We start from the raw sequence: 115,343 nt of genomic DNA on the forward strand, positions 1-115,343 counted from the left end.
CAAGCTATTCATGGGGTTAACGGGATTGGTGAAGTAGCGTTGGAAAAGTCGCAACGCCAGCCAGAAAACGAATCGGCCGTTGATTTTATGATTCGCTCGGCAAAAACCTACGGGACCGATTTAACAATTATTCCGACTGGACCAATGACAAATTTAGCGGCGGCAATTGCCAAGGCACCTGAATTAACCGCGCTAGTTGGCAGTGTTACGTTTATGGGCGGTGCCTTAACCGTTCCGGGGAATGTTACCGAAGTAGGTGAGGCAAATATTAATCAAGATCCGGCCGCCGCAGACGCTGTTTTACGCAGTTCAGCTAGTTTAACAATGGTTGGCTTGGATGTCACCTTGAGGACACTATTAACACGCAAAGAGACTAAATTATGGCGTTCATTAGGAACTAAATCTGGGCAAGCCTTTGCCGACATTGTTGACTATTACATTGCTGCCTACGCACGATTGAGTGCTAATTTAAATGGCTGCGCACTACATGATCCATTAGCAGTTGGTGTAGCGTTGGATCCAGATTTGGTTCAAACAATTGATTTAAACATGAAGGTTGAAACCGAAGCACCATTTGCGGCCCGGACGGTGGGGGATGTAGATCGATTGAATGAGCCCACCAACGTAAAAGTCGCAGTAAATGTTGCTGCAGAACGTTTCTTACAACGTTTCATGCAGCGTTTGACCTGGTTATTTGCACAACATTAATTATTAAATTTAGGAGCGATAAAATTGACACAAGATGAACTAAAAAAAATGGTTGGCGAAAAGGCCGCAACGTACGTTGAAGATGGTATGGTTGTTGGACTTGGGACTGGAAGTACCGTTAAATTTATGGTGGATGCTTTAGGCAAGAGAGTTGCAGAAGAAGGACTGAAAATTATTGGCGTTCCAACCTCGGATCGAACAGCGGCCCAAGGACGACAACTCAATATTCCAATTAAAAATGTTGATGAAGTTGATCACATTGATTTGACAATTGACGGTGCCGATCAAATTGACAAAAATTTTCAGGGTATTAAGGGTGGTGGTGCGGCCCATTTATTTGAAAAAATTGTAGCTATTAATTCCAAACGTAATATTTGGATTGTTGATGAATCTAAAATGGCTGCTAAATTGGGTAGTTTTCCACTACCGCTAGAAGTTATTCCTTATGGTAGTCAGCAGCTTTATAAACGACTAGCCGCTAAGCAGTTAAACCCGAATTTTCGAAAGCAGGCTAATGGTGATTTAGTCCAAACTGATTCTAAAAATTATATAATTGATTTAAAATTAGGTACAATTGATGATCCTTTTGGGTTAGCTGATTATTTAAACCGGCAAGTTGGGGTTGTTGAACACGGTTTGTTTTTAAATGTTGTTAACACAGTTATTGTCGGCTATGGCGATGGGCCAAAGGTACTTGAAGCGCCAGAAAGAGTTACTTACCAACAAACAAAGGAGCATTAGGCATGCCAACCAAGATTATTCTAGATTGTGATCCTGGCCATGATGATGCCATTGCGTTAATGTTGGCCGTTGCTTCACCCAAGATTGACCTATTGGCAGTTACATCATCCGCTGGTAATCAGACACCGGCCAAAACTTTGAATAACGTTTTACGTTTATTGACGTTAATGAAACAACAGCAGGTTCCCGTGGCCGCCGGTAATCAAACGCCGCTACTGCAAGATCTCCAAATTGCGGATGATGTTCACGGAAAGACCGGCCTCGATGGCGCAACTTTACCAGAGCCAGATTTTGCACCGCAGCCACTGCCAGCTGTGGAATTAATTGCGCAAACGTTACGCCAAAGTGATGGCCCAGTGACATTAGTCGTAACTGGGCCGATGACCAACGCTGCGTTATTCTTGGCCGTTCACCCGGAATTAAAATCAAAAATTAAACGGATTGTTTTTATGGGTGGGGCCATGGGCATGGGTAATTGGACTCCCACAGTAGAATTCAACATGTTTGTTGATCCTGAGGCTGCAAAGCTAGTAATAAATTCGGGCGTACCATTAACAATGGCCGGCCTAAATGTTACTCATCAGGCACAAATTTTACAGAAAGACATTGAGACGATGCGGCAAATTAATAATCCAGTTGCACAGGCCATCACTGGGTTATTGGATTTCTACCGTATTTATTATAGCCAGCCAAAGTGGGGCTTTGAAGGAACACCCGTTCATGATCCGTGTACAATTGTGTGGTTAATCGATCCGACAATGTTTGAAAGTGTGTACCGCAACGTTGATGTTGAGACTAAGGGCGATTTAACCCGTGGTGAAACGTTAGTTGATTATTATCATTTGACCAATAAACCAGAAAACACCGATGTTTTATTGAAGATTAACCGGGAAAAATTTAGTGCCTTGATTATTGCGGCACTTAAAACGTTTAGCTGAATTTAAATTTTAAATATGAAAAGAAGCGCTTAGTATGAGAATTTCATTGAATCAACTCGCTGATTTAAGGGAAATCATTCAAAAGGATGATCAGACACAGGCGGCAACCTTGTTATTTTTTATTAGTAATAAAAAATTAAATCAGCCGACTACGCTGGGATTTGGTGCGACGGCGGATACCAGTAAAGTAAGTGAGCAACAGTATATGATTGAATACCGGAGTAAATATTTAAGGGCAACGCTTCAGGGCCAAACTAGTCTAAAAAATTTTACGAGTTCAAGAAAGTCACTACTTGCTTTACGTGATTTTGAATTCAGTCAAACGTTTACCTTGCAACAGGCACTTAATTCAAATGAAGGCGACCTTGTTTTATTAGATGATGCTACTAAACAAGAATTATGAGATTTTAGTAATTTTTAAATGGCATTAATATTATAAAATAGCTAGAATTATCTAATTATTTGTGTTATATTATAGTAACCATTTATTTATCTTCCTCTAACATAACCTGTTTGAGTATGATACTGATGTAAAGGATAACTTCCTCAGCCTTTACATCAAACTTCTAAAAAAGGGCCCGCAGTTTTTGCGTAGCTCTTTTTTAGTTTTCTAAAATTAATTGACAGCGTTTACAATATATGCTAATGTTTATTCGTAAGGTATTTCATCATTACCTTTAAATCAATTCTCTTTCTCTCTTATGCCAACCACTGTTCCGCAGACAGTGGTTCTTTTTTTGCCTAATAAAGTAGAAACCCGTATAATAGAACGACAGGAGATGATTTTAATGGGTCAGGTAATCAACTTAGATTTGATACAAGAGATTATGCAAAATGATGGTAGTACGTACCTTGATATCTCCAATATGACTATGAACGGACGTGCCGAATTGGCGGCTATTCGGGGTTATATCAAAGAAGTACGAATTATTCAGCTAAACATTCCACACTCAACGGCATTAGCAACTTACGAGCAGTACGTAAATGAAAATTTCACAATACCACCCGAAAAATTTACTAAATGGATACCGTGGTTACCTAATGATGAGACTAGCAAGGCGGCTTACCAAACAGTTATCAGTGAGAACCATGTTGGCTAGTGAACGTTTTAATGGGTGATTGAATTCAGAGCCTTAGTTGTGGCAGTATTTGAAAAGGCATCCAGATTTTATTTTGCAATTGCGGATTATTACAGATTCTACTGGTATTTGGACTAAAGTAATTGGCGTCAGAATTAACAAGGTCAATTTGCTGGTTTAAAATGTGGTAAGAATAAAACACTGCTTTTAAGATACAATGCTACTGGTTCGGTGATGAAAAAAGTTCTGAGTGATAGGTTAATTAGAGGATTCTGAGCTTGCGTGAATATCTGGAGTGTAGCCAAATTATAATTTTGGCAGAACGTTTTTAATAATAAAATGAAAGAAAAATGGTTTTTTATTAAAAAATGGTTTACAAGAATATGGCTAATATGGTATAAATAATATGTTGAGTTTTTAGAGAAGCTCATAATTGTCCAGTAGTTCAGCGGTAGAATACCGGTCTGTTAAACCGTAGGTCGTTGGTTCGAACCCAACCTGGACAGTTAAATAACTTTATTGATAAGGTTATTTATTCAACAGAGTAGTATAATCATAGTATTACGTAAAACTTTTGAAAAAAGCTTTACAATTCACTTATGGTTATGGTATAAATAATATACAAGTTATATTTATTGTCCAGTAGTTCAGCGGTAGAATACCGGTCTGTTAAACCGTAGGTCGTTGGTTCGAACCCAACCTGGACAGTCTTTAGAGCATACGCTAGCGCGTGTGCTCTTTTTTGTGCTATTCGTTAAGGTGACTTGCCAGCATTTTGCGACCAGATGACTTGAATGCTTAAGTGATTTTTGCGCCACTTACTAATTCAAATAAATACTGGCGTCAACTAAATTAGTGTTAGAAATTATGCTAAAATAGGACTTGTTGATTTAAATGAGAATTGGCTAAGCCGAGGCCTGATTTATTCGCCTTAATTCTAATTTTATTTAGCTGATTTTAACTTGTCTGGAGGGACGATGTTGAAAAAGTATCATTTGCTGCGCTTAAACTTAGGTTGGCGAATTTTAATTGGCCTTATTTTAGGTCTAATTGTTGGTGCAATTTTTTACCAGAACAAAATTGCAGTGGCCATTTTGCAACCAATTGGGACTATCTTTATTAACTTGATTAAAATGATTGTTTTACCAATTGTTATCTCTTGTTTAGTCGTTGGTATTGCAAAAATGGGTGACATCAAGAAGCTTGGTCGTGTTGGCGGGAAGACTATCATCTATTTTGAGTTAATGACAACTATTGCGATTGCGTTAGGTTTAGTGGTTGGTAACTTAACCAAACCAGGAGATTCAATCAATATTAATACCCTGAGTAAGGTCTCCATCAGCCAATATACTACAGCGGCCAGGTCAGCTGGACATCAAGGTTTAGGTACGATCTTTATGAATATTGTACCTACCAATTTTTTTCAGGCACTAGGAAAAGGTGACATGATACCAGTAATCTTCTTCACTGTAATGTTCGGCCTAGGAATTGCTGCAATTGGCAAAAAGGGAACACTATTGATTGACTTTTTTGATGCTGTTTCTGAAGTGATGTTCAAAATGACTAATTGGATTATGCAGTTAGCGCCAATTGGTGTCTTTGCTTTGATCGGCGTCACAATTGCCCAGTTTGGGCTCAGCGCTTTGAAGCCATTGGCGTTATTTTTATTAATTGCCTACGCCACAATGATTATTTTCGTTGTGGTGGTGATGGGGCTTGTCGGAAGACTATGGCACATTAATATTTTTGATTTATTACGGGTAATCAAGGATGAGGTTATACTGGCATTTTCTACAGCCAGCTCAGAGGCGGCCTTGCCAAAGATTATTGAGAAAATGCAAAAATACGGTGTCAGTCAAGGAATTGTCGGCTTTGTTGTACCAACTGGGTATACATTTAACCTTGATGGTTCCGCGATTTACCAATCCTTAGCCGCTTTATTTTTGGCGCAGGCTTACCATATTCACTTGAGTATAGGTCAACAGATCACACTTTTAGTGGTACTTATGATCACATCTAAGGGTATGGCCGGTGTTCCTGGTGCGTCTTTTGTTGTCTTATTAGCGACAATCTCAACGATTGGTGTGCCTGCGGAAGGTCTTGCCTTTATTGCCGGGATTGATCGCTTGGTCGATATGGGAAGAACGGCTGTTAATGTTGTTGGTAATTCCTTGGCTGCGATGATAGTTGCTAAATCAGAGCATGAATTTGATGAGGCTAAGAGCCAAGAGTACCTGAGTCATTTTAAACCGTCCCCTAAAATGACTAAAGTAAGCTAAACGTCTGTATTTGAATTAATTTCGGTGTAAACTAGAGCGTGTTTTAAAGCTTGCTTGTGTTTAAAAATTACTTTTGTAGCATTTTTTTGACCATTCCAGTGTAAACGGGTTTGCAAAAATCGGCTATTGAACTAGTGTTAAAATAATTAAATTGAACTTTTTTTAATGATTGAGGAAGTGGTAAAGGTGCAATATTTTACGGCGGATACACATTTCTTTCATGAACAACTGTTGGGAAATAATGATTTTGCACCGCGGCCATTTAAAAATGTTGCTGCGATGAATCAGGCAATTATTGACGCTTGGAATGCGCGAGTCAGTGATAAGGATGTTGTTTATCATTTAGGCGATATTGCCATGCACCCCAGCAATTATCCGGGAAACGATGAAGTGTTTGAAATTCTAAAACAATTGAACGGTCAAATTATTTTTATCAAGGGAAATCATGATAATCGGGACTTATTTAAGTTTTTGGCCAAGCATAATTGGGACGTTTTTCCGGATAAGCCTAAATTCAGATTTCATGATGTAGGTGTCTTAATTAAGATGAACCACTTTCAGTTCTTTATGACTCATTACCCGATGATGATGGGAATTGTAAAGCAGACGATGAATTTACATGGTCATATTCACCATTCAAGTGTTCCGATTGCTGAAGACATTAACGTTGGTATTGATACACCAGAGACTGTCTTTTTGAAAGATCCACCACCGTTTGGGACTCCTTTTTCGGAAGCAGAATTATTTGCGATGTATGCTGGGAAAAAAGCTTACTTGATTAAAAATAAACCTTTCAACAAATATGATTAGATATTGATTAAATTACACATTGATTTTTAATGTTTCCTTCGGTACAATTAAAGCCTAATTAAGGGGCAATTAAAGGAGTATCAATTATGGAGGAACATAATAAATCATTAGCAGATTTTCGTAATTTTATATTAGCGGCATCACTACCGACTGAACGAGAGACAGTCAATAACTTATTACTTTTGGCGTTGCACAAATACCGGAAACAACAGATGTCAACGGCTTATCTGGAGTACAGTTTATTTCCGCAGCTATTACCATTGCTGCAGGCTGATCAAGTGAATCCAGTGCGCGGTGTTTTAGAGCGTTATGGTCAGTCGGTTAATTAGGGTTTGATGGCAGTTACTTAGGCCGACTTGACGTTCACTGATTTTATCTTTAAGGTAAAATATAGTAAAGGAAAGAAGGTTCCTTATGGCTGAGATCATTGATTTTTTTCACACGAATGACATGCATTCGCATTTTGAGACCTGGCCACGTATTCGGCGTTATTTAAAGCAGCAACAGGACGGTTTTCGTGCAAAAGGTGATACTGTTTATACAGTAGATATTGGCGATGCAATGGACCGAATGCACCCGTTGACTGAGGCAACCAACGGCCAAATTAATACACAATTACTAAATCAGATTGGTTATGACGCAGTTACAATTGGTAACAACGAGGGAATAGGCAATTCTAAGCGCCAGTTAGAACAACTTTACCAAAAGGCTAATTTTCCCGTAGTTTTGGCAAACTTAAAAGATAAAAAGACGCAACAACAACCAAAGTGGGCTCAGCCATATTTAATTAAGGTTACAAACGAAGGGACCCGCGTTGCGTTTGTCGGAATGACGGCGCCTTACATTTCAACTTATCGACCTAATGGTTGGGATCCAGAATTAATTCAGAATGCAATGCCTAAAATACTTGCCGCTTTAGCAGGTAAATATGATGTCTTAGTTTTGCTATCTCACCTTGGTATAACGATGGACAAGCGAATTGCGGCCAAGTATCCTGAATTTGACGTTATTATGGGTGGGCACACGCACCATTTATTGCCAACAGGACTGTTAATTGGAAAGACAATGGTGGCTGCCGCTGGACGTTTTGGCGATCACGTTGGTCACGTACAACTAACCCTTAATAAGGAGCACCAAGTTCAACAAAGCGTTGCTAGTGTGGTGACGACAACGGAATTACCTAGCGAGGTGGACGATGAGGTCGAAATTTCGGGTTATTTAACTGCTGGGCATGAACAGTTGGCCAGCCATGTTATTACCCAATTACCCCATGCCTTGACGAGTAAGCCAATCGGGCATTCGACTTTAATGGACGTAAGTTTAGCGGCAGTTGCTAGAGCGGCCAAGACGGAGGTTGCATTACTTAACACAGGGGTGTTTCTAGGTGATTTTGCTGCGGGTCCGGTAACTGCGGATGATCTACACACTGTATTACCGCACGCGATGCATTTACTGCGGGTTACTTTACGTGGAACTGACGTCTGGCGCCTGATTATGGAAATCGAAAAGAATCGTCAATTTTTACAACATTATCAGTTACACGGCCTAGGGTTTCGCGGTAAAGTTTTCGGCGATATGGTGTATAAGGGAATCACGGTAAATTCGTTAAGTCGAACGGTCTATTGGCTAGGAAAACCACTTGATCCAGAGGCCACGTATACCTTAGCTGGAATGGACACCTATCTTTACTTTCAATTCTTTCCAACGATAAGTATTGTTGGTGACAGCGAAGTCCTGTTCCCAGGTGTATTACGTAACGCCGTTGCAAGTTATCTCAAAAATGGAAAGGAGGAAGAAAAATGAGTACGACGAAGAGTGCTACACCAGATAAGGCAACCGAAGAAAAAAGTACCGGGATTGATTTGGCTACCGAAATTTCGCAAATTGCCAGTAGCGATCCGGATGAGGTTAAACTGGACCGTGTTTTAATGGAAACAGATACTATGATGACAATTGACGGGCACCCCTATGAGTTAGTGACCAATTACCATGATGGTTTCGATAAAGAAAAATTAGGTGAACGTTTTAGTGATATTTTAACCAAATACGATTATGTCGTTGGCGACTGGGGTTATGAACAACTGCGGCTTAAGGGCTTTTACAGTCCGACTAATCGCCGTGCGCGGCGCGATCAATTAATTACAACTTTAGAGGATTACTTATTTGAGTACTGTAATTTTGGTTGTGCTTATTTTGTCCTCCATCAAGTTAATCCGCCAAAGCAACCGACAGCACCCCGGCGAAAGCGATCACGACGGCCACGAAAAGCGCAAATTAATGAGCGCAAGGTTAGCGTTAAGCCAATTAAAAAAGGTGCCAAGGCTGAAAAGTCGCCACGTAAACGGCACTTTACGATTCGTGAAAAAAGTAAGCGAAAGACAGGAGAAAATTAGCAGATGCAAAAGAAGTACAAGGCCTATTTTATTGATCTCGATGGGACACTTTATCGCGGCAAGGAGAAAATCCCTGCCGCTTCCCGGTTTATTGCTCGTTTACAGGCACAAAATATTCCTTTTTTAGTGTTAACGAATAATACAACGCAAACGCCTGAAGTTGTTGCTGCTAATTTAACGAAGAATTACGATATGCAGATTAAGCCCGAAAATGTCTTTACTGCTGGTTTGGCAACTGCTGCTTATATTCGCTCGTTAAACCTTGGCAACCGGGTCTACGCAATTGGTGAACTCGGATTAAAACAAGCTATTTTAAATCAGGGTTTTCAGTTTGATGATCTTAATCCAGATTACGTTGTTGTTGGTTTGGATTGGGATGTTACGTACCGAAAATTTGAAAAGGCAACTTTGGCAATCCAAAAGGGAGCCAAATTTATTGGCACCAACGCGGATACAAATCTGCCCAATGAACGCGGGCTAGTTCCCGGTGCGGGGTCTGTGATTGCCTTGGTTGAGCGGTCCACCCAGCAAACGGCAACCTACGTTGGAAAACCACAGCCAATTATGTTAGAGGCAGCATTAAAACAGTTTGGTTTGCGGAAGGAGGAGGCCGTGATGGTAGGGGATAACTATAATACAGATATTTTAGCAGGAATTAATACTGGTGTGGATACACTGTTGGTCTATACTGGCTATTCGAAACCTGCCGATATTGAAAAGGTTATTGTGAAACCAACGCACGAAATTCAAAGTTTAGACGAATGGGACGTTTAATGCTTTGGCGCGCCGGACGTCTTCTAAATTGGCTAGGTCTATTTTTGTGGTTATTAAGTTTGACCATTATTCTGACTTTTGCTTCAACTTGGCTTTACCGATTTGATATCCATTATTTTGAAATCTTAAAGGGTGTCCCCATGACCACGGCAACACTGATGAAGAATTACCATCAGATGCTGAGTTACGTCACGTTACCGTGGGTTCATAATCTGCACATGACGGATTTCGAAAGTTCTTTTGCTGGAACGTTACACTTCACGGATGTCCGTCATTTGGTATTTATTGACTATGCGGTTTTTCTGGTGACTAGCGTTACTAGTTGGTTGTTTTTACGCTTTTTACACCGTAAACGCCAATTATGGCAATTGATTCGACCATTTCAATTTATGATGGGCATTCCGTTTGTCGTTCTATTTTTACTGGCAATGAACTTTCAGACTTTTTTTACTGATTTTCATAAATTACTTTTTCGGAATAGTGATTGGTTATTTGATCCCAATACGGACCCAATTATTTTGGTTTTACCAGAAGGCTTTTTTATGCACTGCTTTATATTAGCTATTATTTTGCTAGAAGTATTTTTGCTGATTGGTGTTTTGGTTGGAAAAAGGGCGTTAAAAAAGAGTCCAGGTAAAATAGGCTTTTAAAGTTAGATTGAAAATTAAATAATTGATTGATTGGGGAGCGGGACAAAAGTCAGCTTTGGGTTCACTGCGTAACGTAAGCTAATCCAATAACGTACTATGGTTGTTTAACTTTGATTTAACTAACTGATTGAGATCAAGGTAGTTAAACTGATGTTTTGCGTTAGTATACCTTAAAATTGATCCATAAATTTAAACAAGCGAGGTTCCCATATGGAAATTAATGAACTCACCACCCGTGCCCGTAAAATTCGTACAGCTTATCATGAATTAGAAATCAAGCAAGATGGGCGGCCGTGGACGACTGAACAAGATGCCTTGGCGTTTCTTACTGACGCCGGGCTTGTTGGACGTCTGGTTATGGCACAGCAAGGTAGTTGGCCCGCAGCACAATCAGAGTTTTCGCTGGATTATAAAATTGCGGAATCAATTTGGTGGTTGAGTGTTCTGGCTGATGCTAACGACATTGATATGACAGCGGCACTGGAAAACTTTTTGCAGTCGCGGGAACAGCATTTAAGGTAATCAAAGAAAAATGGTAAAAACAATTATGGTGGTCTGGTACGGAGCAGACTAAAAAGTGTTCTTTACCACATAAAACATTTGAAACTAAAAAAGGGACTATGACAAAAAAATGTCGTAGTTCCTTTTTTAGTTTTAAATAGTTTGCAAATAGGTGTTTTAGAACTGTTTTAACAGTGAACCTGATGAGTGGCAGTTACCAATTTTTAACGAAAGATCGCTGAAATGTTCATGGTTATTTAGTCAGTGTCGAGGTCAGTTGCGTGGCGCCGGCGTAAAAGTGTGATTAAAACTGGAATTAATGAAATTGCTACAATGCCAACGACTACAATTGAAAAGTGTTCCTGAACAAAAGGCATATTGCCAAAGAAATGGCCGGCCATTAAACAAACCGTCACCCATAAAAAACCACCAAGCACATTGTAATGGCTAAATTTTCGGTAATTCATATGGCTACCGCCAGAAATGAAAGGAATAAAGGTTCGGACAATTGGCATAAAACGTGCAATGGCAATGGCCTTACCACCATGCCGGTTGAAGAATTGTTCGGCCTGGGCCATTTTTTGTTTATCAATGAAACGATTAAACCAGCGATAATTGGCCGCCTTAGTCCCTAATAAGCGACCAATCTCATAATTAAGTGTATCCCCGAGGACGGTAGCGGTAAAGAAAGTTGCAAATAGTAACCAGATGTTTAAATGATAGGCAGAATTTGCCGCTAAAGCACTGGCCGCAAAAAGCAGTGAATCACCCGGTAAGAAAGGTAGAACAACGACACCTGTTTCAATAAAGATAAGTAAAAAGAGTATCAAGTAGGACCAATTACCAAAACTGTTGACCAAAGTGACCAGGTGGGTATCAATATTTAGTACAAAATCAATTAATTGGGGCATAGACGTCTCCTTTAGTTGGTTTTCTTATTTGTTTGAGTATACTGAAATTTGGTTGATTTAGCTAGTTTTAATTATTAGTTTAAGCTAATTCTAATAATTGGCCAAAGAAAATTCAAAAAAAGTGGCCGGGACAAAAGTCCTAGCCGTTTTTTGTTTTCGAATATTACTCTAGAACGAGCGCCAAAAGTCTGGGTTCGCGTGCCTAACTGTAGTTACGCGTTAAACTCAAAATCAATTTTTAGCCCTCGCCCTTTGTGTTTTTCAGCCCGATTACAATTAAAAATAAGCGTAAATTTTCAATCTTGTCATCTGTGGACAGTTACGTTTTTTAACGGATTAATTTTTAATAGATATCGTCCTCTTCTTCAGGATGTGCGTGGGCAAGTCGACTGGCGGCCGCGGCCGCAATGGCACCTACGATATCATCTAAAAAAGTATGGATTTTACCGGGTTCATGTGCGTTCAGGATGGCGAGAATTCCAGGTTTCACTTTATCAATATACCCATAATTGGTAAAACCGATTGAACCATACACGTTAACAATTCCTAACGCCATAATCTCGTCAATACCATACAAGCCTTCATCTTCGGTTAAAATACTTTGAAGTGGTTCATCAAGCTGGTGTTTTTCAGTTAAAACATCAAGTTGAATCCCCGTGATAATAACATTTTGAACTTCACGCTTACGTAAAACAACCTCAACGCTGTTTTCGCACTCGGCCTCTTGTAAGTCTTTAATGTAGTCCTTTTGTAAAAACAGTACTAATTTTGCAATGTCACTAACTTCGACGCCCCGTTTGTGCAAATCAGCAACGGCAATGTCGTGTAATTTTTCTTGATTTGGTGTCATTGATTTGATAACTTCCTTTTAGTGATACTTAAGCAATTGAAGTGCTATGAAGTGGCTGCCGACGTTCTGGATAAAGTGCTACCGAAATGTGGTTAACGGCTGTAGGTGCCTCACCAAAACCAGAGGCGATTAACTTAACTTTGCCAGGATACGTGACGCTATCACCAACACCGTAAATCCCAGGAACCTCAGTTTCGAGGTTTGTATCAACTTTAAGTGCACGGTGTTCTAATGGCAATCCCCAGTCGCGTAAGACGTGATTATCGGCCGTAAAACCGTAGTTAACTAGTAGGTCATCGACTTCTAGATTAAGATGATCGTCTGCTTTTGCTTTTTTTAAATCAAGGCTTAAACCGCTGTTTGTTTCATTAATGGCATCAATCAGGTAAGGTGTCACAATTTTAACGGACGAGTTCTCCAAACGTTTAACACTTGATTCCAAGCCGCGGAATCGATCACGGCGGTGAATTAAATAAACCTGTTTGGCCGTCTTTTCTAAAGTTAAGGCCCAATCAATTGCTGAATCACCACCACCAGCAATTGCCACTGTTTTACCAGCGAAGTCGGCTACATTATGAACAAAATAGAAGATTTTTTGATCCTCCAGTGTTTGGTCATAGTCAATTGCAAGTTTACGCGGTGCAAATGAACCGCCACCAATAGCAACGATGACACTGCGCGATTTTGTTTGGCCCTTGGCAGTTGTAATTGTAAAGCCACCTTCATATTTATCGATCGCGGTTACTTCTTCGCCGCAGCGAATTGTTGGCTTAAAGTCGTCAAATTGAACAAGTTGCTTGTTTAGTTCGGTTACTAAATTTTTACCTTGGATTTGGGGGAAGCCAGCAACGTCACGAATAATTTTTTCAGGATAAAGTGTTGTTACCTGACCACCAAGTTCAGGCAGGCTCTCAATTAGTTGAGTATCGAGTTCCCGCATACCCGCGTAAAAGGCCGTAAACATGCCAACTGGGCCACCACCGATAACTGTTAGATCATAAATGTGTTCCGTTTCGCTCATGTATTTTTCCTCCATTTAAACTAATATCATTAATAATGATAACTCTAGCATAAATTGATTAACCTGGGTAGATTGTTTCAGGGATTAAAAATGCAGGCTGTGTAAAAAAGTGTTTAGATTCTATTTAGCATTTAAAAATTATTACGGGGACTTTTAGTGTGTTTGGACGGTTAGTGTGTCAAGCTGGACTAAGAAAAAAGCGCTTTTTCAAGCACGTTTAGCCAAATTGGTCAGAAGGCATCAATGAGAGTAATTTCTAAACGCAACCTGGTTTCAGGACAAAGGCTAGTATTTTCATTAGATTCTGGTATGATAATGTGAGTTAATTAATCGTTTTAAAGATAAAACAGGGGGAAAATAATGACTTATCCACAATTAGATTTAGAAAATGCGCAAGGACCTAAAGCAGTAATTACAACAACTTTAGGGGTAATTACGGTTCAATTATTTCCAGAACAAGCACCTAAGACCGTTGAAAATTTTGTAACTTTGGCTAATCAAGGCTATTACGATGGCATTATTTTTCACCGAGTGATTCCAGATTTTATGATTCAAGGTGGGGATCCAACTGGAACAGGTACTGGTGGTGAAAGCTCATTTGGTGGACCCTTTGCGGATGAATTTACGCAAGAGCTTTTCAACCTTAATGGTGCGTTGTCCATGGCCAATGCCGGTCCCAACACAAATGGCAGTCAGTTCTTTATTGTGTCCAACGAAAATGTACCAGCACAAATGATCCAACAAATGCAAGCCGCTAATTATCCAGAAGAAGTGATTGCGGTGTATAAGCAAGGCGGTACACCATGGCTTGATTTTCACCACACGGTTTTTGGTCAAGTGATTTCTGGCATGCCAATTGTTAAAAAGATCAGTCAGGTTGCCAGTGATGCCCAAGATAAGCCCAATGAGGATGTTGTTATGACAAGTGTCAAAATTGAGGAAGTCTAGGGAATATTTAGAAAAGTGAAAAAATGCTGTTGCAAATGGAAGACCACGCTTGTTTCTACTGCCGCTGACAATTGGTAGGATACGGCAGGATCCGAATTGCGGTCGGGGACAGTAATCTTCTCAATGTTTGGCACATTAGCTATTCAATTATTACGCTGTAACTATGATTGATTGTTTGCAATAATCACAATGGTCGTTGTTACTTGGGACGTTATCTATTTAGAATGAGCAACGAAACAATATTTGTTAATAGTGCTGGTGAGTTAAGTGACCGTTCTTTTTGAGTAAGTTAGCCTAAATTAGAAATACTGGTCAAAATAATTTTCCCGTATTTTTCGAGTAGTAGCTGAGTATTTTTCCGTTATTGTATTGGTAATTTAATTAAATTAGTACATTGCAGTACAAATAGGTCAACTTTTTCTGATTGGTGTGTGCGTATATTAGAAAGTAAGCGCTATCTGTTTTTAGAAAAGGACCGAACGTACTTTTTCCGGATTTAAATACTGGTTGTAAAAAATAAGAACGGTAGAGGCTGGGACAAGGGTCCGAGCCTTTTATTGTTTCTCTAGAACGAGCGCCAAAGATCTGGGTTCACGTGCCTAACTGCGTCTAATCCAGAAACCCAAAACCGATTTTTGGTCCATTCTTTACCGTCTTTTTTATTTGGCCATTCAAATTATGTGCATAGAATTATTTCACAACTCTCCCTTATTGGATTAAGTGTTCCAATAATTGTATCTTCAATTGTTAGTTAATGATCGGTCGAATGTAGAAATTTCTTTCAACGAGCTGGGCAGTAAAAAGATTTTTTGCGGATTAATTTAGGCTGATGGGATTTTGATTCTAAATTAACAATTCGTTCATTCGTGTCAGTAGATGATTATGTGGTGCAGAAATTCAGGTTCTCAATGTAGCTAGTTAATACACTTAAACAATTACTAGTGTGAAAAATCTATATTCGCAATCTCCAGTAGTAATAATTGTTGGATTTTCTGAGTTTTCCGGCCAGTAATTTAGAATTAATTGAAGTTAGTAACTGGGCCTCATTATTTTGCAGTGTTTGAATAGCGAATCTTATTTACGGAAAGGTTATAAGGACTTTAAATTCCATGAGTGACTAGCAGGTATTAATTTTTAGTTTGAAAATTTAATAAAAATTGATCTATCTGCTAGTAATACTTTTAAGGCCAGTAGTTGCACCGATAAATTGGCTTCGTTATAATATAACCTTGAATGAGACGAAAAGGGGTGATTAGAATGACTTATAAAATTGGGGATGTCGTTACTGGTTGTGTGACCGGAATTCAACCCTATGGTGCTTTTATTGCTTTGGATGACAAGGTTCAGGGACTAATTCACATTTCCGAATGCCAGCATGGCTACGTTAAGGATATTAAATCGCTTCTAAAGGTTGGTGACAAAGTTCAGGTTCAAGTCTTAGATATTGACGAATTCACTCAAAAAATAAGTTTATCAATGCGAACACTAGAAAAGCACGCAGAAGTTTCCTCTAAATTTCGACGTAAGCATTATTGGACAAGTCGCGATGATAAAATTGGATTTACGCCAATTGCGGCAAATTTATCAGGTTGGATTACAGATGCACTAAAAAATCTAGTAATAAAGTAAGAGGGAATAAAGATGCAAAAAATTGCGGGCACAATAATGGTGTTTGATGGATTAGGGGCGCCGGAATTTTTAGTAACTAAAGATCACGAGGACCAATTTAAATTATTATTAACTGATTTTGATGAACAAAAAACGCCACTTGCCAATATTTTGGAGGTATTGAAAACAAAATTAAAGGTTGATGTCAGTGATTTACGTCTAAGCGAGTTAAGCAACGTCGAAGTTGATCAAAAAAAATTATCTTTATTTATTTTTGAATGGGGAAAAATTTCAACCAAGACTATGGATCACTATGCGAAAGTCTTTCAGACACAAGGTTATCAATTTAAGGCACCGCGAGAACTGCACGGTTTATTGAAGCGAATTGATATTCGGGGCGTTCCATATTTTAATAAAAAAGGTTAGAAAAGTAGTATTTCTGTAACTTAATAAATGTAAGTTTATCCGGCAACCTATTTTTTTAAAAATAAAATTACGATTTATCTTGACGCACTTTATGAATGTTGGTATAGTATTTGTTGTTGCCAATGCAGTTTCTTCTGGTTAAGTATTTAAGAAAACTATTGACAACGAATTAGATTCTTGCTAAACTGTAAAAGTTGTCGCGTTAAGCAAACTTGAATATTGATTGAATAAAAATTCAAATTGCTACTTGACAAGCAACCGCTTAATCTGCTATACTGATTGAGTTGTCGCTGACAATGATTCAATGAAGTAGACCTTTGAAAACTGAACAAAGTTTCGACAAATCAAATGTGTAGGGTCTTTTTTTAACCGTTCTTCGGACCGGTTGGAAGAAGCAAACATTTGCGAAGTCAATTCAATTTGAATTATAACTCGCTAGCAACAAAATCAATTGAGCAATCAATTTTCATTTTATATGAGAGTTTGATCCTGGCTCAGGACGAACGCTGGCGGCGTGCCTAATACATGCAAGTCGAACGCACAGATATCAACAGAAGCTGCTTGCAGTGGAAGTTAATTGATGTGAGTGGCGGACGGGTGAGTAACACGTGGGTAACCTACCCAAAAGTGGGGGATAACATTTGGAAACAGATGCTAATACCGCATAATTTAAGTGACCACATGGTCACTTAATGAAAGATGGTTTCGGCTATCACTTTTGGATGGACCCGCGGCGTATTAGCTAGTTGGTGGGATAACGGCCTACCAAGGCGATGATACGTAGCCGACCTGAGAGGGTAATCGGCCACATTGGGACTGAGACACGGCCCAAACTCCTACGGGAGGCAGCAGTAGGGAATCTTCCACAATGGACGAAAGTCTGATGGAGCAACGCCGCGTGAGTGAAGAAGGTTTTCGGATCGTAAAACTCTGTTGTTGGAGAAGAACAGGGACTAGAGTAACTGTTAGTCCTATGACGGTATCCAACCAGAAAGCCACGGCTAACTACGTGCCAGCAGCCGCGGTAATACGTAGGTGGCAAGCGTTGTCCGGATTTATTGGGCGTAAAGCGAGCGCAGGCGGTTTTTTAAGTCTGATGTGAAAGCCTTCGGCTTAACCGAAGAAGTGCATTAGAAACTGGGAAACTTGAGTGCAGAAGAGGAGAGTGGAACTCCATGTGTAGCGGTGAAATGCGTAGATATATGGAAGAACACCAGTGGCGAAGGCGGCTCTCTGGTCTGTAACTGACGCTGAGGCTCGAAAGTATGGGGAGCGAACAGGATTAGATACCCTGGTAGTCCATACCGTAAACGATGAATGCTAAGTGTTGGAGGGTTTCCGCCCTTCAGTGCTGCAGCTAACGCATTAAGCATTCCGCCTGGGGAGTACGACCGCAAGGTTGAAACTCAAAGGAATTGACGGGGGCCCGCACAAGCGGTGGAGCATGTGGTTTAATTCGAAGCTACGCGAAGAACCTTACCAGGTCTTGACATCCTTTGACCACTGTAGAGATACAGCTTTCCCTTCGGGGACAAAGTGACAGGTGGTGCATGGTTGTCGTCAGCTCGTGTCGTGAGATGTTGGGTTAAGTCCCGCAACGAGCGCAACCCTTATGACTAGTTGCCAGCATTAAGTTGGGCACTCTAGTGAGACTGCCGGTGACAAACCGGAGGAAGGTGGGGATGACGTCAAATCAGCATGCCCCTTATGACCTGGGCTACACACGTGCTACAATGGTTGGTACAACGAGTTGCGAACCCGCGAGGGTAAGCTAATCTCTTAAAGCCAATCTCAGTTCGGATTGTAGGCTGCAACTCGCCTACATGAAGTCGGAATCGCTAGTAATCGCGGATCAGCACGCCGCGGTGAATACGTTCCCGGGCCTTGTACACACCGCCCGTCACACCATGAGAGTTTGTAACACCCGAAGCCGGTGGGGTAACCTCTATGAGGAGCTAACCGTCTAAGGTGGGACAGATGATTGGGGTGAAGTCGTAACAAGGTAGCCGTAGGAGAACCTGCGGCTGGATCACCTCCTTTCTAAGGAAAATATTACGGAAACCTACACGATTTGTTGAAACTTTGTTTAGTTTTGAGAGGTTTACTTCTCACAACATAGATTAATTAGACGCTGTTTGGGCCTATAGCTCAGCTGGTTAGAGCGCACGCCTGATAAGCGTGAGGTCGATGGTTCAAGTCCATTTAGGCCCATTTCTAATTAATATGGGGGATTAGCTCAGATGGGAGAGCGCCTGCTTTGCACGCAGGAGGTCATCGGTTCGATCCCGTTATCCTCCATTTAACAGCTTTGCTGTTAAAACTTTGTACTTTGAAAACTGGATATTCTATTTTCTTTGTTTAAAAACCGAGAACACTGCGTTTTAAATGAGTTTTTTAAGAAAGTTTTTTTAATCGCTAAAACTCAAAACCACAATACCGTAGGTATTGAATAGGTTAAGTTAACAAGGGCGCACGGTGGATGCCTTGGCACTAGGAGCCGATGAAGGACGGTACTAACACCGATATGCTTCGGGGAGCTGTACGTAAGCTTTGATCCGGAGATTTCCGAATGGGGGAACCCAGCCAGCTTAGTCGCTGGTTACTAAGTTGTGAATACATAGCAGCTTAGAGGTAAACGTGGGGAACTGAAACATCTCAGTACCCGCAGGAACGGAAAGAAAAATCGATTCCCTAAGTAGCGGCGAGCGAACGGGGAACAGCCCAAACCATTGAGCTTGCTCAGTGGGGTTGTAGGACTGAACATTAGAGTTACCAAAGTTAGTGGTAGTCGAAGCAGTTGGAACGCTGCGTCAAAGAGGGTGAAAATCCCGTAGACTAAACTGCTAACCCTCTGTTCAGGATCCTGAGTACGGCGGAACACGTGAAATTCCGTCGGAATCTGGGAGGACCATCTCCCAAGGCTAAATACTACCTAGTGACCGATAGTGGACCAGTACCGTGAGGGAAAGGTGAAAAGAACCCCGGAAGGGGAGTGAAACAGTTCCTGAAACCGTGTGCCTACAAGTAGTCAGAGTCCGTTAATGGATGATGGCGTGCCTTTTGTAGAATGAACCGGCGAGTTACGTTTGCTTGCGAGGTTAAAGTGAAAAACTGGAGCCGTAGCGAAAGCGAGTCTGAAACGGGCGCTTTAGTAAGTAGACGTAGACCCGAAACCAGGTGACCTACCCATGTCCAGGTTGAAGGTGTGGTAAAACACACTGGAGGACCGAACTCGTGTATGTTGAAAAATGCTGAGATGAGGTGTGGGTAGCGGTGAAATTCCAAACGAACTTGGAGATAGCTGGTTCTCTCCGAAATAGCTTTAGGGCTAGCCTCGGAGTTAAGCATCATGGAGGTAGAGCCACTGTTTGGACTAGGGGCCCGTCTTGGGTTACTGAATTCAGATAAACTCCGAATGCCATTGATGTTCTATCCGGGAGTCAGACTATGAGTGATAAGATCCGTAGTCGAAAGGGAAACAGCCCAGACCACCAGTTAAGGTCCCTAAATTTATGTTAAGTGGAAAAGGATGTGGGGTTGCATAGACAACTAGGATGTTGGCTCAGAAGCAGCCACCATTTAAAGAGTGCGTAATAGCTCACTAGTCGAGTGACCCTGCGCCGAAAATGTACCGGGGCTAAACATAATACCGAAACTGTGGATGATCACGTTAGTGATCGTGGTAGGAGAGCGTTCTAAGGGCGTTGAAGGTCGATCGTAAGGACGACTGGAGCGCTTAGAAGTGAGAATGCCGGTATGAGTAGCGAAAGATCAGTGAGAATCTGATCCACCGAATGACTAAGGTTTCCTGGGGAAGGCTCGTCCTCCCAGGGTTAGTCGGGACCTAAGCTGAGGCCGCGAGGCGTAAGCGATGGATAACAGGTTGAGATTCCTGTACTAGTTTATTTTGTTTGAACGATGGAGGGACGCAGGAGGCTAAGGAATACGCACGATTGGAAATGTGCGTCCAAGCAATAAGTCTTAGTTTGAGTTAAAGGCTTGAACTTTTACGGACAAGTTGTGATGGGGAGTGAAATTTAAGTAACGAAGTTCCTGATGTCACACTGCCAAGAAAAGCTTCTAGTGAGAAATAAACTACCCGTACCGCAAACCGACACAGGTAGTCGAGGAGAGAATCCTCAGGTGAGCGAGAGAACTCTCGTTAAGGAACTCGGCAAAATAACCCCGTAACTTCGGAAGAAGGGGTGCTGATCTAACGATCAGCCGCAGTGAATAGGCCCAGGCGACTGTTTATCAAAAACACAGGTCTCTGCTAAATCGTAAGATGACGTATAGGGGCTGACGCCTGCCCGGTGCTGGAAGGTTAAGTGGATGAGTTAGCGCTTCGGCGCGAAGCCCAGAAATGAAGCCCCAGTAAACGGCGGCCGTAACTATAACGGTCCTAAGGTAGCGAAATTCCTTGTCGGGTAAGTTCCGACCCGCACGAAAGGCGTAACGATCTGGGCACTGTCTCGACGAGAGACTCGGTGAAATTATATTACCCGTGAAGATGCGGGTTACCCGCGACAGGACGGAAAGACCCCATGGAGCTTTACTGTAGCTTGATATTGAGTGTTTGTACAGCTTGTACAGGATAGGTAGGAGCCGTTGAAGCCGGAACGCTAGTTTCGGTGGAGGCATTGGTGGGATACTACCCTTGCTGTATGACCACTCTAACCCGCGCCACTTAGCGTGGCGGGAGACAGTGTCAGGTGGGCAGTTTGACTGGGGCGGTCGCCTCCTAAAGAGTAACGGAGGCGCCCAAAGGTTCCCTCAGAATGGTTGGAAATCATTCATAGCGTGTAAAGGCATAAGGGAGCTTGACTGCGAGACTAACAAGTCGAGCAGGGACGAAAGTCGGGCTTAGTGATCCGGTGGTTCCGTATGGAAGGGCCATCGCTCAACGGATAAAAGCTACCCTGGGGATAACAGGCTTATCTCCCCCAAGAGTCCACATCGACGGGGAGGTTTGGCACCTCGATGTCGGCTCATCGCATCCTGGGGCTGTAGTTGGTCCCAAGGGTTGGGCTGTTCGCCCATTAAAGCGGTACGCGAGCTGGGTTCAGAACGTCGTGAGACAGTTCGGTCCCTATCCGTCGCGGGCGTAGGAAATTTGAGCGGAGCTGTTCCTAGTACGAGAGGACCGGAATGGACATACCGCTGGTGTACCAGTTGTGCCGCCAGGTGCAGCGCTGGGTAGCTATGTATGGCCGGGATAAACGCTGAAAGCATCTAAGTGTGAAGCCCCCCGCAAGATTAGATTTCCCATTCCTTTATGGAAGTAAGACCCCTGAGAGATGATCAGGTAGATAGGTTGGAAGTGGAAGTGCCGTGAGGCATGGAGCGGACCAATACTAATCGGTCGAGGACTTAACCAAGTCGGAAACAACTGTTTCCGCGTAGTGTTCAAAGGTCAAAGAAAATAGAAGGTCCAGTTTTGAGAGCACAAAGTTCTCAGATAGTGGTGTGGTGACAATGGCAGGAAGGATACACCTGTTCCCATGTCGAACACAGAAGTTAAGCTTCTTAGCGCCGAGAGTAGTTGGGGGAGCACCCCCTGCGAGGGTAGGACGTTGCCATGCTATTTCATTTGGAGGTTTAGCTCAGCTGGGAGAGCACCTGCCTTACAAGCAGGGGGTCACAGGTTCGAACCCTGTAATCTCCATTTGAGCCGTTAGCTCAGTCGGTAGAGCATCTGACTTTTAATCAGAGGGTCAACAGTTCGAACCTGTTACGGCTCATTGCCAGTTTTTGCGGGTGTGGCGGAATTGGCAGACGCACTAGATTTAGGATCTAGCGCCGCGAGGCGTGGGGGTTCGAGTCCCTTCACCCGCAGTTGTATGAAGTAAGTAGTATGCCGACTTAGCTCAGTTGGTAGAGCATCTGATTTGTAATCAGAGGGTCGGGCGTTCGAATCGTCTAGTCGGCATTTTTATTGTTATGCGGAAGTAGTTCAGTGGTAGAACATCACCTTGCCATGGTGGGGGTCGCGGGTTCGAATCCCGTCTTCCGCTTAGTTCCGAGTTTTTCAACCTTGCCGGGGTGGCGGAACTGGCAGACGCACAGGACTTAAAATCCTGCGGTGAGTAATCACCGTACCGGTTCGATTCCGGTCCTCGGCATTAAATAAATATTTGCACCCATAGCGCAATTGGATAGAGTGTCTGACTACGAATCAGAAGGTTGTAGGTTCGACTCCTACTGGGTGCATTTTTCGGGAAATAGCTCAGCTTGGTAGAGCACTTGGTTTGGGACCAAGGGGTCGCAGGTTCGAATCCTGTTTTCCCGATTGATAGTTTATCGCGGTGTAGCTCAGCAGGTTAGAGCGTCCGGTTCATACCCGGGAGGTCGGGGGTTCGATTCCCTTTGCCGCGATAGGTTTTAGTGCTTGGACCTTTAGCTCAGTTGGTTAGAGCAGACGGCTCATAACCGTCCGGTCGTAGGTTCGAGTCCTACAAGGTCCATCTATGGTGGATGTTGTAAAACCATTTTATATTATCGCGGGATGGAGCAGTCTGGTAGCTCGTCGGGCTCATAACCCGAAGGTCGCAGGTTCAAACCCTGCTCCCGCAATTGGTTCCATGGTCTAGTTGGTTATGACGCCTGCCTGTCACGCAGGAGATCACGGGTTCGAGTCCCGTTGGGACCGTAATGGCTCGGTAGCTCAGTCGGTAGAGCAATGGATTGAAGCTCCATGTGTCGGCAGTTCGATTCTGTCCCGCGCCATCTTATAGTTAATAATTATGCGGGTGTAGTTTAGTGGTAAAACCACAGCCTTCCAAGCTGTTGTCGCGAGTCCGATTCTCGTCACCCGCTTTGTCTGATAATTAACTATTCATTATATGGGCCTATAGCTCAGCTGGTTAGAGCGCACGCCTGATAAGCGTGAGGTCGATGGTTCAAGTCCATTTAGGCCCATTTTGGGGAAGTACTCAAGTGGCTGAAGAGGCGCCCCTGCTAAGGGTGTAGGCGGGTTATACCGCGCGAGAGTTCGAATCTCTCCTTCTCCGTTTTTTGATGGCCCGTTGGTCAAGTGGTTAAGACACCGCCCTTTCACGGCGGTAACATGGGTTCAAATCCCGTACGGGTCATGGTACATCATATAGTTAATTTTTAGTCTTGGAGGATTACCCAAGTGGCTGAAGGGAACGGTCTTGAAAACCGTCAGGTGTGTAATAGCACGCGAGAGTTCGAATCTCTCATCCTCCTTTATATTATCGCGGGATGGAGCAGTCTGGTAGCTCGTCGGGCTCATAACCCGAAGGTCGCAGGTTCAAACCCTGCTCCCGCAATTGGTTCCATGGTCTAGTTGGTTATGACGCCTGCCTGTCACGCAGGAGATCACGGGTCCGAGTCCCGTTGGGACCGTAATGTAAGACAACATTTTAATGTTGTCTTTTTTTTATTATCATTTAGTGGGAATTCAACTTTTAAATGGCCAATTATTATGATAGACTAGTTCTTGGTTTATAAGCAGATTCCCGAGAGGATTCACGATTTATGTGGATATGCCTTGTAACCGAGTTAACTATCCAATTAATTGGATTAAATGTATAGGGGGAATATAAAGTGCGTGAAAGACACTTATTTACTTCAGAATCAGTATCTGAAGGGCATCCAGATAAAATAGCTGATCAGATTAGTGATGCTATTTTGGATGCCATGTTAGCACAGGATCCAAAAGCACGGGTTGCCTGCGAGACTACCGTTACGACAGGGTTAGTCCTTGTGGTCGGTGAAATTTCAACAAGTGCGTACGTTGATATCCAAAAAACGGTGCGTGAAACAATTAAAGGTATTGGTTATACACATGGTAAGTATGGTTTTGATGGTGATAACTGCGCTGTTTTAGTGGCTTTGGATGAACAATCACCTGATATTGCCCAGGGGGTCGATGATTCCTTGGAAGCACGTAATTCAGACGAGGACCCATTAGATAAAATTGGTGCCGGTGATCAGGGCATGATGTTTGGTTTTGCAATTGATGAAACCCCGGAATTAATGCCATTACCAATTTCTTTGGCACACCGATTGATGCGCCAAGTTGCAAAATTACGCAAAGATGGCACAATTAAATATTTGCGTCCTGACGCCAAGGCTCAAGTTACCGTTGAATACGATGATAATGGACAACCAGCACGAGTTGATACAGTAGTGATCAGTACCCAACATGATCCCGATGTATCATTAGCACAAATTCGTAAGGACATGATTGACCAAGTAATTAAAACAGTAATTCCAGCTAGTTTGCTTGATGAAAAAACCAAATATTTTGTTAATCCAACTGGTCGTTTTGTCATTGGTGGACCACAAGGAGATGCTGGCTTAACTGGACGTAAGATTATTGTTGATACTTATGGTGGTTATGCTAAACATGGTGGCGGTGCTTTTTCCGGTAAGGATGCCACTAAGGTTGATCGCTCGGCCAGTTACGCGGCACGTTATATTGCAAAGAACATTGTTGCTGCTGGCTATGCCAAACGTTGTGAAGTTCAACTTGCTTATGCAATTGGTGTTGCTCAGCCAGTATCCGTTGCAATTGATACTCAAGGGACCAATACAGTTCCTGAAAGTGAGTTAGTTAAGGTTGTTCGAACGATTTTTGATCTTCGGCCAGCTGGTATTATTAAGATGTTAGATTTACAACGACCGATTTATAAGCAGACGGCTGCTTACGGTCATTTTGGGCGTACAGATGTTGATCTACCTTGGGAACACTTAGACAAGGTTGATGCATTACATAATGCATTAGATTAACGATTACAAGAGGCGACCCTTACCAGGGATTTTTCAATTTCCTGATAGGGGTCTTTTTATATGATTTAGTGAATGAAGGAGGGCAAAATGAAGAAAGAAACAAACGTCACTTTAGTAACAGTTGCTATTTTTATTGCAACTTTTATGTCAGCCATTGAAGGTACAATAGTTTCAACGGCAATGCCAACAATTGTTGGTGACTTACACGGAATGAATTTAATGAATTGGATTTTTTCAATTTATTTATTAACTAACGCAATGCTAACACCGATTTATGGAAAACTGGCCGATCGAGTTGGTCGAAAGTCAGTATTTATTGTTGGACTTCTTTTATTTATTATTGGTTCGGCTCTATGTGGTTTTGCGCAAAATATGATGACTTTAATTATTTTTCGGGCACTACAGGGAATGGGCGCCGGAGCAATCTTGCCATTATCATTTACAATAATTGCTGATATCTACCCAATAGAGAAGCGAGCCAAGATTTTGGGCTTTAATAGTTCGGCTTGGGGCATTGCCTCAGTCGTTGCCCCTTTACTTGGAGGTTTCATTGTTGAACAATTAAGCTGGCACTGGATTTTCTTTATTAACGTACCGATTGGCCTAATTACGATTTGGATGATCTCACATTACCTGAATGAACCTAAGCGAGAAGTAATTAAGGCACCGATTGACTACCGGGGAAGTTTATTTCTAATGTTAACCTTACTCTGTGTTATGTACGGTTTCCAAGTTTTAGAACACGGGTTTTCATTAGTTTTAGTCTTAATGTTTGTTATTGCTATTATCTGTTTTTTACTTTTTATCAAAACCGAAAAAACTGCTACGGATCCGATTATTTCATTGGCGTTATTTAAAAATCAAACCTTTAACGTTCAAAATATAGTGGCCGCATTGGTTAGTGGCTTTTTAATGGGGTTTGAAGTCTATATGCCAATGTGGATGCAGGGAATTTTAGGGTTGCCGGCCTCCATGGGTGGTTTTGTTGTGACTCCAAGTTCACTGATGTGGGTTGTTGCATCATTTATCACTGGGGGGTTGCTTGCTAAATACACCCCGCGTTTTATTCTTTTTTGGAGTCTGGCCTTATTGGCCTGTGGTAGCTTTGTTTTGGCCGTTTTACCAGAAACAACATCGTTTTCGACTTTCTTAATCGTTGCGGCCTTTTTGGGACTTGGTTTTGGTGTCACTATCACAACAACGACTGTCGTTTCACAAAACTCGGTTTCTAAAGATCAAATTGGTGTGGCAACATCATTTAATACCCTATGTCGGACGCTAGGCCAAACCTTGATGGTTTCGGTTTACGGAATTATTTTGAACCTCCATCTGGCCTCTGGAGTTGCAAAATACAAACACAGTGGGATTACTAGTGATATGATGAATCGTTTAGTTAATCCACAAACAGCTACTAGTTTACCGGCAAAATTGTTGCCAACTTTACGGGAAATACTATATAGTGGTCTACACGTCATCTACATGACTTCCGTTATTTTAATGATTCTGGCGATTATCGTGAATTTATTTGGAAAACGCAAAAAAGTGGTGGAACGATAGTTTATTTAACGTGGTCCAAATAGCTAAATAATAGCCAGGTTAAACAAAGGTTTGCGAGGCCAAAAGACCAGCCGGCAATAACATCACTCGTATTATGAACACCGACGTAAATTCGGCTGAGACCGATTAGTAATGGTAATGCTACCCAAAGATAGGTTAAGTGCCTGCGTTGGGTAGCATTTTTGATTAAACAATAGCTGAGTATAAAAAAAGTGCCGTATAACAATACACTTGTAGTTGCGTGGCCACTTGGAAAACTGAAACCACCAGCACTAACTAAATGACTGACGGCAGTTGGCCGCGGTCTTTGAACAAGCTCCTTAATAATATGGTTAATTAGTCCAGCGATAAAACCAACATTTATGAAAACTAGGAAGGCCAGTTTATTTTGTTGTGTTGCTGCTAATAGAAGAATTAAAATAAGTGCAATAAGTGTGGTGCTTGCTGGATTACCAAATTCAGTAATGATGATAACCAAGTGATTGAGACTTGGTTGTCGAAATTGGGTGATAAAGGCGTTAGTAGTTTGGTCAAATTGTTGTAACCAGTTAGCGTTTATTTCTAGGCTAAGCAATATTAGGAAAAAAATGAAGTAGCTAATCCCTGCAGTGACTGCAAGCTGTTTTCGTTGTTGGTTTGTTAATTGCAAATTAAATCAATCCTTTTCAGTTATTAGGCTAAATTAACTTATTTTAGTTTAGCATGTTTAGGAAAGTCCGGCTTGAAAACAAAAATTCTTTTTGGTATGATGAAATAAATAATAAGAAACTGTGAAAAGGATTAGTAGTAAAGTTACTTTTAACAGAAAACGAATGGTTGATGTGAATTCGTAAAGTGATTTTTTGAACTCACCTTAGAGTGTTTAGTCGAATTTAAGTAGATTAAAACGTGCGGTCGCGTTAAGACGTCAAGTGTCGTATTTAATACGAAATGTAGGTGGCATCGCGGTCATATCGTCCTACAGGATATATTTCCTGTGGGGCGTTTTTCTTTAGCACAGCAATTTTTTATTGACGTTAGAAAGGAAGTTAATTTATGAGTTACAATCATAAGGTTGTTGAACGTAAATGGAATCATTATTGGCTACATAATAATACATTTAAAACGACAGAGGATCCTAAAAAAGAGAACTTCTATGCATTAGATATGTTTCCTTATCCTTCTGGTAAGGGACTACACGTTGGCCATCCAGAGGGCTATACAGCAACGGATATTATTGCGCGGATGAAACGGATGCAAGGATACAACGTTTTACACCCAATGGGTTGGGATGCTTTTGGTTTACCGGCTGAACAGTACGCTTTGAATACCGGGCATAGTCCAGCTAGTTTTACTAAAAAAAACATTGAAACTTTCCGTAAACAAATTAATTCGTTGGGCTTTTCCTATGATTGGGGTCGGGAAGTAAATACCACCGATCCAAACTACTATAAATGGACCCAGTGGATTTTTGAACAAATGTACAAAAAAGGACTGGCCTATGAATCTGAAGTGTTAGTAAACTGGGCGCCTGATTTATTGGGTGGCACCGTTGTTTCTAACGAAGAAGTTGTTGATGGCAAGACTGAACGTGGGGGCTTCCCCGTTTATCGGGTACCAATGCGGCAGTGGATGTTAAGAATCACGGCCTATGCAGACCGTTTATTAAAGGACCTGGATTTACTTGATTGGCCAGAAAGCATTAAAGAAATGCAACGGAATTGGATTGGCCGTTCCGAAGGGGCCAGTGTTAATTTTAAAGTTGCTGGTCAGGAAGATAAATCGATCGAGGTCTTCACAACCCGTCCAGATACACTGTTTGGTGCAACTTATATGGTACTAGCACCAGAACATGAACTAGTTGCCGCCTTAACAACTGCTGAACAAAAGGCAGCAGTGGAGGCGTATAAGAAACAGATCTCAACTAAGAGTGATCTCGAACGAACTGATTTGGCTAAAGAGAAAACTGGCGCGTTCACAGGTAGTTACGCGATTAACCCAATAAATGGTGAACAAGTACCAATCTGGATTGCAGATTATGTCTTGGCATCTTATGGGACCGGCGCAATTATGGCCGTTCCGGCGCATGATGATCGTGATTTTGAGTTTGCCAAAAAGTTTGCTTTACCAATTAAGCCTGTTATTGCGGGTGGTGATGTTACAAAGGCCGCTTACACGGATGATGGAGAACACATTAATTCTGGATTCTTAAATGGCCTAAATAAAAAAGAGGCAATCAGTCGTGCGTTAGATTGGCTAGAAGAAAAAGGTGTCGGTAAGCGAAAAGTTAACTATCGGTTACGTGACTGGATCTTCTCTCGGCAACGCTACTGGGGTGAACCAATTCCTATTATTCATTGGGAAGATGGGGAAACAACCTTAGTTCCCGAAGATCAATTACCATTGATTTTGCCAAAAACCGATGACGTTAAACCATCTGGTAGTACTGAAAGCCCATTGGCCAATGTATCTGAGTGGGTGAACGTTGTTGATGAGAATGGTCGGAAAGGTAAGCGCGAAACAAATACGATGCCACAATGGGCCGGTAGTTCATGGTATTTCTTACGTTACATTGATCCGCATAACAAGGAAAAAATAGCCGATTATGATAAATTAAAGAAATGGCTACCAGTTGATTTGTACGTTGGTGGTGCCGAGCACGCCGTCTTACATTTACTTTACGCCCGTTTCTGGCATAAATTCTTGTATGATATTGGCGTTGTACCAACACCAGAACCATTCCAAAAATTATATAATCAAGGAATGATTTTGGGCGATAATCACGAAAAAATGTCTAAGTCTAAAGGTAACGTGATTAATCCAGATGATATTGTTGCTGAATATGGTGCTGATACATTACGGTTATACGAAATGTTTATGGGACCGTTGGACGCCTCAATTGCGTGGAGTGATGATGGGCTTAATGGTGCTAAAAAATTCTTAGATCGTGTTTGGCGGTTATTGATTGACGATGAAGATGAATTACGTGATCGGGTTACCACTGTCCATGATGATGGATTGACAAAAATTTATAATCAGACGGTTAAAAAGGTAACGGAAGATTATGAACACCTTCATTTCAACACCGCAATTTCGCAATTAATGGTTTTCATCAATGAGGCCTACAAGGTTGATATTTTACCCGTAGAATACATTGAAGGCTTTATCAAAATGCTTTACCCAGTTGCGCCACATATGATGGAAGAACTTTGGCAGAAATTGGGCCATGATGAATCCATTACCTATGCGGCCTGGCCAACTTACGACAAGGATCAATTGGTTGAAGACACAATTGAAATTGTTGTTCAGGTTAACGGTAAGTTGAAGGCAAAAGTAATGATTAGCAAGGACACCAGCAAGGACGATCTGCAGAAGCTTGCTTTGGCTGAAGATAAGGTTCAAAAAGCCATTGAAGGTAAGACTGTTCGCAAGGTAATCGTAGTTCCTCAAAAATTAGTCAACATTGTTGCTAATTAAACAATTTACTATAAAACGGAGCAATTGGTGGTTGTTAATTAAACTACCAGTGCTCCGTTTTATTTTAACTAAAAATTAAATTTCTTAATTCTAATTGAAAGGTTGTGCCATTTCAATTAGAATGTAAAAGAATGTTTTCAGGAAGGAACGAATGCCATGTCTAAGTCACGGTTGCAAAATGAACCGTCCGTGAATAAAAAGATTGAACCAGAACAAAACATTAAAAGTGAGCCAACCGCACAAGAAAAAATGTTACGGGGATCAGCTTGGATGACTGCTGGCAGTATTACCTCACGAATTCTGGGCGCACTTTACATTATTCCTTGGGTGGCCATGTTTGGTGCTGAAAGTGGCCAGGCCAACGCACTTTTTGCGATTGGCTATAATATCTACAGTTTATTTTTAGTTATTTCAACAGCTGGTATTCCAGGGGCGGTAGCAAAGCAAGTGGCACACTATAATGCCATGAACGAATATTCAACCGGGCGAAAGCTGTTTCGTAGTGGGATCTACTTAATGGTTATCATGGGGATTGTTTCGGCGGCACTGTTGTATTTTGTGGCACCTTGGCTTTCTACGGGAAATCCAGATGCGATTCCCGTTATTCGTTCATTGGCGTGGCCGTTGCTTATCATTCCGGTTATGAGTCTCGTTAGAGGTTTCTTTCAAGGGTATCAGGATATGGCGCCGTCGGCAATTTCTCAGTTTATCGAGCAAGTGGCCCGAATTATTTATATGTTGGCGATGACCTTTTGGATTATGCGGGTGCTTCACGGAAATTATGTTTCGGCGGTTACCCAATCAACTTTTGCGGCCTTTATTGGCGCAATTGCAAGTCTGCTAGTTTTAGGGTGGTACTTTTTACGTAAACGTAGTGGTTGGAATGAATTAAGCCGCAATAGTGCGGCCGTTTTAGATATTTCAACGCGCGATATGTTGACGGAAATGGTTCGGCAGGCAATTCCATTCATTATTTTGGACGCCGGGATAACTATTTTTCAATTGGTTGATCAGTACACGTTCATTCAGTGGATTGGTCGGTTCATGAGTGGGACAAAGGCTGATTTCTATAATTATTACCAATTATTTGCGTTTAGTTCGAATAAATTAATTATGATTACTGTTTCGTTGGCTTCATCAATGGCAGTCACCTCGATTCCACTCTTATCAGAGGCATTTACGAAGGGTGATCGCAAATCGCTGCGGGAACAAATTGATAGCATGCTTGAACTTTTCTTCTTCATAATGATTCCTGCAGCAATTGGGATGGCGGCAGTTGCCAAACCACTATACACCATTTTCTATAGTTATAATTTTACGGGCACTTTAATTTTAGAATTCTCATCTTACGTAGCAATTATTTTAGGACTATTCACTGTCTTAGCTGCGATGATGCAAGGGCTATACCAAAATAAGAAGGCAATTCTTTATTTCGTTATTGGACTAATTGTAAAGCTGATTGTCCAGTACCCAATGATTGCGCTATTAAAGGTTTTTGGGCCATTAATGGCAACTGCTATTGGTCTTGGTGTAACTAGCTTTTTAATGATGCGCTCGTTGCATCAAAGGTTTGATTTAAATTTCAATGAGATCGTTCGACGTTTGGCAGGTATTTTATTTTCTGCCATACTGATGTACGGAGTTTGTGTGATAATCGAGAAAGGGCTCTTTACCTTCTTAAATCCCGCAAGTCGATTGCAAAGTATGCTTGTGCTCATAATTGTCGCCGGGCTTGGCGCAGTAGTTTACGGCTATTGTATGTTACGTTCACGTTTGGCCGACGAAATTCTTGGCGAAAGAGTTGCCGGTTTGCGCCGACGATTGAGGATTAAGTAATGCGAATTGATCGTTTTATAACAGTTACTGCGATGGGCAGCCGTAAAGAGGCTCATCAGTGGCTTAAGCAAGGAAGGTTAACCGTTAATGGTCAAAGCGTCAAACTGGCTAAACAGCAGGTTGAACCAGGTCAGGACAGTATTGCTTTGGATGGTGAAGTCATTAATTATGCACCGCTCAGCTATTATTTATTGAATAAGCCGGCCGGTGTTTTATCAGCGACTAAAGATTCACGAACCAAAACAGTTATGGCACTATTAAGTACGGCTGATTTTCGCGCTGATTTATTTCCAGTTGGTCGACTTGATAAAGATACAACAGGGCTACTATTGCTAACCAACGATGGCCAATTAGCACACCAATTGTTAAGTCCCAAAAAACAAGTAACTAAACTTTATCAGGCGCAAATTGACGGCCTGGTGACTGCTGCTGATGTTGCCCGATTTGCTGAAGGCGTGATAACCCAACATGGGACGAAATTTAAACCTGCTAAGTTGCAAATAATGGGACTTGATTTAACCAAAAAGCAGTCGGTCATTCAAGTACAGGTGCTGGAAGGTCAATTTCATGAAGTTAAACGGCTATTTCAAAGTATTGAAAAGCCTGTGTTAAAATTGCGGCGATTAGCTATGGGGCCGCTGACCTTACCGGAAGGCTTGCCAGTGGGTCAGTACCGACCATTGACAACAATGGAACTTACGGCATTAAAAAATAGCAGTAAAGGCGTTTAGATTTAACGCTTTGCCGCTATTTTTTTAATTAATCATTTTCAGATTGAGCCATCTTGGCCATGTATTCAGGTAAGTGAGTAATAATTTGTGAAGGTAAAACAACGTATTGCTTTTTTGCTAAATAATCAGCAATTTTGCTGTGGGTGTAAACCGCCGCTAAAACGGCCTGATTAGAATCGGCAAACTGGGCAACGAAGCCCGCAATAATACCGGTTAAGGTGTCCCCCATGCCACCTGTGGCCATTGCGGCAGTACCGGCTGTGTTACGCCAATTATTTTTACTAGTGGCTAGATAAACCTCGGTTCGATGTGACTTAACGATGACGGTTCCGGCTAATTTCTCTTGGACCTGACGATTATTTCTCGGTGTTTGTTCTTTAATCGGAAGACCAGATAGGCGCTGCCATTCCATTTGGTGGGGAGTGAAAATTAAATGTGTATCCGGTAATTTAAGGTGGTGGCTGGCGATTAATGAAATGGCTGATCCATCAATAATTAGGGTTTGTTGTTTTTGAATGGTGGAAAAAGTTAATTCGAGTAATTTTAAGGCCTGATAGTTTTCACCTAGTCCTGGTCCAATAACGACCACATCCATTGTTGGTAATAATTGTTTGATGCTAGTGGCATCCTGATTACTAATTACCATTGCCTCTGGTAAACGGGCGTGGAGGCTGGCAAAATTTATCGGATCGGTGACGCAGGTGACGAGGCCACTTCCAGCATAAACTGCGGCACTAGTACTTAAAATAATTGCGCCACCAAATTGGCGGTTACCACCGATCGTCATAACCCGGCCATAAGTTCCTTTATGACTCTGTGCTTTTCGCCTGCTAATTGTCTGTTTTACGATTGTCTCTGTAATTTTTTGCATTTTTTAACCACCTTTAGTTAGTGTCTACTTATAGTTATTATACCAAGTGGCGGCAAAAAGCGCTTGACCTAACCCTTTTAATAATGCTAAACTATTTTAGTAGTTAATTTGCCGCTGTGGCGGAACTGGCAGACGCGCAGCATTCAGGGTGCTGTTCACTTCGGTGAGTACAGGTTCGATCCCTGCCAGCGGCATAATTATAAAGCTTTAAAAAATAAATAAAGTAGTTATAAACGTCGTTAAAAAGCGTTTATAGCTGCTTTATTTTTTACCCTTATTTTTTGAAAATCGAATCAATGTAAAACTTTTTTGCATATCTGTATTAATGACAATCTTTTCCAATTTTATTAATTGCAGCGTCCGCTAATTTAATTTTTCTAAGTGTTACAATCTGGAATCAAAAGTGCGGTTACGTTTTAAAAGTGTATAAGTATATTCTCGGTTTGATTCTTGCTAATCTAAAAGTAAGAAAGGGGAAATGCTTAATGCGTTTAAAACAAATTAATTGGCCTTATTTAGTGCTGGCCATCGTTATTATGGAAATTATTGGTGGTTTATCTAGTTTATTAGCGGGTAATATAGCAGGTATTTATGCTCAGTTAAGTAAACCACCATTAGCACCTCCTGGAATCGTATTTGGGATTGTTTGGCCACTTCTATATCTACTTTTAGGTGTGTACAGTTATTATGCATTTTATGAGCTAGATCATGACCACGGGAGTCACCTGCGGCTTCTTTTTATTACACAAATAATACTGAATTTCCTTTGGTGTTTTATCTTTTTCCACTTTTCTGCACATTGGCTTGGTTTTATTGTTATTTTAATTATGCTGGTAGTGCTGTTAGAACTTCTTTTTGAAACCAAAAAGGTTAAAAACAGTTTAACCTATTTGATTTGGCCTTACTTAATTTGGCTTTTGTTTGCGACCTATTTAACGGTGGGAGTGGCAATCTTAAATTAAAGTTTAGCTAGTTCTGTATGAAATAACTAGTCGGGCAAATAAATTGCCTTATTGGTTATTTTTTATGGCCAAAAATACGATTTGAAGTTTTCAGAAAAAAGTGAAATAATAAGGAAATTAATTAATGCCATTAACAAAGGACTGAAAATTTTGCGTTTAAGAAAAAAGCTAGTTTACTGGTTGATCGGTGTATTAGTTGTCATTTTATTAGTAATTACTGGCGCTAGTTTGTACCTTTATCATTTTGCTTTTGAACCTACTCCGAAAGTTTTGTCTCACCCAACGGCCAAAAGTAAACTGATAACTGCCCGTAATAAGAGCTGGCTTGCTAAAGTTCCTAAGCAACGTTGGCACGAGCAGTCAGCGACGGACGATTTACGTTTAGTTGCCGATTACGTGCCGGCTGCTAAGACAACAGAAAAGACGATTGTTGTGGCTCATGGTTATATGGATAACAAAGAAGATATGGCGGCCTACATCCATTTATTCCACCGGCTTGGCTACAATGTTTTGGCGCCCGATGATCGTGGTGCTGGTGCCAGCCAGGGAAATTACATTGGTTTTGGTTGGCCGGATCGATTGGATTATTTGAAGTGGACGAAGCAGGTAATTCACCATAATGGTCAAACTAGTGAAATTGGATTGTTTGGTGTTAGCATGGGCGGTGCAACGGTGATGATGTTAAGTGGCCAGCACTTACCACATCAAGTTAAGGCAATTGTTGAAGACTGTGGCTACGAAAGTGTTAGTGCCGAATTAAGTTATGAACTGAAGAGCTTGTACCATTTGCCTAAATTTCCGTTACTGTATTCTGCCAGTGTCGTCACGATGATTCGCGCGCACTATAATTTTTTGCAGGCCAGTTCATTAACGGCCTTACACCATAATCACTTACCAACGTTCTTTATTCATGGCAGTGCCGATACTTTTGTCCCAACGCGGATGGTTTATAAAAATTATGCAGCCACTAAAGGAAAGAAAAAATTATGGATCACAAACGGTGCTCACCACGCTGAATCGCTGAGTGATTATCCAAAACAATACCGGCAAAAAGTTGGCCAGTTCTTTGCCCAAAATTTAAATTGATTGGATTAAGAAATTTAAGTCATTTCGACGAGTGTATTTGCCATTCAATTAAAAGCTTGCTATAATAATAGAGTTGTTATTTATAGTTAGTATTGTAGTGGCAATGCGGGTGTAGTTTAGTGGTAAAATTCAAGCTTCCCAAGCTTGCGTCGCGAGTTCGATTCTCGTCACCCGCTTGAATAAGTAAACGATTAGGTTGCTTTGATCGTTTTTTATTAATTTGTTGAGAAAGAATAATTACGCAAAATTATGAACAGCGAGTCTAGATTTGGTGGGAGCTAGATGATGGTTAACGTAAGGTCGTGCTTTTGAAAATTAAACTGAATATGAAAGTGGATAGCCTATCAAAAAGAGTGGTACCGCGGGTTTTAACTCGTCTCTTACAATTTTTGAGGGCTTTTTTTAGGCAAAATTTTAAGGAGGAACTACTTTATGAATGATCAAGCAGCAGTTGTAAAAGCATTACTGCCGGTGCTAGGCGATACATTAGATGAAGCTACGATTCAAAAATTAATTGAAGTCCCGAAGACATCTAATTTGGGAGATTACGCTTTTCCAGTTTTCACATTGGCCAAAACTTACCGTAAGGCACCACAATTAATCGCTAAAGAACTAGTTGAGAAGATTGATGCTAGTCAGTTTGAGAAAATTCAGGCGGCCGGTCCCTACATTAATTTCTTTTTGGATAAACCACAATTCAGTCATGATTTGTTACACGAGATTTTAACAACCGCCGATCACTATGGGGATGCCGATTTAGGCAAAAAGGGCAACGTTCCGATTGATATGTCTAGTCCTAACATTGCTAAACCAATTTCCATGGGCCATTTACGTTCAACGGTAATTGGGAACGCCATTGCTAATATTTTACGCAAGGTCGGTTATAATCCAATTAAAATTAATCATTTGGGTGATTGGGGCACACAATTTGGTAAATTAATCGTTGGTTATAAAAAATGGGGTAGTGAAGAGGCAGTTAAGGCCGACCCAATTACCAATTTATTGAAATATTACGTTCGTTTTCACCAAGAAGACCAGGAAAATCCTGAATTAGATGATGAGGCCAGAGAGTGGTTCCGCAAACTAGAAGCCGGGGACGACGAGGCGACAAAACTGTGGTCGTGGTTCCGTGAAGTTTCTCTGAAATCATTCATGAAAATTTATGACATGCTAGGAATTACTTTTGATTCTTATAATGGCGAGGCTTTTTACAACGATAAAATGGCGGAAGTCGTTCAATTGCTAGAGGACAAAAATTTGTTGAAAGAAAGCCAAGGGGCTGAAATTGTTGATTTATCAGCCTATGATTTAAATCCAGCCTTGATTAAAAAGAGTGATGGTGCGACATTGTACATCACGCGTGATTTGGCGGCCGCCATTTACCGTAAACGAACTTATGACTTTGTTCAGTCGGTCTACGTTGTTGGTAATGAACAACGGGATCATTTTAAGCAGTTAAAAGCTGTTTTGAAAGAAATGGGCTTTGCTTGGTCAGACCAAATTCACCACGTACCGTTTGGTCTAATTACGCAAGATGGTAAAAAATTATCGACACGTCAGGGACGAGTTATTTTATTAGAAAAAGTGCTCAATGACGCTGTTGATTTAGCACGGCAAGAAATTGATAAAAAGAATCCAGATTTACCAAATAAAGAGGCCGTTGCCAAAGATGTTGGAATTGGAGCAGTTATTTTCCACGATTTGAAAAATGATCGTTTGAATAATTTTGATTTCAACCTTGAAGAAGTCGTTCGTTTTGAAGGTGAAACTGGGCCTTACGTCCAATATACCAACGCACGAGCACAAAGTATTTTACGTAAGGCTGGGGCAACTGAACTTGATGCGGCGGCCGATTATACAATTACAGATGCATCGGCCTGGGAAGTTTTAAAGGCATTAGGCAACTTTCCGCAGATGGTTGTTAGGGCCAGTAAAGAATACGAACCATCCGTCATTGCCAAATACGCGTTGCATTTAGCAAAGACATTTAATAAATATTATGCCAATACGAAAGTGTTAGTTGATGATGCCGAAAAGCCAGCTCGTTTAGCTCTGGTTGCGAGTGTCAGTCAAGTACTTGTTCAAAGCCTATCGTTACTTGGGGTCAATGCACCCAAAGAAATGTAAGTTAAAAGCACCTAAAACAACTAGCAAAAAATTGTTAGTATTTTAGGTGTTTTTTTGACCATACCTTTAATTTTTATAAATTACAGATGGTAAAAATCAATCCAACTTTATTATAAAATGGGCAAAATATACATTAAATGAAAGTGTATGTCGGAATACGCGCCAGTTTGTGTTTGGAAAAACGGTCTCCTGTGCTTGCTATGTTTCAACTGAGCGATTGTGTCTTAGTTGAATGGACAACGTATGGAGCGTTAGGATTATTAGCGTACTTAGTTAACCAACCTCAATTGTGGAATAGTAGTTACGATCGTCAAACATTTCCTAGATTTAGGCGGATTTTTATAAGTAAAACCTCATATTTATAAGAAAAAATGGTTTTAATTTGTTATACTAAATAGTAACATCTAGGTAATGAGGTGATAATGATGAAAAAATCAGTTCGACAAGCACGGATTGAACAGATCATTAAACAACACAGTGTTGCTACCCAAGAATCATTGTTGGCACTTTTAAAAGAAGAGGGAATTCCGGCAACGCAGGCGACTATTTCGCGTGACATTCGCGAAATGCAAATTGTTAAGGAACGAGACGCCAACGGCACTATCCGCTATACGATTTACCACAATGGTGAGAAGAGTGAAGAAGAACGGCTGGCTGATACTTTGGCTCAGGTGGCACTTTCGATTACTCGAATTGAATTTGTTAATGTCATCAGAACTGCGCCAAGTAACGGTAATTTACTGGCAGCAATTATTGATGATATGAAGCTAGACGACGTTGCCGGAACGATTGCCGGACATGATACAATCCTTGTTATTAGTCCCTCAGAAACCGCGGCGCAAGAAATTAACGATTATTTTCGTGATAAAATGCAACAAATAAATTAAAAACTACCTAAAGTGGACTAATTTAGTCATTTAGGTAGTTTTTTTAAAAGAACTTTTTGGTTAAAAACGGCCGGTAAAGGGGCTTTGATGAGAATTGGTTCGTAAGAAAAGGGTGTCAATAAGTGCAAACGATCAGCGTGAAGAAATAAACGCACGTATTGATTACCTTGCGGATCATAGAGCGGATCGCCCACCAAAGGATGACCAATAGAAGCAAAATGAACCCGAATTTGGTGTGTGCGACCAGTTTCTAACTCAATACCAACTAACGTTCGATCAGAGGCCTGTTTAAGGACCTTATAGTGCGTAATTGCGGTAACCGCGTTTGTTCCGGCAACTTTGCGTTTTCGCTTATCAAATGGGTCACGGCCAATTGGTGCGTCAATGGTGCCTTGTTGTAGGTTAAGTTGACCGTGAATCCAAGCAATGTAATGGCGCTTGATTCGTTTAGTCTTAATTAGTCGATTTAGGATTGGGAGGACAACAGGATTCTTGGCAACAAGCAAAACGCCACTAGTTTCCATATCTAGACGATGAACAATGTAGGGCAGGCAATGTTGTGGTTCAAGGTAACTAGCAACATCGTTAAACAGACTATTATTTTCCCAAGGCTGGTTAGGGTGCGTCTTTTGTCCGATTGGCTTATTAACGGCCAAAATATCACTAGTTTCGTACAAGACGGCAGTTTGTGCGGCTTGACCTGCATGGTAGTTTGGTAAGGGTGTTCTGAAATCATTAGTTTCAAAAGTAAGCTCGATGAGATCACCTGGATGAATTAATGTATTGACACTTTGGTAAACGCCATTAACGGTAACGTGTTGTTTCACCCGAAGTTGGTGGTAAACCGATTTTGGAATGAGCCATTCCCGGCGTAATAAATCGCGCAGTGGTAATTCGGTGGCAGTTAGTCGCCGCTTAAGATGATAGTGCCAAGCTTGCAAATGATCACTCCCTTATAAGTATTATTGTACTGAATTGTCGTCAGAATGGAAATTTAATTTGTTAATCCTTTTTTAACTTTTTTTCTGCCGATAAAAGTAAACAATTAAGTATGCTACAATAATGGAGCAATTAAAACATGGATCAATAATGGAGTTATGCTATGACTAATTTTTGGAATACAATTAAGCGTGCTTTTCGAGCTGTTAAGCAAGCAATCGGGCCAATTATTCACCAACTAGGAAGGATATTGGGTCCTTACTGGCACGCGTTTTGGCACTGGTTAAAACATTTCTGGCACCGATTTCAGATTTGGCGTTGGTTATTGCTGATGTTCTTAATCTTATTTTTTGTCGTCAGTGCCTACCTGACCTATTTAGCAAAAACGGCTGATGTTGGTAATCTGAAGGCCAATTTACAGGCGACAACAACAATTTATGATCAAAATAATCAAAAGGCGGGTTCATTATACTCCCAAAAAGGAACTTACGTCAGTTACGATAAAATTTCGCCACAAATTCAAAATGCTGTTATTTCAACGGAGGATCGTTCTTTTTGGACGAATCCTGGTTTTAGTATTAAAGGGATGGCTCGTGCGGCGATTAGTTATGTGATTCACCACGGTGCAATTATGGGTGGCGGGAGCACTTTAACCCAACAGCTTGCTAAAAACGCCTTGTTAACGCAGAAACAAACCTTTAGTCGAAAGGCAGAGGAACTTTTTTTAGCAATTGAAATTAACAAGGTTTATACAAAAAAAGATATCCTAACGATGTACTTGAACAATGCCTATTTTGGAAATGGTGTTTGGGGTGTCCACGATGCTTCCGAAAAGTATTTTGGCCAAACGGCGCAAAATATTGATTCGGCGCAAGCTGCCAGTATCGCGGCAATGTTGCGCAGCCCAAGCTTTTATAATCCAATTGATCATCCGCAAAATAATATCGACCGGCGTAACCTGATTTTGGGCCTAATGGAGACAAATAAAAAGTTAACGGCCGGTCAAGTTAAAACTGCTAAACAGGAGCCGTTGAACTTACAGGATCGGTATGAGCAAGCAGATGGCTATAAGTATCCCTACTATTTCGATGCAGTAGTGGACGAAGCAATTAACAAGTACGGTATTTCTGAAGAAGATATTATGAATAAGGGTTACAAGATTTATACGGCGTTGAACCAAACCTATCAAAGTAAGATGGAACAATCCTTTAAGGATGATTCGATATTCCCGGCCAACGCTAGTGATGGAACTAAGGTTCAAGGCGGTTCCGTGGCGATTGATCCCCGGACTGGTGGGGTTAACGCGGTAGTTGGTGGTCGGGGCGAACACGTTTTCCGTGGCTATAATCGAGCAACGCAAATTAAACGGCAGCCAGGGTCCACGATGAAGCCGTTAGCCGTTTATACGCCGGCCTTAGAAAATGGTTACCATTATGATTCTTCTTTAACTGACAAAAAGCTGTCTTATGGCTCTAATCACTACACGCCAACCGATTACGGTAATAATTATTCTGGCAAAATTCCAATGTATACGGCGCTTGCACAAAGTTTAAATGCGCCTGCAGTTTGGTTACTTGACCAAATTGGTGTGCAAAAAGGTGTTGATTCCGTTGAGAACTTTGGTATTAATTTACCAAAGAGTGATCAGAATTTGGCCTTAGCGCTAGGTGGCCTAAAAGTAGGTGTCTCGCCGTACCAAATGGCGAGTGCGTATACTGCCTTTGCAAACAACGGTAAGCGGGCTAGTTCTCATTTTATTACAAAAATTGTTGATGCCAGTGGCAACGTTGTGGTGGACAATACAGACGTTAAAACTAAGCAGGTCATGTCGACTAAAGTGGCTAACCAAATGACAAGCATGTTGATGGGTGTCTTTGATCACGGTACGGGCCAAAGTGCTAAACCGGCGGGCTATCAAGTGGCCGGTAAGACGGGGAGTACTGAGGTGCCTAATTCATATGGTTTTGGAACGAAGGATCAGTGGGTGGTCGGTTATACCCCTAACATTGTTGTTGCCACGTGGATTGGTTTTGATAATACCGACAGTAGTCACTTCTTGCAGGGAATCAGCGAGGAAGGTGTTGCGCCAGTTTGGAAGTCAGAAATGACGAATATTTTACCGAACACACCACAAACGGCCTTTAAGGTTCAGGATGCCCAGCAAATGGCTTCGGACGAGAAGTCGAGCAATTCTAATTCAACTTGGTGGAACAAGGTTCAGGATGGTGTCAATCAGGCCAAAAACAATCTTGATTCGGCTAAGGATAAGGCCAATAGTTGGGTTGATACAGTTAAGGGATTGTTCAATTAAGAGTCCTTATAGAAACTGCTTTCAGTTCATGATATAATTAAAAATACAGATTAATTAAGGAGATGCATTATGGCAGTTAAAGTTTATGATATTGCAAACCAACTTGAGGGCGAACTACGTAAAACTGATGAATTTTTGGCTTTGGAGTCAGCTTACACTGAATTAAAAAAGAATCAGAAGGCTTATGATCTTTTTAAGAATTTTCAACAAATAAATATGAAGTTACAGCAAAAACAAATGCAAGGTGAAAATTTAGAGGATTCAGAAATTGATGAGGCTAAAAAGCTTGCGGATAAAGTTGGTAAATTTAAAGAAATTCAGACCTTAATGGAAAAAGAAAAAGGTTTGAGCCAAATCATGGAAGACTTAAATGGCATTATTACTAAGCCAGTTCAGGAACTTTACGCAAACTAGTTCATGCTGGGGAGATATTTTTACTAGTATTTTCCTGATTAATTAGTGAAACTGACATTTGGCGCACGTTCTAGAGTAACGTTCAGAAATAGCAAGCGGAGGCCGGGACAAAAGTCCTGGCCTCTTATTGTTTCCGATCATTATGCTAGAACGTGCGCCAAAACCAACTTTTGGCCCATTTCCGCTTTTGTTTAATTATAAAATCAGGAATTGCGAATGTACGTTCCCTATGCTAGAGTAGGATTTAGCTTAACTTTAGTCTGATTATTTAGAAAAGAGGTTAATCTATTAAAGCAGTGCTTTGATAGTTATAATATGAAATTTATTCACGCAGCGGATTTACATCTAGATAGTCCTTTTCAAGGCCTAAAAACGGCTTCTGATCAACTTTGGCAAGTTATTCATGATTCACCATTTGTTGCTTTTAAAAGGCTAGTTGATGATGCCATTAGGTTTCAGGTGGATTTTATTTGTTTAGTTGGTGACTTATACGACCAGACGACGCAAAGTATTCAAGTTCAGGCCTTTTTGGTTAATCAATTTAAACGGCTGCAGGTCGAAAAGATTCCCGTTTATTTGAGTTACGGTAATCACGATTTTTTAGCCTCAGATAGTGTTAAGTTGGATTTTCCAGCTAATGTGCATGTTTTTCCTGGTGAAGGAGCTACGTTTACTTTAATAACGGCTGCTGGCGAAAAAGTGGCCCTGAGTGGCTTTAGTTACACAAATCGCTGGGTTACTAAAGATATGACCTCGTTATTCCCAGTTAAAGGTCAGGTTGATTATCAAATTGGCCTACTACATGGTTCTGAAAGCAGTGTTGCTTCAGAACATGCCGTTTATGCACCATTTAATCTTAGTGAGTTATTGAGTAAAAATTATGATTATTGGGCCTTGGGTCACATCCACAAGCGGCAAGTTTTAAAGCAGGATCCGCCGATTGTCTATTCTGGTAACATTCAGGGGCGGCATAAAAAGGAATCAGGTGAGAAGGGCTATTATCTGGTTACAACTTCCGCTGATCGGCAATTAAATCTTGAATTTCATCCGGTAGAAGTTATTGAATGGCGCCAAATAGTGGTTTCTGTTAAACAAGTGGTGCGTCTAAACACAATTATTAATCTAATTGAAGAACAAGTGGCCAAGTTACCGCAAGCGCATCATTTGTTATTAAGCATTCAATTAAGCGACAGTAATCAATTAAGTCCGGCGTTACTAAAACGGATTCAGGCGGGTGAACTTCTTGAATATTTGCAACAGCAGTCCCCGGCGCAACCTTATCTTCGTTATATTTATGAACTAAAACTGGTTAACAATGTGATCCCAAATTTTCAATCTTTAGACACGCAGTATTGGCAAAAGGCGGCCGATCTGATCTTTAATGAAGAAAGTCTGCAAGAACTTGCTGGATCGTTGCTGCAGTATCCATTTCTAGATACATTGATCAAGCAAGCTGATTTTCAGGCGGAGCTTAAAAATGACGTGCTAACTTTGCTAGATGAAATTAATCAGAACGGAGTTGCTAGCGATGAAGATTGAACAGGCAACAATTTTTGGCTTCGGTAAATGGCATGATCGTACTTTTGATTTTCAGGCGAACATTCAATTGATTTATGGATTAAATGAGGCAGGAAAGTCGACGCTAAGTTCATTTATCACTGGTGTGTTATTTGGGTTTGCAACCAAGAAGCAACCTTACCAGCAATATTTACCCAAGGCTGGTCATAGTTATGGTGGGACAGTAACCATTGCAACAAGTAAGCAGCATTTTGTGATTAAGCGGGTGGGCGGTAAAGCCGGCGGTGTCGTAACGGTGACTGATGAAGATGGAAAAGTTTATGGTGAACAATTTCTGGCTCAATTACTGGCACCAATTACACCACAATTATTTCAGGCGGTTTTTCATTTTGACGAACGATCCTTGAATCAAATCTTTCATTTATCTAAGGCCGACTTAAATCAACATTTGTTAGCGGTGGGGGCAGTTGGCAGCGATAAATGGTTACAGCAGGCTGCCACTTACCAGCGTGAGGCGGCCAAACTTTATCGCCAAAAAGGGCGAATTTGGCCATTAAATGTTGCATTAAAGCAATTGACAGAACTACAAAGGAAGGTAAATCAAGCCCGGGGAGCCTTTCCTAAGTACATGCAACTAGTACAGGAAAAACAAGAAAAAGAGCAACAATTGGCCAAATTAACAACAGATGAAGCCCAGTTAAGTCAAGAAAAAGGTCGCCTTGAACGTCTGGTGAAGAGCTGGCCGGATTACCAAACCTACTTGCAATTGAAGCAAGTAAGTGTGAATCAATCAACTTGGTTAACTGATCAAGATTTGGCGCAATATTCGGAATATAAGCATCAATTGGCGTTAACAACGACAGATCTTCAACAGGTCAGTCAAAAAATTGCCGAGCGCACCAAGAGTCAAGCTTTAACCCCAGCATTTCAATTTTATATTGCAAATAATGAGCGCTTTGGCCAATTACTGACGCAAAAGGATCAGATTGAGCAGTTATTAGTCGGCCAAGAGTTACTAACTAATAATCAACAGGCTACACAATTGGAACAACAAGAATTAGAATCGGAATTAGGAATTCAGATAGCTGTTGAACCTTTAAGTAAAGCTGATCTGGCAGTGGCTCAAAATAACTTTGCCGAACAAACAACCTTAAGACAACAATTAATTGAGCAGGAACAATTACGACAGCAAATGGTTGAACATAATGATCAGTTAGAACAAGAAGTTTCCAAATTAGAGCAAAAAACACCAGAAACTAACCGCTGGCCGGCTACATTAGGAATAAGTTTAGTGGTAACTATCATTGGTCTTTTATTACCTGGTGGTTTCAAATTAATAAGCTTATTTGGTTTGGCGGCCAGTGGCTGGTTCATTTACCAACAGCAAACCCAGCGGAACACCGCAAGTAAGGCTAACACTGAGTGGCAGCAAACTTTGGCCCGACTTGATGCGCAAAAAGAGCAATTACAAGTTATAACGACCAAATTAACTCAATTACGGCAGCGACAGGCCGGATTACAACAAATTTGGGATAATTTAAAAGCACGTTACCACTATCAGACTTTGACGACCAATTTAATTTTAAATCGCCAGCATGATTTAAGCCGGCTACAACAACTAGAGGTAACAACGCATAAAATAACGGAGCAATTGACCCAGCAACAACAGCAAATTAGCGCTTGGTTGGATGAATTCTCTTTTGCGCAGGAATGGCTACCAATTAATAAAAAGGAACCTAAAAAAGCCGTCAGGCAAATTATTGATTTTTATCAAGAAATGCAACGTAAGGCCAGCGAGCTGGGTAACCGGGACCAGCAATATACTTATTATCAGGAACAAGCAACACGCTTACAACGGCAAATCAAGGACTGGCAAGAAAAGCAATCTGATTTTCTAACGCAACATCATTTAGTAAGCGATCACGAATTACAAAAGTCAGTTGAACGACAACAGTTGCAGAGTGAGCAACAGCAACAATTTAATTATTTAGCTAATCAATTAGGTGACCTTGTAGCTGATTTTAAGGATTATTCAACCCAAAACCAGCTAGAAACGGCATTGGTAAGTGTTAGTGACCAAGAAAAGCGGCTGCAGCAACAGCTAATGGTACTGCAACAACAATTGGTTAAGCTGCAAGCAACGATGCAGCAATTAGTGAGTGACGGTACTTATCAAGATCTTTTACAACAAGTGGCTCAACAGGAAGCACAAATTAGCGAACTAACACAACAGTGGTTAGCTAAACGGCTAGCAAGTGAATGGATTACGGCAACTTTAACGGCGGCCTCGACGCAAAGATTTCCACAATTATTGCGGCTAGCGACCCGGTACTTTGCTATTTTAACGAATGATCGTTATGATAAAATAAGTGTGGCGCCGGATCTAATAACAGTTAGGGAAAGTAAGCAGGCGACAATTTTTGCGGTTGGAGAATTATCACAAGGCACAGCAGAGCAATTATACGTTGCTTTTAAGTTGGCCTTTGCGCAAGAAATCAGTGATGTTGCTAAAATGCCATTTATTATTGATGATGGCTTTATTAATTTTGATCCACCACGGCGTCAAGCAATTTTAAAATTATTAAAGCAAATTAGTCAGCACAATCAAATTATTTATTTTACGGCCAATGAAGCTGACCTTAATTCGTTTGCACCAGAAGAAATAATTCAGTTAAAAAGGAAAGGATGATTTTAGTGGCTGAAAAAAAGCTTTTTGATTACCAAAATAACGAAAATGTTGCTCTATTCGTTGTGGTTAAGGGTGCAGAAGTTCGTTTGGCTAAAAACGGGAAGAAATTCATTGCCTTTACGTTTGAAGATAGTTCTGGACAAATAACGGCCAAATTTTGGGATGCCAGTGAAACCGATATTACTAGTTTTCAGGCGGGTAAGGTAGTCTATTTAACTGGTAAGCGCGAGTTGTATCAAGGAAAACCACAAATTAAACTGTTTAAATTACGATTGGCACAAGAGGCGGATCATCAAACTGCAACTGATTTTTTACCGAAAGCACCTTTGAGTAAGTCAGATTTAGAACAAGAAATTAACCAGGCAGTTTTTGCAATTACGAATCCGAATTGGAATCGGATTGTTCGCTGGATTTTACAACGGCACCAAACGGAATTCTTTGATTATCCGGCCGCTAAGACCAACCACCATGCTTTTGAAGGCGGTTTAGCGTTTCATACGGTCACCATGTTACATTTGGCACAGGCAATTTGTGCTGAGTATTCATTTATTAAACAACCGTTACTGTACGCGGGAATTATTTTACATGATATGGGTAAAACGATTGAACTATCTGGTGCAATGGCAACAACTTATACATTGGCCGGCAATTTACTTGGACACATTGTTCTGATTGATGAAGAAATTGTTCGGGCTTGTACGGCACTTAAAATCGATCCTAGTAGTGAAGAATTGCTGCTTTTACGACACGTCATTTTGGCGCATCATGGCCGTAAAGAATATGGTTCACCAGTTGAACCAGAAATATTAGAGGCCGAAGTGCTGCACCACATTGATGATCTAGATGCCTCGATAATGATGCTTCAGGGAACACTTGAGCACACAGAACCTGGTAATTTTTCAGAACGAATTTTTGGAATGGATGGCCGGCACTTTTACCGACCAGAGATGAAAGTGATTGATCCCAAAACGGATTAATGTACCTGAATGAAAGTGTGCCTAGTCGAGCCATGGTTGCTTGAAAATTATTTTCGCAAGTATTTTCTGACTAGTCCGGCCAAAATATGTCTGAAAGGCAGCCTTTTAGCGCACGTTTTATCTAGAAGGTGCAGTTCAGAAAAATAACAATAGGCGGCTGGGACAAAAGTCCTAGCCGCTTATTGTTTCCGATCATTATTCTAGAATGTGCAGCAAAAGTCTGGGTGCACTCCTCTATTTAATTAGAGGCTGGGACAAAAAGTCCTAGCCTCTTACTGTTTACGAACATTGCTCTAGAACGTGCGCCAAAAGTCTGAATTTACGTGCCTAACTACAGTTAATTCAATAACCATAGTACGGTTATTGGATCAGCTTACGTTACGCAGTGAACCCCAAACCGACTTTTGTCACACTCCCCTAGACTTACTAGGCTAGCGCAAAAAAACGGATTAAGGCCATTGCGATAATACCAACGACGACAATTGCCAGCAAACTTTTAGTAATAATTGCCGTTAAAATTGCTGGCAGTGAGGCCAAAAGATTTTCTAAATCAATACCTGGTAGTCGTCCTTGATGGGGTATCAATAAATTTTCAACAAAGAGTGCCGTCATAATGGCAATTGGAACAAAGGATAAAAAATGGATTAACCATTTAGGCAGTGAAAAATTTTTAACTAGAAGGAAAGGAAAAGTTCGTGATAGGACTGTCACGATACCGCAACCGATAATTGTCCAAAAGATATAGCGAGTCACCGTTCAATCACCACCCCAAATATGCAGCCCAACAGTGTTGCAACGAGTAAAGCGGCGTTGGCTGACATGAAAATAAGTAAAATATAGAGGGCAACGACAACAAATATAACAACGGTCAATTGCGTTAATAATTTTTTTGAACGATCACTAATTAGTTGTAAATAGAGTAGCCCAATAAACATTGCTACTAAAGCAAAATCCAAGCCTAGTTTTTTAGGATCAGTAACTAAATTACCAATTAAGGCGCCAGTAATAGAGGCCGCTGCCCAAACAAGGTAAGCAACAATGTTAGTTGTATTAAACCAGCGAAGGTTTAACTGGTGGTCGGTGTAATTTAATTTGTTCATTCCTAAGGCAAAAGTTTCATCAGTTAAAAGACTTCCGACACCAATGTTTGCCAGACTGGAATAACGTCGGAAGTATTGCGCAATGGTTGTGCTCATTAAAATCATGCGGGCATTAACTAAAAAGGTGGAAAAAATAATTGCACTAATTGGACTACCAGCCAGCAGCATGCTTGTAATAACAAATTGAGCCGAGCCAGCGTAGACAACTAATGACATTAATAAAATTGCTAGTAAACTTAGGTGGCTTGTTCGACTGACAATCCCGAAAGCAAGTCCAACACCAATATAACCAAATGTTGTTGGGATAACGTCGTGCAAGCCACTTTTAACCGATAATTCAGAATTCATAAAAAATACACCTTCTTAAATTAATAATTAATGATAATAGCGTTAATTATTAGTTTAAAACAAATGATAATTTAGTTAAAGAACTTTTTAATAAAGCCCAGCATGTTTAGGTAAATTAGTTAAAGCACCTTAAAAATTCTGGCGTTAAAAAAATAGGGCAACAGGATCTGAATTCAGATCACTGTTGTCCTATTTTAGAACTAATAAGTTAGTTCTGGTTAGTTGCTTGTTGAAGAGGTTGTGGTGCTACTCTTACCAACATAGCCAGATAAGACGTCTTTCAAATCATTATCCTTGATTTGAACATTGCCCTTCTTTAAGACCTTAGAAATAACGTTCTTAAGAACGGTGTTGTTAGACATATCTTTGCTGTAAATCTGAGCCTTTAAGGTTGCTTCATGTTCTTTCATCGTGCCCTTGGCCGGGTGATTGATCATCCGAATGACATGGTAACCATATTGTGATTTAACTGGTGTCTTAGTGTATTCGTTCGTTTTAAGTTTGAAGGCTGCCGTCTTAAAGCTAGAATCAAGACTAGTATCAGTTGAATCAAAAGCAGGTAACTTACCGGCATCATTCTTAGTATCGGTATCAGTTGAATACTTCTTAGCTAAAGCCTTGAAGTTCTTTTCAGAATTATCTTTATTTAATTCATTAATAACATCTGTTGCCGTAGATTTCTTAGCTACAAGAATGTGTTGAACTGTAACTTTTGGTTGGTAAGTCTTCCACTGTTTCTTCAAATCAGCGTTGGTAATTTTAACGTTATCTTTAACTGCTTCTTCTAAGAGTAGGTTAGAACGTAAATTCTTCTTGAAGCTGGCCTTAGTCATGTCATTTTGTGAAAGGACAGAACTAAAGGAAGAACCATATTGTTTCTTGTACGAATTATATTGTTTGTCTACCTTATCTTTAGAAACTTTAGAACCATATTGTTTCTCCATAACTTTATCTAAAATCATTTGTTGCAGCGTTTGTTTACCACTTGATGATTTCTTCATTTCATTATAGTAGTCCTGTTGCGAAATATTACCACCAGAGGTTGTGGCAACGGTTTTGCTACCGCAACCAGCTAACGTGAAGGCTAAAAAGATACCCATAATGGATAATAGCCATTTTTTACGCATGTAAAGCACATCCTTTTCATATTTTTCTGAAACTCACGATTCTAAATATAACATACGTTAAGGCCGAAATGAAATCTAGTTAGCATTCTTCATAAAAACTTCAAGAAGATAATGGTGAAAAAAATAAGATCCAGAAGAATTTTTATTGCCACCAAAAATAAAAATTAACTATTTCTTTCCGTAGTGATAGATAGCACAAAACTTTTTAGTGGTGATAATGTGAAAAATCATGTTTACATGTCATCTGCGTCATCGGTCGTTGCTGAATTAAAGCTACCATCTGAATTTAAATCACGTTGAATTTTTTCGCTGGCATCCTTAACTTTTTTAATTCGTGGTTCCGTTTGAAAATTAAAATCACTAAATAATTGTTGTAGTTCTTGCATTGTTTGACTAGTATTTTGTGAACCTTCCTTTGTTAGGATAGCTGCTGCCTTCCGTAAGCGAGCGAGACTGTCATTTAATTCTAAAACGTCTTCGGAAATACCATCCAAATAATCCTTAACCAATTGTTGTGTTTGGCGGCCACTACGTTTTGCTGTGAACAGGCCGGTGATACCACCCACGATGGCGCCAGCTAATAAACCACTAGTAATCTTTTTCATAGTTTAGCCCTCCAAATTTGCTTTAATACTTGCTGCGACTTGTTGTAGCCTGGCCGGTGAATAAGCCTTGGAATTATCGCCAAAATGCATTGAAAAATCATCATTTTCTGAGTAACGCGGAATTAAGTGAAAATGCGAATGAAAAACCGATTGATAAGCAACCTTTCCGTTATTATTAACAATGTTCATCCCTTTAATGTTGGGATTAGAATCACGAATTGCGCGAGCAAGCTTCGGAATACGACTAAAGATTGCCTTTGCCGTTGCTTCATCATAGTCAAAAATATCGGCAACGTGTTTTTTAGGAACAAGTAAGGTATGTCCCGGTGTTGCCTGGGTAATATCAAGGAAAGCCTTGACCACATCGTCTTCATACACGACTGTACTTGGGATTTCATTATGTACAATTTTACAGAAAATACAATCTTTATCATAGTCCATCAATAATGACCTTCTTTCACTTTTAAGTTCATGCTATCATAAAGTAGCGTAAAATGAAATTAAGGCCTATAGTACAATAAAACCACGATTTCACGGGAAGGAATGACGATTTTGGGATTAGAAATAACAAACCTAACTGGTGGCTATTCACGAGTTCCAGTTATTAAGGATTTGAACTTCACAGTACCTGAAGCAACCATTGTTGGTCTAATTGGTCTAAATGGTGCTGGAAAATCAACGACAATTAAACATATTATTGGTCTATTAACACCGCAGAAGGGTGAGATTCGTTTAAATGGCCTTAGTCTAGCGGAAAAACCCGAGGCGTACCGGCAGGCGTTGGCGTACGTTCCCGAAACACCAATTCTGTATCAAGAACTAACCTTGCGGGAACATATTGATTTAACAATTATGGCCTATGATCTCAATCATGATGAAGCGTGGCAACGAGCCAACCAATTATTGGATAAATTTCGTTTAAGTAAGCGGCTTGACTGGTTTCCGGCCAATTTTTCAAAAGGAATGCAGCAGAAGGTCATGATTGTTTGTGCATTTATAACGCAAGCTAGCTTGTATATTATTGATGAGCCTTTTACTGGTCTAGATCCACTTGCCGTTCGAGATTTATTACAAGTAATTGCGGCCGAGAAGGTTCGGGGGGCGGCGGTTTTAATGTCAACCCACGTTCTGGCAACGGCACAACAAGCCGCTGATCAGTTTATTTTACTTAATCAAGGTAAAATTACTGGACAAGGAAGCCTGGTTGAACTACAAACACAATATAATTTACCAACTGGCAATCTTGACGATATCTACTTTAAAATGACGGATGTGGCAAACTCATGATGGCAAAATTATGGCAACAACGTTTACAGAATCATCAAAAAGAAATGTTAAAGTATCTACGCCTAGTTTTTAACGAATTTTTTATGATTGCAGTTTTCATCCTATTAGGTGGTCTGGCTTATGCCTATTCAAATAGTTTAAAAACGATTACGGCGCCACTCTGGTGGGCTAAAGGAGCAATCTTAGTTATTCTTTTAGTGACCCTTAGCTTGGGGCATCTGGCCACCTTGGTTGAAAATGCAGATACCGTGTTCCTTTTACCAAAGGAAACAAGTTTTAGTGAGTATTTAATTCGTGCCCGGCGCTATAGTTTGATTTTACCTGTTTTACTTAGTTTGGTAATCGTTGGTTTTTTGTTACCATTTTTACAGGTTGGGGCAAATTTGCCGGTAATCAGTGGCCTTTGGCTGTATTTAAGTTTAATTGGATTAAAAGATAGTCAACTTTGGCTACAGCTAATTGAACTTTATGAGCGTGATGGGCGCACAAGTAGAAAACGTGCCATTATTTTCTATGGTTTAGCGGCTATTATCTTTGCGGTTTCCTTATGGATCAGCCCAATTTTGGGAGTCATTTTGGCCCTTGTCTTAGTGTTTTTAGTTCGGTTTTCGGCCAAGCGTTTTTTAGTTGGTCATATTTTACAGTGGTCGGTTTGTCTAACGACAGAATCATCCCGAATGCTTCAAATGTACCGGATATTTAATTTATTTACTGATGTTCCGCAACTACGGGGTAAGGTGCGGCGCCGGCGTTACCTGGATGTCTTATTACACTTTATTCGAACTCAACACGAGAATACTTACCAGTACCTTTACTGGCGGGGATTTTTACGAGGAACAGAGTATAGCGGTCTATTTATTCGTTTAACCGTGTTAGGTGCGATTGTTTTATTCTTTATAAAAACGTGGTGGTTAGCATTATTGATTGCGGCCTTATTCATTTATTTAACGGGGGCCCAAATTGTGCCGTTTTATACAACTTACGAAGAAATTGTTTTTACACATCTTTATCCAATCGCAAATAAAATTCGGTTAAGGGCATTTAAACAATTGATCGCGATTCTCTTGGTTATTGAATCGGTAATTTTTAGTTTAGTTTTATTAATCAGTTTACCAACAATTACTACTTGGCTAGTAGCAACGTTAGTGATAGTTGCCATTGATTTTTGGTTTGTACAACACTATTTGAAACAAAAAATTGCTGCTTAGGCCAGATTATCTTGACGGACCTGATTTTGGCCGGTAAAATAAACTTAGCTAACGAAAGAGGGTGTGGCGATGGACTTTGATTTGGATGCCGGCTGGCAGGTACGACCTGTAGGCGGTAATACAGGAGCGGCTTTTGTGGGAACACGTGCGCAAGAGAAGATTTTTTTGAAGCGTAATACATCACCATTTTTAGCGGCCTTATCAATGGAAGGTATCACGCCACGCCTAATTTGGACAAAACGAATTTCTAGTGGCGATGTTTTGACGGCACAAGAATGGCTGAATGGCCGGACGTTAACTAATCGTGAAATGCAATCACCAATGGTTGCCAAGTTACTTAATAAAGTGCACCATTCAGGTTTGTTAAAAAAAATGTTACGTCAGGTTGGCGGTCAAACGGTATCATCTGATCACTTCTTACAACAATATTATTTAAATTTATCCTCGGATCTACGACAACATCCGTTATTGAAACAGGTGCTACGGTATTTGATCCAGAACAAGCCAATTGTTAAACAAAATCAATTGGAAGTCTGCCATGGGGATTTAAATCATAAGAATTGGTTGTTATCTGATGAAAAGCGGTTATACATTGTTGATTGGGATGACGCCATGTTTGCTGATGCAGCATTTGATTTAAGTACAATTTTGTGCCAGTACGTTCCACGGGCTAATTGGGATGATTGGCTCTTAGCGTACGGCTTGAAGCCAACGGAAGCAATTGTTCAACGAATTGAATGGTATGGCTATTTAAACTTACTGTTAATTGTTAAGCAATTTTATCAGCAGCAACGGTATCATGAAATGAATCAGGCAATTATACAATTACAAACACTATTTATAAATAAAAAATAAAGATAGAACTATTGCTCAAAAAAAGTGAGACTAGAACAAAAGTTTTAGTGCTTTTTTAAAAGGCACTAAATGAAGAATCCTAACTGGTAACTAATACCTGTAAACAGGCTAATTATAGTTATTGTTAGAATTTGACTAACTTTTGTTTTAATCTCACTTTTTCAGGTGATATTTAAAAGAAAGAGGTAACAGCGATGCGCTTAAGAAATAAACCGCGGGCCGTGGGTGAAATTGCGGATAATCCGCAGTCTATCACGACCATTCCGGCAGATTTTAAAGGAAAATGGCAAACTAAATTTGCTGAAACACAGCCACTAAATGTTGAGATTGGTTCTGGTAAGGGCCGTTTTATTATTGAAATGGCAAAGGCTTACCCTAAACAGAATTTTATCGGAATAGAATTACAGCCTTCCGTTGCGATAATGATTTTGGAAAAACAATTACTTGAAAAACTACCCAATTTATACCTAATTCAAGCTAATGGCGAAAATTTAACGGATTATTTTGCCACCGATGAGGTAGCAAACCTTTACCTTAATTTTTCGGATCCGTGGCCAAAAAAACGTCACGCCAAACGACGGTTGACACATAAAATTTTTTTAGCAATGTATGAACAGGTCTTGCAACCTGAGGGAAAAGTGACTTTTAAAACCGATAATCGGGGACTGTTTGAATTTTCACTAATGAGTTTTAATGCCTATGGCGCTCAATTTGAACAGCTATCACTCGACTTGCATAACAGCCCCGAAATAACGGATAACATTGAAACCGAATACGAACAACGTTTTAGTCAGATGGGGCACCCAATTTATTTGGCCAAAATTCAATTTGCCGGTGCCAAATAGTACGTGCTAGCCAATAGTTAAAGGCGAAATAAGTCGAGGACACTACCTGTTTTTGCATCGGCAATAAACTCGTACTGAATTAACTGTTGGTGTTCATAGCGGGTAATCCCACCGTAATAAACGGTTGTTGTCAGTGGGTACTTTTTTGAAGTTAATTTTTTCGTTTCAATCCACGAACCTTCGATGTTACCCGTTGTTAGAAAAGCAGCCTTAACCCGATTAAGGATTTGGTTAGGTTGTCTTTGATAGATTTGGTGAGCCATTTTGTGCAGAAAAATACCACTAGCAATACCAAATAAAGTGCCGCTTATAATGGAACGTTTAGTTTTATGCATTCGCTAACCTTCTTTGCATTTAAAATAACTACTTGGGGAGTGGTGTGTTTGGAAAATCGTCCAGACTTTTAGCGCATGTTCTAGGGTGATGTTCGGAAACAATAAGAGTAGGGATTTTTGTCCCGACCGTAGGAAGCTGCTTTTCCAAACACGGTCTAGCTTCAGTATAAGCAGTTAATCGAGTAATTAAAAGTTACTTGGTTGCAAATCGGTTTTGAGGCAGTAGAATGAAGTTAGCGTAGTCAATTAATGAAAATGATCGTAAGCCGAAGGATCTGATGATTTGGTAGAAAAAGTACAAGAGTACCAAACAATTTTAGTTGGAATTGATGGTAGTGAACAGGCAAAAAAGGCCTTTGAAAAGGCCGTTGAAACGGCCGAACGCAATAAGGCAAAGCTCATAATTGCGTATGTTGTTGAAAATCAGGCCTACACGACGGCCGATTTTGCTAGCACAGGTGTTGAAATAGCCGTAACTGACGTTGCTGACCAAAAGCGGATGCTTCAAGGTTACCTCGAAAAGGCTAAAAAAGTTGGTATAAAGGAAGTACAAACTGTACTTGCCTTTGGCTCACCACGACAATTAATGTCACGGCAACTGCCTAAGCAATACCACATTGATTTGATCATAGTAGGTCAATCAGGATTAAATGCCGTTGAACGCTTTATGATGGGTTCAGTTTCTGCAGCAATCACGCGGGATGCGCCTTGTGATGTTCTGATTGTTCGTTCAAAGTAAGCACAAACCGGAGGAAAAGATATTGTTAATTACTAGTTTAAATTCTGTTTCATTTAAGAATGTCCTAATTGCTATTTTGCACGCAGATACAGAACATCAAGATAGCCAGAAAAAGGATAATATTGTTAGAATTAAAGATCGGACAAGTGATGTGACCCTTGGTTATAATTTTTTAAAAATTAGTCAAACTCTACCTGAATTGAAGGCAAATGGTCAGGTATTATTATCAGCAGATCAGGTTGCTCGGTTAAATGATGCATTACAGGCCGCCGGGTTTGAGCCTGAACTGGTCAGTGATCTAACTCCGAAATTTGTCATTGGGCACGTTAAAACATTGGTAGAACATCCTGATTCGGATCATTTGCATATTGCAATGGTTGAGGTCGATTCTGGAACGACTCTACAAATTGTTTGTGGTGCACCCAATGTTGCTCAGGGGCAGAAAGTTGTGGTTGCCAAGGTTGGTGCGATGATGCCTAATGGTCAGATTATTTGGCCAGGTGAATTACGGGGAGTTAAAAGTGATGGCATGATCAGCGCCGCTCGTGAATTAGGGTTACCCAACGCGCCTAAAAAGCGGGGAATTTTAGTTCTACCAACTGATGCACCTACTGGAGCGCCCTTTGATTTTAATAAAGGAGCTGCAATTGTGGCGGAACAAAATGATTAATTCTTAGTAAACAAGTGTCCGTTTAATGAGCGACTTTAGGTCCTGATTAAAGGGGCCTTTTTAGTTGACAAAATCTTTGTTAAATTTTGGGAATAATATGAAAGTTTAACCAATTTACGTTATAGTTAGTTGTTAGAAGCTGTAAATGGAGGAAGTCAAAAATGAATCATTACGATGGCCCAGTTTTTCTTCGCTGGCAAGCTAGAAAACAAAAGCAGCGTGTGCCACAGAAGATGGCCACACAAAAAATTGCGCAGCCTCGGGTAACGGTACCTAATAAGCCTAAAGTTACGGCGCACCGATTTAGGCCAACCTACGTACCCCAAGCACCTCATCAGGTTCGTCAGGCCGAGGATCAGCGTTTGGACAAGTTGGCTACTGAATTGGAAACAGCTTTGGGTGTCAGTTTATTTTTTGCAGAAACAGGAACCGATTCAGTGGCTGCTTCAACGGCTGCGGTAGCAACTTCATTTACGTTGGCAACTGATGAGCAAAGTGAGTCTAGGACTGATGTGGAACCGACTAAGGCAGCTATTCCGCCAACGACCAGTCAAGCGGCCCAACCGCCAATAACAAATGAAATAAAATCTGCAAGTGTTGAAGACAATAAAAAGGTGGCGGTTGTTACAAATGCTTCAACAGCGGCCTCACAATCACAACAACCGGCTAAGAAGGTAACAAAAATTGATGAGCCGGTTGCATCCTGGCGAAAAGTTCTGGCCGCGATTAAGGCCTATCGATTGCAGCGCCAAGAAAGTCCAGCACAGACTGAAAAGGTGCAAACAAAAGTGTTGCCAGAGGTAATAAAAACATCAACGAAAACGGTGGCCACGGCCGCTGTTGAACCAATAGCGGTGGCGTCCACTGCGGCTGCAACACCCAATATAACGGTAAAGTCTATTGTGCACGAGTCTTCAGCACCAGTGGCAGAAGAGGCGACCGTTACTTCACGTGATGAAAAAATGCCGCAAAGTACCGCCGGTTTAAAAATAAAAAAACAAGTTTCCTTGGACGATCAACATTATCAGTTACCGCCATTAGATTTATTGCCTAAACCAGTTAAAACAAATACAAGCGAAATGAGTGCTTGGGTAGAAAATCAGCGCGTTGTTTTAAATGAAACCTTAAATGCTTTTAACGTTAAGGCAACGGTGGCACGTTGGAGTATTGGTCCGGCCGTTACTCAGTTTGAGATCTCACTGGCGCGGGGAGTAAAAGTTAGTAAAATCACTAATTTAAGTGACGATTTAAAATTGGCCTTGGCGGCAAAGGATATTCGAATTGAAGCACCAATTCCTGGTAAATCCACAGTTGGAATTGAAATCCCCAACTTGAAGTCGCGGCCGGTGATGTTATCAGAAGTTGTGGCAACTGAAAAATTTAAGGCTAGTCGCTCGCCGCTAACAATTGCCTTAGGCGTGGATTTATTTGGTCAACCAATGGTCACTAATATCGCTAAAATGCCCCATGGATTAATTGCTGGCGCGACTGGTTCAGGTAAGAGCGTCTTTATTAACAGCCTATTACTTTCGATTTTGTTTAAGGCTAAGCCAAGTGAAGTTAAATTATTACTAATTGATCCGAAGGCCGTTGAGCTTGCACCATATAATGGTTTACCACATCTATTATCGCCGGTGATTTCTGATCCGAAGGCCGCTTCTGCCTCATTGAAGTGGGCAGTGGAAGAGATGGAAAATCGTTATCAAAAGCTGGCGGCAGCTGGGGTTCGTAATTTAGAGCAATTTAATCAAAAGGCCGAAGCTCATGGCGATTATGGACTTAAGTTACCTTATATTGTTATCATTATTGATGAATTGGCTGATTTAATGATGGTGGCCTCAACTGAGGTTCAAGACTATATTGTTAGGATTACGCAAAAGGCCCGGGCGGCAGGAATCCACTTAATTGTGGCGACACAGCGGCCCAGTGTGGATATTATTACTGGAACAATTAAGAATAACATTCCAACTCGAATTGCCTTTATGGTTTCCAGTCAGATTGATTCACGAACCATTATTGATCAAGGTGGGGCCGAACGGTTACTTGGTCGTGGTGACATGCTTTACCTTGGAAATGGTCAGAGTCAGCCAATCCGCATTCAAGGAACTTACGCTGAGCCTGAAATTGACCCAATTGTCGCATTTGTAAAGAAACAACTGGCACCACATTATTTATTTGAGCCAGACGGATTACTGGAAAAGGCGGAAGAAAAAGAAAACCAGGATGAACTTTATCCCCAAGTTTTAACCTATATTGCGAATGAACAGCACGTTTCAACTTCGAAACTGCAACGTGAATTTAAAATTGGGTATAATCGCGCGGCCAGTTTAATTGACGATCTTGAGTCCAGTAAATTTATTTCACCGGCCAGTGGCTCTAAGCCAAGGGATGTTTATTTGACGCCTGAGGATCTGGCTCAACAAGATAATAGCGATTCAAATTAGGGTGTATTTGAACAAGATTAATTAAAAATAGTTTTAGTTAACACTCCTAAAAGGGAGCCAGGTTATGCTAAAATTAACTTACTGAGAGAAGAAAAGAGGACACTTAACAGTGGATAACAACACAGTTTATTATTTTGTGGGGATTAAAGGTTCCGGCATGAGTTCACTTGCGATGGTTTTACACGATGAAGGCTACCAGGTGGAGGGCTCCGATATTACGCAGTATACGTTTACACAACGTGATTTAGAGAAGGCGGACATTAAGATCTACCCCTTTGATGCTAAAAATATTCACGCTGGCTTAACCATCGTTGCTGGCAATGCCTTTGAAGATACCCATCCCGAAATTCAGGCAGCAAAAAAATTAGGGTTGCCAATTATTCATTATCCAGAATTACTTGGCCGAATCATTCAAGGACACACGAGTATTGGTGTGGCAGGTGCCCACGGTAAGACCAGTACAACTGGTTTATTAGCCCACGTTTTAAGCGGCATCGCGCCAACTAGCTATTTAATTGGTGATGGCTCCGGTAAGGGAATTAAGAACTCGCAATTTTTTGCGTTTGAAGCTGACGAATACCGTCGTCATTTTTTGGCTCAGGCACCTGATTATATGATTATGACTAATATTGATTTTGATCACCCAGATTACTACACTGGTATTGATGACGTTTTTAATGCCTTTCAAACTGAGGCTAACCAGGTTAAAAAGGGAATTTTTGCTTGGGGGGACGACCCTAAACTACGAGAATTAAAAACGAAGGTTCCCATCTATTACTACGGGACCAGTGAGCGGGATGATTTTCAGGCCAAAAATATTTTACGAACCGTTAAAGGTTCTGAATTCGATGTTTTGCATGCGGGGCAGAATCTAGGCCATTACAAGATTTCATTATTTGGCGAGCATAATATTTTAAATAGTTTGGCCGTCATTGCCGTTGCTTATATGGAAAAAATATCCGGGGATGAAGTTGCGCGGGAACTACTTAGTTTTAAGGGCGTTAAACGGCGTTTTTCCGAACGTAAAATGGCCGATATGACAATTATTGACGATTATGCTCATCATCCTTCTGAAATTAAGGCAACCCTTGATGCGGCGCGGCAAAAATATCCCGACAAGGAAATTATTGCTGTTTTTCAGCCACATACTTTTTCACGTACAATTGCTTATTTAGATGATTTTGCTAAGAGTTTAAATCTAGCAGATGTTGTTTATTTAACCGATATTTTTGGATCGGCCCGTGAAAAAGCAGGTAAAATTTCTAGTGCTGATTTAGGTGCTAAGATTTCTAAGGGTGGTACTGTCTTGAAGCAAGACAATATGTCACCGTTACTTGATTATCATGATGCCGTGGTTGTCTTTATGGGTGCCGGCGACGTTCAAAAATATGAAAAAGTTTACGAAGAACTCCTTAGTAACAGTAGCTTAAAAAATAATTAGCGTAGTGATTATTGTGTTTTACTTTTTAGCGGTTACAATTCAGTTGTGTTCTTTGCTAAATTTGGTAGAATGGGTTAACGGTGTTACCAAAAAACCAACTATTAGTTGATCAAATATAGGAATTGTAATGATGCGGCTTTAAAAATGAGTGCTTAAAGTTTCTATCTGTGCTGCTGGGAACACTACCTAATATAAGGAATTCCAAGAAGAAATGGAGTGTTGAATTAATGCAAGAAGAACCAAGAAGAATTTTAGTTAACGATACTGGTCTGGGTCGATTCTTAACTAAGGTCTACGGCTATATGACACTAGGTGTTATTGTTTCTGCTTTAGTTTCATTTTTGACTTTAACTACTTACCGGACCCAATTTTTTGGTTTTGTGAGTGCACACCCTGCTATTTGGTGGATTTTAATGATTGCTGAAGTTGGTTTAGTTATGGGGACAAGTTTTAGAGTGAGTCGTGGTGGCTTAATGTCATTTATGCTATTCATGCTATACGCTGTGATTAATGGGTTAACCTTGGCTTTAATTTTGTCAATGTACACTACTGGTAACATTACGACTGCTTTTGTTGCTGCTGCGGGAACCTTTGCCGGTATGAGCTTGTATGGTTCATTAACTAAACGTAATTTAAATGGCATTGGTCAAATGAGTTTTGCTGCATTAATTGGTTTGATTGTTGCAATGGTCGTTAATATGTTCCTACGCAATCCAATGATCGACTACGTTTTTTCCTTCATTGGCGTTATTATCTTTATTGGTTTAACGGCGTGGGATAGCCAACGTTTAAAGCTTATCTACCAGCAGCACGGCACCGAGATTAATACTAATGGCTTAGCGGTCATGGGTGCTTTACAGCTTTACATGGACTTTATTAATCTATTCTTGTTCTTCCTTCGAATTTTTGGTTTTGGCGGATCAAGCAATCGTTAAAATAAAGTTTAAAAAGATTAATGCGGGATAAAAGATCGGTTCAGGAGGTTAGCAAACGACTAATTAATTTAGAAAGTAATTAGTTGTTTGAACTAAATTCTGAAACGAACAACCTTTATTCCGCTTTTTTATGTTCAAAGCGTTTTTTAACTGAACATTTGGTAAAATTAGGTGTGTTATTTAAAAAAGGAGAATGATAATGGCGACTGACAAGCATTTATTATTGATAGACGGAAATAGTGTCGCTTTTCGGGCCTTTTTCGCGCTCCATTCTCAGGTTAATACGTTTATTAATCATGACGGCTTACATACCAACGCAATCTACGCTTTTAATACGATGCTAGACGTCGTTTTAAAAGAATTTAAACCCACTCACGTTTTAGTGGCCTTTGATGCAGGTAAAACAACTTTTAGAACTAAGGAGTTTGCTGAATATAAGAGCCAGCGTGCCAAGACACCCTCAGAATTATCTGAACAACTACCGTATTTACGCCAGCTATTAACCGCATATGGTATTAAATCATATGAGTTAGCGAATTATGAAGCCGACGATATTATTGGTACGTTAGCTAAAGAGGCAAGTCAAGCTGGATTTCAGGTTGATATAGTCACTGGCGATCGGGATTTGACACAATTAGCAACCGCAGAGGTGACGGTTAACGTTACAGTTAAAGGCGTTAATCAGACGGAGGCCTACACGCCGGAACATGTTATGGAAAAATATGGTTTACAGCCTAAGCAAATTATCGATATGAAGGGTCTTGCCGGTGATACTTCAGATAACTATCCTGGTGTCCGCAAGGTCGGTGAAAAAACGGCGATTAAATTATTAAAGGAATACGACAGTGTCGAGGGTGTTTATGAGCACCTTGATGATCTGAAGGCCAGTAAAATGAAGGAGCATTTACAAGAAGATCGTTCTAATGCCTTTTTAAGTAAAAAACTGGCAACAATTAATACTGCCGCGCCAATTAAGGTTTCAGTCACCGAACTCAAGCGACAAGAACGTGACCTTGATAAATTGATTGAATTTTACAAAGAAATGGACTTTAATTCGTTTTTAAGTAAGCTTGATTCGGCCGTGGCACCAACTGAAGTAGCCGCTAAAACGACGATAAAATTTGAACAATTAACGAATGAAAATATCAAGCAGGTTTTGGCTAAATTTTCCGGGCCGGTTGTGTTCTATTTAGAAATGTTAGCCAGTAATTACCACACTTCTGATTTTGCGGGATTTGTAATTGGCCAAGAGGATCATTGGTATTTTGGACGAGATATCAAATTATTACAGCAACCTGATTTCGTTGCTTTTTTTGCCGATAATCAACAAGCAAAATTAGTTTTTGATTTGAAACGGACATTTGTTGGCCTAAATCGGCTTGGAATTCGGCTAAACGGGACAACTTTTGATTTACTATTGGCTTCATATTTGTTAAATACGAATGATAACAGTAATGACCTAGGTAAAATTGCCCAGTTACATCAATACAGTGATGTTGCTACGGATGAAGAAGTTTATGGCAAGGGATCTAAGAAGGCTTTACCAGAAAATGAAACTGAATTTGCGGAACATCTGGCGCGTAAGGCGCGGGCAATTGAACAATTACAGCCTAAATTAAGCCATGAATTAGAAGCTAATGATCAGATCGGTTTATTTAATGAATTAGAAATACCATTAGCGCTAGTATTGGCACAAATGGAAATTGCTGGAATTAAAATCGATAAGGATCGTTTAAACGATATGCGGGGGTCCTTTAAGGAACGCATTCAACAAATTCAGGAAAAGATTTATGCGGAAGCAGAAGAAGAGTTTAACATTAATTCTTCCAAACAATTAGGGGCCATCTTGTTTGAAAAAATGAATTTACCAGTAATAAAAAAGACTAAAACTGGTTACTCAACTGCAGTTGGCGTCCTTGAAAAATTAAAGGGTATTGCACCAATTGCCAGTGATGTTTTAGATTATCGTGGTTTGACTAAAATTCAGTCAACCTACATTACCGGCTTACTGAAGGTCATTCATCCCGAGGATGGTAAAATTCACACGACTTATTTACAAACGTTAACGCAAACAGGGCGTTTGTCGTCGATTGACCCTAATTTACAGAATATTCCAGTGCGTGATGAAGATGGCCGGCAAATTCGCCAGGCTTTTGTCCCACGTGAAAAAGGGTGGCAAATTTTTGCGGCTGACTATTCGCAAATTGAGTTACGTGTTTTGGCCCATATTTCCCACGATAAAAATCTGCAGGCGGCCTTTAAAGAAGGAATGGATATTCATGCTAGTACGGCCATGCGAATTTTTAATTTGGATTCACCTGCCGATGTGACGCCAAATATGCGGCGTGAAGCGAAGGCCGTTAATTTTGGTATTGTCTATGGTATTAGTGATTACGGATTATCGCAAAACATTGGGATTACACGTCTCCAGGCAAAGAACTACATTGATAATTATTTCCGTGAATACCCTAATGTTCAGAAATATATGACTGACATTGTTCAGTCGGCTAAAGACCATGGTTACGTTGAAACCCTCTTTCATCGGCGCCGTTATTTACCCGACATTAACGCCAAAAACTTTAATTTGCGTTCTTTTGCCGAACGGACCGCGATGAATACGCCAATCCAAGGTAGTGCGGCCGATATTATCAAAGTTGCCATGTTGAATATGCATAAGGCACTTGAGGAGCACAAATTAAAGGCAACGATGTTATTGCAAGTACACGATGAATTAATTTTTGAAGCACCGGATGATGAAATTCCAGTTCTAAGAAAATTAGTTCCACAAGTGATGGACTCTGCAGTCGATTTAGAGGTTCCCATGAAGGTTGGTTTTGGTAGCGGGCCAACTTGGTATAACGTAAAGGATTAAGGTGACAAAATGCCAGAATTACCAGAAGTTGAGACAGTTCGGCAAGGGTTGCGCGAACTAATTTTGAATAAGACAATTGATCAGGTTCAGGTTTTATGGCCGAAGATTGTTAACGGCGATACTGAACAGTTTAGACAAACCCTACAGGGATTAACTTTTATCGAAATTGATCGTCGGGGCAAGTATTTATTATTTCGCTTGAGTGAGCAGATGACGATGGTTTCTCATTTGCGGATGGAAGGTAAGTACCGGTTAAATAAGCAGGATGATCCGGTCACGAAACATACGCACGTTATTTTTAATTTTACTGATGGGACTGCGCTCCGCTATTTAGACGTCCGCAAGTTTGGGCGAATGACCCTCATTAAAACGGGGCAGGAAATGACTTTACCAGGTTTGAATAAGCTAGGAGCCGAGCCAACTGCACAGACGTTTAAAATTGCGGACTTTACTAAAGGGCTTAAACGACATAAAAAAGCGATTAAACCAACGCTACTAGATCAACAAGTAGTTGCTGGCCTAGGTAATATTTACGCCGATGAGGTACTTTGGTTAAGCGGTATTAATCCGCTACAGCCGGCCAATACGTTGACAGATCAACAGGTGAAGTTATTACACGATAATATTATTGCTGAAATGAAACAGGCAATTAAGGCTAAGGGAACAACAATTCGTAGTTATACGGATGCCTACGGAGCCACTGGTGGTTTTCAGTTATCATTACACGTTTACGGACGCGAAGGTGAGGCCTGCGAACGTTGTGGTGGCACGATTGAAAAGACGCGATTGGCCCAACGCGGAACGCATTTCTGTCCTCACTGTCAAGTGTTAAACGTACCAACAAAATGACCGTGATTTTGGGCCTTACTGGCGGAATTGCCAGTGGCAAATCGACTGTGAGTCGTTATTTAAATGAATTTGGTTTTCCAGTAGTTGATGCCGATATCATTGCGCGGGAAGTTGTTGAACCAGGTACGATTGGGCTGCAACAAATTATTGCCACTTTTTCTGAAGCTGTGTTAAAGGCGGACGGTCATTTAAACCGGCAATATCTTGGGCGGATAGTTTTTGGCCAATCGAAGGAATTAGCAAAACTAACGAAGATTACGGCGCCCTTGATTCGGGAAACCATCACTAAACGTTTACAATTATTAAAAGAAAAGAAAGCGTCATTAATTGTTTTAGATGTTCCGTTAATGTTTGAAACTGGTTATGATAAGTTGACCGATGTGACTTTATTAGTTGAGATTCCGAAAGAATTGCAATTGCAACGGCTAATGAGGCGTGATCAGTTAACCTATACTGCCGCATTGGCGCGAATTAATACGCAGTGGCCATTGGCAAAAAAGCGTGCCTTAGCGGACGTCGTGATTGACAATAGTGGTACGGTTGCACAAACAAAACAGCAAATGTTAGATTTTTTAAAACAGAATCATTTTGTTTAATGTGTTACCAAATTAGCGAGGTTTCGCTTAAGCGACAATATCTTTTAATAAAGTTACTTGGCTGAAAGTATGATGAAAATGGTCGGCTATTGCGTGATTTAAAACCTTTTCTAGTATTTAGCTAGCTAATTTGGCCTAAAAATATTGGCACAAGTACTGTCGCTCGGGTTATATCCTTGCCTAATCAATCTGGCCAATAATGCTTTTCAATTATGGTGTAGAATCTAACTGGCTTTTCAATCAATAAGGTGAGGAATTTTTCCTGACCTTATTTGATTGTTGGACTTGCACCAATGGATTAATGGTATACTATTTCAGGTAAAGAACACTAAAGATGAGAGGTGTTAATTATGCAATGTCCTCGTTGCCATCACAATGGTTCGCGAGTTGTTGATTCACGGCCAACAGATGAAGGCCGGGTTATTCGCCGCCGCCGGGAATGTGAAAATTGTGGTTTCCGTTTTACAACGTTTGAACGCGTAGAACAAACACCGTTATTGGTTATTAAAAAGAATGGTACGCGGGAAGAGTTTAATCGTGAGAAGATTTTGCGTGGGTTAATTCGTTCTGCTGAAAAACGGCCTGTGACCATGGAACAAATGACGCAGATTGTTGATGAAGTTGAAAATAAGGTGCGTTCATTGGGTGAAAATGAAGTCGCCTCACAGGCAATTGGTGAATACGTCATGGGCTTACTAGCAGATGTTGACGAAATTGCTTATATTCGTTTTGCTAGTGTCTACCGGCAATTTAAGGATATGAATGTTTTTCTAAAAGAATTAAACGATATGGTAGAAAAAGATAAAAAACAAACTAATGATAAGAAATCAACGGATCAACCCAAAAAGTGAGGTGTGATGGTTGCAAAATGCCTTTTCTAATTTAAGTCCTAGAGACGGCTTTCTAGTGACTAAGGCAAATTATTTATCGGACTTTGATCGGCAAATTCTGACTTATTTATACCAGCCATTAATGGGAGTTACTGCGTTTAGTTTATTTTTAACGCTTTGGACGGAAATTGTACCGAACCCGCTGTTATCTGATCAAAAACCACATACAACTTTATTGGCACTGTTAAATATTGATTTACCGGATTTTTATGATAGCCGCCTACGTTTGGAGGCATTGGGTCTACTAAAAACTTATACGCGAACAGTCCCAGAAGGGCGTTATTTCGTTTATGAACTTTACGCCCCTCAGGCACCAAATGCTTTTTTTAAAGACGATTTATTGAGCTTATTGCTTTATGAAGCAGTTGGTGAAGAACGATTTAACGTTCTAAAAGATAAGTTTCGGTTACGTGTGGTCAGCAAAAAGGATTTAACGGAAATAACAAAAAATTTCCTCGAAGTTTTTCACGTGAACTCCGCCTTATTGGATAGTCCACCGGCCACAATTGCAGAAACCAAATCTGAATTTCAAGTAAAGGTGGCTAACCGTCCCAGCGTTACTTCAGAAGCTGAGCAAAGTTTTGATTGGTCATTTTTTAAGCAACAGCTAAAATCAAGTTTTGTTGACGATAAACAAGTAGACGAAAATCACCAATTAATTTTAACGATGCACCAGCTCTACGGAATTAGTGAATTAGAAATGGCACAATATATTGGTGAAAGTGTCAATGTGGCAACCAATCAATTGGATGTTAAGGCGTTCCGGCAATTGATTGCCCGCCAGTTTCGGGGACAATCAAATTTGACAACCGAAAAAACGGCCGTGACACGGAAAAATTTATCCAGCCAAGAATTAAAGAAGGCCGGTTTTAGTGCCTCTGATCAAAAATTAATTGCGGTTAGTCGTCAGTATTCGCCAGTCGAATTTCTACAACAACTAAAACAGCAACAGGGTGGTTATGTTGCCAGTAGTGAGGAACGGGTGCTGGAGCGTTTAGTTAAGCGGCAAGTGTTTCCTAACTCGGTCATTAATATTTTGATTCATTATATGATCAATGTCCGTAAAATGCCGACGTTAAATCAAAGTTATTTGGATAGCGTTGCCAATGGCTGGCTGCAGCACCATGTAACAACGCCTGAGGCCGCAATGAGTGAGGTTAAAGAATTCTACAAGCCTAAGAAAGTAACTAAGAAAAGAACGCGGGGGACAACTCGCCAAGAGACACTACCTGAGTGGGCCCAGGAAGGCTTTAAGGCGCCTAAGGAAGCTGTCTCTAATGAACAAGAACTGGCCCTGCAAAAGAGTCTAAAGGCACTGAAAACGTTACGAAAGGGTGGTGAGTAGTAATGGAAGATATGGGAAAAAATTTGCGCATTTTAATGAATCGTCGAAACCTTAATCAGCATTATGATGAACTAATGGCACGAGTTATGAAGGATACTGACGTTCAGCAATTCATTACGGCTAATCAGAAGGCCATCGATCAGGCAACAATTGATCGTTCGGCGGCCAAGCTCTATGAGTTTGTAACTGAGAAGCATAAATTTTTGTCTGATAAAGCTTCTTTGGCCCCTGGCTACGAGCCAAAACTTTTCTTAAATCACCACTTCATTGACGTTACTTATGTTCCAACGGCAGAATTGGTTGCAGAACAAAAGGATAACGCCTTACGTTCACGGGTACACTCAATTAATATGCCTAAGAATATTCAGGCGGCACGTTTGGATCAGTTCTATCCAGAAAATCGTACTGGGGCACTTCAGGCTGGCGTTACCTTTGTTACTGATTACATCAAAGAACCAAAAAAATTTCACCAAGGACTTTACCTGTATGGTAGTTTTGGTGTAGGTAAAACGTATTTACTGGGAGCAATTGCCCATGAATTGGCGGTCAATGGTTTTCAGACAACGCTACTACATTTCCCAACGTTTGCAGTAGAAATGAAGAACGCAATTGGGCAGAATAATTTAATGGAAAAAATTGATGTCATTAAAAAAGCACCAATTTTGATGTTAGATGATATCGGCGCCGATTCAATGTCTAGTTGGATTCGGGATGACGTTTTAGGTGTTATTCTTCAATTTCGAATGCAAGAAGAGTTAACGACTTTTTTCTCCTCTAATTTTTCAATGCAGGCGTTAGAAAAAGAACATCTAACAGTTAGTCAACGGGGTGAAAATGAGCCCCTGAAGGCAAAACGAATTATGGAACGTGTTCGTTTCTTGAGTCAGGAAGTTGAATTGTTAGGCCAGAATCGTCGCTTGAAGCCGAAAAATAATTAGATTAATTTTCAAGGTAGACTTGAATTAACAAATCGAGTGTGGTTCAATAAAAGTATCAACGAAGAAAGACAACTTTAACGAGAATTTACTTAAAGAGAGTGCACTGGTGCTGAGAAGTGCATAAGTAAAAGCGTTATTGACCGCTTTTTGAGATGCTCAATGCAAAGTTGAGCCGGTACGCAACCGTTAATAGCGCTAATAAGGAAACTTCATTTTGAAGTTTTAAATTTTGGGTGGAACCACGTTTATACGTCCCTGAAGCAACTATTGCTTCAGGGACTTTTTTTATTTATTTTAAGGAGGAATTTAGATATGGCAGAAATTACGTTAACGTTCCCTGATGGTGCTAAAAAGGCATTTGAAGAGACGGCTAGTGTGGCCGATGTGGCTAAGTCGATCAGCGTTAGTCTTGGTAAAAAGGCAATTGCGGGTAAATTGGATGGTGCACTAGTTGATTTGACTGCACCTTTAAAGCATGATGGGGCAATTGAGATTATTACCAAAAATGATCCCGCTGCACTACAAGTTCTTTGGAATACTGCTAGTTTAACGTTAGGTGCTGCTTTAAAGCATTTGTATCCAGAAATGCGATTCGGTGAACACGCCGTAACGGAGCACGGCTTCTATTATGATACAGATAATAATAAAAAACCGGTATCAGAGGATGATCTTGAGGCAATCAATCAAGAAATGCGCAAATTGGTTGAACAGGATGGTAAAATTACGCGTAAAACAGTTACTAAGGCTGCTGCTTTAGCACAGTTCAAGGATGATCAGTATAAAACGACTTTACTTAACAACTTGGATAGTGACGAAGTTGTTTTGTATCATTTAGATGATTTCGTTGATTTTGGTGAACAAGGTGTTTTACCAGATACGAAGGTTTTGAAGGTATCGAAGCTTTTGTCTGTCGCCGGTGCTTATTGGCAAGGTAAGTCCAGTAACAATATGTTACAGCGTGTCTACGGAACGGCCTTCTTCAGTGAGAAAGAAATGGAAGCTGATGATCAACGTCGCCAAGAGGCCCATGATCGTGATCACCGTGTTATTGGTAATAAGTTAGATTTGTTCTTTGTTGACCCGAAAGTTGGTGCAGGCTTGCCATACTGGATGCCTAAAGGTGCTACTATTCGTCGGACCATTGAGCGTTACATTATTGACAAAGAAATCTCCCACGGTTACCAGCACGTTTACACACCCGTTTTAATGAATTTAGATGCCTACAAGACATCAGGTCACTGGGATCATTATCGTGAAGATATGTTCCCACCAATGGACATGGGTGATGGTGAACAGCTTGAGTTACGCCCGATGAACTGTCCAAGTCATATCCAAATTTATAAGCATCATATTCGATCTTACCGGGAATTGCCAATTCGGATTGCTGAACTTGGCATGATGCATCGTTACGAAAAATCCGGCGCTTTATCCGGCTTACAGCGAGTTCGTGAAATGACTTTAAATGATGGTCATACATTTGTTGCGTTAGATCAAATTCAGGATGAATTTAAAAAGATTTTGAATTTAATGATTGAAGTGTACGATGATTTCGATATCCATGACTACTCATTCCGTCTAAGTTACCGTGATCCTAAGAACACTGCAAAGTATTTTGATGACGATGCCATGTGGAATCGTGCTCAAAAGATGTTGAAAGGTGCTATGGACGAACTTGGTTTGAACTACGTTGAAGCTGAAGGTGAAGCGGCATTTTATGGTCCTAAGCTAGATGTTCAAACTAAGACTGCTCTTGGTAATGAGGAAACATTGTCAACGATTCAATTAGACTTTATGTTGCCAGAACGTTTTGATTTATCTTACGTTGGCAATGATGGTGAAGAACACCGTCCAGTTATGATTCATCGTGGCCTCGTTTCAACGATGGAACGTTTCGTTGCTTACCTAACGGAGATGTATAAGGGTGCCTTTCCAACTTGGTTGGCACCAGTTCAGGCGGTTATTATTCCAGTTAAGAATGATTTACACGCCGGATATGCTTATCAAGTACGTGATCGGATGATTAAGGCCGGCCTACGTGTTGAGGTTGACGAACGTAACGAGAAGATGGGCTACAAGATTCGTGAAGCCCAAACTCAAAAGATTCCTTATTCATTAGTTATTGGTGATCAAGAGATTGAGGATGCAACTGTTTCTGTTCGCCATTACGGTGAAGAAAAGACCGTTGCCCAAGATACTAATATGTTTATCGACGCAATGGTTGCCGAAGTGGGTAACTATAGTCGGACTGGAAAGTCTTATCAGAATGATAGTACTAAACAACTTGACAAAAAGAATTAAACACGCTAAACTTTAAAAGTTGAGAATTAAAAGCAGAAGCAACCCGCTTCTCGCCTAAGTTGACAGTACAGTCTCTGGGCAGAATAACGTACGGATCAAGTTTGAATAACTTGTGGCGGGTTTTGCTATTTTTAGCAAAGCTCGTTTTTTTCTGCATTTTTCTCGAATTCTTACGGAGGTGAATAACCATAGCAAAAGACATGATGGTCAATGATGGGATTCGTGCTCGCGAAGTCCGCTTAATTGCGGAAAATGGTGATCAATTAGGAGTTAAAAGTAAACAAGACGCATTAAAAATTGCTGAACAAGCAAATCTTGATGTTGTCGTTGTTGCTGCTAACGCAAAGCCACCAGTTGCGCGGATTATGGATTACGGGAAATACCGTTTTGAGTTGCAGAAAAAGCAACGCGACGCCCGTAAGAAACAGAAAATCGTCAGCGTCAAAGAAGTTAGATTGAGTCCAACAATCGACCAAAACGATTTCGACACTAAGTTGAAGAACGCGCGGAAATTCTTATCTAAAGGCGATAAGGTTAAAGCGTCAATTCGTTTTCGTGGTCGTGCGATTACACATAAAGAAATCGGTCGTGATGTTCTATCGCGTTTAGCGAAGGAAACGGCAGATATCTCAACTGTTATTGCACATCCTAAAATGGACGGTCGGAGTATGTCGATGATGCTCCAACCAAATGCAGAAAAGTAAAGCTACTAAAATTAGCTTTATAGAAAGGGAAGATTTTAATTATGCCAAAACAAAAAACACATCGTGCATCAGCAAAACGTTTTAAGAAGACCGGTAACGGTGGTCTTTTACGTCATCACGCATACACGAGTCACCGTTTCCATGGTAAAACCAAAAAGCAACGTCGTTTCTTAGCAAAGCCATCAATGGTTTCAGCTAGCGATATGAAGCGAATTCGACAAATGCTTTCACAAATGAAATAGCATTTTATCGTTTAAATCTTAATTTTATGCGACCTTGGAACCTGAATTGAGTTCAGTCTGAGGTGTAATCAAGGAGGAATTTTCTATGCCACGTGTTAAAGGTGGAACAGTGACGCGTAAACGTCGTAAAAAAGTTTTAAAATTAGCCAAAGGTTATCGCGGTGCCAAGCATCTATTATTCAAATCTGCTAATGACCAAGTAATGAATTCATATCATTATGCATTTCGTGATCGTCGTCAGGTTAAACGTGATTTCCGTAAATTATGGATTGCACGGATCAACGCTGCAGCACGGATCAACGAAATTAGTTACAGCAAATTAATGCATGGTTTGAAACTTGCTGGAATTGATATCAATCGTAAAATGTTAGCTGACCTTGCTATTAGTGATGCTAAAGCATTTACTGCTTTAACTGACCAAGCTAAAAAGGCTTTAGCATAATTAATATCATCATCCATTTATAATCTATAAAAGTTTATAATCTATAAAAGGTTCGGAACAAAAGTTTATTTTGTCTCGAACCTTTTTTAGTTCTTAAAAGTAAAAAATAGCCGCTTTTTACTTGTTTTTTAAAACGATCAGTTTACCGGCTGAGTGGCGCTGTTCCAATAGGCTTTGGGCCACAATAACGCTGGTAAGGTTGAAATCAAATTGTTGGGCAATTGGAACAACTAGTTCTTTTTGTTGCATTAGCTTAGTGAGGTAGCCAAGTGCAGGCCGATCACGATACTCTCTTTTTGGTTGAAAGGCAGTCATTGTGATTTGAGGGTGGGCTTGTTTTAAGGCTTCTGCAATCGGGTTTAAGGAGAGGTATTGCCCACTAGCCTTAACGTGCGCCACACCACGTTCTTGATCGTTACCGCCGTTGATTGCGTTAATAACGATATCGAATTTAACGTTGGCAGTGGAAAATTTCTCACTAGGAATAAACTGATTGGCACCTAATTGGTCCAATAAATTGGCGTGCTTTGAGGCCGCAACTGCCGTAACCGATAAACCAGCGGCCTTGGCCAATTGAAGTAATAAGCTACCAACGCCACCGGCCGCACCTTCAATTGCCAGTGATTGGGCTGGCCGAATTGATAGTGCGTTGAATAAAATATTGTAAGCAGTGATGCCAACTGATGGTAGCCCAACAGCTTGCTCAATTGGAAAAGCAGAAGGCAACCGGCCAATTTTATTATGTGAAACGGGCACTTGACTGGCGTAACCACCAATGTTTGGGTGTGCAATTACAAGATCACCAGGCAAGTAATCAGTGACGTCACTACCAATTGAATTAATCGTGCCAACAACGTCAGTACCGGGAACGATTGGAAAAGGTAAGGGCCGATTAGCCTGTTGTTCACCACGACGTAGGGCGGCATCATATGGATTTAGACCAAAGCCAATGACGTCAACTAAAACCCGAATTGGAGACAGTACTGGCGGGGCCTGAACTATTTCTTTAAAAACTGATGGCGGTCCGAATTGATTAAAACCGAAACTTTGCATAATAACCATCCTTTCTATATTCTTATAAGCGTATCATAGCAAAGCTTTTTGAAAATAAGAAGGATAACGATTCAACAACAAAGTTAGTGGGAAGAGTGCATTTTAGTCTGAATTCGCTTATAATGAAAGACTAGTAATGCAGATTAATGGATCAAGTACTAAAACTGTTTCTTCATTAATTTGTTGTTGGACATAGACAAAATTAGTTAAGGAGTCAACATGTTTTTAAACTACAAGCCAACTTGGAAGTTAAGTGCAGTGGTACAAATAACCCCTGCTGATTTAAAGCGGCACGGTATTAAGGCCGTGTTAGCTGATCTTGATAACACTTTGATTGCTTGGGATAATCCAACGGGAACAAAGGAGTTGCAAGCTTGGATTAAAACTATGGCAGAGGCCAAGATTCCAGTCGTTGTGGTCTCTAATAATAATGCTAAACGAATTCACCGCGCAGTCACATCGCTTGGGTTACCTTACATTGCTCGGGCTATGAAGCCATTTTCCTTTGGCATTCGGCGAGCAAAGGTTCAACTGGGCCTAGCCGATAGTGAAATTGTCATGGTAGGTGATCAATTGTTAACGGATATGTTGGCCGCTAATGCAGCACATATTCGAACAATTTTAGTACATCCCTTAGTGGAAACTGATGCGTGGAATACAAGTATTACGCGCTTTTTTGAAAAATTTTTTATGCGGCATTTAGATCGGGAATATCCAGAATTAACGTGGAGGAATAGCCTAAATGACTGAGAGTAATGAAGAAGCACTTTATTGTATCGGGTGTGGTGCCCAGATTCAAACAACGCAACCAAATGAAGCAGGTTACACACCACAGGCGGCTTTAGAAAAGGCCAAAGAAACTGGTGAGTTATATTGTCAGCGTTGTTTTCGATTACGGCACTATAACGAAATTTCTGATGTTCGTTTGACGGATGATGACTTTTTGGCCTTATTAACTCAAATTGGTGAGGCTGACGCATTGATCGTTAATGTTGTTGATATTTTTGACTTTTCTGGTAGCCTAATTCCAGGCCTTCACCGGTTTGTGGGTGATAATCCGGTTTTATTAGTTGGAAACAAGGTTGATGTTTTACCAGGTTCAGTTAAACGGACTAAAGTAAAGAATTGGTTACGGGAACAAGCACACGCAGTTGGTTTACGACCAATTGATGTTTTATTGACCAGTGCTAAAAGTGGTTATGAATTAGACGATTTATTAGCCGCAATTGAAAAATACCGGAATGGGCGCGATGTTTACGTTGTTGGGGTGACTAATGTTGGTAAATCAACTTTAATTAATCAAATTATCCGCCAAACAACGGGAACACAGGATTTAATTACAACTTCACGTTTTCCTGGAACAACGTTGGATAAAATCGAGATTCCGCTGGATGATGGCCATAACCTAATTGATACACCGGGAATTATTCATCGTGAGCAAATGGCTTATTATTTAGGGGCCAAAGATTTAAAATTAGTCACACCGCAAAAATCAATTAAACCAAAAACATACCAATTAAATGGCGGGCAAACGGTCTTCTTGGCTGGGTTAGCGCGTTTTGATTATGAAGAAGGACCCAAGCGTAGTTTCACGTTTTATTTAGACAATAATCTATTAGTTCACCGAACTAAATTACAAAACGCAACGGACTTTTACACCCGCCAAGTGGGTAAATTGTTACAACCACCACGGGCTAAAGAAGTTGCTGCTTTTCCTGAATTAGAACGTATCCAGTTCACACCAAAAGAGAAAAGCGATCTTGTTTTTGCCGGACTGGGTTGGGTAACAGTGCCAGCCGGGGCAGTTATAGCCGGTTGGGCGCCCAAAGGTGTAGCGGTTAGTTTGCGGAAGGCATTAATTTAAAGGAGATTAAAATGACGTTAACAGGTAAACAAAAACGTTTTTTACGGGCGCGTGCCAATCGGTTACGGCCAGTTTTTCAAGTTGGTAAAAATGGTTTGACGGCGACGTTTATTCGCCAAATCGATGAAAGCTTAGAACGAAATGAGCTAATTAAAATTAATTTATTACAAAACACAACGGTCTCGGCCAAAGAGGTTGCGACTGACTTAACTACGGCATTACCCAAACTAGTTGTCGCACAAATTATTGGTCATGTGTTAGTATTATATCGTCCAGCAGAAAAAGAAAAGTATCAACGAATTTCTGCTCAAGTAGCAGCTTTATAAAGAGGTGTAAGTTGTGGCTAATGAAACATTAACCCAACCTGTAATAACAGTTGAAACTAAAAAAAAGATTTTAGATAATGGACGACATAAACAGGTTGGCATTATGGGTGGTACTTTTAATCCGCCCCATATTGGTCATTTGATTATGGCGCAAACAGTAGGAACCCAATTAGGTTTAGAAAAGGTCTATTTTATGCCTGATGCTAATCCGCCGCATGAACACCCAAAAAATGCGATTTCGGCTGATCACCGGGTTGCGATGGTTAAACGTGCCATTACTGGCAATCCCTTGTTTGATATTGAATTGGCAGAAGTTAAGCGCGGTGGAATTAGCTATACGTATGATACGATGTCCAATCTAAAACAACAGCATCCAGATACGGATTATTATTTTATTATTGGGGCCGATATGGTCAATGATTTGCCACATTGGCACCGAATCGATGAATTATTAGAGTTGGTTCAATTTGTTGGTGTTAAACGACCTGATTTTCAAGTTCATAGTCAATATCCAGTGCTTTGGGTGGACGCACCATCTTTAGATGTTAGTTCGTCAATGATTCGTAAACGATTGGCTTGTGGACTGTCAATTCGGTATTTAGTGCCGGATGAGGTTTTGGATTATATTGAACGAGAGGGGCTTTACCGTGGCTAATGTCAATTATCGTCAGGAATTAGTACCATTTGATCGGAAGACTTTGTTAGAACGCATTAAGGCGCAGTTAAGTGATGGTCGTTTTCAACATGTTTTACGAGTTGAACAAACGGCACTTGATTTGGCCGAACGTTATGGTGGAGATAAGCAGCGGGCCGGTTTAGCCGGCTTAGTTCATGATTACGCTAAGCAACGTCCTGATGAGGAATATAAGGCCTTGATTCGGACAGAAGGCTTTGATCCAGAACTATTGGCTTATAATAATGGTATTTGGCACGGTGTTGTCGGAGCCTTTATTATTGAACGTGAATTGGGCATTCACGATGAGCAAATTTTGAATGCCGTTCGGCAGCATACAATCGGCTCGGACAATATGACAAAGCTAGATAAAATTATTTTTGTAGCGGATTTTATTGAACCAGGACGTGATTTTCCGGGAATAGAGGCAGCACGACAAGCTGCGGCAACTTCATTAGATGCTGGGGTTGCGTTTGAAATTAAACAAACGCTCAATTATTTATTGAGTACGAATAAAAAAATATATCCAAAAACGATTGCGACCTATAATGCATACGTTGCAAAATAAGGATTTATGATCAAATTGATGTTATAACCGTTTTATGAAATTAGAGGGGGATTGATTGTTAGTGGATAGTCGAGAAATGTTAGAAATTGCAGTACGTGCCGCCGATGGTAAGCGTGCTGAAGATATCGTTGCCTTAGATGTTCGTGAAGTTAGCCTATTAGCTGATTATTTTGTAATCATGCAAGGCAACTCAAAACGACAAATGGACGCTATTTTAGATGAAATCGAAGAAAAAGAAGAATTGGCGGACGTTAAGGTTGTTCGGGTGGAAGGTAAAAACTCAGGTAAATGGGTTTTAGTTGATTTAGGAGATATTGTTATTAATATTTTCAGCCCGGAAGAACGGGCCTACTATAACCTTGAAAAACTTTGGTCGAATGCTGAGACAGTTGATGTAGCTGATTGGATTGACGCATGATTTATCAAACTTTTGCCACACTATACGATGAGATGATGGATACCACCTTATATGATAGGTGGCTTTCTTTTGTTCAAAAATACGCTAAAAAAAATGCCCAGGAATTATTGGAATTGGCGTGTGGAACGGGTATTCTTGCCGTTAAACTAGCCAAAAAAGGGTATCAAGTTACTGGGCTCGATCTGTCGGAGGAGATGCTGACCCTTGCAGCAAATCACGCGGTGGAAAATCAGGTAACTTTACCGCTTATTCAAGGTAATATGTTGGATTTAAGTGATATCGGCCAGTATGAAATTGTGACTTGTTTGGATGATTCATTATGCTACATGCCAGATGAAGCAAGTATTGAGCAGGTTTTTCAACAAGTTGCTGCTTGCTTGAAGCCGGGCGGTCAGTTCTTATTTGATATGCACTCATTACACCAAATTGATGACCTTTTTCCTGGGTACATGTATAACTATAAATCCGTTGATCAGGCCTTTATGTGGACCAGTTACGTTGGTGAGCAGCCACATTCGATTGAGCACGACTTAACTTTCTTTGTTTGGGATGATGAACGCCAGGCTTACCAGGAGATTAGTGAGTTGCATAAGGAACGGACCTACCCGATTGAAGTCATTCGCCGAGCACTCCTTGCAGCTGGTTTTACTGATGTTATTGTTCGAGCAGAATTTGGTGATAAAATCGTCTCTCCTGACAGTATTCGCTGGTTTTTTGTTGCACAAAAGGGTGATTAAATTGCTACAAGCAACGGGAATGATTGTTGAATATAATCCATTTCACAACGGACACTTATACCATTTACAGCAGGCACGAAAACGAACCCAGGCGGACGTGCTGATTGCAGTCATGAGTGGTAATTATCTTCAACGTGGCGAACCGGCAATAATTGATAAATGGCAGCGCACTAAAGCGGCATTAATCAATGGTGTTGATTTAGTTGTGGAATTACCTTTGGCGACTGCTGTTGAACCTGCTGATCGATTTGCGCAAGGGGCACTTGCAATTTTGAGCCAGCTAGGGTGCTCAGCGTTAGCATTTGGCACCGAAAATGAACAGATTGACTACCAGGCAATTGGGCAAAGATTGGCGACGTTACCTACCAGGCACGCTTATTTTCGCGACTACAAACAGACCTACGCTACGCAATTAAATCAGTACTATCAGGATACGCTAAATTTAAATAGTGATGCGCCAAATCATTTATTGGCGCTCAGTTACGCAACTAGTAATGCAAAGTTGGCCAAGCCATTAAAATTGATTCCGATTGCACGAAGTGGTGCTCAGTACTTGGACCAAGAACTAAATGGTAGTGCGATTGCTAGTGCAACGTCCATTCGCCATTTGGTTACTGCGGCTAATTTTTCTCACGCGGCCTTGGAAAAGGTTGTACCTGCCGCAACTTATCAATCTTTAACGACGCAACCAATTATGAATTGGGCGACGCTCTTTCCCTATTTGAAGTATAAGGTCGAATCCAGTTCTTTATTTGAGTTAGGCCAAATTTACCAAATGACTGAAGGCTTGGAATATCGTTTTAAGAAAGTCGTTCATCAAACGGCCAACTTTTCAGAGCTATTACGGGCTTTAAAGTCCAAACGTTATACTTATACACGTTTGCAGCGCCTTTGTTTATATGTCTTGTTGAATATTAAACAGACAGAAATCACGACGACCTTAGAGCGGTCTTACATTCGTTTGTTGGGCTTTAATAAAAAGGGCCAAGCTTACCTTCACCAAGTCAAACAGGACCTAGAAGTGCCACTAATTAGTCGGGTTGATCAGGAGGTAGGAGGCGAAAATGGGTTATTAGCGTTGGAGGTTAAGGCTGATTGGTTATATGAACAACAAAGTGGCTGTGCACAAGATTTTGGCCGCAGCCCGATTCGAGTTTAAAATTTTCTTCTTGACTAAGCCGATTTAATTTAACGTAATAAAAAAGAATTGTGGTAAAAAAGCTTACCACAATTCCATTTTAGTTAACTATTGTTCAACCACATGAGCAGCCTTAACTTCATCACTTGCTAAGGTTAGAGTTCCCGCTTCATAGAGAATGTCGTATTTTACAGCCCGACCGATATTTAAAAAGTCGCGGGGACTAGACGTAATGACCGTGTCATCAGTAGTGATTCGAACAGAAGTGACCTCGTTTAACGTCATTGTTTTTCCGTTCGTTAATTCTAGGGTTAAAACGTTATCCATTAAAAGAACCTCCTATAATAATATAAATTACGCTACTTAATAGTGGCTTTGTTTGTCAGCATACCCTAATCTTGTACCCTTATAGTTGTTGGGTCAATTGTTTTATTGCAAAAAATAAAAAGTACGGTAGCTGGCTGGTAGTTTTTATGATTTGTAGAGAAAGTAAACAAGATTTAGGCCAAAACCCCGTTAAGTCAGTGTTTTATCGTGTTAAGGAAAATGCGTTGACAAAGCTATTTTTCACAGTTATAATTATTGTCGTTGCGTTAGGAGGTATCTTCGATGAAATGGTCGTTACTTGAACTTGAGAAGTACCGTGAAACACCACTAAATATTAAGGAAACACTTGATTTAAAGCAGTCATTACAAACTCGTAATGCTGATTTACTTGATGTTAGTCCTGTACTTGTTACCGGGTTGATCGCGTTAGATGGTAACAAGGTTATCACATCCTTGAAGGTCAAGGTTACTTTAACCTTACCTTCCACACGTTCTTTAAAGCCGGTGACGCTGCCACTTGATTTTGCAGTTAGTGAAATCTATGCGCCCGCTAAACAAGCCGCAAGTGACGAGCAGTCAGATTCTGTGATTCCATTGGAAGATGGCTCCTTGAACCTTGATAAGGCAGTCGAAGATAACATTTTGTTGCAGATTCCACTAAAGATATTAACTACTAGTGAGCAACAAGGTGATGCCGATATGCCAAAAGGTAGCGGTTGGGAAGTTATCTCTGAAGATACTTACAATCAGCGGCAGGCAGCAAAGAAGAAACAAGTTGATCCGCGTTTTGCGCAGTTAAAAGGCTTATTTGATTCGAATCAACCAGAAGACTAAGCTCAAAACGATTAAGATAATTTATTTTAAGGAGGTGGATTTAATGGCAGTACCAAAAAGAAAAACGTCAAAGGCGCGTAAACGTCTACGTCGCGGACACATTAAATTAGTTACGCCTAACTTGAGCCCATGCCCAAACTGTGGTGAATTAAGAATGTCACATCATGTTTGCCCAACTTGCGGCTTCTATGATGGCAAACAAGTAGTCAACACAGGTTATACTAAATAACTAGAACCTGTTTAAAAGCTTTAGCGGCCATGGCGCTAAAGCTTTTTTTGTGTTGCAAACTCACTTTTACTTTTATTTAGTGACTGTTTTTGATAGGATAAGAGTGTTAACTATTGAAGGAGGCTCAATGATTTATGGAAAATAAAAAACCCCAAATTGGCGTTGTCGGTATGGCCGTCATGGGGAAGAACCTAGCACTGAACATTGAGAGTCGCGGTTATACGGTTGCCATTTTCAACCGAACAGGCTCAAAAACAGAGGCTGTTGCCAAGGAGCACGCGGATAAGAATTTGGTACCTAGCTATACGATTGAAGATTTTGTTGCATCACTGGAAAAACCACGTCGAATTATGATGATGGTTAAGGCCGGTGCAGCAACGGATGCTGTCATTCAAGAAATTTTACCTTTATTGGATAAGGGTGATGTTTTAATTGATGGTGGTAATACCTTCTTCAAAGACACAATGCGCCGTAACGCAGAATTAGACAAGTCCGGTATTAATTTTATTGGGACTGGTGTTTCTGGTGGCGAATTAGGTGCCTTACAAGGACCTTCGATGATGCCTGGTGGTCAAAAGGAAGCTTATGACTTAGTTGCCCCGATCTTTGAAAAGATTGCCGCTAAAGCTAAAGATGGCAAGCCTTGTGTGACTTATATTGGGAACAATGGGGCTGGTCACTACGTTAAGATGATCCATAATGGGATTGAATACGGTGATGAAGAACTAATTGCTGAAAGCTATAACCTATTGAAAAATGTGGTTGGTTTATCCGTTAATGAAATTGCGGCTATTTTCTCCGATTGGAATAAAGGTGAATTAGATAGTTATTTGATCGACATCACTGCCGATATTTTAACGCGCAAAGATGATCTTGGTTCTGGTGAGCCAATTGTTGATAAAATTTTGGACCGGACAGCGAATAAGGGAACTGGTAAATGGAGTTCAAGTAACGCCTTAGAACTTGAAATTCCACAATCGCTAATTACGGAGTCCGTTTATGCACGTTATATTTCAATGATGAAAACTGAACGTGTTGCTGCAAGTAAGGTTTTACCAAAACCAGAGGGTAAAGTTTCTTTTGACAAGGACAGCGTTGTTGAAATGATCCGTAGAGCCCTATACTTCAGTAAAATTATGAGTTATGCCCAAGGCTTTGAACAAATGCGAATTGCCTCTAAACACTATGATTGGAATCTTCAATATGGTGAAATTGCTAGCATTTGGCGTGAGGGTTGTATTATTCGGGCACGCTTCTTGCAGAATATTACGGATGCTTACGACAAAGAACCCGAATTACAGAATTTACTACTGGATGATTACTTCAAAGATATTGCTAAACGGTATCAAGAAGCAGTTCGTGACTTAGTTGGTATTGCCGTTAAGGCTGGTGTGCCAATTCCTGGTTTCACTTCTGCAATTACTTACTATGATTCTTACCGTGCAGAACGATTACCAGCAAATATTATTCAGGCCCAACGCGATTTCTTTGGTGCCCACACTTATGAGCGGACAGATCGTGACGGTAGTTTCCATTATTCATGGTACAAAGAACAATAAAATTAATTCGTTTTTAAATTGATGATATAAAACATGAGTCTATTGGGGTAGTTTTTAGTTAACTACCCAAGTAGAGCAACTTTTGTTTTATATCATTTTTTTATCATTTTATGGTAATGGTCTGTGAGTTAGTTTAGAGGGAATTGGTGGCTTTTTTACACTATTCATGGTAAAATACTATTTTGTATGAGATATTTAATTATTAAAGTTTGAATTTAGTAAATAAAAAATACGATTATGACGTAACACTGTGAAAATGTTAATAGTCTTTCAAGGAGTTGTGCGGTTGAATGAGTAAAATTCTAATTATTGAAGATGAAAAAAATCTGGCCCGTTTTGTTGAGCTTGAATTGAAACATGAAGGTTATGAAACGGCTGTTCATTATAATGGACGAACAGGTTTAGATGCTGCGCTAGCAACTGATTGGGACGCCATCTTATTAGATTTAATGTTACCTGAGCTAAATGGTTTAGAAGTTTGTCGACGTGTTCGCCAAGTCAAGAACACACCAATTATTATGATGACGGCGCGGGACTCAGTTATTGATCGTGTTTCGGGGTTAGATCATGGTGCCGATGATTATATTGTTAAACCATTTGCCATCGAAGAACTATTGGCTCGTTTACGGGCTTTACTACGCCGGATTGATATTGAAGGCGAGCAAAATAACGCTAAGCAAACAACTGTTTCGTATCGAGATTTAACAATTGAGAAAGAAAATCGGGTTGTTAAACGCGGTAATGAAACAATTGATTTGACGAAGCGCGAATACGAGCTGTTGTTAACGTTAATGGAAAATATCAACGTTGTGCTGGGCCGTGATGTTTTGTTAAACAAGGTTTGGGGCTATGAAAGTGAAGTCGAGACGAATGTAGTTGATGTTTATATTCGTTATTTACGAAATAAAATTGATCGAGACGGTGAGGAAAGCTATATTCAAACCGTTCGTGGTACTGGGTACGTGATGCGCTCGTGAAATCCATCACTGCTGATAAACAACAAAAGCGGGCTCGACGTTTTTCATTAAAATGGAAGTGGGCGTTGGGTGCCGCTTTTGGTATATTCATTGTTTTTGCCATCTTTTCAATTTTAATTTTTAATCGCTTTACTGCCATTATGTTAGGTCAAGAACAGACTAACTTACGTGATACGATGACGCTAGTGGTTGAGCGCCTAAATAATCAGTCCGACACCTTGACGCACGCAACTGTTTTACCATACCTTCGTCCTGATTTGGCAACGCCGGCAGACGAGGTTCCTAAAAGTGATCAAAACGCGAAGAAAAACATCTATACTGATTCGATTATTGTTAAATTAGCCCGTGAGGATGTGACCGTCAGCGTTTATAATCCTAATGGTAAGTCAATTTTTGCTTCACGGAATATCCCAACAAAATTTAAAAAGACAGCCAATATTGATATTGAGCGAACAAAGATTCATGGCGTGAACGGCTTTATTGGTCGGCGGCCAATTCGTTCACGAACTACTGGGAAAATTATCGGTTACGCGCAGGTGACGACACAACTGGGAACCTTACGCAAGGATCAGAATCAACTGTTGAAGGCCTTTTTTGGGATTGGGTTACTTGCTTTTTTGATTAGTGGATTAGTGGGGTACCTTTTGGCCAGTTATTTCATGCGGCCGATTAAATCAATGACTGATACGATTGATATTATCAAGAATGATCCACAATCGGCGGAACGGATTCCCCAAGTAAAGCGAAATGATGAATTAGCCGATTTGGCCAACCTTTTTAATGATATGCTGGATCGAATGCAGCGTTACATTGAACAGCAGGAAGAATTTGTTGAAGATGTTTCACATGAATTGCGCACCCCGGTCGCAATTATTGAGGGCCACTTACAAATGTTGAACCGTTGGGGAAAAGATGATCCTGAGGTTTTGGCCGAGTCAATTAGTGCTTCCGTCCAGGAAATCACCCGAATGAAGAGCTTAGTCCAAGAGATGTTGGATCTAACTCGCGCAGAACAAGTTGAGGTTCATTACCCTCACGCAAAGACTGACGTTAAGGACGTTACGCAGCAAGTCTTCAATAATTTCAAACTAATTCATCCTGATTTTACGTTTACCTTGGACGATGATCTTGATCAACCAACGATCGTTAAGATTTATCGTGATCACTTTGAGCAAATTATGATTATTTTGATGGACAATGCCGTCAAGTATTCTGAAAAACGACAAGAAGTTCATTTGTCAATTGCACGTACTGGTAATCAAGTCGAAATTGCTGTGCAGGACTTTGGCGAAGGAATTGCTGAAGCAGACCTTGCACGAGTCTTTAATCGTTTCTACCGGGTTGATAAGGCCCGTAGCCGCGATAAAGGGGGCAATGGTTTAGGCCTGTCAATTGCTCAACGCTTGGTTGATAGCTACCATGGTAAAATTTCGGCAGAAAGTGTACTGGGTAGTGGCACGATTCTTCGAATGAGCTTTCCTATTTTAAATACGTTGCCTAAGGGTGAGTCGCCAATAGCGACAACTGATGATTCGAAGTAAAGCGTTGCTAAATGATAGTTTAATAACTAAAAAACGTCACTGACAATTTTGTCAGTGACGTTTTTTTAATTACCGTTCGTGGTGTTGTTTACCAGAATTACGATTCTTTTGATTAGAATTTGCGTTTGGCTTAGCCGCTACTTTTTTAGGCTTAGTAGCAGGTTTAACAGTTTCTTCCACGGGTTTAACAACTTGCTTAGGTGGATTCTTCTTTAATTCTTCGGCCACTTCGGCCTTAATTTTTGGCATATAGTAGAAATTTGTAATAACTGTCTGTAAAATGGCTAGTAAGCCGCCAGCCAAGAAGTATAGGCCTAAACCAGCCGGGGAGGCCAAGGAAATGAAGAAGGTCATGGCCGGACTCATTAACATCATCGTCTTCATTTGTTGTTTCTGGCTTTCTGGTAGTCCAATTAAGGAAATGTAGCCCTGAATGATGTAGGTTAACGTTGCAAGGATTGTGATCACTAGGTTAGTTTGACCTAGGCTAATTCCCATAAAGGTACTCTTAAAAAGTACTGGGTCATACTGGATGGCCATATATAAGGCAGAGAAAATAGGTAACTGAATTAATAGTGGTAAGCAGCCAATGCCGCCGGTCATACTGACACCGTTGTCTTTGTAAAGTGTCATCATTTCCTGACTAATTGCAGTCCGTTCTTCATTAGTTTGTGCAGCCTTTTGGCGTTTTTGAATATCATCCATTTGTGGTTTAATTGCGGCCATCTTTTGTTGTTGCCGGGTTGATTTCTTAGATTGGCTTAGCATTAATGGTAAGAGAATTAAACGAACAACGAGTGTGATAATTAAAATTGCCCAACCATAGTTAGGTGGATTACCGAAAAGTTTTGCGATCCAGGTGATCAAGTGCTGCATCGGTAGACCAAGGAACTTATAAATTGGTCCGTAAAGAAAACCAGTAGGTGGTGTTCGATGAATTTGTTGGTTTGAACAAGCCGATAAGAATAAAGTTAAAACCGTAAAAAGTCCGCCGTAAGTAATTAGGCGTTTAGATTGCTTCATTTATTTAATTCCTTTCAAGGTAAAGTCTTCTAGAATACTATACTTGAAGGAAATCAATTTTTCAATGAGACTTTAGTCGGTTACTTGAAAGCCGTGGTAGTTACTTGGCTTAATTTCTTCAAGGTCAACGCGCGTTACTTTGCCGTAGGGTGAGGGTGATGCCTTAATTGAAGAGATAAATTTCTCAATTTGTTTGTTACTACCACTGGCCTCGATGTAGACTGACCCATCAATTAAGTTACGCACAATACCGCTAACACCAATTTTATCTGCTAAGCGTTTGGTTGAGAAGCGAAAACCAACGCCTTGGACACGACCGAATACAGTCAATTGAACAGTACGCATTCTTTAGCCTCCTTTTTCGATTCCATTTAATGAACAGCAATAAATTTAAAAATCATGGTATAATGCAGAAAAAATGAAGGACGTGTTTTTGTGTCATTAATCCAATCTTCCAAGAACAATTATATCAAAGACTTACGCAAGTTGGCGCGAAAAAAGGAGCGTTTGGCCCAACAACGTTATTTAATTGAGGGAATTCACTTAGTTAAGGAAGTACTTAAGTCAAACGCTAAAGTTCAAGCCGTGTTAGCAACCGAAGCTTTTGAACAAAGCGCGTGGCTTGATGGGGTTGCCGTTCAGTGGATTTCAGGGGAAGTTGCTAAGACGTTGGGGGAGACGATTACAACGCAAGGAATCTTTGCCGTAATTGAGTTACCCGAACTGGAAAGACCCGCAACTTTAAATGGTGCGTGGTTACTTTTGGACCAAATTCAAGATCCGGGAAATATCGGAACAATGGTTCGAACAGCAGATGCCGCCGGTTTTAATGGTGTTGTGTTGGGCCAGGATAGTGCTGACTTATATAGTCCCAAGGTAGTCCGATCAATGCAGGGAAGTCAATTTCACATTACAATTTACGAGTCCGATTTACTAACCTGGTTTGCCGATTTTAAGGCAGCGGGAATACCTGTTTACGGAAGCGAGTTAAACGAAGGCGCCGCTGATTTCCGAACAATTAAGTCTCAAAATGATTTTGCGTTAGTTATGGGGAATGAAGGAAACGGAATGCAGGCGTCGTTATTAGAAATGACAACAAAAAACCTGTATATCCCCATAAAAGGGCAGGCAGAGTCACTAAACGTTGCTGTTGCGGCCGGCATTTTAATGTTTCAATTAAGCGCTACCAATTAAAGCTTAAGTTTCTTTAATATTCAAGGATATTGTTCGCAATTTTCTTAGGAATGGATTAAACTGAATTTAATTAGGGTAAGATTAATTCATTGAAGAAAGGCAGCCATTGAATGAAAAAAACTTTAAACTGGCAAGATGATCAGGCATACGTAAATGAAGTTGCTGATTTATTAGAGACCGACGCTGTTAAACGACTAGCTGATTACACGCAGCACCATTTTTCTAACCGACTAGAACATTCAATTCATGTTTCTTACCGTAGTTATCTAATTGCCAAGAGGCTTAAGTTGGATACTCGGGCAACTGCGCGTGGTGGTCTTTTACACGACCTATTCTATTATGATTGGCGGACAACTAAGTTTGATCTGGGCACCCATGCTTATATTCATCCGCGAATTGCGTTACGTAATGCAGAAAAATTGACTCAATTATCGAAAAAAGAAAAAGATATTATTATTAAGCATATGTGGGGTGCAACAGTTGCGCCGCCACGTTATCCAGAGAGCTTGATTGTTTCAGTGGTTGATGATTATTGTGCCATTGATGAATACGCGATTCCTGAAGCGACTAAGCTAAGACAGTCGTTTAAGCAGCGAGTGTTAAATCTTACAACCAAACTAAATGGCTAACACTAGGGAGTGGGACAAAAGTTGTTTTTGGTGCACATTCTAGAATAATGCTCAGAAATAGTAAGTGGCTAGGACTTTTGTCCCGGCTTTTTTTGTTACTTGTCTGGAATTTGAAGATGGCGCTTTGGTCAGATAGGTTTACTTTTTTAAAGTAAGTATGCTAGAATAATTTCGAGGTGAGAACTATGACAGAAAAGACGGTTGCAGAATGTCAAAGCGAGCAGTTTCACTTATGCCCTAAATTTCAAAAAACTTTTACAATTCTTGGAAAAAAATGGAATGGTTTAATTGTCGACGTTCTTCTCGAAGATGGTACGCAACGCTTTAAAGATTTAGCAAAAAAAGTTCCTAAGTGTAGCGACCGGGTATTAGTTGAACGTTTAAAAGAACTTGAGCAAGAAAAAATTGTTGAAAGAAAAACTTATTCTGATTCAGCACTAATTGAATACCAATTAACGCCGCAAGGTCAGGATCTTGAACAGGTTATTACTGCCGTTCATAGTTGGTCGGATACTTGGCTTGACGCAAAGCAATGTGTTGAGGAGTTGACGCACTAGGCTTTTGTGCTACAATTAATACCAGTTTAAAAATGCAGATGGAAACTAGTAATTAAGCTTAGCCGTTCAGAAAGTTGACTATTTTGATGGAAGGTCAACCGACTATGCTTGGTGAATTTCACTTCCGGAGTTGGCTTTGGGCGTGCATAGCACAAATAAAGTTCCGGCACAGGCCGTTATCCTGTCTGAGTGCACACCTTTTTTAATTATGGCTTGTGAACTAGGGTGGTAACGCGAAACCTCGTCCCTTTATTAGGGTGGGGTTTTTTTGTGTCAAAAATAAACAGCTGTTAATTCAGTTAAAGGAGATTGAATATGAGCACTTTACAAGAAAAATTAACTCAGTTACAGCAAAAGGGTAGTCAGGATATTAAAGCAGCAAGTGATTTAAAACAGTTAAATGATATCCGGGTTAAGTTATTAGGAAAAAAAGGCCCAATCACAGAGGTTTTACGCGGAATGCGGGATTTAACAAAGGAAGAACGACCAGCAGTTGGTAGCTTTGCAAATAAAGTTCGGGATGCTTTGGCCGAGGTTGTTGACCAAAAGAAGGCAGAATTAGAGCAGGCAAAAATTGAGCAACAATTGGCCACAGAAACAATCGATGTGACCTTACCTGGGGATCAACCTAAGATTGGTGCACATCACGTTATTTCGCAAGTGATTGAACAATTAGAGGATACATTTTTGGGCATGGGTTTCAAGGTTGTTTACGGTTATGAAGTGGAAGAGGAAAAGTACAACTTTGAAATGCTAAATATGCCTAAAGATCATCCAGCGCGTGATATGCAAGATACTTTTTATATCACGAAAGATGTTTTAATGCGGACCCATATGTCACCGGATGAAGCCCGTGAATTAGAGAAACACGATTTTAGTCAAGGGCCACTAAAAATGGTCAGTCCTGGTCGTGTGTACCGGCGTGATACTGATGATGCAACCCATTCACACCAATTTTTCCAGATGGAAGGCCAGTACATTGGTAAGAATGTTACTATGGCTGATTTAAAAGGAACCTTGGAATTTGCCATTCGCCAAATTTTTGGTGAAGAACGGGAAATTCGTTTCCGCCCAAGTTATTTTCCGTTTACTGAACCATCAGTTGAAGTAGATATTTCTTGCTTTAAGTGTAACGGTAAGGGCTGTGATGTTTGTAAACATACTGGTTGGATTGAAGTTTTAGGCGCTGGAATGACACACCCGAATGTTTTAAAGGCGGCCGGCGTCGACCCTGAAATTTACGGCGGTTTTGCATTTGGTTTAGGTATCGATCGATTTGCGATGCTGAAGTATGGTATTGATGATATTCGCAATTTTTACCAAAATGATGTCCGTTTCTTAACTCAATTTGAAAAGAGAGGCTAGAACCTGATGAAAGTATCTTATAACTGGTTAAAGGATTATATCGATTTAGATGTCACCCCAGAAGAATTGGCAAATAAAATTACCTTGACTGGGATTGAAGTGGAAGACACCTTCCACCCAGATGCTGGCCTGAAGAAGATTGTGGTGGGTTACGTTGTTTCAACCAAGCCGCACCCAAATTCTGATCATTTACAATTATGTCAAGTGGATCTTGGTGCTAGCGATCCAGTTCAAATTGTTTGTGGTGCACCTAATGTTGCTGCCGGTCAAAAAGTAATTGTTGCACTACCAGGATCGCGGATTGCAAACAATGAAAAAATTAAAAAAGGTAAAATGCGTGGCGAAGTTTCTAACGGAATGATTTGCGCGTTACAGGAAATTGGGTTTAGTACTGATGTAGCACCACAAGCGTATGCCGATGGAATTTATGTTTTACCAGCGGATGCTAAGGTTGGTGCGCCGGTGTACCCTTATTTAGGCATGGACGACGCAATTTTAGATTTGGCCATTACACCTAACCGAGCGGACGCACAAAGTATGCGTGGTGTAGCTTATGAAGTTGGTGCAGTTTACGCTAAGAAACCACATTTTGACGTTGCCAAGCCGGTAGAAACTGCTAAACCAGTTACTGATGTTTTACAGGCTAGCGTTGCTGCTGAAAAAGATGCACCGAGTTATAATTTACGCGTGATCGAAAACGTTAAAATCCAACCAAGCCCACTTTGGCTACAAATTAGGTTGTGGAACGCGGGTATTCGACCAATTAATAATGTAGTTGACGTCACGAATTACGTGATGTTGGATTACGGCCAGCCAATGCACGCCTTTGATTACGATAAAATTGGTTCCAAAGAAATTTTGGTGCGGCGGGCAACTGAAGGCGAAGCACTGACAACATTGGATGGTAATGAGCACGAATTAAGCGCCGATGATATTGTGATCTCCAATGGGACTAAGGCAATTAATTTGGCTGGGGTTATGGGTGGTCTAGATTCTGAAATTACTGACCAAACGACAACCGTTGTTTTAGAAGCAGCAATTTTTGATCCGATGCACATTCGAAAATCGGCACAGCGGTATAACTTACGTAGTGAGGCATCATCACGGTTTGAAAAGGGAATTAATAAAGGGACCGTTTTAACGGCCTTAGATCATGCGGCTAGTCTAATCGCTGATTTTAGTGATGGTGATGTGCTGGCAGGTATTCTATCACCAACGAAGATTGTACCAGCAGCTACTGTTGTCGAAGTTTCGCAGGAACGCATTAATCATGTACTGGGCATGCAAATTTCGGCGGCCGAGATTACTAAAATATTTAAGCGCTTGGCTTTTGGTGTTAGTGAAATGAACGGTCAATTTAAGGTTAGTGTACCGACTCACCGGTGGGATATTAGTATTCCCGCTGATCTAATTGAGGAGGTTGCTCGGCTTTACGGCTATGATAAAATGCCAACCACGTTACCGGCTTCGGCTTCAACACCAGGCATTTTAACGCCCCAACAACGGCGAGTTCGGCAGATGGCCCAATTATTAGAAGCCAGTGGTCTCAATCAGGCGATTAGCTATGCCTTGACAACCAGTGAAAAGGCCAGTCAATTTACGTTAATACCGGCCGCGACAACTAGTGTTGCGTGGCCAATGACCGTTGACCATGCAGTGTTACGAATGAACTTGGTAAGTGGATTATTGGATAATTTGGCGTATAATATTGCCCGTAAACAAGTTAACGTTGCTTTGTATGAACAAGGCCGTGTTTTCTTAAAACAAGATGCAAAAACTACCCGTCCTGAAGAAGTTGAATATGTTGCCGGGGCAGTGACCGGTGATTGGCAAGCAAAGACGTGGAATCAAGCGGCCAAGCCAGTTGATTTTTATCAAATTAAAGGCATCGTTGCCGCTCTTTTAAATCAATTTAACTTAAAGGCCACCGTGACCTATCATGCTACAGCGACGCGGGCCGAAATGCATCCTGGACGAACAGCAGATATTTACGTTGGTGATCAGTTAGTTGGTTTTGTTGGTCAAATACACCCACAGGTTGAGAAAGTTTACCGGATTAAACCAACCTATGTCTTCCAGCTTAATTTAACGGCTTTATTAACGTTAGAAAAGCAGGCAGTTGTTTACCAGGCTATTTCTAAGTACCCAGTAATCACTCGTGATGTTGCTTTGTTAGTTGCCAGTGATGTTACTAATCAGGCCATTACTGATGCAATTTTTGCAAAAGGTGGCGCTCACTTAAAGAACGTGACGCTATTTGATAGTTACACAGGTTCAAAGATTGAAAAAGGCAAGAAGTCATTAGCCTACACGCTAACTTATCAAAATCCCGGTGCAACTTTAACGGATGATGAAGTTAATACGGCTTTTGCAAAAGTTGAAAAGACTTTAGTTGAACAAATTGGTGCCGTAATTCGTTAAAGTGTTGTGTTTTTCTTAATTTCTAAAACTGCTGCTGCACGGGCCGTTATTTTCTTGTATACTATTAAAGGCTATTGAAAAATGCACATAAGGGAGGCCTTTCTTTGGATAACCGTGGCGGAAATCAACCCGAACATCGAAGAAAATCAAAACAAAACGATCTACAGCAGCACGCTGAAAAATTGGCTGAAGATCGGATTGCCGAAAAGAAAATTGTGGATCGTATTGTTTATTGGATTGCCGGTATATTAGTTGTATTAATTATTTTAGTTATTTTGGTTGGCATGCAGTATTTCCATTCATCACTTCAACCTTACGATAAAAACGCAACTAAGCCCGTGGAAGTAAGTATTCCGGTGGGCGCATCTAATAAAGAGATTGGTGCAATTTTACAAAAAGACAAGGTCATAAAAAGTGGGACTGTTTTCAGTTACTACGTTAAGACACATAATTACGCCTCTTTTCAAGCAGGTTATTACTCGTTAAAGCCATCACTGTCTCTTGCTCAGGTTACGAAGAAATTGAGTGATGGTGGTGAAATGAGTAGCAAGTATCATATTCTTGTTCGCGAAGGAACAACAATTGACCAAATTGGTGATCAAATTGCTAAAGCGACGCCTTATTCTAAAAAAGAATTTTTGGCCTTGATGAAGAATCAGGCTTATATTCAAACCTTGGTCAAAAAATACCCGCAGTTGTTAACTTCGAGTATGGCAAACAAGGACGTACGTTATCACCTGGAAGGTTATTTATTCCCGGCCACCTATAATTATTATGAAGGCTTAACGTTAAAGACGTTGGTCAACAGTATGGTCGCCAAAACAAATACGGTGATGAAGCCGTATTATAGTCAGATTAAAGCGCAAAACTTGACGGTCCAGAAGGTGCTAACGCTGGCCTCATTAGTGGAGCGAGAAGGTGTTACGGCGGCCGATCGGAAAAAGATTGCCGGAGTTTTCTTTAATCGAATTGATACTAAGATGCCACTACAATCAGATATTTCCGTAATGTACGCGTTAAATACCCATAAGAAACATCTTTATAATAAGGATACTGCAGTGAAATCACCGTATAATCTTTATAAAAATAAAGGTTACGGTCCGGGACCATTTAATAGTCCTAGTGCGTCATCCATTTATGCTGTGATGCATCCAGCTGATCGGGAGCAAAATTACTTATACTTTGTTGCTAACCTTAAGACGGGGAAAGTTTATTATTCTCAGACGTTTGAACAGCATATGACAACAAATAGTGGTATTCAGACTAAAAATAAAGATACTAATTAAAGTGATAACGAAAAAGCAGTCAGACATTGTCTAGACTGTTTTTCGTTAGGCAAATTTTTGGAGGAAATTTAATGATGAAGAATAAGCCAGTTGTCATTGGTGTGACTGGGGGAACTGCGTCCGGGAAAACGACTGTTTCACACGCCATTTTTGATCACTTTTCTAAGAACTCCGTTTTATTACTTGAACAGGATTCTTATTACAAGGATCAAAGTAAGATGACGATGGCGCAGCGCCGAGCGGTTAATTATGATCACCCGCTGGCCTTTGATACCGATCGTTTAATTCAAGATTTGAAGAAGCTATTAAAGCGGCAAGCGATTGATAAACCCATTTATGATTATAAAGTATTAAATCGTAGTGCAGAGGTTATCCACGAGGAACCACGGGATGTTATTATTCTTGAAGGAATCCTAATTTTAGATGATCCGCGCCTTCGTGATTTGATGGATATTAAAGTTTTTGTTGATACTGATGATGATGTGCGGATTATTCGTCGAATCCAACGGGATATGCGTGAGCGGGACCGAACATTAACTAATATTATTGATCAGTACCTTACCACAGTTAAGCCAATGTACCATCAATTTGTTGAACCGACTAAAAGGTACGCTGATCTCATTGTTCCTGATGGTGGGAAAAATCAAGTTGCCATTGATTTATTGGTCACTAAAGTACGGGATATTTTACAAAAAAAGCAAACAATCAATTAAATCGACTTGACAGATTTGACCTGTTTAAATATCATTAGCGCTATGGGTTTTAAATTGGTTTAAGTTTTTAGACGATTTAGGCCAAGTTATGGTTTGAATATAAATTAAGATTATTTTAAGAGGTGGATAAAATGGCAGAAAAAGAATTCCCAATGACTGCTGAAGGTAAACAAAAATTAGAAGATGAATTAGAAAAGTTAAAAACGGTGACGCGTAAGGAAGTTGTTGAACGAATTAAGGTTGCCCGTGGCTTTGGTGATTTGTCTGAAAATTCTGAGTATGAATCTGCTAAAGATGAGCAAAGTTTTGTTGAAGGACGAGTTTCAACAATTGAAAATATGCTCCACTACGCAAAAGTGGTTGATAACGGAGCAGTTGCTTCTGATGAAGTCTCTGTTGGTAAAACTGTTTCCTTTAAAGAAAAAGGTGAAGATGACGAAGAGACCTATATGGTTGTCGGTGCCGCCGAATCGGATCCTTTAGCAGGTAAGATATCTAATGATTCACCAATTGCTGGGGCCTTGATTGGTAAGCACGTTGGTGACGATGTTGTCATCAAGACGCCTGGTGGTGATATGAACGTTACAATTACTAAAGTAGAAAGTAATTAGCAATTGTCGTAAAAGAAGTTCTTTTATGAAAAATGAGCCGTAAGAATGCTTTATGTTGAGTAACTATTAACTTCATCGTTGAAGCAATGGTTATTCAGGGGGGTATTCGCAGGCTCTTTTTTTGAGCAACTTTTAAAATCAGTCCTAAGGCCGATTAAAATTAAGACTAAAGCAAACAGTTGTTAGGCCAAATTTAGGCTATACTAAAATAAAACTAGAAGGAGGTCGCACTATGCAACGTGGCTCTTGGCGTCTTTTTATGATTATTGAAGCCAGTTTATTAATTGTGCTGGGTTGGCAAATCTTTTCTAATCCACCCCAATTAATTTTTATGGTATTAGGAATTCTAAGTTTGCGCTTAGCAATTAAACAACGACATAAACGCTTCTTAACTAGTTTTTTTTGGTTATTTGGTAGTTTAGCAATTATTATTACAATTTTCACTAATCCAACCATTTGGGTTATGCTTTTAATCGGTCTATTGTTCACGGTTATTAAGGGACATGATTTAAAAGTCGGCGATTTAAAACGAGCGTGGGTACCGTGGGCACGTAAACAGTTTGTTGCGGTTGAGACAACTGAACCGACACCTAAAAATGGTAAGCGAATTCGCCATCCGTGGTTTGGCAATCAAACGATTGGGCGCGATGTCTTTGAGTGGGACGATATTAACTTATGCATTGCAATTGGGGATACCATCATTGATTTAGGAAACACATTGTTGCCCAAGGCTGATAGTGTCATTATTGTGCGTAAGGGAATTGGCCGGACCCGGATACTTGTCCCAGTTGGAACGGCTGTGATGCTGGATCACACTGCAATGATCGGTAATGTTAATTTTGCGGGAAAGGCCTATCACGTGGGTAATGACGAATTAACCTTTTATAGTGATGATTATGATACAAATGAACGCCGCGTTAAGATCTTAACTAACGTTTTGGCTGGTGATTTAGAGGTGTTATTTGTATGACAAAATTATCCCGCGGTTTGTTATTTGCAACTAGTAGTTTGCTCTGCTTTTTGGTTATTAACGTGTTATTTTTCTTTTACTTTTTTGCGATTAATCACGCAGAAAGGTTTTTAACTTTATTTACCGCCCAGATTATGTATTTACCAGTTTATGTTTATATTATTGTTGCGGCTTTATTAACTGGTTTTTTGACGACCAGTCTGATTTATTTGTTGGTCCGCCAACAATTTAATCAAACTGAGGCCAAACTAACTTTGTTGACTAATGGTCAATATGAAGCGGATGCATTGAAGGTTGGACGCAGTTCGTTTGATCAGACTTTTGGCTTTGACACTAACGAAACAATCGAAAAATTACGTCAGAAAATGGTGACCTTGCAACAAGAAATTCAGACTTACAGCAATCAGCCTAAGGTCGTTGCTGGGGAAACAAAAGAAGAAATTCTCACGCAGGAACGGCATCGTTTGGCTCGTGAATTACATGATTCGGTTAGCCAACAACTGTTCGCCGCAATGATGATGTTATCCGCTTTAAATGAAATTGCCGCAAAACCTGAAAAGACACCCCAAGTGATTAAGCAATTAAAGTTAGTGGAAACAATTATCAACGAGGCACAATCGGAAATGCGGGCGCTCCTGTTACACTTGCGGCCAATTAGTTTAGAAGGTAAGTCGTTAAAACAAGGTATTATTCAATTATTAAAAGAATTGCGAACCAAGATTCAATTAGAGATGAAATGGGAAATTAGTGACGTTCATTTAGCAAGTGGTGTGGAGGACAATTTGTTCCGGATTGTTCAGGAACTTTTATCCAATACATTACGGCATTCGAAGGCGAAGTCGTTAGAGGTCTATTTGAAACAGGTGGATCAAACTGTTATCTTAAAGGTTGTAGATGATGGTGTTGGCTTCGTTATGAAGGACGCAGATAATGCTGGCAGTTACGGCTTAAATAATATTCAAGAACGAACTGCAAGTATTGGCGGAACTGCCAAAATTATTAGTTTTCCTAAGCAGGGAACCAGTGTTGAAGTTCGGGTACCAATATTAAAAGAAAGCTAAGGATGTGCAGGTTGTGATTAAGGTATTAATTGTAGACGATCATGAAATGGTTCGCATTGGTGTTGCCAGCTATTTGGCCGTTCAGGATGATATTGAGGTTGTTGGTGAAGCTGAAAATGGTAAGATTGGTGCTGAAAAGGCACTGGACTTACGCCCTGATGTTATTATGATGGACCTTGTCATGGACGTCATGGATGGGATTGAATCAACTAAACAAATTATGACGGCTTGGCCGGAAGCCAAGATATTAATTGTGACCAGTTTTATTGACGACGAAAAGGTTTATCCGGCAATTGAGGCTGGTGCAAAAAGTTATATTTTAAAAACCTCAACGGCGGCAGAAATCGCCGACGCAATTCGGTCCACTAATAAAGGTGAATCAGTCTTGGAGCCTGAGGTAACTACTAAAATGATGCACCGCTTATCACGAAAACCGGAGCCAAAACTTTACGAGGATTTAACTAAACGTGAGGTGGAAGTATTGGGGCTGATTGCGCAGGGCAAGAGTAATCAGGAAATTGCCAACGACTTGTTTATCACGTTAAAAACTGTAAAAACGCATGTTTCCAATATTTTATCGAAATTACAAGTAGAAGACCGAACGCAAGCTGCTATTTATGCCTTAAAGCACCATTTGGCAGAATAAAAAGGACAGAATCGCAATCTAACTAATCAGTGGGGTAGAACACTGATTAAACAGATTGTGATTCTGTCCTTTTTAATTGGTTAATGGTGTCTAATTTTTAAAGACAATAACACTAATAGGTCAATTAGAGCACTTAGACTAGAGATGATCAGGCCTAAAGTTAGGTAAGGTGGCCAATAAGCTAAACTGACGGTATGGCTACCTTTACTTAATGGAATGGCGATTAAACTACCGAGCACTTGTTTGAATTTTTTAGGGTGACCATCAACGCGTAAGTGCCAACCTTTGGCCGCAGGGATGGTGGTCATCATCACTTGTTTACGGTGGGGAATGGTAATTTTACCCGTTAAATGCGTATTGCTATTACGTGTTAACCGCCACGGGTGAGCCTGTAAGGTTTGTGTTGCTTGATTCAAAGCGGCCGTATTAAAGTGATAAAGTTGGAAATTCTGTAACCAAACTTCAGGTTGTTTTAGGGTAATTGTTAAGGTTACTGGTTGGTTTTGTTCAGCGGCAGCCAAATCGACAATTACTGTATCACGAAAAGTATCATATTGTTGTAACGGGTGGTTATTAACCGTAAAACTAACGGCCTTACTATTGAGATTTGAACCAATTGTCAGGTAATAGGGATCACTAGTTGTTGGTGTAAAACGGTAGGTAATTGTGCCGTTCTTTTTTTTGTCGATTTTTTTATAGGTTTCCGTTAAGGGTGCTTTATCTTGGCGTACGTTGTGATAAGTTACCGTCGCAAATTGCTGAGCCATAAACAACGACGTGTACTGTGTCGATCCCATTAAATGATTAAGAATCGTTGACTGATAAAGTGTTGGGTAGTGATTATTTTTAATAGGTTCTAAAATTTTATTGGAAGCCGCAAAACCAAAGGGTAAGGCATAATTATTTTGGTAAGTCTTAGTTAACCTGTCTTGCCCAATTTCACGATAAAAGGCCAAGTCAGGTTTATCGGTCAGTGGCGGTAGCACGGTTGCACTACTTTTACTTTCTGGTTTGGCGTCCAGGTAGTACTTCATTCCTAGAAAGGCATCCGTAAATAAAGTGCCATTAGAGTAAGTAATGAAACCATCACCGGCCGGCTGACCAAGCCGACCCATAAAATTAGGAATCTTTGCTTCAAAGGTTGAACTAAAATGTGAGGCGCTATTATAATTGGCTTCCATCGAATCGTTTTTGGTTCGCATAAATGTTTTCTCTAAACGATAGAAGTCGTTTGTTTTGTTCTGGGATTTTACCCGTTTAACCACTTTTACCAGTTCAGCAGTGTAATTGGCGTAATCACTTTGACTAACGTAACTAATTTGGTTAAGACTTAGATAAGCATTTGTTGACATTTCAATGATTGTGAAACTAACAAATATCAAGCCAAAGTACCGGTTAGTAAGGCGAACGCGTTGGCGTAAGGCCAAAAAGATAAGTGCCAAGAACCCAAATAAGACCGTTAAGAGTAACTGTGACGGCTTAAGAAAGTTAAATCGGTCCAAATGAAAATAAACGTAGCCATCAAAACCGATTAGTAAAAGTGCTAGTACCCCAATTTGCCAGGAGGTTAACTTGCGGTTAGCCTTTAAAGCAATCGCTGCAAGCCACACTAACCAAAAGCAAATCACAAAACTGAAACGATAGGGATACCAAATTGGAAATTGCATGGCGTGCCAAACAAGATCAAGTGGTTGTAAGCAAAGCGAGAAAAAGAAGAAACAACTAACCACTAAAGCACTAAGTCGTTCGCGCCAACTGATTTGGTGACTAAGAAAATAAAGTACAAACCCAAGTAGGACTAATGAGCCAACAAAAATATTTGGGTAGCCAGTGGGCATTTGATCAAAATTAAAAGCGCCAACGACGAATTTCGAAAGCATTTTAAGGGGTGAATATTCAAACTGCCATTTAAAATGCGTTAATGTGTACTTGGCCTTACTTTGAGTGAGTGCGTAGAACGTCGGTAGTAACAAGGCTGCGGCCAAGCCTGCTCCTAAAAGTGAACCAACAATGAGCTTTCGCCAAGCAGTTAATAACTTTTGCCAGCCGGACCAATGACGAAAACTCGCCCAAAACATGTAAGTGATTAAAAAAAGACAAATCATGTAACCCATATAGTAGTTAATTACGAGTGTGCAACCAAGGAGAAAACTATAAAACAAGTAACTTTTTCCACTAAAAATCTTTTCAATCCCTAGGACAACTAATGGTAAAAAAACGGCCGCATCCAGCCACATCACATTTAGTTGATTAGCGACTAGCCAGCCCATCAAAGCGTAACTGATCGCAAAAGTTGGAATTCCCCACTTGGTCTGAACTTTTGTCTTTTTGAGTAGGATAGCAAAGGTCAGTCCACTACTACCGTACTTAAGCAAAGTCATTAACATCACGCCAAATGTTAACCATTTACCAGGTGTTAGTAGAAGCAATAAGTTAAAGGGACTCATTAAATAATAAGCCCAAACGCCGAGCATATCGCCACCAATTGCTTTGGAAAAGGAGTATAAAATCTGATCCGGGTGGTGCAAGATAGTATCGCGGAAGAAGGCGTAAAAGTCAATGTATTGCTGACCAAGGTCAACGGTCAATAGACTGCTATTACCAAAAGGAAACATGTGGCGGATTGCAAAATAACTCCCCATAATAATAATGGGAGCGAAGAAGCTTAAAAGAAGTGGTGCGTGTTTCTTAAAAAAACGTATGATTTGCACCAGAAGTTCACCTCAATTTAAAAAGAATACTATAATGAGCATAAGCGAAGCTAGATTAACCCGCAAGCTTTTTTAACGCTTTTTAAAGACTCCTAAGATTTAAAAACAAGTTGGCGAATTTTTACTGAATCTTAAATTTGCGTTCTTTCAAAAGCCAAAAGGTTATGCTAACATGATAGAAGTGTTGCGAGATAAAAGGTGTTATGCTAAAAAGATTACGTGGTGAATTTAATTTGAAGATTAATTAAATGAGCAAGTGTAAAAGTGCGTAGTTATTTTTAGCACAATTTCTTTTACAGGATCGATTTTAAGGAGCAAGGTCAAGTGAAATTTTTGCGAAGCAGATCAAAAAGGCCGGGACGAAATCAATCAAGTATTCCGTTCCGTTTGAATTTCTTGTTATTTATTGTTTTTATTCTTTTTGCAGCATTGATTGCGCAATTAGGCTACCTACAAATCCTTTATGGTTCAAAGTTTGAGTCAGAGGTTGATCGCACTGATAAAACAGTAGTTACTGGAAATGTGCCTCGAGGAATGATTTATGATTCTCAGGGACGAGTGTTAGTTGGTAATCAGGCTCAAAATGCTATTAGCTACACTAAAGGCATGGATGTTTTAACTTCAGATATTTATAAAACTGCAAATCGCTTGAGTCAGTTCATTTCCGTCAGTACGAGTAATTTAACGCGGCGGGATAAGGCTGACTATTATTTGGCGAATTCTAAGAACTTAAAGCGGGTTGCCGCTAGTTTGCCTAAATCTGAAACGCAGGGCAGTAACGGTGAAACACCAAACGAGAAAACACTCTATAAAAAAGAGGTTGCTGCTGTGAGCAAACGTGATCTGACGTTTACTAATAAGCAGCTTCAGGCCGCCCAGATCTATAAAACAATGAGTGGTGCCTATCAGTTATCAACAGTTTACGTTAAGAATAGTAATTTAACTGAAAAAGAAGTTGCTCAGGTCAGTGAACACCTTACTGAATTACCAGGAGTCAATATTAGCAATGATTGGGAACGTTCTTATCCACATGGTGATTCAATGCGCAGTATTTTAGGTAGTGTCTCTACTGAAAAGCAAGGTCTCCCAAGTGATAAGGTTAATGAATACCTGGCTCAGGGCTACTCGCGGAATGATCGTGTTGGGACCAGTTATCTAGAACAAGAATATGAGCCAGTTTTAAAGGGAACTAAGTCCCAAACTCAGGTTGAAGTTAACGCAAACAACAAAATTTTAAATACTAAAAAGATTTTCTCCGGTGAAAAGGGTGGTAACTTAGAATTAACGGTTAATTCTGCCTATCAAAAGCAAGTTGACGCTACATTAAAGAGTGTCTTTAATACGGCTAAGTCGGCCGGAGCAACTCAATATTCGGATGGTGCTTATGCCGTTGCAATGAATCCAAAGACTGGTGCTATTTTGGCCATGTCCGGAATTCATAATAATCCTAAAACGGGTAAAACCACTGATGATGCACTGGGTACGATTAACCGTAACTTTGTTATGGGATCTGCGGTTAAGGGTGCTACTGTCATGGGTGGTTTAATGAATGGTGCAATTTCACCAAGTAATAATACATTGCCTGATTCACCAATTTATTTCTCTGGTGGTTTGGTTAAAAAGGCCGTTTATCCTGCTGGCACTTATAGTTCATTGACGGCGCAGCAGGCCCTTGAGGTTTCTTCAAACATTTATATGATGCGGCTTGCGATGAAGGAAGGTAACGCAAAGTACGAGGCCAACTCATACTTCCACATGCCTAAATCAATCTTTAAGACTGAACGTGGCTATTTCAACCAATTTGGTCTTGGTATTAAAACCGGAGTTGATTTACCTGGTGAAACCAGTGGTTACGAAGGGCCAACAACCGATGTCGTTAAGTCCCTGGATTTGGCTTACGGTAACTATGATGCGTACACGCCAATTCAGTTAGCACAATATATTTCGACAATTGCTAATAACGGTTCGCGGATGCAACCTTATTTAGTCCAGTCAATTCGTGGAACAAATAAGAATGGTTCATTAGGTCAAACTGAGTCAATCACGACACCAAAGGTGCTTAATCGAATTAACGCGCCTCAATCTTATTTCAATGTGGTTAAAGAAGGTATGTATAATGTAACGCATGGTTCAATGGCTTGGGGTACTGCCCACCAGTTGAAAGGTGTGACACCTTCAATTTCCGCTAAAACAGGGACGGCCCAAACATTCTACTATGATTCATCTAAACCGAATGATGCCAATCCACCAGAAACTTTAACCTTAAGTTTTGTTGGTTACGCACCATCAAATAATCCACAGATTGCAATCGCAGTGGTTTTCCCAGATATGGCTAATAGTGCGGATGAATCGAATTATAATATCGACGTTGCGCAGAAAATGTTTACCGACTACTTTAAATTAAATGGTCAAAAAACAAGTTCTGGTAGTTCAAGTACAACTACGAGTACGTCTTCTACGACGGCAACGACAACGACAACACAGTAGGTTTTAAAACCGAATTATCTTTTAAAGGTAGTTCGGTTTTTATTTTAGGCGAAATAAGGAGAATTTAAGAATGCAAATTAATCATGCTGTATTACACATTACCGACCAAGAGACGGGCACCATTTATTATTCCCAACGCGAGTTAGATTTAAATGATCCTGGAGTAGCCAAATATATTGAACAAGTCACAAAACGATTTTTGAAGCGGGATGTTCAAACTGGTTTATTTCCAGATGATAATCCAGTGGCCGCCTTATTATTAAATGACGCTGATTTTTTGACTAAAAGTCAGCAACTAACCCAAGAATTATATGATTTTATTGCACCCCAGGCAGAAATACCCCGTGCTGATTTCTTAGTCGTGGATGTAACTGAAGCTGAACAGGATTATTGTGGTTTATTTAAGTTAAATCACGGTCAAAATTTCGTACATTTTTTAAATTATGATGAACAAGAAGTGGCCAATCAAATTATTTTAAACCAGTCCGTACTACCTAGTAGCAGTCATAAAATTGATGACGGATTCTTGATGACGAAGGCGCAGCGCCGCTATTATGTCGCTTCTAAGGTGTTTGCCATTGATGGTGAAAAGCAGGCCTATTTTTCAAAAATTTATTTAGGCCTAACAACTCAGCCAACATTAACTGAAAGTGTTAAAACAGTTGGTGAGACGGCTAAGACAGTTGCCGCCGAATTTACACAGGACGACTTTGAAACAAGTTCCCAAACTAAACAAGCCATTTTTGATAGTCTAAGTGATACTAGTACGTTAGATGTGGACTACGTTGCGGATCAGGTATTTAAGGACAATGAGCCGGCCAAAAAGGCTTTTACGGAAAAGGTTGCACAGAAGGCAGTTCCGGCAAAAAAAGAGGACTTGACGCGTAATTTTGACCGTAAATTAAGCAAGCAGCGTTTGAAGTTAGATAATGGCATTGAACTAATTATTCCAATGGCAATCTACCAGGATAAAGAACAAATCGAATTTGTGAATAATCCAGACGGAACCATTTCGGTAATGTTGAAAAATATTGGTGATATTCAAAACAAATTTTAGCTAATTTTTAGTGGATTAGTACTTTTAGACACGTTTTAACAAAGGTAGCTAAAAACGGTGAATATTCAACGGATGTTTGAGTTAGGGGGAAGAGTAAATGCGTTTTTTACATACGGCCGACTGGCATATTGGGAAAAAATTGGCCGGTTATGATTTATTGGCGGAGCAGCAATTTGCTTACGAGCAAATTGTGCAGTTAGCAAAAGAAGAACACGTTGATGCAATTGTGATTGCTGGTGACCTTTATGATCGTGCTCAACCAAGTGAATTAGCGGTTAAAACTTTAAATGAGATGTTACAGCGACTTAATTTAACCGAGAAATTGCCAGTTTTAGCAATCAGCGGTAATCACGATAGTGCTACTCGGTTGGCAACGGGAAGCCCTTGGTACACAGCAACCCAATTTTATTTGCGAACAACGTTGGCGGCGGCATTTAAGCCAATCGAAATTGGCAATACGCAGTTCTTTTTATTGCCATATTTTGAACCTTTTGCGGCTCGTCAATACTTTGAAGAAGATGATATTCATCAGATTTCAACCGCAATGAAGTTTGTGGTCGCGAAAATGAGGTCTGAATTTCTACCTAATAAGAAACACGTTTTAGTTGCTCATTTCTTTGCTGCTGGCAGCTCGACAACTGATTCAGAGACTAAGATTACTGTCGGTGGGTTAGATGCAGTACCATTAACTTTATTAACGGATTTTGATTATGTCGCTTTGGGTCATTTACATAGTAAAGACGCATTACATGCAGAAAAAATTCGTTATAGTGGCTCACCGGTTAAATTTTCTATTTCTGAGGCTGACCAAGAAAAGGGGGTTTGGATCGTGGATACCGAATCTAATCAGGTTGACTTTCACCCCTTAAAACCATTGCATGACGTTCGGACCTTAAAGGCAAGCTTTGCGGAACTTAGTGATTCTACCTTTTATAAGACACAACAACGTGATGATTTTCTAGCAATTCAATTGACTGATCAAAAAATTATTCCTAATGTCATGCAGGAGTTAAGAAAAATTTATCCGCGTATTGTCAGTCTAACCCGGACTACTGGGCCTGTGGTAAAGCCACAGATGAGACGTCAAATCCGTAAATTAGATCCTTTAACTTTATTGGCCAATTATTTTACTGATGTGACTGGTGAACAATTGACCGAGCAGCAGCAACAGTGGGCAACAAAAATGCTGAAGGCAAGTCAAGAACAGAAGGAAGACAACTAATGCGACCACTCTCGTTATTATTGGAGAACTTTGGACCCTACGAACATGAAACAATCGATTTTACAAGATTTACTGAAACGCCGGTTTTTTTGATTAGCGGTAAAACTGGTAGCGGTAAAACGACTATTTTTGATGCAATGTGTTATGCACTTTTTAATCAAACTTCAGGGGCTGATCGTGATGGTGCAGCAATGCGGTCTAATTTTGCTGCAACTGATGCCCAGACTAAGGTCACTTTTTGGTTTACGCACGGGCAGCGACGTTACCGGATTTGCCGGCAACCAGAACAAACTGTTCCCAAAAAACGTGGCGGTGGGTTTCGACAACAGCCAGCTAAAGTTAGCTTAAGCGTTTTTGAACAGGATGAAGAGTTAGCAGAATTAACCAAGGCAAAAAAGGTTCAGGAGTATATTCAGGACTTACTACAATTAGACGCCAATCAGTTTTCACAGATCGTTTTGTTACCCCAAGGTGAATTTCGCCAATTTTTGACGGCCACTAGTGACGACAAAGAAAAAGTTTTGCGCCGTTTATTTAATACACAATTTTATGCTGATTGGGCACAGATGATGAAAACCAAACTACACAGTGAGCAAAAGGATCTACTTCAAACCCAAGAACAAATCGAAACGTTGCAGCAACAATTAATTTGGCAATCCGATTTTGAACACCCGCAGGCTGATACGCCAATTGATGACGTTTTACAAATTGCCGAACAACAACAAACGCAGTTAAAGGCGCAGATTGAGCAACAAAAACAGCAATTAGAACAGGCAAAACAGGCCGTTCAATTAGTCCAAAATCAGACTACATTGGCTAGCCAACTGAGTGATTGGCAGCAGCAGACGGTTATTTTAAAACAGGATCTAGTGGCCTTAACGGAAAAGAAGCCGGCAATGAAACAGTTGACCAGTGAAATAGCCAGTCTTGAATGGGCCAAGACGCAACAGCCTAAAGTACAGCAGCTTGAGCAAAGTCAGGAAGAGTTGGCCAGACTGCAAAAGCAGGCCCAGGTAAGGCTAACTGAGCTTGAAGAACAACAGCAGACCGTTAAAACGACTAATGCGACGTTTTTGGCCTTAACGCTTAAGCAACCAGAGCAACAAAAAAGGCAGCATGAGTTGGATAAAATGCAACAATTACAACCAATTTATCAAAAAGTAACCTTTGGGGCGAAACAAATAGCACAACTCAAGGAAAAACAGACAAAGTTACAAACAACGTTAGGTGAAAAACAGCAACAATTAAATGATAATGAAGGACAACAGCAAGCTTTAAGTAGCCAGTTAGCTAATCGGCCCGTGGTTACCGCCAAGTTAGATATAATTGCCGGTCAGCAAACAATGCTTTTAAGTTGGCGCGATGAGTTAGAGGATTTAAAAGGCGAAACTCAGAAATTGACTAAAACTGAGCAAGTTTTACTGACAACTGGTAAACAAGCAAGCTATTCAGAAAAACAGGTTTCTGAGGCCGATCAGGAATACCGCCAGTTAAATAGCCAATGGGCCCAGGCGCAAATTGCTCGATTGAGTCAATCATTGTTGCCCGGAACGCCTTGCCCAGTTTGTGGTGCAGTTGATCACCCCAAACCGGCGCCAGCGCTTCCGAGTACACTGATTAGTGAGGCCGAGGTTCAGCAAGCGGAAACCAAATTGACCCAAGAACGTAAAAAGTTGGCCCAACGGCAAACTGAATTTAGTGAGCGAACTGTTGCTTTAAAACAGGCCAAGCAAAGATTAGAAAAAAAGCGCCAATCATTACTAAGTGCCAGCCAAGAGACGTTGTTAGGTGTGAATTTAGATACAAATTTAACTGATTTTGAGTCTTTACTAACCCAAAGAATCTCTGATTTAAAAAAGCAAAAAAAAGCGTTAGAACAAGAGCTGCAACACCTTTCCAAACAACAAATTTTGGCAGAACAATTCAATCAAAAAATACAGGGACTGCAAACTGAATTAACGTCATTGCAGCAACAACAGCAGGCCAGTGCCCAGCAATTGGTTAAAGCAATAACAAAGCAACAATCTTTGCAGGAACAAGTTCCGGCGCAATTTTCAGATGAAGCAGAGTTACAGCAGCATTTAGAATCGTTACAAGAACAAATTACGGCCTTTGCGGCTGACTTTAATGGCGCAACAACGACCAAAGATACTGCAAATCAAAAATTAGCAGCGTTAAAAGCAACTATGATGGCAAATAAGCAACAATTACAGCAGTTAAAGGCCAAAGTTAAACAACTGCAACAGCAGGTGACACTGGCCTTAAAATCGCGCTGGACCGATCGGCCAGAACAACAGTTTAAGGAATTATTAGCAAAATTAGCGACCTTGGATGAAAAGCGCCAGACATTACAGACTTTTCATGACCAGCGGCTACAAAAGCAAACCCAATTAGATCATCTAAATGGATTAATCGCAAGCCGACCGCAGCCTGATTTAAAAAAATTACAGCAGCAATTAGCTAAGCAAGAAGAACAAGTTACAACGATTAGTGCTCATTTTTATCAAGCAGAAGCTAATCAGCAAACCAACGAAAAGTTACTGAAAAAGATTAACCAGTGTTTAGCGGCTAAAAAATCGCGTTTGCAGTTGTTAGCCCAGTTGAACCAGCTCTCTAACGTTGCTAACGGTGATGGTGCAAATAAAGTGAGTTTAGAACGTTATGTTTTACAAACTTATTTAACTGAAGTTTTACTTGTAGCTAATCAGCGTTTAGCGCCATTAACGAACGGGCGTTATCAGTTACAGTTACACGAAACTACAGGGACTCATCGTAATCATTCCGGTTTGGAAATTGATGTTTACGATGATAATGTTGGTGCGTTAAGAAGCGTGCATACGCTTTCTGGCGGGGAAAGCTTTATTGCGGCCTTGGCCCTTGCTTTGGCCTTAGGTGAAGTGATTCAAAATGAAACGGGTAGTGTTGAAATTGATGCTTTGTTTATCGATGAGGGTTTTGGTTCATTGGATGAAGAAGCGTTAGAAATGGCTATGACGGCTTTAGAAACGATTGAAGGTAAAAATCGAATGATTGGTATTATTAGCCACGTTAAAGAACTACAAGAACAATTACCATTCCAATTGCAAGTCATTACGGATGGTGGCGGTAAAAGTCATGTCCGCTACCAAATGGCGTTTGCAGGTCAATCAGCACGTTAGTTGGTTTACGTGTGTTTTTATGGGACAATGAGGAAGAATCAAAATAATTAATGGGGAGTAAAACATGACACAAAGGTTTAAAAAAATGCTTCAAATTGTTGTTGTGCTTTTAAGTTTAACGGTTATTGTTAACGTGGGTTACCACTTAATGCAACCAAGTGAACAACCGACGAATGCAACTGCGGTCAATAAAAAGGTACCTAAGAAGCAGGCTGTAGCTAAGAAGCAAGTCGTACCAAAAAAGAAGACCGTCAAGATTGATTGGCGTAAACCTTCCGAAACTAAACCGTACCCAAAGTTGGCAGAACACCCAAATGCATGGATCAGAGTAGCAATTAAAAAGCAGCGGGTTTACATTATGGATGGCAATAAGCGACTGTACCGAATGTACGCTTCAACTGGCACTAAAGGGGGGACCCCTACTGGCACTTTTGCGATTCAAAAAGAGCGGGGAGATTTTTTCTATAATGCCGCTTCAGGGGAAGGTGCTCGTTACTGGGTGTCGTGGAAGGATCACGGAATTTATTTATTTCACACCGTACCAACTGATGAAAACGGTAATTATAATTTGGCCGAGGCGGCTAAATTAGGTAAATCGGCTGCCTCCCACGGCTGTGTTCGTTTATCAGTTCCTGATGCACGCTGGATTTACGAAAACGTTCCGGAAGGGATGCGCGTGGTAATTGACGAAAAATAGAGGGTTAGTCAAGCGGTACCGTTGGTTGTTTGAGGCGTTGGTATCCACAGTGATTCTTTTTATCGGTTTATTTTTATATCGGCAACTGGGCCGGGTACTGTATGTGCAAGCAATGTTGGCTTGGTCTAGTATTTGGCGGGTCATCATCATCTATTTGCTGATACTTTTAATTTGGCGGTTGAATGAAGTGCTTGGAAAAATGCCAAATTAAGTATAATTTGGCTGTCAAGGAGATTTGCTTAACATTTATTGTTAAAAAGACTGGTCAGAAGCATAAAAAAATGATAAGATAGTACTCGTTTGAGAATAGCGTTAATAATGAAATATCAGGGAGGGTCAAAAATATGCGTGTCAATATTACGATGGAATGCACAGAATGCCATCACCGCAACTATTTAACAAGTAAAAACCGACGTAACAATCCTGACCGGATGGAACTTAATAAGTATTGCCCAAATGAACGGAAAGTTACGTTACATCGTGAAACGAAATAACAACAGGTTAGTTCCTGTTGTTTTTTTGTAGGGGGAATTTTTATGACTAAGACAACTATTCGTTCGGCGCAACTTAAACGATTAAATGATTATGCTGGGACTGTTGATAAAAAGATTGCTGAAGCCGACTTAATTCAGCAATTAACGACAAGTACTACTTTTAAAGCAGCTCAAGTAATTGCGTTAACGTTGAGCCAAACTATTGAGTTAGATACTAAACCATTGATTGATATTTGTTGGCAATTAGGAAAAAGTGTGTATATCCCCCGGGTAATGCCCAAACGTCAAATGGTGTTTCTACCCTACACGTCAACAACTAAATTAGTTAGAAGTAAATTCGGTTTGTTGGAACCGATTTATAATGCATCCCTTATAAAATATAAATTTGATCTATTTTTAGTTCCGGGAGTGGCTTTCTCGGTCACTAAACAGGTACGCTTAGGTTTCGGTGGTGGCTATTACGATCGATTCCTGGCGGCCCATCCACAAAATACGGTTAGCCTAGTATTACCACCACAGTACTTTACCGAACCAACGTGGCCAGTAGAGGCGTTTGACGTTAAAGTTCAGAAGTTTTTTACAAAAGGTTAGGTGAGTAGTTGGAACGAATATTTAAAGAATTTAAAAATGGTCCTTACGTCACTTATCTATTATTGATCATTCAAGTGGTGATTTTTGGACTAATGACTTTGGCCGGAGGAAGTACAAACACTAATGTTCTCGTTTTTTTTGGTGCCAAAGTTAATCAATTAATCCAAATGGGTGAGTGGTGGCGGCTATTCACACCAATGTTTTTGCACATTGGGTTAATGCACCTAGCAGTCAATTCTGTCACGTTGTATTATATTGGGGAGCAAATTGAGGGTGTGTTTGGTCACTGGCGTTTTTTAGTAATTTATCTATTAAGCGGTTTTACCGGTAATATTGCGAGTTTTGTGTTTAGCCCTAATCTATCAGCCGGATCAAGCACGGCCATTTTTGGTTTGTTTGGTGCTTTCTTTATGCTGATGGAGGCCTTTCGCAATAATCAGGCCATCCGAGCAGTTGGCCGCCAATTTGGACTTTTTATCGTTTTAAATCTCGCTTTTGATTTATTTGCACCGGGAATCGATCTGGCAGGACACGTGGGTGGTCTATTAGGTGGGTTTTTAATTGCAAATATTGTCGGCGTACCAAGGATTGGTGGCACGTCACGTGGACGACAAATTATTAGCCTGGTGATATTTATCGCGATGGTTGGATTTTTTCTAAATCTGGGTTTTAATAATTAGTATTTCTATGTATAATTGTGAGGTTGTGGCTAATGAAAACACTCTATGATGTTCAACAGTTACTAAAAAAATTTAATATTTACGTTTATGTTGGTAAGCGAATCTGGGACATTGAATTGATGGGACTTGAGCTCGATCATTTGCACGAAGCAGGTGTACTGGATCACGATACGTACATGCGGGCCAAGCTAGTTTTAGAACACGAACATCGAATTGAGGAACGACACGAGCAGATTAAGAATAATGGAGGTTAGTGCGCTTATGGATGAAAAAAAACTAATCGGTGTTGATTTAGGTGGTACGACCATCAAGTTTGCCATTTTGACAACAACGGGAGATATTCAACAACGTTGGAGTGTTGATACTAACATTTTAGATGAAGGTAGTCATATTATTCCCGATATTATTGATTCAATTAATCATCATTTGGATTTGTTTGAAATGTCCGCGGATCAATTTGCGGGGATTGGCATGGGTTCACCAGGGACAGTTGATCGAAAAGCAGGAACTGTTATCGGTGCTTTCAATTTAAATTGGAAGACACTGCAACAGGCTAAGCGAGAAATCGAAAAAGGTGGTTCTACAATATCTGTTGTTGGTAATAGATTTTCATCTATTACTGATGACAGATTTTTTATTTATGGCTAGAATAAAAAAGCGGACATTTCCTGTCCGTTCATCCAAGTCAACCACCACGAAGATTTTTCAGAAAGAAGGAAATGCCCTATGTGTCATGATACTACAAAATTATTATTAGGAATAGCTGACGAGAACCTAAAAATTACTGACGGTGAAACTGGAGAAGACGGGGTTATTCGCTTAACTGGCCACTTGGATTACACGCCGAAGGCTTGTCCCAAGTGCGGGATTATCAATGATCAAAAGATTATTAACTACGGCTGGCGCAATACCACTATCAGATTCTCGAAGGTTCTGAGCAACACCGTCATCTTAGCCTTAAAGCGCCGCTATTTCCACTGTAAAGAATGTCACGGCAACTTTCTTGCACAAACAGTGGCAGTTCCGAAACACTGTACAATTTCAAACACCAGCCGCAAAGAATGCCTAGAGAAGCTCGGTGAACCGGTCTCTTTGAAGCACATTGCCAATGAAGTATCGGCATCAGATTCATTTGTGGGCCGCCAGTTAATGCGCGCTGAACGAGACTTTCAAACCAATTGGCACTATTTACCAGAGATCATCTTAATGGATGAGGTGAAGAGTACCAAGAGCGCTACTGGTGCCATGAGCTTTGAGTTCATGAATGGCGAAACCCATGAATTAATCGACTTACTCCCTTATCGAACCATCAATAAACTAGAGAAGTATTTTTACCGCTTCGATCAAGCTGCCCGAGAAAACGTCAAAATTATTGTGACTGATATGAATTATACCTACCCCAAGCTTGTGCAGACCGTGTTCCCCAATGCCATGGTGGTCATGGACAAGTTTCATATTATCAACGCCCTAAATCGGGCGTTTAACAAAACCAGAATCAAGGTGATGAAGAAGTTTACCCCGTCTTCTCGCGAATTTCACGCCCTTAAGCGCTACTGGAAGCTGTTGTTAGTACCAACTGAACAGCTTAACTTTGAACAATTCAAAAAGTGGACTAATTTTCCTTACTGGATGGCTGCCACCGATGTTGTCCATCAGCTGTTATCGTTGGATTCAGAACTAGAACAAACTTATCAAGTCTTAAACAGCGTCCGGTCAGCTGTCCAACATCAAGATTGGCATAACTACAATGCGGCATTTTGGAATAACAAAACGTATTCTGAAGAAATGAAGAACACGATTAAAACACTTGAAAGCCATCATGATGAGATTCGTAACACCTTTACCACACACTATTCAAATGGTCCTTTGGAAGGTTCTAATAATAAAATCAAGGCGATCAAACGAGCCAGTTTTGGCTATCGCAGCTTCTGGAGGTTTAGAACTCGAGTACTATACGTTTTCAAAATCAAAACAAAAAGAGCCCTAATCACGAAGTGATTAGAACTCGAAATATGGATTCACCAACAACAGTTGACGAAGAGCCAAAAAGGTACTGGGATTGCGTTTGCAATTGATAATGACGCAAACGTGGCCGCCTTAGGTGAACGCTGGAAGGGCGCAGGCGAAAATGACGCAAACGTGGCCTTTGTTACTTTAGGAACCGGTGTTGGCGGTGGCATCATCGCTGACGGCCATTTACTCCACGGCGTGGCTGGTTCTGCCGGTGAAATTGGCCACATTACAATTGATCCTGATGGCTACTTGTGTAATTGTGGTAAAAGGGGTTGTCTTGAAACCGTTGCTTCGGCCACTGGCGTTGTTCGGGTTGCCCGGGATATGGCGGAAGAATACGCAGGCACTTCTAGTTTGAAACAAAAATTAGATGATGGCGATGAGATCAGTTCTAAGATCGTTTTTGACCTTGCTAAAGCAAATGATCCGTTAGCATTAATAGTTGTGGACAAGGTTTCTCGTTACTTAGGACTTGCGTTAGGGAACGTTGCTAACACATTGAATCCCTCATATATTGTTATTGGCGGTGGCGTTTCTGCGGCCGGTAAATTTTTACTTGACCGAGTTCAAAAATATTTCAATCTCTATACATTCCCTCAAGTTCGGGAAACTTCCGTGCTTAAGTTGGCTGAATTAGGTAATGAGGCCGGTGTTATTGGCGCAGCTTCATTGGCTAGCCAGTTTGTAAAATAGTGCTTTAAGAACGGAATAATGGGCAGGCTTCTAAACTTGGTTTAAAGTTACTGAAAATTTGTAAAACAAACTATTCAGTTGATCGGCCAAGTGCACGAGCTACTTATTATTCCGTATTTTTGTGATTAAATTAACTGACAAGTAAACGATGTTTAAATGACGTTGACTTAAACTTAGCTCAACTCAATTAGTTAACAAGATCATAGTCGCTAATTATTTTTATCTAGATTAGGGTAAACTAAAATTTAAAAAATAATAACTTGCTTTATTACGGTGTACTCTTAAAATTCATAATTTTTGGTCAGTTTTTATTTTGCCACTAGTCAATCGACTGGTTTTGTGTGAAAATAGTGATTGTGGCGTTTAGTAACTAAACGCGTGATTTACGGGAGGTTTGTTGAAATGACTTTAGGTGCAGCAATTAGTGCTAGTTTTATTTTTAACGTAATTATTATCTTGTTCGTTGTTTATTGGGTCGGAAACCAACTTTATCTCTACATCCAAAGACGCCGGGTCGGTAAGGAAATTACGGAAGAAGTATTTAATAAGGGAATGCGTAAGGCCCAAATTGTGGATTTACGCGAGCCTAAGGATTTTGATTCTGGGCATATTTTAGGTGCCAGAAATTTACCTTATTCGCAATTAACTCAGCGGTATACGGACCTTCGTGCTGATCTACCAATTTATCTTTATGATCAGGGCCGAACTTTAAGTACGCGGGCCGCAATCAAATTATACCGTAAGGGCTACCGTAACCTTTATTGGTTAAAAAAAGGTTATCAAAATTGGGATGGCAAGACTAAGAGCAAGAAACATGTTTAAAGAGCCACTGATTATAAAGTCGGTTTAGTGACCAGCTAACTTTATAAATCAGGGCTTTTTTAGTGAATAAGTGATTAAGCTGTACTGTCCCTAGTACAAGTACTAATTATTGTTGAGTAATTATAAAGTCAGTGTCTAGTCGAATTTCTGATAAGGGGGGTAATCAAGTGACGCTTATTTTTGGTCATCGGGGTAGTAAGGGAAGCTGCCCGGAAAATACGTTGGTTAGCTTTCGCCAGGCAATAGTCGATGGTGCCGATGGAATTGAAACTGACGTGCAGTGTAGCGGTGACGGTGCCTTAATCATTATGCACGATGAGAAGGTTAATCGAACAACCAATGGGCGGGGCGCAATTAAGCAGTTGTCGCTGGAAAAACTAAAAGCGCTGGACGCCGGTAGTTGGTTCGCGCCACAATTTGCGGGTGAACGGATTCCTACTTTACAAGAAGTACTTAATTTACTGGATCAACAGCACTTTACTGGAGTATTCAATTTAGAAATAAAAACGGATCACACGGACTATCCTGGAATTGAGCAAAAAGTAATTCAAGCCATGACCCAAAATAAACATACTTATCAGGTACTATATTCAAGTTTTAATTTAACTTCATTGGCGCAGTTGAAGTTTTACGCACCGAATGCTCACTTAGCAAGTTTATTTAAATATTCAAGTCGCCAAACGCGAAAATTAACTAAGGCTGGAACCGTTGTGGCTTGGCACCCAAAGTTAGCTTGGGTTAAGCGGCATTTAAAAACAATTCCTGCCGAGCTAGCAGTTCGGCCGTGGACCGTCAATTCTGTACCCGATTTAAAATACTGTTTTCAGGCCAATTTTGCGGGCCTTTTTACTGATTACCCGAAAGAAGCATTGGCGATTCGGGAACAGGAGTGTGGAAGGAATGCCTAAACAGAAACTGATTTTGATTGTTGGTCCGACGGCAGTTGGTAAGACGGACCTAGGAATTAATTTGGCACAGGCCTTTTCAGGTGAAATTATTTCAGGTGATTCCATGCAAGTTTATCGTCATCTGGATATTGGAACGGCTAAAGTAACATCACTAGAAATGGCCGGTGTGCGCCACCATTTGTTGGATATTTGTAATGTTGAGCAACGTTTCACGGTTGCC

At 40.4% G+C, this 115,343-nt stretch carries 104 protein-coding genes, 26 tRNA genes, 3 rRNA genes, 2 pseudogenes, 1 riboswitch and 2 other annotated features (2 of these 138 cut by a window edge); of the genes and pseudogenes, 118 read left to right on the forward strand and 17 right to left on the reverse strand.

Translation table 11 applies throughout. The annotated features are described in order from the left end of the window. The 15 genes from AYR53_RS07675 to AYR53_RS07745 form a co-directional block, all read left to right on the forward strand. On the forward strand, window positions 1-708 hold the 3' portion of the coding sequence (locus tag AYR53_RS07675) for a nucleoside hydrolase (protein ID WP_068223489.1). The gene continues 249 nt to the left of window position 1, outside the view; 708 of the gene's 957 nt are visible here — the last part of the coding sequence; its start codon lies off the left edge, out of view; its stop codon occupies window positions 706-708. 24 nt (window positions 709-732) lie between these two features. Further along, entirely contained in the window at window positions 733-1,449 is a 717-nt protein-coding gene (gene rpiA / locus AYR53_RS07680; protein WP_068223492.1) for a ribose-5-phosphate isomerase RpiA, read from the forward strand. A 2-nt stretch (window positions 1,450-1,451) separates the two neighbouring features. Then, window positions 1,452-2,387, forward strand: coding sequence for a pyrimidine-specific ribonucleoside hydrolase RihA (gene rihA / locus AYR53_RS07685; RefSeq protein ID WP_068223495.1), 936 nt, complete (start codon window positions 1,452-1,454; stop codon window positions 2,385-2,387). Window positions 2,388-2,421: 34 nt separating this feature from the next. Then, a complete protein-coding gene (locus tag AYR53_RS07690; RefSeq protein WP_068223498.1) occupies window positions 2,422-2,790 on the forward strand; it encodes a hypothetical protein in 369 nt (122 codons plus the stop codon). Between the two features lie 385 nt (window positions 2,791-3,175). Next, window positions 3,176-3,487 carry a hypothetical protein gene (locus tag AYR53_RS07695; protein WP_082918488.1) on the forward strand — a complete coding sequence of 104 codons (312 nt, stop codon included), beginning with the start codon at window positions 3,176-3,178 and terminating at the stop codon, window positions 3,485-3,487. 413 nt (window positions 3,488-3,900) lie between these two features. Further along, window positions 3,901-3,972: transfer RNA gene (locus tag AYR53_RS07700), tRNA-Asn, on the forward strand. Window positions 3,973-4,102: 130 nt separating this feature from the next. Further along, a tRNA-Asn gene (locus AYR53_RS07705) sits at window positions 4,103-4,174 on the forward strand. A 269-nt stretch (window positions 4,175-4,443) separates the two neighbouring features. Then, window positions 4,444-5,745 (forward strand): dicarboxylate/amino acid:cation symporter, encoded by a 1,302-nt coding sequence (locus AYR53_RS07710; protein WP_178378339.1) that lies wholly within the window; start codon window positions 4,444-4,446, stop codon window positions 5,743-5,745. A gap of 186 nt (window positions 5,746-5,931) precedes the next feature. Then, a complete protein-coding gene (locus tag AYR53_RS07715) occupies window positions 5,932-6,555 on the forward strand; it encodes a metallophosphoesterase (protein ID WP_068223506.1) in 624 nt (207 codons plus the stop codon). A gap of 86 nt (window positions 6,556-6,641) precedes the next feature. Next, a complete protein-coding gene (locus AYR53_RS07720; protein WP_068223508.1) occupies window positions 6,642-6,884 on the forward strand; it encodes a hypothetical protein in 243 nt (80 codons plus the stop codon). Window positions 6,885-6,969: 85 nt separating this feature from the next. Then, a complete protein-coding gene (locus AYR53_RS07725) occupies window positions 6,970-8,358 on the forward strand; it encodes a bifunctional metallophosphatase/5'-nucleotidase (RefSeq protein WP_068223511.1) in 1,389 nt (462 codons plus the stop codon). Further along, window positions 8,355-8,948 carry a YutD family protein gene (locus tag AYR53_RS07730; RefSeq protein WP_068223514.1) on the forward strand — a complete coding sequence of 198 codons (594 nt, stop codon included), beginning with the start codon at window positions 8,355-8,357 and terminating at the stop codon, window positions 8,946-8,948. Before AYR53_RS07725 ends, AYR53_RS07730 begins: the two co-directional genes overlap by 4 nt. Before the next feature lie 3 nt (window positions 8,949-8,951). Next, window positions 8,952-9,722 (forward strand): TIGR01457 family HAD-type hydrolase, encoded by a 771-nt coding sequence (locus AYR53_RS07735; RefSeq protein WP_068223517.1) that lies wholly within the window; start codon window positions 8,952-8,954, stop codon window positions 9,720-9,722. Further along, a complete protein-coding gene (locus tag AYR53_RS07740; protein WP_068223520.1) occupies window positions 9,710-10,372 on the forward strand; it encodes a TIGR01906 family membrane protein in 663 nt (220 codons plus the stop codon). Before AYR53_RS07735 ends, AYR53_RS07740 begins: the two co-directional genes overlap by 13 nt. Before the next feature lie 210 nt (window positions 10,373-10,582). Beyond that, window positions 10,583-10,894: a MazG-like protein gene (locus tag AYR53_RS07745; RefSeq protein WP_068223523.1), complete on the forward strand. Its 312-nt coding sequence runs from the start codon at window positions 10,583-10,585 to the stop codon at window positions 10,892-10,894. Window positions 10,895-11,130: 236 nt separating this feature from the next. Here the strand turns inward: AYR53_RS07745 and AYR53_RS07750 are convergent, their stop codons facing one another. The 3 genes from AYR53_RS07750 to AYR53_RS07760 all read right to left on the reverse strand — a co-directional run bounded on the left by AYR53_RS07750 (window position 11,131) and on the right by AYR53_RS07760 (window position 13,655). Continuing rightward, on the reverse strand, window positions 11,131-11,784 hold the full coding sequence (locus tag AYR53_RS07750) for a VTT domain-containing protein (protein ID WP_068223528.1): 654 nt from the start codon (window positions 11,782-11,784) through the stop codon (window positions 11,131-11,133). Between the two features lie 343 nt (window positions 11,785-12,127). Next, on the reverse strand, window positions 12,128-12,634 hold the full coding sequence (locus tag AYR53_RS07755) for a phosphatidylglycerophosphatase A family protein (RefSeq protein WP_068223531.1): 507 nt from the start codon (window positions 12,632-12,634) through the stop codon (window positions 12,128-12,130). A gap of 28 nt (window positions 12,635-12,662) precedes the next feature. Then, complete coding sequence (locus AYR53_RS07760; protein WP_068223534.1) at window positions 12,663-13,655, reverse strand: NAD(P)/FAD-dependent oxidoreductase; 993 nt, start codon at window positions 13,653-13,655, stop codon at window positions 12,663-12,665. A gap of 360 nt (window positions 13,656-14,015) precedes the next feature. On the opposite strand from AYR53_RS07760, the gene AYR53_RS07765 reads away from it, so the two are divergent. The 30 genes from AYR53_RS07765 to AYR53_RS07910 all read left to right on the forward strand — a co-directional run bounded on the left by AYR53_RS07765 (window position 14,016) and on the right by AYR53_RS07910 (window position 26,951). Then, window positions 14,016-14,603, forward strand: coding sequence for a peptidylprolyl isomerase (locus AYR53_RS07765; protein WP_068223537.1), 588 nt, complete (start codon window positions 14,016-14,018; stop codon window positions 14,601-14,603). A gap of 1,257 nt (window positions 14,604-15,860) precedes the next feature. After that, window positions 15,861-16,232 (forward strand): CvfD/Ygs/GSP13 family RNA-binding post-transcriptional regulator, encoded by a 372-nt coding sequence (locus AYR53_RS07770; protein WP_068223539.1) that lies wholly within the window; start codon window positions 15,861-15,863, stop codon window positions 16,230-16,232. A gap of 12 nt (window positions 16,233-16,244) precedes the next feature. Then, window positions 16,245-16,637, forward strand: a complete 393-nt coding sequence (locus AYR53_RS07775; protein WP_068280860.1) for a hypothetical protein — start codon at window positions 16,245-16,247, stop codon at window positions 16,635-16,637. 471 nt (window positions 16,638-17,108) lie between these two features. Then, window positions 17,109-18,677: ribosomal RNA gene (locus AYR53_RS07780) — 16S ribosomal RNA — on the forward strand. A gap of 97 nt (window positions 18,678-18,774) precedes the next feature. Then, window positions 18,775-18,848, forward strand: a tRNA-Ile gene (locus tag AYR53_RS07785). A 14-nt stretch (window positions 18,849-18,862) separates the two neighbouring features. After that, window positions 18,863-18,935, forward strand: a tRNA-Ala gene (locus AYR53_RS07790). A 154-nt stretch (window positions 18,936-19,089) separates the two neighbouring features. Continuing rightward, window positions 19,090-22,015: ribosomal RNA gene (locus tag AYR53_RS07795) — 23S ribosomal RNA — on the forward strand. Window positions 22,016-22,102: 87 nt separating this feature from the next. Next, window positions 22,103-22,219, forward strand: a 5S ribosomal RNA gene (gene rrf, locus AYR53_RS07800). Together the 16S, 23S and 5S rRNA genes with 22 tRNA genes alongside form the textbook arrangement of a ribosomal RNA operon. A gap of 10 nt (window positions 22,220-22,229) precedes the next feature. After that, window positions 22,230-22,302, forward strand: a tRNA-Val gene (locus AYR53_RS07805). 3 nt (window positions 22,303-22,305) lie between these two features. Then, window positions 22,306-22,378 (forward strand) — tRNA-Lys (locus AYR53_RS07810). A gap of 12 nt (window positions 22,379-22,390) precedes the next feature. After that, a tRNA-Leu gene (locus AYR53_RS07815) sits at window positions 22,391-22,472 on the forward strand. A gap of 21 nt (window positions 22,473-22,493) precedes the next feature. Further along, window positions 22,494-22,566, forward strand: a tRNA-Thr gene (locus AYR53_RS07820). A gap of 13 nt (window positions 22,567-22,579) precedes the next feature. Further along, window positions 22,580-22,651 (forward strand) — tRNA-Gly (locus tag AYR53_RS07825). Between the two features lie 22 nt (window positions 22,652-22,673). Further along, window positions 22,674-22,759, forward strand: a tRNA-Leu gene (locus tag AYR53_RS07830). A 14-nt stretch (window positions 22,760-22,773) separates the two neighbouring features. Continuing rightward, a tRNA-Arg gene (locus AYR53_RS07835) sits at window positions 22,774-22,847 on the forward strand. 5 nt (window positions 22,848-22,852) lie between these two features. Beyond that, window positions 22,853-22,926, forward strand: a tRNA-Pro gene (locus AYR53_RS07840). Between the two features lie 12 nt (window positions 22,927-22,938). Beyond that, window positions 22,939-23,012 (forward strand) — tRNA-Met (locus AYR53_RS07845). Between the two features lie 15 nt (window positions 23,013-23,027). Beyond that, window positions 23,028-23,101: transfer RNA gene (locus tag AYR53_RS07850), tRNA-Ile, on the forward strand. Window positions 23,102-23,136: 35 nt separating this feature from the next. Beyond that, window positions 23,137-23,210 (forward strand) — tRNA-Met (locus AYR53_RS07855). Between the two features lie 2 nt (window positions 23,211-23,212). Continuing rightward, window positions 23,213-23,286, forward strand: a tRNA-Asp gene (locus AYR53_RS07860). A 4-nt stretch (window positions 23,287-23,290) separates the two neighbouring features. Then, window positions 23,291-23,363, forward strand: a tRNA-Phe gene (locus AYR53_RS07865). A gap of 19 nt (window positions 23,364-23,382) precedes the next feature. Next, a tRNA-Gly gene (locus tag AYR53_RS07870) sits at window positions 23,383-23,453 on the forward strand. 28 nt (window positions 23,454-23,481) lie between these two features. Next, window positions 23,482-23,555: transfer RNA gene (locus AYR53_RS07875), tRNA-Ile, on the forward strand. Window positions 23,556-23,559: 4 nt separating this feature from the next. Then, window positions 23,560-23,647 (forward strand) — tRNA-Ser (locus AYR53_RS07880). A gap of 9 nt (window positions 23,648-23,656) precedes the next feature. Beyond that, window positions 23,657-23,728: transfer RNA gene (locus tag AYR53_RS07885), tRNA-Glu, on the forward strand. 30 nt (window positions 23,729-23,758) lie between these two features. Further along, window positions 23,759-23,846 (forward strand) — tRNA-Ser (locus tag AYR53_RS07890). A 9-nt stretch (window positions 23,847-23,855) separates the two neighbouring features. Beyond that, window positions 23,856-23,929: transfer RNA gene (locus AYR53_RS07895), tRNA-Met, on the forward strand. A 2-nt stretch (window positions 23,930-23,931) separates the two neighbouring features. Further along, a tRNA-Asp gene (locus tag AYR53_RS07900) sits at window positions 23,932-24,005 on the forward strand. Between the two features lie 94 nt (window positions 24,006-24,099). Next, window positions 24,100-24,209, forward strand: a riboswitch (SMK box riboswitch). Continuing rightward, the gene (gene metK, locus AYR53_RS07905) at window positions 24,207-25,394 is read left to right on the forward strand and encodes a methionine adenosyltransferase (RefSeq protein WP_068223548.1); all 1,188 of its coding nucleotides are present in this window, start codon (window positions 24,207-24,209) and stop codon (window positions 25,392-25,394) included. It overlaps the preceding riboswitch by 3 nt. 72 nt (window positions 25,395-25,466) lie before the next feature. Next, a complete protein-coding gene (locus AYR53_RS07910; protein ID WP_178378323.1) occupies window positions 25,467-26,951 on the forward strand; it encodes an MDR family MFS transporter in 1,485 nt (494 codons plus the stop codon). 1 nt (window position 26,952) lies between these two features. Here AYR53_RS07910 and AYR53_RS07915 read toward each other — a convergent pair whose 3' ends face one another. Beyond that, entirely contained in the window at window positions 26,953-27,600 is a 648-nt protein-coding gene (locus tag AYR53_RS07915; protein WP_068280857.1) for a phosphatase PAP2 family protein, read from the reverse strand. Window positions 27,601-27,712: 112 nt separating this feature from the next. Next, window positions 27,713-27,915 (forward strand) — a binding site (T-box leader). Window positions 27,916-27,986: 71 nt separating this feature from the next. Between AYR53_RS07915 and leuS the strand changes: the two genes are divergently transcribed. From leuS to AYR53_RS07930, 3 genes are all read left to right on the forward strand, one after another. Further along, the gene (leuS, locus tag AYR53_RS07920; protein ID WP_068223557.1) at window positions 27,987-30,407 is read left to right on the forward strand and encodes a leucine--tRNA ligase; all 2,421 of its coding nucleotides are present in this window, start codon (window positions 27,987-27,989) and stop codon (window positions 30,405-30,407) included. A 156-nt stretch (window positions 30,408-30,563) separates the two neighbouring features. Beyond that, a complete protein-coding gene (locus AYR53_RS07925) occupies window positions 30,564-32,243 on the forward strand; it encodes a putative polysaccharide biosynthesis protein (protein ID WP_068280854.1) in 1,680 nt (559 codons plus the stop codon). Beyond that, window positions 32,243-32,974, forward strand: a complete 732-nt coding sequence (locus AYR53_RS07930; RefSeq protein WP_068223560.1) for a pseudouridine synthase — start codon at window positions 32,243-32,245, stop codon at window positions 32,972-32,974. The genes AYR53_RS07925 and AYR53_RS07930 overlap by 1 nt, the downstream gene beginning before the upstream one ends. A gap of 28 nt (window positions 32,975-33,002) precedes the next feature. Here the strand turns inward: AYR53_RS07930 and AYR53_RS07935 are convergent, their stop codons facing one another. Continuing rightward, on the reverse strand, window positions 33,003-33,845 hold the full coding sequence (locus AYR53_RS07935; protein ID WP_068223563.1) for an NAD(P)H-hydrate dehydratase: 843 nt from the start codon (window positions 33,843-33,845) through the stop codon (window positions 33,003-33,005). A gap of 110 nt (window positions 33,846-33,955) precedes the next feature. Between AYR53_RS07935 and AYR53_RS07940 the strand changes: the two genes are divergently transcribed. The 6 genes from AYR53_RS07940 to argR all read left to right on the forward strand — a co-directional run bounded on the left by AYR53_RS07940 (window position 33,956) and on the right by argR (window position 38,907). Next, window positions 33,956-34,039: transfer RNA gene (locus AYR53_RS07940), tRNA-Leu, on the forward strand. A 291-nt stretch (window positions 34,040-34,330) separates the two neighbouring features. Next, window positions 34,331-34,807, forward strand: coding sequence for a TspO/MBR family protein (locus AYR53_RS07945; protein ID WP_068223566.1), 477 nt, complete (start codon window positions 34,331-34,333; stop codon window positions 34,805-34,807). 150 nt (window positions 34,808-34,957) lie between these two features. Continuing rightward, window positions 34,958-35,893, forward strand: a complete 936-nt coding sequence (locus AYR53_RS07950; protein ID WP_318529167.1) for an alpha/beta hydrolase — start codon at window positions 34,958-34,960, stop codon at window positions 35,891-35,893. Between the two features lie 105 nt (window positions 35,894-35,998). Next, a tRNA-Gly gene (locus tag AYR53_RS07955) sits at window positions 35,999-36,069 on the forward strand. Window positions 36,070-36,325: 256 nt separating this feature from the next. After that, window positions 36,326-38,020, forward strand: a complete 1,695-nt coding sequence (gene argS, locus AYR53_RS07960) for an arginine--tRNA ligase (protein ID WP_068280851.1) — start codon at window positions 36,326-36,328, stop codon at window positions 38,018-38,020. 425 nt (window positions 38,021-38,445) lie between these two features. Further along, complete coding sequence (gene argR / locus AYR53_RS07965) at window positions 38,446-38,907, forward strand: arginine repressor (RefSeq protein WP_068223572.1); 462 nt, start codon at window positions 38,446-38,448, stop codon at window positions 38,905-38,907. 26 nt (window positions 38,908-38,933) lie between these two features. On the opposite strand, the gene AYR53_RS07970 is transcribed toward argR, so the two are convergent. Continuing rightward, window positions 38,934-39,848, reverse strand: a complete 915-nt coding sequence (locus AYR53_RS07970) for an RluA family pseudouridine synthase (protein WP_068223575.1) — start codon at window positions 39,846-39,848, stop codon at window positions 38,934-38,936. Window positions 39,849-40,009: 161 nt separating this feature from the next. On the opposite strand from AYR53_RS07970, the gene AYR53_RS07975 reads away from it, so the two are divergent. From AYR53_RS07975 to AYR53_RS07995, 5 genes are all read left to right on the forward strand, one after another. Beyond that, window positions 40,010-42,157: a PBP1A family penicillin-binding protein gene (locus tag AYR53_RS07975; RefSeq protein ID WP_068223578.1), complete on the forward strand. Its 2,148-nt coding sequence runs from the start codon at window positions 40,010-40,012 to the stop codon at window positions 42,155-42,157. Between the two features lie 69 nt (window positions 42,158-42,226). Next, window positions 42,227-42,571, forward strand: coding sequence for a YlbF family regulator (locus AYR53_RS07980; protein WP_068223581.1), 345 nt, complete (start codon window positions 42,227-42,229; stop codon window positions 42,569-42,571). Between the two features lie 315 nt (window positions 42,572-42,886). Continuing rightward, window positions 42,887-44,110 (forward strand): metallophosphoesterase family protein, encoded by a 1,224-nt coding sequence (locus AYR53_RS07985; protein ID WP_068223583.1) that lies wholly within the window; start codon window positions 42,887-42,889, stop codon window positions 44,108-44,110. Then, window positions 44,100-46,778 (forward strand): ATP-binding protein, encoded by a 2,679-nt coding sequence (locus AYR53_RS07990; protein WP_068223586.1) that lies wholly within the window; start codon window positions 44,100-44,102, stop codon window positions 46,776-46,778. Before AYR53_RS07985 ends, AYR53_RS07990 begins: the two co-directional genes overlap by 11 nt. A gap of 5 nt (window positions 46,779-46,783) precedes the next feature. Continuing rightward, window positions 46,784-47,755: a 3'-5' exoribonuclease YhaM family protein gene (locus tag AYR53_RS07995; protein WP_068226194.1), complete on the forward strand. Its 972-nt coding sequence runs from the start codon at window positions 46,784-46,786 to the stop codon at window positions 47,753-47,755. Between the two features lie 426 nt (window positions 47,756-48,181). On the opposite strand, the gene AYR53_RS08000 is transcribed toward AYR53_RS07995, so the two are convergent. The 5 genes from AYR53_RS08000 to AYR53_RS08020 all read right to left on the reverse strand — a co-directional run bounded on the left by AYR53_RS08000 (window position 48,182) and on the right by AYR53_RS08020 (window position 51,376). Then, window positions 48,182-48,508, reverse strand: coding sequence for an AzlD domain-containing protein (locus tag AYR53_RS08000; RefSeq protein ID WP_068223590.1), 327 nt, complete (start codon window positions 48,506-48,508; stop codon window positions 48,182-48,184). Then, entirely contained in the window at window positions 48,505-49,203 is a 699-nt protein-coding gene (locus tag AYR53_RS08005; RefSeq protein WP_068223594.1) for an AzlC family ABC transporter permease, read from the reverse strand. The genes AYR53_RS08000 and AYR53_RS08005 overlap by 4 nt, the downstream gene beginning before the upstream one ends. A gap of 218 nt (window positions 49,204-49,421) precedes the next feature. Continuing rightward, the gene (locus AYR53_RS08010; protein WP_068223597.1) at window positions 49,422-50,330 is read right to left on the reverse strand and encodes a peptidylprolyl isomerase PrsA; all 909 of its coding nucleotides are present in this window, start codon (window positions 50,328-50,330) and stop codon (window positions 49,422-49,424) included. Window positions 50,331-50,563: 233 nt separating this feature from the next. After that, entirely contained in the window at window positions 50,564-50,935 is a 372-nt protein-coding gene (locus AYR53_RS08015; RefSeq protein ID WP_068280847.1) for a YtxH domain-containing protein, read from the reverse strand. 3 nt (window positions 50,936-50,938) lie between these two features. Then, window positions 50,939-51,376, reverse strand: coding sequence for an HIT family protein (locus AYR53_RS08020; RefSeq protein WP_068223603.1), 438 nt, complete (start codon window positions 51,374-51,376; stop codon window positions 50,939-50,941). Window positions 51,377-51,487: 111 nt separating this feature from the next. Between AYR53_RS08020 and AYR53_RS08025 the strand changes: the two genes are divergently transcribed. The 4 genes from AYR53_RS08025 to trmB all read left to right on the forward strand — a co-directional run bounded on the left by AYR53_RS08025 (window position 51,488) and on the right by trmB (window position 55,130). Next, window positions 51,488-52,222, forward strand: a complete 735-nt coding sequence (locus AYR53_RS08025; RefSeq protein ID WP_068223605.1) for an ABC transporter ATP-binding protein — start codon at window positions 51,488-51,490, stop codon at window positions 52,220-52,222. Further along, window positions 52,219-53,430: an ABC transporter permease gene (locus AYR53_RS08030; RefSeq protein ID WP_082920453.1), complete on the forward strand. Its 1,212-nt coding sequence runs from the start codon at window positions 52,219-52,221 to the stop codon at window positions 53,428-53,430. The genes AYR53_RS08025 and AYR53_RS08030 overlap by 4 nt, the downstream gene beginning before the upstream one ends. Before the next feature lie 69 nt (window positions 53,431-53,499). Further along, entirely contained in the window at window positions 53,500-54,285 is a 786-nt protein-coding gene (locus AYR53_RS08035) for a phosphotransferase family protein (RefSeq protein WP_068223608.1), read from the forward strand. A gap of 194 nt (window positions 54,286-54,479) precedes the next feature. After that, the gene (gene trmB / locus AYR53_RS08040; protein WP_068223612.1) at window positions 54,480-55,130 is read left to right on the forward strand and encodes a tRNA (guanosine(46)-N7)-methyltransferase TrmB; all 651 of its coding nucleotides are present in this window, start codon (window positions 54,480-54,482) and stop codon (window positions 55,128-55,130) included. 17 nt (window positions 55,131-55,147) lie between these two features. Here trmB and AYR53_RS08045 read toward each other — a convergent pair whose 3' ends face one another. Beyond that, window positions 55,148-55,465: a hypothetical protein gene (locus AYR53_RS08045; RefSeq protein WP_068223616.1), complete on the reverse strand. Its 318-nt coding sequence runs from the start codon at window positions 55,463-55,465 to the stop codon at window positions 55,148-55,150. Between the two features lie 283 nt (window positions 55,466-55,748). Here AYR53_RS08045 and AYR53_RS08050 point away from each other — a divergent pair, with 283 nt between their 5' ends. From AYR53_RS08050 to rplT, 15 genes are all read left to right on the forward strand, one after another. Then, on the forward strand, window positions 55,749-56,204 hold the full coding sequence (locus AYR53_RS08050; protein WP_068223619.1) for a universal stress protein: 456 nt from the start codon (window positions 55,749-55,751) through the stop codon (window positions 56,202-56,204). A gap of 22 nt (window positions 56,205-56,226) precedes the next feature. Further along, entirely contained in the window at window positions 56,227-56,874 is a 648-nt protein-coding gene (gene ytpR / locus AYR53_RS08055) for a YtpR family tRNA-binding protein (RefSeq protein ID WP_068223623.1), read from the forward strand. A gap of 161 nt (window positions 56,875-57,035) precedes the next feature. Further along, entirely contained in the window at window positions 57,036-59,318 is a 2,283-nt protein-coding gene (locus tag AYR53_RS13315; RefSeq protein WP_075168904.1) for a DNA translocase FtsK, read from the forward strand. Between the two features lie 109 nt (window positions 59,319-59,427). Further along, a complete protein-coding gene (gene murC / locus AYR53_RS08065; protein WP_068223626.1) occupies window positions 59,428-60,759 on the forward strand; it encodes a UDP-N-acetylmuramate--L-alanine ligase in 1,332 nt (443 codons plus the stop codon). Window positions 60,760-60,986: 227 nt separating this feature from the next. Further along, window positions 60,987-61,694 carry a Bax inhibitor-1/YccA family protein gene (locus AYR53_RS08070; protein WP_068223628.1) on the forward strand — a complete coding sequence of 236 codons (708 nt, stop codon included), beginning with the start codon at window positions 60,987-60,989 and terminating at the stop codon, window positions 61,692-61,694. Window positions 61,695-61,893: 199 nt separating this feature from the next. Next, window positions 61,894-64,566, forward strand: a complete 2,673-nt coding sequence (polA, locus tag AYR53_RS08075; protein WP_068223631.1) for a DNA polymerase I — start codon at window positions 61,894-61,896, stop codon at window positions 64,564-64,566. Between the two features lie 9 nt (window positions 64,567-64,575). Then, window positions 64,576-65,415 carry a DNA-formamidopyrimidine glycosylase gene (gene mutM, locus AYR53_RS08080; RefSeq protein WP_068223634.1) on the forward strand — a complete coding sequence of 280 codons (840 nt, stop codon included), beginning with the start codon at window positions 64,576-64,578 and terminating at the stop codon, window positions 65,413-65,415. Beyond that, window positions 65,412-66,011 (forward strand): dephospho-CoA kinase, encoded by a 600-nt coding sequence (coaE, locus tag AYR53_RS08085; RefSeq protein ID WP_068223637.1) that lies wholly within the window; start codon window positions 65,412-65,414, stop codon window positions 66,009-66,011. The genes mutM and coaE overlap by 4 nt, the downstream gene beginning before the upstream one ends. 350 nt (window positions 66,012-66,361) lie before the next feature. Next, window positions 66,362-66,862: a transcriptional regulator NrdR gene (nrdR, locus tag AYR53_RS08090; RefSeq protein ID WP_068223640.1), complete on the forward strand. Its 501-nt coding sequence runs from the start codon at window positions 66,362-66,364 to the stop codon at window positions 66,860-66,862. Window positions 66,863-66,872: 10 nt separating this feature from the next. Further along, complete coding sequence (locus AYR53_RS08095) at window positions 66,873-68,246, forward strand: replication initiation and membrane attachment family protein (RefSeq protein WP_068223643.1); 1,374 nt, start codon at window positions 66,873-66,875, stop codon at window positions 68,244-68,246. Window positions 68,247-68,248: 2 nt separating this feature from the next. Further along, window positions 68,249-69,184 carry a primosomal protein DnaI gene (gene dnaI / locus AYR53_RS08100; RefSeq protein WP_068280844.1) on the forward strand — a complete coding sequence of 312 codons (936 nt, stop codon included), beginning with the start codon at window positions 68,249-68,251 and terminating at the stop codon, window positions 69,182-69,184. 312 nt (window positions 69,185-69,496) lie between these two features. Further along, complete coding sequence (gene thrS / locus AYR53_RS08105) at window positions 69,497-71,482, forward strand: threonine--tRNA ligase (RefSeq protein ID WP_068223648.1); 1,986 nt, start codon at window positions 69,497-69,499, stop codon at window positions 71,480-71,482. 203 nt (window positions 71,483-71,685) lie between these two features. After that, on the forward strand, window positions 71,686-72,186 hold the full coding sequence (infC, locus tag AYR53_RS08110) for a translation initiation factor IF-3 (protein ID WP_068226196.1): 501 nt from the start codon (window positions 71,686-71,688) through the stop codon (window positions 72,184-72,186). Window positions 72,187-72,227: 41 nt separating this feature from the next. Next, window positions 72,228-72,428, forward strand: a complete 201-nt coding sequence (gene rpmI, locus AYR53_RS08115; protein ID WP_068223651.1) for a 50S ribosomal protein L35 — start codon at window positions 72,228-72,230, stop codon at window positions 72,426-72,428. An 85-nt stretch (window positions 72,429-72,513) separates the two neighbouring features. Then, window positions 72,514-72,870, forward strand: coding sequence for a 50S ribosomal protein L20 (gene rplT / locus AYR53_RS08120; RefSeq protein ID WP_068223655.1), 357 nt, complete (start codon window positions 72,514-72,516; stop codon window positions 72,868-72,870). Between the two features lie 117 nt (window positions 72,871-72,987). Here rplT and AYR53_RS08125 read toward each other — a convergent pair whose 3' ends face one another. Further along, window positions 72,988-73,923 (reverse strand): NADP-dependent oxidoreductase, encoded by a 936-nt coding sequence (locus AYR53_RS08125; protein ID WP_068223656.1) that lies wholly within the window; start codon window positions 73,921-73,923, stop codon window positions 72,988-72,990. Window positions 73,924-74,142: 219 nt separating this feature from the next. Between AYR53_RS08125 and AYR53_RS08130 the strand changes: the two genes are divergently transcribed. From AYR53_RS08130 to AYR53_RS08165, 8 genes are all read left to right on the forward strand, one after another. Further along, a complete protein-coding gene (locus tag AYR53_RS08130; protein WP_068223658.1) occupies window positions 74,143-74,673 on the forward strand; it encodes a YqeG family HAD IIIA-type phosphatase in 531 nt (176 codons plus the stop codon). Next, window positions 74,666-75,787, forward strand: a complete 1,122-nt coding sequence (gene yqeH / locus AYR53_RS08135) for a ribosome biogenesis GTPase YqeH (RefSeq protein ID WP_068223660.1) — start codon at window positions 74,666-74,668, stop codon at window positions 75,785-75,787. Before AYR53_RS08130 ends, yqeH begins: the two co-directional genes overlap by 8 nt. A gap of 11 nt (window positions 75,788-75,798) precedes the next feature. Then, entirely contained in the window at window positions 75,799-76,113 is a 315-nt protein-coding gene (gene yhbY / locus AYR53_RS08140) for a ribosome assembly RNA-binding protein YhbY (RefSeq protein ID WP_068223663.1), read from the forward strand. A gap of 13 nt (window positions 76,114-76,126) precedes the next feature. Beyond that, window positions 76,127-76,768, forward strand: a complete 642-nt coding sequence (locus AYR53_RS08145; RefSeq protein ID WP_068280842.1) for a nicotinate-nucleotide adenylyltransferase — start codon at window positions 76,127-76,129, stop codon at window positions 76,766-76,768. Beyond that, entirely contained in the window at window positions 76,761-77,354 is a 594-nt protein-coding gene (gene yqeK, locus AYR53_RS08150; RefSeq protein ID WP_239691356.1) for a bis(5'-nucleosyl)-tetraphosphatase (symmetrical) YqeK, read from the forward strand. The genes AYR53_RS08145 and yqeK overlap by 8 nt, the downstream gene beginning before the upstream one ends. Before the next feature lie 76 nt (window positions 77,355-77,430). Then, window positions 77,431-77,772 carry a ribosome silencing factor gene (gene rsfS, locus AYR53_RS08155; protein WP_068226197.1) on the forward strand — a complete coding sequence of 114 codons (342 nt, stop codon included), beginning with the start codon at window positions 77,431-77,433 and terminating at the stop codon, window positions 77,770-77,772. Continuing rightward, window positions 77,769-78,509: a class I SAM-dependent DNA methyltransferase gene (locus AYR53_RS08160; protein WP_068223674.1), complete on the forward strand. Its 741-nt coding sequence runs from the start codon at window positions 77,769-77,771 to the stop codon at window positions 78,507-78,509. The genes rsfS and AYR53_RS08160 overlap by 4 nt, the downstream gene beginning before the upstream one ends. A gap of 1 nt (window position 78,510) precedes the next feature. After that, complete coding sequence (locus AYR53_RS08165) at window positions 78,511-79,668, forward strand: nucleotidyltransferase (RefSeq protein ID WP_225359779.1); 1,158 nt, start codon at window positions 78,511-78,513, stop codon at window positions 79,666-79,668. An 87-nt stretch (window positions 79,669-79,755) separates the two neighbouring features. Here AYR53_RS08165 and AYR53_RS08170 read toward each other — a convergent pair whose 3' ends face one another. Continuing rightward, the gene (locus tag AYR53_RS08170) at window positions 79,756-79,974 is read right to left on the reverse strand and encodes a hypothetical protein (RefSeq protein WP_068223677.1); all 219 of its coding nucleotides are present in this window, start codon (window positions 79,972-79,974) and stop codon (window positions 79,756-79,758) included. A gap of 282 nt (window positions 79,975-80,256) precedes the next feature. Here AYR53_RS08170 and AYR53_RS08175 point away from each other — a divergent pair, with 282 nt between their 5' ends. From AYR53_RS08175 to AYR53_RS08190, 5 genes are all read left to right on the forward strand, one after another. Next, on the forward strand, window positions 80,257-80,808 hold the full coding sequence (locus tag AYR53_RS08175; RefSeq protein WP_068223680.1) for a YceD family protein: 552 nt from the start codon (window positions 80,257-80,259) through the stop codon (window positions 80,806-80,808). Between the two features lie 43 nt (window positions 80,809-80,851). Continuing rightward, window positions 80,852-81,037: a 50S ribosomal protein L32 gene (rpmF, locus tag AYR53_RS13320; protein ID WP_075168969.1), complete on the forward strand. Its 186-nt coding sequence runs from the start codon at window positions 80,852-80,854 to the stop codon at window positions 81,035-81,037. A 134-nt stretch (window positions 81,038-81,171) separates the two neighbouring features. Then, window positions 81,172-82,596, forward strand: a complete 1,425-nt coding sequence (gene gndA / locus AYR53_RS08180; RefSeq protein WP_068223683.1) for an NADP-dependent phosphogluconate dehydrogenase — start codon at window positions 81,172-81,174, stop codon at window positions 82,594-82,596. A 290-nt stretch (window positions 82,597-82,886) separates the two neighbouring features. Continuing rightward, window positions 82,887-83,573, forward strand: coding sequence for a response regulator transcription factor (locus tag AYR53_RS08185; protein WP_068223686.1), 687 nt, complete (start codon window positions 82,887-82,889; stop codon window positions 83,571-83,573). Then, window positions 83,570-85,114 carry a HAMP domain-containing sensor histidine kinase gene (locus AYR53_RS08190; RefSeq protein WP_068280838.1) on the forward strand — a complete coding sequence of 515 codons (1,545 nt, stop codon included), beginning with the start codon at window positions 83,570-83,572 and terminating at the stop codon, window positions 85,112-85,114. Before AYR53_RS08185 ends, AYR53_RS08190 begins: the two co-directional genes overlap by 4 nt. Before the next feature lie 69 nt (window positions 85,115-85,183). Here AYR53_RS08190 and yidC read toward each other — a convergent pair whose 3' ends face one another. Continuing rightward, the gene (yidC, locus tag AYR53_RS08195) at window positions 85,184-86,137 is read right to left on the reverse strand and encodes a membrane protein insertase YidC (protein WP_068280836.1); all 954 of its coding nucleotides are present in this window, start codon (window positions 86,135-86,137) and stop codon (window positions 85,184-85,186) included. Between the two features lie 72 nt (window positions 86,138-86,209). Then, the gene (locus AYR53_RS08200) at window positions 86,210-86,482 is read right to left on the reverse strand and encodes an acylphosphatase (RefSeq protein ID WP_068223696.1); all 273 of its coding nucleotides are present in this window, start codon (window positions 86,480-86,482) and stop codon (window positions 86,210-86,212) included. A gap of 90 nt (window positions 86,483-86,572) precedes the next feature. On the opposite strand from AYR53_RS08200, the gene AYR53_RS08205 reads away from it, so the two are divergent. The 11 genes from AYR53_RS08205 (at window position 86,573) to AYR53_RS08255 (ending at window position 97,590) form a co-directional block, all read left to right on the forward strand. Further along, a complete protein-coding gene (locus AYR53_RS08205) occupies window positions 86,573-87,331 on the forward strand; it encodes a TrmH family RNA methyltransferase (RefSeq protein WP_068223699.1) in 759 nt (252 codons plus the stop codon). Window positions 87,332-87,441: 110 nt separating this feature from the next. Then, on the forward strand, window positions 87,442-87,960 hold the full coding sequence (locus tag AYR53_RS08210) for an HD domain-containing protein (protein ID WP_068223702.1): 519 nt from the start codon (window positions 87,442-87,444) through the stop codon (window positions 87,958-87,960). A gap of 185 nt (window positions 87,961-88,145) precedes the next feature. Continuing rightward, window positions 88,146-88,517, forward strand: coding sequence for a winged helix-turn-helix transcriptional regulator (locus AYR53_RS08215; RefSeq protein WP_068223705.1), 372 nt, complete (start codon window positions 88,146-88,148; stop codon window positions 88,515-88,517). A 26-nt stretch (window positions 88,518-88,543) separates the two neighbouring features. After that, window positions 88,544-88,769, forward strand: a binding site (T-box leader). A 63-nt stretch (window positions 88,770-88,832) separates the two neighbouring features. Next, entirely contained in the window at window positions 88,833-89,882 is a 1,050-nt protein-coding gene (pheS, locus tag AYR53_RS08220) for a phenylalanine--tRNA ligase subunit alpha (RefSeq protein WP_068223709.1), read from the forward strand. A gap of 6 nt (window positions 89,883-89,888) precedes the next feature. Further along, the gene (pheT, locus tag AYR53_RS08225; protein WP_068223712.1) at window positions 89,889-92,303 is read left to right on the forward strand and encodes a phenylalanine--tRNA ligase subunit beta; all 2,415 of its coding nucleotides are present in this window, start codon (window positions 89,889-89,891) and stop codon (window positions 92,301-92,303) included. Window positions 92,304-92,485: 182 nt separating this feature from the next. Continuing rightward, complete coding sequence (mltG, locus tag AYR53_RS08230) at window positions 92,486-93,589, forward strand: endolytic transglycosylase MltG (RefSeq protein ID WP_068281280.1); 1,104 nt, start codon at window positions 92,486-92,488, stop codon at window positions 93,587-93,589. A gap of 71 nt (window positions 93,590-93,660) precedes the next feature. Continuing rightward, window positions 93,661-94,302 (forward strand): uridine kinase, encoded by a 642-nt coding sequence (gene udk / locus AYR53_RS08235; RefSeq protein WP_068223715.1) that lies wholly within the window; start codon window positions 93,661-93,663, stop codon window positions 94,300-94,302. 131 nt (window positions 94,303-94,433) lie between these two features. Next, entirely contained in the window at window positions 94,434-94,913 is a 480-nt protein-coding gene (gene greA / locus AYR53_RS08240; protein WP_068223718.1) for a transcription elongation factor GreA, read from the forward strand. Between the two features lie 232 nt (window positions 94,914-95,145). Further along, window positions 95,146-95,883 carry a cell wall-active antibiotics response protein LiaF gene (liaF, locus tag AYR53_RS08245; protein ID WP_068223721.1) on the forward strand — a complete coding sequence of 246 codons (738 nt, stop codon included), beginning with the start codon at window positions 95,146-95,148 and terminating at the stop codon, window positions 95,881-95,883. Next, on the forward strand, window positions 95,880-96,944 hold the full coding sequence (locus tag AYR53_RS08250; RefSeq protein ID WP_068223724.1) for a sensor histidine kinase: 1,065 nt from the start codon (window positions 95,880-95,882) through the stop codon (window positions 96,942-96,944). Before liaF ends, AYR53_RS08250 begins: the two co-directional genes overlap by 4 nt. Window positions 96,945-96,957: 13 nt before the next feature. Next, entirely contained in the window at window positions 96,958-97,590 is a 633-nt protein-coding gene (locus AYR53_RS08255; RefSeq protein WP_068226200.1) for a response regulator, read from the forward strand. An 80-nt stretch (window positions 97,591-97,670) separates the two neighbouring features. On the opposite strand, the gene AYR53_RS08260 is transcribed toward AYR53_RS08255, so the two are convergent. After that, complete coding sequence (locus AYR53_RS08260) at window positions 97,671-100,301, reverse strand: YfhO family protein (protein ID WP_225359751.1); 2,631 nt, start codon at window positions 100,299-100,301, stop codon at window positions 97,671-97,673. 324 nt (window positions 100,302-100,625) lie between these two features. On the opposite strand from AYR53_RS08260, the gene AYR53_RS08265 reads away from it, so the two are divergent. The 16 genes and pseudogenes from AYR53_RS08265 to miaA form a co-directional block, all read left to right on the forward strand. Continuing rightward, entirely contained in the window at window positions 100,626-102,788 is a 2,163-nt protein-coding gene (locus tag AYR53_RS08265; RefSeq protein WP_068280833.1) for a peptidoglycan D,D-transpeptidase FtsI family protein, read from the forward strand. Between the two features lie 70 nt (window positions 102,789-102,858). Further along, window positions 102,859-103,845 (forward strand): nucleoid-associated protein, encoded by a 987-nt coding sequence (locus AYR53_RS08270; protein WP_068223730.1) that lies wholly within the window; start codon window positions 102,859-102,861, stop codon window positions 103,843-103,845. A 97-nt stretch (window positions 103,846-103,942) separates the two neighbouring features. Beyond that, window positions 103,943-105,067 (forward strand): exonuclease SbcCD subunit D, encoded by a 1,125-nt coding sequence (locus tag AYR53_RS08275; protein WP_068223733.1) that lies wholly within the window; start codon window positions 103,943-103,945, stop codon window positions 105,065-105,067. Then, window positions 105,067-108,225: an SbcC/MukB-like Walker B domain-containing protein gene (locus AYR53_RS08280; protein WP_068223737.1), complete on the forward strand. Its 3,159-nt coding sequence runs from the start codon at window positions 105,067-105,069 to the stop codon at window positions 108,223-108,225. Before AYR53_RS08275 ends, AYR53_RS08280 begins: the two co-directional genes overlap by 1 nt. Before the next feature lie 64 nt (window positions 108,226-108,289). Next, window positions 108,290-108,922 (forward strand): L,D-transpeptidase, encoded by a 633-nt coding sequence (locus AYR53_RS08285; RefSeq protein WP_068280830.1) that lies wholly within the window; start codon window positions 108,290-108,292, stop codon window positions 108,920-108,922. Then, complete coding sequence (locus tag AYR53_RS08290) at window positions 108,909-109,133, forward strand: hypothetical protein (RefSeq protein ID WP_068280827.1); 225 nt, start codon at window positions 108,909-108,911, stop codon at window positions 109,131-109,133. Before AYR53_RS08285 ends, AYR53_RS08290 begins: the two co-directional genes overlap by 14 nt. A 133-nt stretch (window positions 109,134-109,266) precedes the next feature. Beyond that, window positions 109,267-109,416, forward strand: a complete 150-nt coding sequence (rpmG, locus tag AYR53_RS13325) for a 50S ribosomal protein L33 (RefSeq protein ID WP_075168921.1) — start codon at window positions 109,267-109,269, stop codon at window positions 109,414-109,416. A 42-nt stretch (window positions 109,417-109,458) separates the two neighbouring features. Beyond that, a complete protein-coding gene (locus AYR53_RS08295; RefSeq protein WP_068223749.1) occupies window positions 109,459-110,007 on the forward strand; it encodes a 5-formyltetrahydrofolate cyclo-ligase in 549 nt (182 codons plus the stop codon). Window positions 110,008-110,015: 8 nt separating this feature from the next. Beyond that, window positions 110,016-110,687, forward strand: a complete 672-nt coding sequence (locus AYR53_RS08300) for a rhomboid family intramembrane serine protease (protein WP_068223752.1) — start codon at window positions 110,016-110,018, stop codon at window positions 110,685-110,687. 32 nt (window positions 110,688-110,719) lie between these two features. Continuing rightward, complete coding sequence (locus AYR53_RS08305; RefSeq protein WP_068223755.1) at window positions 110,720-110,941, forward strand: YqgQ family protein; 222 nt, start codon at window positions 110,720-110,722, stop codon at window positions 110,939-110,941. 7 nt (window positions 110,942-110,948) lie between these two features. Beyond that, window positions 110,949-111,263, forward strand: a pseudogene (locus tag AYR53_RS08310) (ROK family protein); the annotation flags it as partial. 150 nt (window positions 111,264-111,413) lie between these two features. Next, complete coding sequence (locus tag AYR53_RS08315; protein ID WP_035457977.1) at window positions 111,414-112,685, forward strand: ISL3 family transposase; 1,272 nt, start codon at window positions 111,414-111,416, stop codon at window positions 112,683-112,685. Between the two features lie 45 nt (window positions 112,686-112,730). Then, window positions 112,731-113,393, forward strand: a pseudogene (locus tag AYR53_RS08320) (ROK family glucokinase); the annotation flags it as partial. Window positions 113,394-113,795: 402 nt separating this feature from the next. Continuing rightward, window positions 113,796-114,215 (forward strand): rhodanese-like domain-containing protein, encoded by a 420-nt coding sequence (locus AYR53_RS08325; protein WP_068223761.1) that lies wholly within the window; start codon window positions 113,796-113,798, stop codon window positions 114,213-114,215. 167 nt (window positions 114,216-114,382) lie between these two features. Further along, window positions 114,383-115,123, forward strand: a complete 741-nt coding sequence (locus AYR53_RS08330) for a glycerophosphodiester phosphodiesterase family protein (RefSeq protein ID WP_068223764.1) — start codon at window positions 114,383-114,385, stop codon at window positions 115,121-115,123. Next, window positions 115,116-115,343: the 5' portion of a tRNA (adenosine(37)-N6)-dimethylallyltransferase MiaA gene (miaA, locus tag AYR53_RS08335; RefSeq protein ID WP_068223767.1), read on the forward strand. It continues 705 nt past the right edge of the window; 228 of the gene's 933 nt are visible here — the first part of the coding sequence; the start codon lies at window positions 115,116-115,118; its stop codon lies off the right edge, out of view. Before AYR53_RS08330 ends, miaA begins: the two co-directional genes overlap by 8 nt.

The sequence above is a fragment of the Loigolactobacillus backii genome, from assembly GCF_001663675.1.
In the GTDB taxonomy this organism is placed as follows: Bacteria; Bacillota; Bacilli; order Lactobacillales; family Lactobacillaceae; genus Loigolactobacillus; species Loigolactobacillus backii.

Excerpts from the sequence above, each read along its gene's own strand:
- AYR53_RS07775 (WP_068280860.1), top strand. The coding sequence starts at position 16,245 with ATGCAAAAAATTGCGGGCACAATAATGGTGTTTGATGGATTAGGGGCG.
- AYR53_RS08030 (WP_082920453.1), top strand. The coding sequence starts at position 52,219 with ATGATGGCAAAATTATGGCAACAACGTTTACAGAATCATCAAAAAGAA.
- AYR53_RS08185 (WP_068223686.1), top strand. The coding sequence starts at position 82,887 with ATGAGTAAAATTCTAATTATTGAAGATGAAAAAAATCTGGCCCGTTTT.
- AYR53_RS07765 (WP_068223537.1), top strand. The coding sequence starts at position 14,016 with ATGACTTATCCACAATTAGATTTAGAAAATGCGCAAGGACCTAAAGCA.
- polA (WP_068223631.1), top strand. The coding sequence starts at position 61,894 with ATGGCGACTGACAAGCATTTATTATTGATAGACGGAAATAGTGTCGCT.
- rpmF (WP_075168969.1), top strand. The coding sequence starts at position 80,852 with ATGGCAGTACCAAAAAGAAAAACGTCAAAGGCGCGTAAACGTCTACGT.
- AYR53_RS07745 (WP_068223523.1), top strand. The coding sequence starts at position 10,583 with ATGGAAATTAATGAACTCACCACCCGTGCCCGTAAAATTCGTACAGCT.
- AYR53_RS08010 (WP_068223597.1), bottom strand. The coding sequence starts at position 50,330 with ATGCGTAAAAAATGGCTATTATCCATTATGGGTATCTTTTTAGCCTTC.
- rpmI (WP_068223651.1), top strand. The coding sequence starts at position 72,228 with ATGCCAAAACAAAAAACACATCGTGCATCAGCAAAACGTTTTAAGAAG.
- yhbY (WP_068223663.1), top strand. The coding sequence starts at position 75,799 with ATGACGTTAACAGGTAAACAAAAACGTTTTTTACGGGCGCGTGCCAAT.
- leuS (WP_068223557.1), top strand. The coding sequence starts at position 27,987 with ATGAGTTACAATCATAAGGTTGTTGAACGTAAATGGAATCATTATTGG.
- mutM (WP_068223634.1), top strand. The coding sequence starts at position 64,576 with ATGCCAGAATTACCAGAAGTTGAGACAGTTCGGCAAGGGTTGCGCGAA.
- AYR53_RS08250 (WP_068223724.1), top strand. The coding sequence starts at position 95,880 with ATGACAAAATTATCCCGCGGTTTGTTATTTGCAACTAGTAGTTTGCTC.
- AYR53_RS07725 (WP_068223511.1), top strand. The coding sequence starts at position 6,970 with ATGGCTGAGATCATTGATTTTTTTCACACGAATGACATGCATTCGCAT.
- AYR53_RS08280 (WP_068223737.1), top strand. The coding sequence starts at position 105,067 with ATGCGACCACTCTCGTTATTATTGGAGAACTTTGGACCCTACGAACAT.
- AYR53_RS07735 (WP_068223517.1), top strand. The coding sequence starts at position 8,952 with ATGCAAAAGAAGTACAAGGCCTATTTTATTGATCTCGATGGGACACTT.
- AYR53_RS08160 (WP_068223674.1), top strand. The coding sequence starts at position 77,769 with ATGATTTATCAAACTTTTGCCACACTATACGATGAGATGATGGATACC.
- yqeH (WP_068223660.1), top strand. The coding sequence starts at position 74,666 with ATGACTGAGAGTAATGAAGAAGCACTTTATTGTATCGGGTGTGGTGCC.
- AYR53_RS08005 (WP_068223594.1), bottom strand. The coding sequence starts at position 49,203 with ATGAATTCTGAATTATCGGTTAAAAGTGGCTTGCACGACGTTATCCCA.
- AYR53_RS08045 (WP_068223616.1), bottom strand. The coding sequence starts at position 55,465 with ATGCATAAAACTAAACGTTCCATTATAAGCGGCACTTTATTTGGTATT.
- yidC (WP_068280836.1), bottom strand. The coding sequence starts at position 86,137 with ATGAAGCAATCTAAACGCCTAATTACTTACGGCGGACTTTTTACGGTT.
- rihA (WP_068223495.1), top strand. The coding sequence starts at position 1,452 with ATGCCAACCAAGATTATTCTAGATTGTGATCCTGGCCATGATGATGCC.
- pheT (WP_068223712.1), top strand. The coding sequence starts at position 89,889 with ATGAAAGTATCTTATAACTGGTTAAAGGATTATATCGATTTAGATGTC.
- AYR53_RS07695 (WP_082918488.1), top strand. The coding sequence starts at position 3,176 with ATGGGTCAGGTAATCAACTTAGATTTGATACAAGAGATTATGCAAAAT.
- AYR53_RS07975 (WP_068223578.1), top strand. The coding sequence starts at position 40,010 with ATGACTAATTTTTGGAATACAATTAAGCGTGCTTTTCGAGCTGTTAAG.
- AYR53_RS08210 (WP_068223702.1), top strand. The coding sequence starts at position 87,442 with ATGAAAAAAACTTTAAACTGGCAAGATGATCAGGCATACGTAAATGAA.
- AYR53_RS07980 (WP_068223581.1), top strand. The coding sequence starts at position 42,227 with ATGGCAGTTAAAGTTTATGATATTGCAAACCAACTTGAGGGCGAACTA.
- AYR53_RS08315 (WP_035457977.1), top strand. The coding sequence starts at position 111,414 with ATGTGTCATGATACTACAAAATTATTATTAGGAATAGCTGACGAGAAC.
- AYR53_RS08200 (WP_068223696.1), bottom strand. The coding sequence starts at position 86,482 with ATGCGTACTGTTCAATTGACTGTATTCGGTCGTGTCCAAGGCGTTGGT.
- AYR53_RS07945 (WP_068223566.1), top strand. The coding sequence starts at position 34,331 with ATGCGTTTAAAACAAATTAATTGGCCTTATTTAGTGCTGGCCATCGTT.
- infC (WP_068226196.1), top strand. The coding sequence starts at position 71,686 with ATGGTCAATGATGGGATTCGTGCTCGCGAAGTCCGCTTAATTGCGGAA.
- AYR53_RS07930 (WP_068223560.1), top strand. The coding sequence starts at position 32,243 with ATGCGAATTGATCGTTTTATAACAGTTACTGCGATGGGCAGCCGTAAA.
- AYR53_RS07910 (WP_178378323.1), top strand. The coding sequence starts at position 25,467 with ATGAAGGAGGGCAAAATGAAGAAAGAAACAAACGTCACTTTAGTAACA.
- nrdR (WP_068223640.1), top strand. The coding sequence starts at position 66,362 with ATGCAATGTCCTCGTTGCCATCACAATGGTTCGCGAGTTGTTGATTCA.
- AYR53_RS08020 (WP_068223603.1), bottom strand. The coding sequence starts at position 51,376 with ATGGACTATGATAAAGATTGTATTTTCTGTAAAATTGTACATAATGAA.
- udk (WP_068223715.1), top strand. The coding sequence starts at position 93,661 with ATGATGAAGAATAAGCCAGTTGTCATTGGTGTGACTGGGGGAACTGCG.
- AYR53_RS07720 (WP_068223508.1), top strand. The coding sequence starts at position 6,642 with ATGGAGGAACATAATAAATCATTAGCAGATTTTCGTAATTTTATATTA.
- AYR53_RS07760 (WP_068223534.1), bottom strand. The coding sequence starts at position 13,655 with ATGAGCGAAACGGAACACATTTATGATCTAACAGTTATCGGTGGTGGC.
- AYR53_RS08285 (WP_068280830.1), top strand. The coding sequence starts at position 108,290 with ATGACACAAAGGTTTAAAAAAATGCTTCAAATTGTTGTTGTGCTTTTA.
- AYR53_RS07755 (WP_068223531.1), bottom strand. The coding sequence starts at position 12,634 with ATGACACCAAATCAAGAAAAATTACACGACATTGCCGTTGCTGATTTG.
- AYR53_RS08130 (WP_068223658.1), top strand. The coding sequence starts at position 74,143 with ATGTTTTTAAACTACAAGCCAACTTGGAAGTTAAGTGCAGTGGTACAA.
- gndA (WP_068223683.1), top strand. The coding sequence starts at position 81,172 with ATGGAAAATAAAAAACCCCAAATTGGCGTTGTCGGTATGGCCGTCATG.
- AYR53_RS07935 (WP_068223563.1), bottom strand. The coding sequence starts at position 33,845 with ATGCAAAAAATTACAGAGACAATCGTAAAACAGACAATTAGCAGGCGA.
- AYR53_RS07770 (WP_068223539.1), top strand. The coding sequence starts at position 15,861 with ATGACTTATAAAATTGGGGATGTCGTTACTGGTTGTGTGACCGGAATT.
- AYR53_RS07990 (WP_068223586.1), top strand. The coding sequence starts at position 44,100 with ATGAAGATTGAACAGGCAACAATTTTTGGCTTCGGTAAATGGCATGAT.
- rsfS (WP_068226197.1), top strand. The coding sequence starts at position 77,431 with ATGTTAGAAATTGCAGTACGTGCCGCCGATGGTAAGCGTGCTGAAGAT.
- argS (WP_068280851.1), top strand. The coding sequence starts at position 36,326 with ATGAATGATCAAGCAGCAGTTGTAAAAGCATTACTGCCGGTGCTAGGC.
- AYR53_RS07740 (WP_068223520.1), top strand. The coding sequence starts at position 9,710 with ATGGGACGTTTAATGCTTTGGCGCGCCGGACGTCTTCTAAATTGGCTA.
- AYR53_RS08035 (WP_068223608.1), top strand. The coding sequence starts at position 53,500 with ATGGACTTTGATTTGGATGCCGGCTGGCAGGTACGACCTGTAGGCGGT.
- AYR53_RS13315 (WP_075168904.1), top strand. The coding sequence starts at position 57,036 with ATGAATCATTACGATGGCCCAGTTTTTCTTCGCTGGCAAGCTAGAAAA.
- rpmG (WP_075168921.1), top strand. The coding sequence starts at position 109,267 with ATGCGTGTCAATATTACGATGGAATGCACAGAATGCCATCACCGCAAC.
- pheS (WP_068223709.1), top strand. The coding sequence starts at position 88,833 with ATGAGCACTTTACAAGAAAAATTAACTCAGTTACAGCAAAAGGGTAGT.
- AYR53_RS07985 (WP_068223583.1), top strand. The coding sequence starts at position 42,887 with ATGAAATTTATTCACGCAGCGGATTTACATCTAGATAGTCCTTTTCAA.
- greA (WP_068223718.1), top strand. The coding sequence starts at position 94,434 with ATGGCAGAAAAAGAATTCCCAATGACTGCTGAAGGTAAACAAAAATTA.
- AYR53_RS08170 (WP_068223677.1), bottom strand. The coding sequence starts at position 79,974 with ATGGATAACGTTTTAACCCTAGAATTAACGAACGGAAAAACAATGACG.
- AYR53_RS08305 (WP_068223755.1), top strand. The coding sequence starts at position 110,720 with ATGAAAACACTCTATGATGTTCAACAGTTACTAAAAAAATTTAATATT.
- AYR53_RS08215 (WP_068223705.1), top strand. The coding sequence starts at position 88,146 with ATGACAGAAAAGACGGTTGCAGAATGTCAAAGCGAGCAGTTTCACTTA.
- AYR53_RS08325 (WP_068223761.1), top strand. The coding sequence starts at position 113,796 with ATGACTTTAGGTGCAGCAATTAGTGCTAGTTTTATTTTTAACGTAATT.
- AYR53_RS08015 (WP_068280847.1), bottom strand. The coding sequence starts at position 50,935 with ATGAAAAAGATTACTAGTGGTTTATTAGCTGGCGCCATCGTGGGTGGT.
- AYR53_RS07710 (WP_178378339.1), top strand. The coding sequence starts at position 4,444 with ATGTTGAAAAAGTATCATTTGCTGCGCTTAAACTTAGGTTGGCGAATT.
- AYR53_RS08275 (WP_068223733.1), top strand. The coding sequence starts at position 103,943 with ATGCGTTTTTTACATACGGCCGACTGGCATATTGGGAAAAAATTGGCC.
- AYR53_RS08175 (WP_068223680.1), top strand. The coding sequence starts at position 80,257 with ATGAAATGGTCGTTACTTGAACTTGAGAAGTACCGTGAAACACCACTA.
- dnaI (WP_068280844.1), top strand. The coding sequence starts at position 68,249 with ATGGAAGATATGGGAAAAAATTTGCGCATTTTAATGAATCGTCGAAAC.
- argR (WP_068223572.1), top strand. The coding sequence starts at position 38,446 with ATGAAAAAATCAGTTCGACAAGCACGGATTGAACAGATCATTAAACAA.
- AYR53_RS08270 (WP_068223730.1), top strand. The coding sequence starts at position 102,859 with ATGCAAATTAATCATGCTGTATTACACATTACCGACCAAGAGACGGGC.
- AYR53_RS07730 (WP_068223514.1), top strand. The coding sequence starts at position 8,355 with ATGAGTACGACGAAGAGTGCTACACCAGATAAGGCAACCGAAGAAAAA.
- thrS (WP_068223648.1), top strand. The coding sequence starts at position 69,497 with ATGGCAGAAATTACGTTAACGTTCCCTGATGGTGCTAAAAAGGCATTT.
- AYR53_RS07925 (WP_068280854.1), top strand. The coding sequence starts at position 30,564 with ATGTCTAAGTCACGGTTGCAAAATGAACCGTCCGTGAATAAAAAGATT.
- AYR53_RS08125 (WP_068223656.1), bottom strand. The coding sequence starts at position 73,923 with ATGCAAAGTTTCGGTTTTAATCAATTCGGACCGCCATCAGTTTTTAAA.
- AYR53_RS08295 (WP_068223749.1), top strand. The coding sequence starts at position 109,459 with ATGACTAAGACAACTATTCGTTCGGCGCAACTTAAACGATTAAATGAT.
- trmB (WP_068223612.1), top strand. The coding sequence starts at position 54,480 with ATGCGCTTAAGAAATAAACCGCGGGCCGTGGGTGAAATTGCGGATAAT.
- coaE (WP_068223637.1), top strand. The coding sequence starts at position 65,412 with ATGACCGTGATTTTGGGCCTTACTGGCGGAATTGCCAGTGGCAAATCG.
- AYR53_RS08070 (WP_068223628.1), top strand. The coding sequence starts at position 60,987 with ATGCAAGAAGAACCAAGAAGAATTTTAGTTAACGATACTGGTCTGGGT.
- rplT (WP_068223655.1), top strand. The coding sequence starts at position 72,514 with ATGCCACGTGTTAAAGGTGGAACAGTGACGCGTAAACGTCGTAAAAAA.
- AYR53_RS07690 (WP_068223498.1), top strand. The coding sequence starts at position 2,422 with ATGAGAATTTCATTGAATCAACTCGCTGATTTAAGGGAAATCATTCAA.
- liaF (WP_068223721.1), top strand. The coding sequence starts at position 95,146 with ATGCAACGTGGCTCTTGGCGTCTTTTTATGATTATTGAAGCCAGTTTA.
- AYR53_RS07750 (WP_068223528.1), bottom strand. The coding sequence starts at position 11,784 with ATGCCCCAATTAATTGATTTTGTACTAAATATTGATACCCACCTGGTC.